Annotated in this window: 113 protein-coding genes and 1 pseudogene (2 of these 114 running past the window's edge); 52 read left to right on the top strand and 62 right to left on the bottom strand. The window is 64.8% G+C overall.

Annotation, left to right across the window (positions count from 1 at the left end; all coding sequences use genetic code 11):
* Window positions 1-256, top strand: partial view of a BsuBI/PstI family type II restriction endonuclease gene (locus tag AC6UUM_RS03630; RefSeq protein ID WP_500803986.1) — the end only. It extends 842 nt beyond the left edge of the window; only the last 256 of its 1,098 coding nucleotides appear in the window; its start codon lies off the left edge, out of view; it ends in the stop codon at window positions 254-256.
* Between the two features lie 141 nt (window positions 257-397).
* On the opposite strand, the pseudogene AC6UUM_RS03625 reads toward AC6UUM_RS03630, so the two are convergent.
* The 3 genes and pseudogenes from AC6UUM_RS03625 to AC6UUM_RS03615 all read right to left on the bottom strand — a co-directional run bounded on the left by AC6UUM_RS03625 (window position 398) and on the right by AC6UUM_RS03615 (window position 6,378).
* Window positions 398-1,143: pseudogene (locus AC6UUM_RS03625) on the bottom strand (IS5 family transposase).
* 332 nt (window positions 1,144-1,475) lie between these two features.
* Complete coding sequence (locus AC6UUM_RS03620; RefSeq protein ID WP_500803985.1) at window positions 1,476-4,538, bottom strand: VPS10 domain-containing protein; 3,063 nt, start codon at window positions 4,536-4,538, stop codon at window positions 1,476-1,478.
* A gap of 43 nt (window positions 4,539-4,581) precedes the next feature.
* On the bottom strand, window positions 4,582-6,378 hold the full coding sequence (locus AC6UUM_RS03615; RefSeq protein ID WP_500803984.1) for a DUF885 domain-containing protein: 1,797 nt from the start codon (window positions 6,376-6,378) through the stop codon (window positions 4,582-4,584).
* 148 nt (window positions 6,379-6,526) lie between these two features.
* On the opposite strand from AC6UUM_RS03615, the gene AC6UUM_RS03610 reads away from it, so the two are divergent.
* Window positions 6,527-7,699: an acetyl-CoA C-acyltransferase gene (locus AC6UUM_RS03610; RefSeq protein ID WP_500803983.1), complete on the top strand. Its 1,173-nt coding sequence runs from the start codon at window positions 6,527-6,529 to the stop codon at window positions 7,697-7,699.
* The gene (locus AC6UUM_RS03605) at window positions 7,699-8,472 is read left to right on the top strand and encodes a 3-hydroxybutyrate dehydrogenase (RefSeq protein WP_500803982.1); all 774 of its coding nucleotides are present in this window, start codon (window positions 7,699-7,701) and stop codon (window positions 8,470-8,472) included. Before AC6UUM_RS03610 ends, AC6UUM_RS03605 begins: the two co-directional genes overlap by 1 nt.
* A 688-nt stretch (window positions 8,473-9,160) precedes the next feature.
* Here the strand turns inward: AC6UUM_RS03605 and AC6UUM_RS03600 are convergent.
* The 3 genes from AC6UUM_RS03600 to AC6UUM_RS03590 form a co-directional block, all read right to left on the bottom strand.
* Window positions 9,161-9,733, bottom strand: a complete 573-nt coding sequence (locus AC6UUM_RS03600; RefSeq protein ID WP_500803981.1) for a PEPxxWA-CTERM sorting domain-containing protein — start codon at window positions 9,731-9,733, stop codon at window positions 9,161-9,163.
* Between the two features lie 374 nt (window positions 9,734-10,107).
* Window positions 10,108-11,343 (bottom strand): dipeptidase, encoded by a 1,236-nt coding sequence (locus AC6UUM_RS03595; RefSeq protein WP_500803980.1) that lies wholly within the window; start codon window positions 11,341-11,343, stop codon window positions 10,108-10,110.
* A gap of 63 nt (window positions 11,344-11,406) precedes the next feature.
* Window positions 11,407-11,982 (bottom strand): hypothetical protein, encoded by a 576-nt coding sequence (locus AC6UUM_RS03590; protein ID WP_500803979.1) that lies wholly within the window; start codon window positions 11,980-11,982, stop codon window positions 11,407-11,409.
* Between the two features lie 102 nt (window positions 11,983-12,084).
* On the opposite strand from AC6UUM_RS03590, the gene AC6UUM_RS03585 reads away from it, so the two are divergent.
* Together AC6UUM_RS03585 and AC6UUM_RS03580 are read left to right on the top strand one after the other, a co-directional pair.
* Window positions 12,085-13,227 carry an acyl-CoA dehydrogenase family protein gene (locus AC6UUM_RS03585; protein WP_500804898.1) on the top strand — a complete coding sequence of 381 codons (1,143 nt, stop codon included), beginning with the start codon at window positions 12,085-12,087 and terminating at the stop codon, window positions 13,225-13,227.
* A 109-nt stretch (window positions 13,228-13,336) separates the two neighbouring features.
* Window positions 13,337-14,395 (top strand): fatty acid desaturase family protein, encoded by a 1,059-nt coding sequence (locus tag AC6UUM_RS03580; protein ID WP_500803978.1) that lies wholly within the window; start codon window positions 13,337-13,339, stop codon window positions 14,393-14,395.
* 9 nt (window positions 14,396-14,404) lie between these two features.
* Here AC6UUM_RS03580 and AC6UUM_RS03575 read toward each other — a convergent pair whose 3' ends face one another.
* The 12 genes from AC6UUM_RS03575 to AC6UUM_RS03520 all read right to left on the bottom strand — a co-directional run bounded on the left by AC6UUM_RS03575 (window position 14,405) and on the right by AC6UUM_RS03520 (window position 26,560).
* Window positions 14,405-16,135, bottom strand: a complete 1,731-nt coding sequence (locus AC6UUM_RS03575; RefSeq protein ID WP_500803977.1) for a flavin-containing monooxygenase — start codon at window positions 16,133-16,135, stop codon at window positions 14,405-14,407.
* Window positions 16,136-16,257: 122 nt separating this feature from the next.
* Window positions 16,258-16,470: a hypothetical protein gene (locus tag AC6UUM_RS03570; protein WP_500803976.1), complete on the bottom strand. Its 213-nt coding sequence runs from the start codon at window positions 16,468-16,470 to the stop codon at window positions 16,258-16,260.
* Window positions 16,471-16,617: 147 nt separating this feature from the next.
* Complete coding sequence (gene pufC / locus AC6UUM_RS03565) at window positions 16,618-17,757, bottom strand: photosynthetic reaction center cytochrome PufC (protein ID WP_500803975.1); 1,140 nt, start codon at window positions 17,755-17,757, stop codon at window positions 16,618-16,620.
* Window positions 17,754-18,725 (bottom strand): photosynthetic reaction center subunit M, encoded by a 972-nt coding sequence (gene pufM, locus AC6UUM_RS03560; RefSeq protein WP_500803974.1) that lies wholly within the window; start codon window positions 18,723-18,725, stop codon window positions 17,754-17,756. The genes pufC and pufM overlap by 4 nt, the downstream gene beginning before the upstream one ends.
* A gap of 15 nt (window positions 18,726-18,740) precedes the next feature.
* Window positions 18,741-19,565, bottom strand: coding sequence for a photosynthetic reaction center subunit L (gene pufL, locus AC6UUM_RS03555; RefSeq protein ID WP_500803973.1), 825 nt, complete (start codon window positions 19,563-19,565; stop codon window positions 18,741-18,743).
* 139 nt (window positions 19,566-19,704) lie between these two features.
* Entirely contained in the window at window positions 19,705-19,887 is a 183-nt protein-coding gene (gene pufA / locus AC6UUM_RS03550) for a light-harvesting antenna LH1, alpha subunit (RefSeq protein ID WP_353197918.1), read from the bottom strand.
* Window positions 19,888-19,899: 12 nt separating this feature from the next.
* Window positions 19,900-20,130 carry a light-harvesting antenna LH1, beta subunit gene (gene pufB, locus AC6UUM_RS03545; protein ID WP_353197919.1) on the bottom strand — a complete coding sequence of 77 codons (231 nt, stop codon included), beginning with the start codon at window positions 20,128-20,130 and terminating at the stop codon, window positions 19,900-19,902.
* Between the two features lie 187 nt (window positions 20,131-20,317).
* Window positions 20,318-21,766, bottom strand: coding sequence for a chlorophyllide a reductase subunit Z (gene bchZ / locus AC6UUM_RS03540; RefSeq protein ID WP_500803972.1), 1,449 nt, complete (start codon window positions 21,764-21,766; stop codon window positions 20,318-20,320).
* Between the two features lies 1 nt (window position 21,767).
* On the bottom strand, window positions 21,768-23,282 hold the full coding sequence (bchY, locus tag AC6UUM_RS03535; RefSeq protein ID WP_500803971.1) for a chlorophyllide a reductase subunit Y: 1,515 nt from the start codon (window positions 23,280-23,282) through the stop codon (window positions 21,768-21,770).
* A complete protein-coding gene (locus tag AC6UUM_RS03530) occupies window positions 23,275-24,270 on the bottom strand; it encodes a chlorophyllide a reductase iron protein subunit X (protein ID WP_353197921.1) in 996 nt (331 codons plus the stop codon). The genes bchY and AC6UUM_RS03530 overlap by 8 nt, the downstream gene beginning before the upstream one ends.
* Window positions 24,267-25,199 (bottom strand): chlorophyll synthesis pathway protein BchC, encoded by a 933-nt coding sequence (gene bchC / locus AC6UUM_RS03525; RefSeq protein WP_500803970.1) that lies wholly within the window; start codon window positions 25,197-25,199, stop codon window positions 24,267-24,269. Before bchC ends, AC6UUM_RS03530 begins: the two co-directional genes overlap by 4 nt.
* Window positions 25,200-25,399: 200 nt before the next feature.
* A complete protein-coding gene (locus AC6UUM_RS03520; RefSeq protein ID WP_500803969.1) occupies window positions 25,400-26,560 on the bottom strand; it encodes a methyltransferase in 1,161 nt (386 codons plus the stop codon).
* Window positions 26,561-26,650: 90 nt separating this feature from the next.
* Between AC6UUM_RS03520 and crtD the strand changes: the two genes are divergently transcribed.
* From crtD to AC6UUM_RS03495, 5 genes are all read left to right on the top strand, one after another.
* On the top strand, window positions 26,651-28,207 hold the full coding sequence (crtD, locus tag AC6UUM_RS03515; protein ID WP_500803968.1) for a 1-hydroxycarotenoid 3,4-desaturase CrtD: 1,557 nt from the start codon (window positions 26,651-26,653) through the stop codon (window positions 28,205-28,207).
* Complete coding sequence (locus tag AC6UUM_RS03510) at window positions 28,204-29,040, top strand: carotenoid 1,2-hydratase family protein (RefSeq protein WP_500804897.1); 837 nt, start codon at window positions 28,204-28,206, stop codon at window positions 29,038-29,040. The genes crtD and AC6UUM_RS03510 overlap by 4 nt, the downstream gene beginning before the upstream one ends.
* Window positions 29,041-29,118: 78 nt before the next feature.
* Window positions 29,119-31,359 carry an N-6 DNA methylase gene (locus AC6UUM_RS03505; RefSeq protein ID WP_500803967.1) on the top strand — a complete coding sequence of 747 codons (2,241 nt, stop codon included), beginning with the start codon at window positions 29,119-29,121 and terminating at the stop codon, window positions 31,357-31,359.
* Entirely contained in the window at window positions 31,359-32,135 is a 777-nt protein-coding gene (locus AC6UUM_RS03500) for a hypothetical protein (protein ID WP_500803966.1), read from the top strand. Before AC6UUM_RS03505 ends, AC6UUM_RS03500 begins: the two co-directional genes overlap by 1 nt.
* Before the next feature lie 31 nt (window positions 32,136-32,166).
* Window positions 32,167-32,490 (top strand): hypothetical protein, encoded by a 324-nt coding sequence (locus AC6UUM_RS03495; RefSeq protein WP_500803965.1) that lies wholly within the window; start codon window positions 32,167-32,169, stop codon window positions 32,488-32,490.
* A gap of 168 nt (window positions 32,491-32,658) precedes the next feature.
* Here the strand turns inward: AC6UUM_RS03495 and AC6UUM_RS03490 are convergent, their stop codons facing one another.
* Complete coding sequence (locus AC6UUM_RS03490; RefSeq protein ID WP_500803964.1) at window positions 32,659-32,802, bottom strand: hypothetical protein; 144 nt, start codon at window positions 32,800-32,802, stop codon at window positions 32,659-32,661.
* 4 nt (window positions 32,803-32,806) lie between these two features.
* Entirely contained in the window at window positions 32,807-36,145 is a 3,339-nt protein-coding gene (locus AC6UUM_RS03485; protein WP_500803963.1) for a S41 family peptidase, read from the bottom strand.
* Between the two features lie 176 nt (window positions 36,146-36,321).
* Between AC6UUM_RS03485 and AC6UUM_RS03480 the strand changes: the two genes are divergently transcribed.
* The 3 genes from AC6UUM_RS03480 to AC6UUM_RS03470 are packed head-to-tail and all read left to right on the top strand — an operon-like array spanning window position 36,322 to window position 38,377.
* Complete coding sequence (locus tag AC6UUM_RS03480) at window positions 36,322-37,041, top strand: VOC family protein (RefSeq protein ID WP_500803962.1); 720 nt, start codon at window positions 36,322-36,324, stop codon at window positions 37,039-37,041.
* Complete coding sequence (locus AC6UUM_RS03475; RefSeq protein WP_500803961.1) at window positions 37,038-37,859, top strand: enoyl-CoA hydratase-related protein; 822 nt, start codon at window positions 37,038-37,040, stop codon at window positions 37,857-37,859. Before AC6UUM_RS03480 ends, AC6UUM_RS03475 begins: the two co-directional genes overlap by 4 nt.
* Window positions 37,860-37,882: 23 nt before the next feature.
* Window positions 37,883-38,377 carry a hypothetical protein gene (locus AC6UUM_RS03470; RefSeq protein WP_500803960.1) on the top strand — a complete coding sequence of 165 codons (495 nt, stop codon included), beginning with the start codon at window positions 37,883-37,885 and terminating at the stop codon, window positions 38,375-38,377.
* Between the two features lie 7 nt (window positions 38,378-38,384).
* Here AC6UUM_RS03470 and bchO read toward each other — a convergent pair whose 3' ends face one another.
* The 18 genes from bchO to bchF form a co-directional block, all read right to left on the bottom strand.
* Window positions 38,385-39,269 (bottom strand): alpha/beta fold hydrolase BchO, encoded by an 885-nt coding sequence (gene bchO, locus AC6UUM_RS03465; protein ID WP_500803959.1) that lies wholly within the window; start codon window positions 39,267-39,269, stop codon window positions 38,385-38,387.
* Window positions 39,269-41,032, bottom strand: coding sequence for a VWA domain-containing protein (locus AC6UUM_RS03460; protein ID WP_500803958.1), 1,764 nt, complete (start codon window positions 41,030-41,032; stop codon window positions 39,269-39,271). Before AC6UUM_RS03460 ends, bchO begins: the two co-directional genes overlap by 1 nt.
* A complete protein-coding gene (gene bchI / locus AC6UUM_RS03455) occupies window positions 41,029-42,045 on the bottom strand; it encodes a magnesium chelatase ATPase subunit I (RefSeq protein ID WP_500803957.1) in 1,017 nt (338 codons plus the stop codon). The genes AC6UUM_RS03460 and bchI overlap by 4 nt, the downstream gene beginning before the upstream one ends.
* 80 nt (window positions 42,046-42,125) lie before the next feature.
* Window positions 42,126-42,440 (bottom strand): DUF190 domain-containing protein, encoded by a 315-nt coding sequence (locus tag AC6UUM_RS03450; protein WP_500803956.1) that lies wholly within the window; start codon window positions 42,438-42,440, stop codon window positions 42,126-42,128.
* Entirely contained in the window at window positions 42,437-43,405 is a 969-nt protein-coding gene (locus tag AC6UUM_RS03445; protein WP_500803955.1) for a sodium-dependent bicarbonate transport family permease, read from the bottom strand. Before AC6UUM_RS03445 ends, AC6UUM_RS03450 begins: the two co-directional genes overlap by 4 nt.
* A 130-nt stretch (window positions 43,406-43,535) precedes the next feature.
* Window positions 43,536-44,759 (bottom strand): 5-aminolevulinate synthase, encoded by a 1,224-nt coding sequence (hemA, locus tag AC6UUM_RS03440; RefSeq protein WP_500803954.1) that lies wholly within the window; start codon window positions 44,757-44,759, stop codon window positions 43,536-43,538.
* 20 nt (window positions 44,760-44,779) lie between these two features.
* Window positions 44,780-45,628 (bottom strand): putative photosynthetic complex assembly protein PuhE, encoded by an 849-nt coding sequence (gene puhE, locus AC6UUM_RS03435; protein WP_500803953.1) that lies wholly within the window; start codon window positions 45,626-45,628, stop codon window positions 44,780-44,782.
* Between the two features lie 17 nt (window positions 45,629-45,645).
* On the bottom strand, window positions 45,646-46,731 hold the full coding sequence (gene acsF / locus AC6UUM_RS03430) for a magnesium-protoporphyrin IX monomethyl ester (oxidative) cyclase (RefSeq protein WP_500804896.1): 1,086 nt from the start codon (window positions 46,729-46,731) through the stop codon (window positions 45,646-45,648).
* Entirely contained in the window at window positions 46,731-47,024 is a 294-nt protein-coding gene (locus AC6UUM_RS03425) for an O2-dependent cyclase accessory protein (RefSeq protein WP_500803952.1), read from the bottom strand. The genes acsF and AC6UUM_RS03425 overlap by 1 nt, the downstream gene beginning before the upstream one ends.
* A complete protein-coding gene (gene puhC, locus AC6UUM_RS03420; RefSeq protein WP_500803951.1) occupies window positions 47,024-47,578 on the bottom strand; it encodes a photosynthetic complex assembly protein PuhC in 555 nt (184 codons plus the stop codon). Before puhC ends, AC6UUM_RS03425 begins: the two co-directional genes overlap by 1 nt.
* The gene (puhB, locus tag AC6UUM_RS03415; RefSeq protein ID WP_500804895.1) at window positions 47,575-48,189 is read right to left on the bottom strand and encodes a photosynthetic complex putative assembly protein PuhB; all 615 of its coding nucleotides are present in this window, start codon (window positions 48,187-48,189) and stop codon (window positions 47,575-47,577) included. The genes puhC and puhB overlap by 4 nt, the downstream gene beginning before the upstream one ends.
* A gap of 66 nt (window positions 48,190-48,255) precedes the next feature.
* Window positions 48,256-49,029 (bottom strand): photosynthetic reaction center subunit H, encoded by a 774-nt coding sequence (gene puhA / locus AC6UUM_RS03410; protein WP_500803950.1) that lies wholly within the window; start codon window positions 49,027-49,029, stop codon window positions 48,256-48,258.
* 286 nt (window positions 49,030-49,315) lie between these two features.
* Window positions 49,316-50,026 (bottom strand): magnesium protoporphyrin IX methyltransferase, encoded by a 711-nt coding sequence (bchM, locus tag AC6UUM_RS03405; RefSeq protein WP_500803949.1) that lies wholly within the window; start codon window positions 50,024-50,026, stop codon window positions 49,316-49,318.
* Between the two features lie 13 nt (window positions 50,027-50,039).
* On the bottom strand, window positions 50,040-50,939 hold the full coding sequence (gene bchL / locus AC6UUM_RS03400) for a ferredoxin:protochlorophyllide reductase (ATP-dependent) iron-sulfur ATP-binding protein (RefSeq protein WP_500803948.1): 900 nt from the start codon (window positions 50,937-50,939) through the stop codon (window positions 50,040-50,042).
* A gap of 13 nt (window positions 50,940-50,952) precedes the next feature.
* Window positions 50,953-54,648: a magnesium chelatase subunit H gene (locus AC6UUM_RS03395; RefSeq protein WP_500803947.1), complete on the bottom strand. Its 3,696-nt coding sequence runs from the start codon at window positions 54,646-54,648 to the stop codon at window positions 50,953-50,955.
* Window positions 54,638-56,245: a ferredoxin:protochlorophyllide reductase (ATP-dependent) subunit B gene (gene bchB, locus AC6UUM_RS03390; protein WP_500803946.1), complete on the bottom strand. Its 1,608-nt coding sequence runs from the start codon at window positions 56,243-56,245 to the stop codon at window positions 54,638-54,640. Before bchB ends, AC6UUM_RS03395 begins: the two co-directional genes overlap by 11 nt.
* A gap of 3 nt (window positions 56,246-56,248) precedes the next feature.
* Entirely contained in the window at window positions 56,249-57,529 is a 1,281-nt protein-coding gene (locus AC6UUM_RS03385) for a ferredoxin:protochlorophyllide reductase (ATP-dependent) subunit N (RefSeq protein WP_500803945.1), read from the bottom strand.
* Window positions 57,526-58,032 (bottom strand): 2-vinyl bacteriochlorophyllide hydratase, encoded by a 507-nt coding sequence (gene bchF / locus AC6UUM_RS03380; protein WP_500803944.1) that lies wholly within the window; start codon window positions 58,030-58,032, stop codon window positions 57,526-57,528. The genes AC6UUM_RS03385 and bchF overlap by 4 nt, the downstream gene beginning before the upstream one ends.
* A gap of 443 nt (window positions 58,033-58,475) precedes the next feature.
* On the opposite strand from bchF, the gene ppsR reads away from it, so the two are divergent.
* The 6 genes from ppsR (at window position 58,476) to AC6UUM_RS03350 (ending at window position 64,517) form a co-directional block, all read left to right on the top strand.
* Window positions 58,476-59,912 (top strand): transcriptional regulator PpsR, encoded by a 1,437-nt coding sequence (ppsR, locus tag AC6UUM_RS03375; RefSeq protein ID WP_500803943.1) that lies wholly within the window; start codon window positions 58,476-58,478, stop codon window positions 59,910-59,912.
* An 83-nt stretch (window positions 59,913-59,995) separates the two neighbouring features.
* On the top strand, window positions 59,996-60,904 hold the full coding sequence (chlG, locus tag AC6UUM_RS03370) for a chlorophyll synthase ChlG (RefSeq protein WP_500803942.1): 909 nt from the start codon (window positions 59,996-59,998) through the stop codon (window positions 60,902-60,904).
* A complete protein-coding gene (locus AC6UUM_RS03365; protein ID WP_500803941.1) occupies window positions 60,901-62,229 on the top strand; it encodes a BCD family MFS transporter in 1,329 nt (442 codons plus the stop codon). The genes chlG and AC6UUM_RS03365 overlap by 4 nt, the downstream gene beginning before the upstream one ends.
* The gene (locus tag AC6UUM_RS03360) at window positions 62,226-63,476 is read left to right on the top strand and encodes a geranylgeranyl diphosphate reductase (protein ID WP_500803940.1); all 1,251 of its coding nucleotides are present in this window, start codon (window positions 62,226-62,228) and stop codon (window positions 63,474-63,476) included. The genes AC6UUM_RS03365 and AC6UUM_RS03360 overlap by 4 nt, the downstream gene beginning before the upstream one ends.
* A gap of 40 nt (window positions 63,477-63,516) precedes the next feature.
* Window positions 63,517-64,017 (top strand): TspO/MBR family protein, encoded by a 501-nt coding sequence (locus AC6UUM_RS03355; protein WP_500803939.1) that lies wholly within the window; start codon window positions 63,517-63,519, stop codon window positions 64,015-64,017.
* Between the two features lie 176 nt (window positions 64,018-64,193).
* Window positions 64,194-64,517: a protein-tyrosine phosphatase family protein gene (locus AC6UUM_RS03350; protein WP_500803938.1), complete on the top strand. Its 324-nt coding sequence runs from the start codon at window positions 64,194-64,196 to the stop codon at window positions 64,515-64,517.
* Here AC6UUM_RS03350 and AC6UUM_RS03345 read toward each other — a convergent pair.
* Genes AC6UUM_RS03345 through ccmA form a run of 3 tightly spaced genes read right to left on the bottom strand, consistent with a single transcriptional unit; the run spans window position 64,496 to window position 66,249 of the window.
* On the bottom strand, window positions 64,496-64,990 hold the full coding sequence (locus AC6UUM_RS03345) for a c-type cytochrome (RefSeq protein ID WP_500803937.1): 495 nt from the start codon (window positions 64,988-64,990) through the stop codon (window positions 64,496-64,498). The two genes, AC6UUM_RS03350 and AC6UUM_RS03345, sit on opposite strands and share 22 nt — an antisense overlap.
* Window positions 64,991-65,050: 60 nt before the next feature.
* Window positions 65,051-65,677 carry a heme exporter protein CcmB gene (ccmB, locus tag AC6UUM_RS03340; protein ID WP_500803936.1) on the bottom strand — a complete coding sequence of 209 codons (627 nt, stop codon included), beginning with the start codon at window positions 65,675-65,677 and terminating at the stop codon, window positions 65,051-65,053.
* On the bottom strand, window positions 65,677-66,249 hold the full coding sequence (ccmA, locus tag AC6UUM_RS03335; protein WP_500803935.1) for a heme ABC exporter ATP-binding protein CcmA: 573 nt from the start codon (window positions 66,247-66,249) through the stop codon (window positions 65,677-65,679). Before ccmA ends, ccmB begins: the two co-directional genes overlap by 1 nt.
* A 90-nt stretch (window positions 66,250-66,339) precedes the next feature.
* Between ccmA and AC6UUM_RS03330 the strand changes: the two genes are divergently transcribed.
* Window positions 66,340-66,960: an inner membrane-spanning protein YciB gene (locus tag AC6UUM_RS03330; protein ID WP_500803934.1), complete on the top strand. Its 621-nt coding sequence runs from the start codon at window positions 66,340-66,342 to the stop codon at window positions 66,958-66,960.
* A gap of 6 nt (window positions 66,961-66,966) precedes the next feature.
* Here AC6UUM_RS03330 and pspF read toward each other — a convergent pair whose 3' ends face one another.
* Window positions 66,967-68,004 carry a phage shock protein operon transcriptional activator gene (pspF, locus tag AC6UUM_RS03325; RefSeq protein ID WP_500803933.1) on the bottom strand — a complete coding sequence of 346 codons (1,038 nt, stop codon included), beginning with the start codon at window positions 68,002-68,004 and terminating at the stop codon, window positions 66,967-66,969.
* Between the two features lie 180 nt (window positions 68,005-68,184).
* Here pspF and AC6UUM_RS03320 point away from each other — a divergent pair, with 180 nt between their 5' ends.
* The 13 genes from AC6UUM_RS03320 to AC6UUM_RS03260 all read left to right on the top strand — a co-directional run bounded on the left by AC6UUM_RS03320 (window position 68,185) and on the right by AC6UUM_RS03260 (window position 72,975).
* The gene (locus AC6UUM_RS03320) at window positions 68,185-68,322 is read left to right on the top strand and encodes a hypothetical protein (protein ID WP_500803932.1); all 138 of its coding nucleotides are present in this window, start codon (window positions 68,185-68,187) and stop codon (window positions 68,320-68,322) included.
* 125 nt (window positions 68,323-68,447) lie between these two features.
* A complete protein-coding gene (gene pspA / locus AC6UUM_RS03315; RefSeq protein ID WP_500803931.1) occupies window positions 68,448-69,125 on the top strand; it encodes a phage shock protein PspA in 678 nt (225 codons plus the stop codon).
* A 5-nt stretch (window positions 69,126-69,130) separates the two neighbouring features.
* A complete protein-coding gene (pspB, locus tag AC6UUM_RS03310; RefSeq protein WP_500803930.1) occupies window positions 69,131-69,394 on the top strand; it encodes an envelope stress response membrane protein PspB in 264 nt (87 codons plus the stop codon).
* Window positions 69,395-69,434: 40 nt separating this feature from the next.
* Window positions 69,435-69,623 carry a PspC domain-containing protein gene (locus AC6UUM_RS03305; RefSeq protein WP_500803929.1) on the top strand — a complete coding sequence of 63 codons (189 nt, stop codon included), beginning with the start codon at window positions 69,435-69,437 and terminating at the stop codon, window positions 69,621-69,623.
* A 56-nt stretch (window positions 69,624-69,679) separates the two neighbouring features.
* Window positions 69,680-70,060 (top strand): envelope stress response membrane protein PspC, encoded by a 381-nt coding sequence (pspC, locus tag AC6UUM_RS03300; protein WP_500803928.1) that lies wholly within the window; start codon window positions 69,680-69,682, stop codon window positions 70,058-70,060.
* Window positions 70,061-70,086: 26 nt separating this feature from the next.
* Window positions 70,087-70,389, top strand: coding sequence for a hypothetical protein (locus AC6UUM_RS03295; protein WP_500803927.1), 303 nt, complete (start codon window positions 70,087-70,089; stop codon window positions 70,387-70,389).
* An 11-nt stretch (window positions 70,390-70,400) separates the two neighbouring features.
* Complete coding sequence (locus AC6UUM_RS03290; protein ID WP_500803926.1) at window positions 70,401-70,679, top strand: hypothetical protein; 279 nt, start codon at window positions 70,401-70,403, stop codon at window positions 70,677-70,679.
* A gap of 14 nt (window positions 70,680-70,693) precedes the next feature.
* Complete coding sequence (locus tag AC6UUM_RS03285) at window positions 70,694-71,032, top strand: hypothetical protein (protein WP_500803925.1); 339 nt, start codon at window positions 70,694-70,696, stop codon at window positions 71,030-71,032.
* Between the two features lie 36 nt (window positions 71,033-71,068).
* Window positions 71,069-71,320: a hypothetical protein gene (locus AC6UUM_RS03280; protein ID WP_500803924.1), complete on the top strand. Its 252-nt coding sequence runs from the start codon at window positions 71,069-71,071 to the stop codon at window positions 71,318-71,320.
* A 27-nt stretch (window positions 71,321-71,347) separates the two neighbouring features.
* Window positions 71,348-71,599, top strand: a complete 252-nt coding sequence (locus AC6UUM_RS03275; protein WP_500803923.1) for a hypothetical protein — start codon at window positions 71,348-71,350, stop codon at window positions 71,597-71,599.
* A 55-nt stretch (window positions 71,600-71,654) separates the two neighbouring features.
* On the top strand, window positions 71,655-72,065 hold the full coding sequence (locus AC6UUM_RS03270) for a SufE family protein (RefSeq protein ID WP_500803922.1): 411 nt from the start codon (window positions 71,655-71,657) through the stop codon (window positions 72,063-72,065).
* On the top strand, window positions 72,062-72,517 hold the full coding sequence (locus AC6UUM_RS03265) for a PaaI family thioesterase (protein ID WP_500803921.1): 456 nt from the start codon (window positions 72,062-72,064) through the stop codon (window positions 72,515-72,517). The genes AC6UUM_RS03270 and AC6UUM_RS03265 overlap by 4 nt, the downstream gene beginning before the upstream one ends.
* On the top strand, window positions 72,514-72,975 hold the full coding sequence (locus tag AC6UUM_RS03260) for a PaaI family thioesterase (protein ID WP_500803920.1): 462 nt from the start codon (window positions 72,514-72,516) through the stop codon (window positions 72,973-72,975). Before AC6UUM_RS03265 ends, AC6UUM_RS03260 begins: the two co-directional genes overlap by 4 nt.
* On the opposite strand, the gene AC6UUM_RS03255 is transcribed toward AC6UUM_RS03260, so the two are convergent.
* The 6 genes from AC6UUM_RS03255 to dnaK form a co-directional block, all read right to left on the bottom strand.
* Window positions 72,920-74,014, bottom strand: coding sequence for a glycerophosphodiester phosphodiesterase (locus tag AC6UUM_RS03255; RefSeq protein WP_500803918.1), 1,095 nt, complete (start codon window positions 74,012-74,014; stop codon window positions 72,920-72,922). The genes AC6UUM_RS03260 and AC6UUM_RS03255 overlap by 56 nt on opposite strands.
* A gap of 39 nt (window positions 74,015-74,053) precedes the next feature.
* Window positions 74,054-74,965, bottom strand: coding sequence for a hypothetical protein (locus AC6UUM_RS03250; protein ID WP_500803917.1), 912 nt, complete (start codon window positions 74,963-74,965; stop codon window positions 74,054-74,056).
* A 3-nt stretch (window positions 74,966-74,968) separates the two neighbouring features.
* Window positions 74,969-75,670: a 6-phosphogluconolactonase gene (pgl, locus tag AC6UUM_RS03245; RefSeq protein ID WP_500803916.1), complete on the bottom strand. Its 702-nt coding sequence runs from the start codon at window positions 75,668-75,670 to the stop codon at window positions 74,969-74,971.
* Window positions 75,667-76,440: an SDR family NAD(P)-dependent oxidoreductase gene (locus AC6UUM_RS03240; RefSeq protein WP_500803915.1), complete on the bottom strand. Its 774-nt coding sequence runs from the start codon at window positions 76,438-76,440 to the stop codon at window positions 75,667-75,669. Before AC6UUM_RS03240 ends, pgl begins: the two co-directional genes overlap by 4 nt.
* Window positions 76,441-76,638: 198 nt before the next feature.
* On the bottom strand, window positions 76,639-77,784 hold the full coding sequence (gene dnaJ, locus AC6UUM_RS03235; protein ID WP_500803914.1) for a molecular chaperone DnaJ: 1,146 nt from the start codon (window positions 77,782-77,784) through the stop codon (window positions 76,639-76,641).
* Window positions 77,785-77,974: 190 nt separating this feature from the next.
* On the bottom strand, window positions 77,975-79,873 hold the full coding sequence (gene dnaK, locus AC6UUM_RS03230; RefSeq protein WP_500803913.1) for a molecular chaperone DnaK: 1,899 nt from the start codon (window positions 79,871-79,873) through the stop codon (window positions 77,975-77,977).
* Between the two features lie 174 nt (window positions 79,874-80,047).
* Between dnaK and AC6UUM_RS03225 the strand changes: the two genes are divergently transcribed.
* From AC6UUM_RS03225 to AC6UUM_RS03215, 3 genes are all read left to right on the top strand, one after another.
* Window positions 80,048-80,533, top strand: a complete 486-nt coding sequence (locus AC6UUM_RS03225) for a vgr related protein (protein ID WP_500803912.1) — start codon at window positions 80,048-80,050, stop codon at window positions 80,531-80,533.
* Window positions 80,534-80,868: 335 nt separating this feature from the next.
* Window positions 80,869-82,167, top strand: coding sequence for an AAA family ATPase (locus AC6UUM_RS03220; protein WP_500803911.1), 1,299 nt, complete (start codon window positions 80,869-80,871; stop codon window positions 82,165-82,167).
* Window positions 82,168-82,173: 6 nt separating this feature from the next.
* Window positions 82,174-82,821, top strand: coding sequence for an RloB family protein (locus tag AC6UUM_RS03215; protein WP_500803910.1), 648 nt, complete (start codon window positions 82,174-82,176; stop codon window positions 82,819-82,821).
* A 307-nt stretch (window positions 82,822-83,128) separates the two neighbouring features.
* On the opposite strand, the gene AC6UUM_RS03210 is transcribed toward AC6UUM_RS03215, so the two are convergent.
* Together AC6UUM_RS03210 and AC6UUM_RS03205 are read right to left on the bottom strand one after the other, a co-directional pair.
* Complete coding sequence (locus AC6UUM_RS03210) at window positions 83,129-84,136, bottom strand: NADP-dependent oxidoreductase (RefSeq protein WP_500803909.1); 1,008 nt, start codon at window positions 84,134-84,136, stop codon at window positions 83,129-83,131.
* Window positions 84,133-85,059: an alpha/beta fold hydrolase gene (locus AC6UUM_RS03205; RefSeq protein WP_500803908.1), complete on the bottom strand. Its 927-nt coding sequence runs from the start codon at window positions 85,057-85,059 to the stop codon at window positions 84,133-84,135. The genes AC6UUM_RS03210 and AC6UUM_RS03205 overlap by 4 nt, the downstream gene beginning before the upstream one ends.
* A 70-nt stretch (window positions 85,060-85,129) precedes the next feature.
* On the opposite strand from AC6UUM_RS03205, the gene AC6UUM_RS03200 reads away from it, so the two are divergent.
* Both AC6UUM_RS03200 and AC6UUM_RS03195 read left to right on the top strand, forming a co-directional pair.
* The gene (locus AC6UUM_RS03200; protein WP_500803907.1) at window positions 85,130-85,843 is read left to right on the top strand and encodes a TetR/AcrR family transcriptional regulator; all 714 of its coding nucleotides are present in this window, start codon (window positions 85,130-85,132) and stop codon (window positions 85,841-85,843) included.
* A 29-nt stretch (window positions 85,844-85,872) separates the two neighbouring features.
* The gene (locus AC6UUM_RS03195) at window positions 85,873-87,261 is read left to right on the top strand and encodes a protein adenylyltransferase SelO family protein (protein WP_500803906.1); all 1,389 of its coding nucleotides are present in this window, start codon (window positions 85,873-85,875) and stop codon (window positions 87,259-87,261) included.
* A gap of 137 nt (window positions 87,262-87,398) precedes the next feature.
* On the opposite strand, the gene AC6UUM_RS03190 is transcribed toward AC6UUM_RS03195, so the two are convergent.
* On the bottom strand, window positions 87,399-87,776 hold the full coding sequence (locus AC6UUM_RS03190) for a histidine triad nucleotide-binding protein (protein ID WP_500803905.1): 378 nt from the start codon (window positions 87,774-87,776) through the stop codon (window positions 87,399-87,401).
* Window positions 87,777-87,843: 67 nt separating this feature from the next.
* Between AC6UUM_RS03190 and AC6UUM_RS03185 the strand changes: the two genes are divergently transcribed.
* The 3 genes from AC6UUM_RS03185 (at window position 87,844) to AC6UUM_RS03175 (ending at window position 91,510) form a co-directional block, all read left to right on the top strand.
* Window positions 87,844-88,152 carry an alkylphosphonate utilization protein gene (locus AC6UUM_RS03185; RefSeq protein WP_500803904.1) on the top strand — a complete coding sequence of 103 codons (309 nt, stop codon included), beginning with the start codon at window positions 87,844-87,846 and terminating at the stop codon, window positions 88,150-88,152.
* 140 nt (window positions 88,153-88,292) lie between these two features.
* Window positions 88,293-89,549, top strand: coding sequence for a transcription termination factor Rho (gene rho / locus AC6UUM_RS03180; RefSeq protein ID WP_500803903.1), 1,257 nt, complete (start codon window positions 88,293-88,295; stop codon window positions 89,547-89,549).
* Between the two features lie 266 nt (window positions 89,550-89,815).
* Complete coding sequence (locus AC6UUM_RS03175) at window positions 89,816-91,510, top strand: amidohydrolase (RefSeq protein WP_500803902.1); 1,695 nt, start codon at window positions 89,816-89,818, stop codon at window positions 91,508-91,510.
* Between the two features lie 7 nt (window positions 91,511-91,517).
* Here the strand turns inward: AC6UUM_RS03175 and AC6UUM_RS03170 are convergent, their stop codons facing one another.
* Window positions 91,518-92,093 (bottom strand): TlpA family protein disulfide reductase, encoded by a 576-nt coding sequence (locus tag AC6UUM_RS03170; protein WP_500803901.1) that lies wholly within the window; start codon window positions 92,091-92,093, stop codon window positions 91,518-91,520.
* A gap of 180 nt (window positions 92,094-92,273) precedes the next feature.
* Between AC6UUM_RS03170 and argH the strand changes: the two genes are divergently transcribed.
* The 8 genes from argH to AC6UUM_RS03130 all read left to right on the top strand — a co-directional run bounded on the left by argH (window position 92,274) and on the right by AC6UUM_RS03130 (window position 100,337).
* Entirely contained in the window at window positions 92,274-93,695 is a 1,422-nt protein-coding gene (argH, locus tag AC6UUM_RS03165; RefSeq protein ID WP_500804894.1) for an argininosuccinate lyase, read from the top strand.
* Window positions 93,692-93,949 (top strand): hypothetical protein, encoded by a 258-nt coding sequence (locus tag AC6UUM_RS03160; RefSeq protein WP_500803900.1) that lies wholly within the window; start codon window positions 93,692-93,694, stop codon window positions 93,947-93,949. The genes argH and AC6UUM_RS03160 overlap by 4 nt, the downstream gene beginning before the upstream one ends.
* Window positions 93,950-93,958: 9 nt before the next feature.
* A complete protein-coding gene (gene lysA, locus AC6UUM_RS03155; protein ID WP_500803899.1) occupies window positions 93,959-95,224 on the top strand; it encodes a diaminopimelate decarboxylase in 1,266 nt (421 codons plus the stop codon).
* Window positions 95,225-95,354: 130 nt separating this feature from the next.
* Complete coding sequence (locus AC6UUM_RS03150) at window positions 95,355-96,620, top strand: MFS transporter (protein ID WP_500803898.1); 1,266 nt, start codon at window positions 95,355-95,357, stop codon at window positions 96,618-96,620.
* A 275-nt stretch (window positions 96,621-96,895) separates the two neighbouring features.
* Window positions 96,896-99,064, top strand: a complete 2,169-nt coding sequence (locus AC6UUM_RS03145; RefSeq protein WP_500803897.1) for a penicillin acylase family protein — start codon at window positions 96,896-96,898, stop codon at window positions 99,062-99,064.
* Window positions 99,064-99,513 carry a tRNA (cytidine(34)-2'-O)-methyltransferase gene (locus AC6UUM_RS03140; RefSeq protein ID WP_500803896.1) on the top strand — a complete coding sequence of 150 codons (450 nt, stop codon included), beginning with the start codon at window positions 99,064-99,066 and terminating at the stop codon, window positions 99,511-99,513. The genes AC6UUM_RS03145 and AC6UUM_RS03140 overlap by 1 nt, the downstream gene beginning before the upstream one ends.
* Window positions 99,514-99,567: 54 nt before the next feature.
* Complete coding sequence (locus AC6UUM_RS03135; RefSeq protein WP_500803895.1) at window positions 99,568-99,861, top strand: type II toxin-antitoxin system TacA family antitoxin; 294 nt, start codon at window positions 99,568-99,570, stop codon at window positions 99,859-99,861.
* Window positions 99,858-100,337, top strand: coding sequence for a GNAT family N-acetyltransferase (locus tag AC6UUM_RS03130; protein WP_500803894.1), 480 nt, complete (start codon window positions 99,858-99,860; stop codon window positions 100,335-100,337). The genes AC6UUM_RS03135 and AC6UUM_RS03130 overlap by 4 nt, the downstream gene beginning before the upstream one ends.
* Before the next feature lie 4 nt (window positions 100,338-100,341).
* Here AC6UUM_RS03130 and AC6UUM_RS03125 read toward each other — a convergent pair whose 3' ends face one another.
* The 9 genes from AC6UUM_RS03125 to AC6UUM_RS03085 form a co-directional block, all read right to left on the bottom strand.
* On the bottom strand, window positions 100,342-101,823 hold the full coding sequence (locus AC6UUM_RS03125) for a M28 family peptidase (RefSeq protein WP_500803893.1): 1,482 nt from the start codon (window positions 101,821-101,823) through the stop codon (window positions 100,342-100,344).
* Between the two features lie 82 nt (window positions 101,824-101,905).
* Window positions 101,906-102,271: a HesB/IscA family protein gene (locus AC6UUM_RS03120; RefSeq protein ID WP_500803892.1), complete on the bottom strand. Its 366-nt coding sequence runs from the start codon at window positions 102,269-102,271 to the stop codon at window positions 101,906-101,908.
* Complete coding sequence (locus AC6UUM_RS03115; protein ID WP_500803891.1) at window positions 102,271-102,726, bottom strand: iron-sulfur cluster assembly protein; 456 nt, start codon at window positions 102,724-102,726, stop codon at window positions 102,271-102,273. The genes AC6UUM_RS03120 and AC6UUM_RS03115 overlap by 1 nt, the downstream gene beginning before the upstream one ends.
* Window positions 102,723-103,940 (bottom strand): cysteine desulfurase, encoded by a 1,218-nt coding sequence (locus AC6UUM_RS03110; protein ID WP_500803890.1) that lies wholly within the window; start codon window positions 103,938-103,940, stop codon window positions 102,723-102,725. The genes AC6UUM_RS03115 and AC6UUM_RS03110 overlap by 4 nt, the downstream gene beginning before the upstream one ends.
* Entirely contained in the window at window positions 103,937-104,656 is a 720-nt protein-coding gene (locus tag AC6UUM_RS03105; RefSeq protein WP_500803889.1) for a SufD family Fe-S cluster assembly protein, read from the bottom strand. The genes AC6UUM_RS03110 and AC6UUM_RS03105 overlap by 4 nt, the downstream gene beginning before the upstream one ends.
* Complete coding sequence (gene sufC, locus AC6UUM_RS03100) at window positions 104,653-105,393, bottom strand: Fe-S cluster assembly ATPase SufC (RefSeq protein ID WP_500804893.1); 741 nt, start codon at window positions 105,391-105,393, stop codon at window positions 104,653-104,655. Before sufC ends, AC6UUM_RS03105 begins: the two co-directional genes overlap by 4 nt.
* Before the next feature lie 2 nt (window positions 105,394-105,395).
* Entirely contained in the window at window positions 105,396-105,779 is a 384-nt protein-coding gene (locus AC6UUM_RS03095; RefSeq protein ID WP_500803888.1) for a hypothetical protein, read from the bottom strand.
* On the bottom strand, window positions 105,776-107,311 hold the full coding sequence (gene sufB / locus AC6UUM_RS03090) for a Fe-S cluster assembly protein SufB (protein WP_500803887.1): 1,536 nt from the start codon (window positions 107,309-107,311) through the stop codon (window positions 105,776-105,778). Before sufB ends, AC6UUM_RS03095 begins: the two co-directional genes overlap by 4 nt.
* 20 nt (window positions 107,312-107,331) lie before the next feature.
* A complete protein-coding gene (locus tag AC6UUM_RS03085) occupies window positions 107,332-107,784 on the bottom strand; it encodes an SUF system Fe-S cluster assembly regulator (RefSeq protein WP_500804892.1) in 453 nt (150 codons plus the stop codon).
* Between the two features lie 262 nt (window positions 107,785-108,046).
* Here AC6UUM_RS03085 and AC6UUM_RS03080 point away from each other — a divergent pair, with 262 nt between their 5' ends.
* Both AC6UUM_RS03080 and AC6UUM_RS03075 read left to right on the top strand, forming a co-directional pair.
* Entirely contained in the window at window positions 108,047-108,967 is a 921-nt protein-coding gene (locus AC6UUM_RS03080) for a DMT family transporter (RefSeq protein WP_500803886.1), read from the top strand.
* 58 nt (window positions 108,968-109,025) lie between these two features.
* Window positions 109,026-110,405: a DNA recombination protein RmuC gene (locus AC6UUM_RS03075; protein WP_500803885.1), complete on the top strand. Its 1,380-nt coding sequence runs from the start codon at window positions 109,026-109,028 to the stop codon at window positions 110,403-110,405.
* On the opposite strand, the gene AC6UUM_RS03070 is transcribed toward AC6UUM_RS03075, so the two are convergent.
* Window positions 110,406-111,503 carry a DUF3667 domain-containing protein gene (locus AC6UUM_RS03070; RefSeq protein WP_500803884.1) on the bottom strand — a complete coding sequence of 366 codons (1,098 nt, stop codon included), beginning with the start codon at window positions 111,501-111,503 and terminating at the stop codon, window positions 110,406-110,408.
* Between the two features lie 129 nt (window positions 111,504-111,632).
* On the opposite strand from AC6UUM_RS03070, the gene ssb reads away from it, so the two are divergent.
* Window positions 111,633-111,934, top strand: partial view of a single-stranded DNA-binding protein gene (gene ssb, locus AC6UUM_RS03065; protein WP_500803883.1) — the 5' portion only. Its footprint extends 229 nt past the window's final position; 302 of the gene's 531 nt are visible here — the first part of the coding sequence; its start codon is at window positions 111,633-111,635; its stop codon lies beyond the right edge, outside the window.

The following is a 111,934-nucleotide window of genomic DNA, read 5'->3' as shown; positions in this document are numbered from 1 at the left end:
TGATGGCCCGATGAATCAGGCCAGACGTAATTCACTGCTCCAGTACGTTATACAGTCAGGTTTTCCGGTGGATCAGTGCCTTTTCGGAACTGCGTTTGAGGATCGGGCTGACAGTGCTTTCAAGAAATGCCTGCCCGAGCTTGCTTGGGGAACTTTCGCGTGGTTCCGGTCGGAACCGAATAGTTTGGTCTGGTTCTATGGAGAGCCGTTCTCTATCACTGAAAGCTCAAACGCCCTAATATCTCGAAATCAGTAACGATTGGCGAAATCGCTCAATAGACTGTAATTGACCTCATGGGAGAAACCGCTTTCATTCCACCGAGCTGCTCGGCGCTCTGATAGTTGTCGATAAAGCCAGACCCCGTATCAAGTCAGGGCCGATATGCGGAGGGAAGGTCTAGGCCGCGTTGACAAAAGACTTCAGCCATAGCCTTGCGGCGGCGAGGTTGAGGAAGCTGGCGAACGAGAGTGCGGTCTTGTCATATCTGGTGGCGATGCGGCGCTGTTGTTTCAGCTTGCCGAACATTCGCTCGATGCGATTGCGATCCCGGTAGCGACGATAGTCGGGATGTTCGGGCGCCTTGCGGTTGGAACGCGGCGGGATGACGGGCAAAATGCCGTGCATCAGGAGGTTCTGCCGGAAGGCGTCGCCATCGTAGCCCTTGTCGGCCAGGAGCGCCTTCGGCTTCGCCACGGGGATCGTCATCAGCGCGTCGGCCGCGGCATAGTCCGACGCTTCGCCGCCGGTCAGGATGAAGCCGAGAGGGCGTCCTTGATTGTCTGACCGGGCGTGGACTTTGCTCGTAAAGCCGCCGCGTGATCGACCAAAAGCGTTCGCACAGGCCCCCCTTTTCCGCCCGCTGCCGAGACGTGGCCGCGAACTGTGGTGCTGTCGATCATGTGCTGCCAGTCGTCGGTGAGCCCGAGGTCGACCAGCGTTTGCAGCAAAGCATCCCACACGCCCTGTTCGGCCCAGCGCCGGAACCGAACATAAACCGAGTTCCACTTGCCGTAACGCTCATGCATGTCCCGCCAGGGGCAGCCGACCCGCAGCACGTGCAGCATCCCGTTCAAAAAGCGCCGGTTATCCCCGGCAGGCCGTGCCCAACGACCGCGCTCAGGCGGCAGCAGCGCCCCAACCACTGCCCATTCCTCGTCCGTCAGATCCCCGCGAACCACAGCTGCTCCCCAAAAAGCAGCCTTGAATCAGAAACCGAGTCCCTTGGGAATCCCTTTTGTCAACACGGCCTAAGGCGAACGGGATTTCGAATCGATAGCGCTGGTGGCGCGCACCCACCCCCGGCCCCTCCCTTCAAAGGGAGGGGAGAGGGAAGGGCTGCGTGAAAACTCATGGGTCAAGGGTCTGCGACCCTTGCCGCCGGAGGCTTCTCTTGCTTTGGCTTCGGCGATTGCAACCCCTCTCCCGGGCCGGCTGCGCCGTCTCTCGACCTCTCCCGCAAGGGGAGAGGTGATTTTCAGGCGCCGATCGCCGCGTAACGCGCCTTCAACTCGTCCAGGCGGGCCAGCAGCACGGTGATAGCAGCGACCGCCTGCGTGGTCGGCCGGGCGTCGGCTTGTTGGAGCAGTTTCAGCATGAAGACGAGCTTTTCCTGAAGGCTGACGATGCTTTCCTGATCAGCCGGCAGGGCGGTGATGCTGCCGTATTTGATGTCGGGGTTGGGGGCGTCGCCGTCGCCGCGCAGGCGCAGGAGGGCGGCGCGTTTGGTGGGGGTGGCGGTGGGGAGGCGGGCGTCGATCTGGTTGCGCAGGGCCTGGGCGGTTTGGGTGGCGCGCAGCAGTTGCAGGCTGTGGCGGGATTGCAGGGCGAGGTCTTCGGGCGCCACCTGCACGCGGGGATCGAGGCGGACGTCGAGGTCTGACTCGCGCACCGTGCCGTCGGCGGTGAGGCGCACGCGGTAGGTGCCGGGCAGAACGAACGGCCCGTCGGGATCGCTGCTTGTGTTCTTGTAGGTGGCGGCGATGTCGTAACTGCGCCTGATGCCCGTGGGCGGTTCGTGGCGCAGATCCCAGACGAAGCGGTGGTGGCCGGGCGTGGTGGCCAGGCGCTGCGGCGGTGCGATCCAGTAGGTGGGGTGCGGCAGCGTTGTCGGATCGAGCTGCTCGGGCGCGTCGCTGCTGGCGTAGCGGCGCACCAGGGCGCCCTGGCTGTCGAGGATTTCGAGCGTGACGCTGGCGGCAGTGTTGGGCAGCAGATAATCCAGCGTGGCGCCATCGGGCGGGTTCTGGCCGGTCGGCTCTTCGGGGGGCAGCGGGGTATCGCCGAACATGTTGGCGCGCACCCGCGTCGCCAGCGCCGGCTTGAACAGATGCACGCCGTTCGCGGCGGCCAGTTCGCGCAGCATGGCGATATTGTCCATGATCCAGATCGAGCGGCCGTGCGTGCCGATGACCAGATCATCATCATGCACGACGAGATCGCGGATCGAGGTGGCCGGCATGTTGAGGCGCAGCGGCTGCCAGGTCGCGCCATCGTCGATGGAGAAATGCACGGCGCGTTCGGTGCCGGCGAAGAGCAGACCGGGCTGTTTCGGGTCTTCGCGCACCACGTTCACCGGGCCATCGTCGGGCAGGCCGGCGGTGATGCGGGTCCAACTGCGGCCGAAATCATGGGTGCGCCAGATGTGCGGGCGCTGGTCATCCAGCCTGATGGCGTTGATGGCGGCATAGGCGGTACCGGCATCGAAATGGCCGGCATCAAGCGCCGAGACCTTGTCCCACGCGCGCAGCGGCGGCGGGGTGACATTGGTCCAGGTGCCGCCGCCATCGCGGGTGATGTGGATCAGGCCGTCATCGGTGCCGGCCCAGATCAGCTTCACATCGCGCGGCGATGGCGCCAGGGCATAGATCACCCCCAGCCGGTCCATCTTCGCCAATTGGGGGGTGCGGAAATCGCCGATGCTTGCGGGCACGTCCGGCCGTTCACGCGACAGATCGGGGCTGATGATCGACCAGCTCTCGCCGCCGTCCACCGTTTTCCACAGCCTGTTGGTGGCATAGAGCAAAGCCTTGGGATCGGCGGGGTGGAACATCAGCGGCATGGAGCGTTTGATGCGGTAATTGCCGGAGCGCAGCGCTTCGGGCGCGATGTTGCGGGTCTGCCCGGTGCGCTTGTCGAAGCGCACGACGCGGCCGCCATAGATGAGATCGGGATTGAGCGGATCGGCGACGACATAGGCATATTCGTCGGCCCCCACGCCCACCCAATCGCGGAAGCTGATCTGGCCGCCGTTGCCGCGGCTGGCGATGCCAATGGCGCCGCTTTCCTGCTGCCCGCCATAGATCCAGTAGGGAAACTGCCGATCGGTGGAGACATGATAGAGCTGCGCGGTGGGCTGGTTGTACCAGCTGCTCCACGTGCGGCCGCCGTTCACCGTGATGGTGGCGCCCTGGTCGGCGGTGTAGATCATGATGTCCGGCTGTTTCGGGTTGATCCACATGCGCTGATAATCATCACCGCCGGGCGCGCCCTTGTGCGACACCCAGGTCTTGCCGCCATCGTCCGATCGATAGCTGGCGGTGTTGGCGAGGAAGACGCGATTTTCGTTTTCTGGGTGGACGATGATCTCGGCATAGCCACCGTCCGGGCCCCAGATGCGCTTGTCGGTGCTGACCAGCGCCCAGCGCTCCCCGCCATCGTCGGAGCGGTAGATGCCGCCGCCCTGCACGGCGTTGATCACGGCATAGACGCGGCGGCTGTTGCTGGGCGCGACGCCGACGCCGGCCAGGCCCAGCCCCTGCGCGGCGCCCGGCAGCCCGGCGGTCAGCTTGCGCCACGTGGTGCCGCCGTCGGTGGATTTGTACATCCCGCTGTTGGCCCCTGAAAAACGCGCATTTTCCCAAGGGCCTTCGCGATGTTCCCACAAATTGGCGTAGAGGATGTTGGGGTTGTTGGGATCAAATTCGATGCGGTTCGCACCGGTGTTGGCGTTGATGTAAAGCGTCTTTTCCCACGTCTTGCCGCCGTCGCGGCTGCGGAAAACGCCGCGCTCGCTGTTGGGGCCATAAGGGCGGCCCATGCCGGCGACAAAGACGATGTTCGGATCGGTGGGGTGCACGATGATGCGGCCGACCTGGCTGATGTCTTTCAGGCCGATGTGCGTCCAGTGCTTGCCGCCATCGACGGATTTGAAGATGCCGTCGCCGGTGCTGAGATCGGGGCGGTGCAGCCCTTCGCCGCTGCCGACATAGATCACGTCGGGATGCGAAGGCGACACGGCAATGTCCCCCACCGATCCGGTGGATTCCGCATCGAAGATCGGCCGCCAGGTGCGGCCTGCGTCATCAGTTTTCCACACGCCGCCATTGTTGACGCCGATGAAGAAGATATTGGGCTGGCTTGGGATGCCGACGGCGCCCACCGTGCGCCCGGCGCGAAACGGGCCGACCAGCCGCCAGCGCAGGGATTGATACGCATCCTGCCCCGGTGCCGCGCTGGCCGGCGCGGCGGACAGGCCGAGCATCAAGGCGATACAAAAGGCGCGGATCACCGGCAGCAGCGACATGTTGTTGTACCCCATCAACTATCCCTGGGCAGCATGCCAGCAGGCCGCGAAAACACAACTAGGCCGACGCCCAGGCGGCCACCATCGTTTCGAGCACACCCATCGGCACCGGGCCGGCCTTCAGCACCAGATCGTGAAAGTCGCGCACGTCAAAGCGGGCGCCCATTCTTGCCCGGGCGGCTTCGCGGGCGGCCATGATGCGGTTGGCGCCGACCTTGAAGGCGCAGGCCTGGCCAGGGATCACGCAATAGCGCGCGATCTCGCGGTCGGTGGACAGGGGCGGTTCGCCGGCGTTTTCAACCATCCAGCTGGCGGCCTGCTGCGGCGTCCAGCGTTCGTGGTGCAGGCCGGTATCGACGACGATGCGGGCGGCGCGGAACAATTGCGATTGCAGCGAGCCGATGCGGCCGAAGGGATTGTCCTCGTAAACGCCGAGCTCGTCGGCCACCTGCTCGGCATAGAGCGCCCAACCCTCGCTGTAGGACGAGAAGCGCACGAGTTGCCGGAACAGCGGCAGCGCCGGCGTGCGGCGCATGACGCTGGCCTGGTAATGATGCCCCGGCACGCCTTCGTGGTGGATCAGGGTCGGCATGCGCCACGCGCCATTTTCTTCCGGGTGCAACAGGTTGATGGCGATCAGGCCTTTGCCGTTGCCGCCAAGGCCGTAATACATCGCGCCGGGCGATCCCGGCTCCACGCCGGGCTCCATGCGACGGACCTCGACCGGGTGGATATCGACCGTGTGGAAGCCCTTGCCGAGCTTGGCGGTGGTGGCGGCGATCTGGCGCTCGGCCATCGCCAGCAGCCTGGCCCGGCCCTGATCGCCCGAAGCCAGCAGGCGCGGATCGGCATCGAGCGCTGCAAGGCGCTGCCCGACGCTGCCCTTGCTCAGGCCCTGCGAGACGAGCAGACGGTCGATCTCGGCAGCGAGCGCCCGGCATTGCGCCAGCCCTTCACGATGCAGATCGCCGGGCGCCACATCGGTGGTGGTGTTGGCCCGCAGGGCCGAGGCATAATAGGACTCGCCATCCGGCAGCCGCCAGACGCCGCCAATGTCGGACGCGCGCGGCCGCAGCCCATCCAGCGCGGCGATCTGCCGGTCGAGCGCCGGCACGATGCGGGTGCGCAGCATGGCCCCGGCGCGCGCCGATGCATCGGGGAAGCCCTGGGCGGCGATCCGCGCCAGCATCGGCGCGATCAATCTGCTTTGCGCCGGCGCTTCGTCGCGCAGCGCCTTCAGCTGCGGCACGGTGCGATCGATGACGAACCCCGGCGGCGACACGCCGGCCGCGGCATCGTGGCGGATCCAGTCGGTTTCCTGATCCAGCGCCGTGGCAAAATTCTCCAGCCGCGCCAGCCAGACGTCGACATCGGCCGGCGTCGCCAACGCTTGCCGTTCGCCAAGCGCGCCCGGCAACCAGTACCAGGCACCGCCCATCTGCTGCACGACATAGGGGCTGGGCCGCAGGTTGAGATCGACGAAGCCATAGCGGCCGAGCAGATCATCGAGCGCGGTATAGACGAAGCGGGCCGTGTCAAAATCGAGCGCGGCCTTGGGCGAGAGCGCCGCGCGATCGATGCCCACCAATTGCAGAAGCGCCAGTTTGACCCCGGCACGGTCGCCGGCGCGGGCCGCAAGGGAGCGATCATCAAGTCTTGACCGCAACGCCGGCGAGGCGCTGGCCGCGCGCCGGCCGCCGCTTGCCTCTTCCGGCATGCGGGCGAGATAGGCTTCGGCATGACGTTGCAGCATGGCGGCGAGCGCGGCGTCGGGCGCGCCTGCGGCCAATGCAGGCCGCGTACCGTTCACGGCGAGCATCGCTGCACCGGCCAGAAATTCGCGCCGCTCGATCATGTCAGGCTCCGTCTGCAAGGCTCGTGGCTTAACGCGACACCGCGCGGGGCCTCAAGCCCATTGTGCGGCGGTTGGCCGCTGTTTTGCGCTTCCCGCGCCTGCCGCCGACGCCTATGTGCAGTGCAGCATAACAGCCGGAGTCGTCACCATGACCGCTGATCACATCGTCATTTCCGCTTATGCCCGCACGCCGATGGGCGGGTTTCAGGGTGCACTGTCCGGCATGAAGGCCACCGAACTGGGCGCGGCGGCGGTGCGGGCAGCGGTGGAACGGTCGGGGGCAAATCCGGACAGCATCGCGCAAATCATCATGGGCTGTGTTCTCCCCGCCGGCCTGGGCCAGGCGCCGGCGCGGCAGGCGGCGTTGGGGGCAGGTCTGCCGCTCGGCATCGAGGCGACCACGGTCAACAAGATGTGCGGCAGCGGCATGCAAGCGGCGATCATGGCGCATGATGCGATTGCCGCCGGCAGTGCCGACATCATCGTGGCGGGCGGCATGGAGAGCATGACCAACGCGCCCTATCTGTTGACCAAGCATCGCGGCGGCGCGCGCATCGGCCATGATGCCATCAAGGACTCAATGTATCTCGATGGGCTGGAGGATGCCTATGATCCCGGCCGGTTGATGGGCAGTTTTGCGGAAGAATCGGCACGCGAATATCAGTTCACGCGGGGCGCACAGGATGATTTCGCGCTGGCCAGCCTCGCGCGGGCGCAGGCCGCCATCGCCAGCGGGGCGTTTGCCGGCGAGATCGTGGCGGTGACCACCAAGGCCGGCATCATCGACACCGACGAACAACCCGGCAAGGCCCGGCCGGACAAGATCCCCACCCTGAAACCCGCCTTTGCCAAGGATGGCACGATCACCGCGGCCAATGCCTCCTCGATCAGCGACGGTGCCGCCGCGCTGGTGATCACGCGGGCCAGTGTGGCGGCGGCGCAGGGCCTTGCCGTGCAGGCGCGCATCGTCGCCCATGCCGCCCATGCCCATGAGCCGGGCAAATTCACCACCGCGCCGGTGCCGGCAATCCGCAAGCTGCTGGCCAAGGCCGGCTGGAGCATCGCCGATGTTGATCTGTTCGAAGTGAACGAGGCCTTTGCCGCGGTGGCGATGATCGCCATGCAGGATCTGAACATCCCCCACGAGAAATTGAACATTCATGGCGGCGCCTGCGCGCTCGGCCACCCGATCGGCGCGTCGGGCGCGCGCATCATTGCCACGCTGCTGGCCGCGCTGGAACGCACCGGCGGCACGCGCGGGGTGGCAGCCCTTTGTATCGGTGGCGGCGAAGCCACGGCCATTGCAGTGGAGCGGATCTGATGAACGAGTTGAATGGCAAGCGCGCGCTGGTCACCGGCGCGACCAGCGGTATCGGCCTCGCCATCGCCACCGCGCTCAGCGCCGCGGGTGTGCGGGTGATGATCAATGGCTTCGGCGATGCGGCGCAGATTGCGGCGGCGCGCGCGGCGGCCGGCGATGCCCATTATCACGGCGCGGACATGTCGAAGCCCGCCGAGATCGCCGACATGATGGCAGCGGCGCAGGCAGCGCTGGGCGGCATCGACATATTGGTCAACAACGCCGGCATCCAGTTTGTCAGCCCCGTGGAGGATTTCCCGCCCGAGAAATGGGACGCGATCCTTGCCATCAACCTGTCGAGCGCCTTTCACACCAGCCGGCTGGCGGTGCCGGGCATGAAGGCCAGCGGCTGGGGGCGGATCATCAACACCGCGTCTGCCCACAGCCTCGTCGCCTCGCCGTTCAAGTCGGCCTATGTCGCCGCCAAGCATGGCCTGGCCGGCTTCACCAAATCGATCGCACTGGAGCTGGCGCCGCATGGCGTCACCGCCAATTGCATCTCGCCCGGCTATGTGTGGACGCCGCTGGTCGAAAAGCAGATCCCCGACACGATGGCCGCGCGCGGGCTGACGCGCGATCAGGTGATCAACGATGTGCTGCTGGCGGCACAGCCAACCAAGCAGTTTGTCACCGTGGAACAGGTCGCCGCCGCGGCACTGTTCCTGTGCAGCGATGCCGCCGCCCAGATCACCGGCGCCAACATCAGCATGGATGGGGGATGGACGGCGGCTTGAGGGGGGGCTTGAGTTATCCCCGTTATCCCCGTTATCCACAGGGCTGAGGCCAAATATTTCATTTTGACGACTCAGGGGTTGGTGAGACCATTCATCCGTAGCCGGGAATTGACGGCGGCAGAAATGCCAAAGGAAATGAGGCGGTTATGGCCAATCCCCTGGCCAATCCAGGCTTAAAACGCAAGGATTGAACAGGCGAAGGGCCGGGCGGGCACGCCAGCAGCGCGAGCGCACCAAAGGGGCAACCCGGCGGAAAGCCAAAGCGGGCCGGGCACCAGCCCAAAACGGTGGAAAGGCCAGCCAACGGCGGCCGCCGCCCCGCGCACGCAGGGCAGACGGAACCAGAGGACGGGCACGGAAGCCGGGGCCGGAACGGCCGCACCGCCGCCACCGCAAGGTGGGCCGGCGTGGCGGACAGCGACGGCCCAGCGAAGGCGGCACGGCAGTTCGCGCGAAACTGCCGCGCCCGCCGGACGCAAGACGTGCCGTGGCAGCAGCACTGTTCACGCGCGACACGCAAGACCGCCGCCGGGAAACCGACGGCGGTTGTTTGCATTGCAGCGCGTGGCTTTTGACAGCGCCCAGAGCCTTCCCCCAGACCCTGTTGCCCAGACCCTGTTGCCCAGACCCTGTTGCCCAGACCCTGCTGCCCAGACCCTGCTGCCGGGCCGCAGCCCGGCAGCAGACCTCAGCCAGCGCGGGCCAGGCGGCGGCGCGCACGCAGGCTGCCCGCCACCGCGCCAAAGCCAGTCAGCAGCATTGCCCACGTCGCCGGTTCCGGCACCGCAGCGGTGGCGATGCTGCCATTGATGGTGAACGGGAATTCTACAGTCTGTTGGCTCCCAGCGTCTTTGGCTGTTGTGAAACTGCCACTGACCGGCCTTGCCAGCCCATTGCCGCTGCCCAGCGATCCCAAAACCGGCGGCACAATCGGGCTGAACGCAGTTGACCCGCGCAGCCTCCACGTCAGGAAATAATTGCCTGCCACCAGCGTGAAATCGGCCATGTCTGCATTGATGCGGTAGATGGTGCGGGTGGTGAGATTCGGGCTATCGCTGGCAACGCGATAGCCGACAAGCCCGCCATTGGTGACCGATGTTAAGCCGGAAGCAACAACAGTGCCGGTGTTGACATCATTTCCGGCAACGACGCTCCAAGATGCGGCCGTGAAGGTGAACGCATTGACGTTGGTTTGATAGGCATAGAAATCGATGGACTCAACATTCCAACTGGCGCCCGAAACGGTGAAATTGTCTGCCAAGCTACCTACGGCATTCGCTGCAAAGGCAAAGTTCTGGGCAGGCGGGGTCAAGATGGATTTTCCGGAGCCGTTCACAATTGGCCCATTGTCAAACAGCACCGCCGCCTGGGCGGCAGAGCCCAGCAGCGCAGAAAACATTGCCGAAACAGCGAATTTCAAAGTCATGTGCCCCTCAAATCAAGGATACCAAATTGATTAATTGCAAGTAATGACGTTTGGCAAGGGGGGATGTTGATCCTCCTGCTGCGGCGGCGCGCCACAGGATTGCGTGATTGTCCTGCCCTCAGCCAAGCCAGGGGAACGCACGCTGCGGCATTGATTGACAGAGCCGGGCAATCTACCGGCCCGGGCGGATTGCCGTCTTGATCGTGGCCTTACGGCTTCACATCCGGCGGCAGTTCGCCCGCCATGCCGGCCGCCACCTTCTCCGCCGCTTCCAGCACGCGCAGCAGGTTGCCGCCGGCGATCTTTTCGCAATCGGCTTCGCTATACCCGCGGCGCAGCAGTTCGGCGATCAAGGCCGGGTAGGTTTCCACGCCTTCCAGGCCGGTCGGCAGATTTTCCAGCCCGTCGAAATCGCCGCCGATGCCCACCGCATCAATCCCGGCCAGCTTGACCAGGTGATCGACATGGTCGGCCGCATCCTTGATGCCGACGGGCGGCAGCGGATTGGCCTTCAACCAGGCCGCGAAGCCTTCGGCCACCCGCTCCGGCTGCGCCAGATACAGCGCCGCCAACCGCGTCCGCTCGCCGGCCCGCGCGGCCTCCCACGCCTGCCGCGCGCCATTGATGAAGCCCGGCGCATAATTGACCATCACGATGCCGCCGTTGGCCTTCACCAGGGCCAGCACATCGTCGGGCACATTGCGCACATGATCATTCACCCCCCGCGCCGAGGAATGCGAGAACATCACCGGCGCGCGTGTCACCGACAGCACCGCCTTCATCGTGCCGGGCGACACATGGCTCAAGTCCACCAGCATGCCGATGCGGTTCATTTCGTGCACGATCGCCTTGCCATAGTCGCTGAGCGGTGCGGCCCGCGCGATCTCGTTGGCGCTGTCGGCCCAGTCGTTGTGCTTCGTGTGGGTCAGCGTCATGTAGCGCACACCCAGCGTGTGATACATGCGCAGCACCGGCATCGAATTGTCGATCTGGCTGCCGCCTTCCACGCCCATCAGGCTGGCGACCTTGCCGGTTTTCTGGATGCGGCGGATGTCGGCGGCGGTGCTCGCCAGCTCGAAATCGGCTGGATATTTCGCCACGAAGCCGCGGACGATATCGATCTGTTCGATGGTGGCCTTCACCGCCGCCGGCCCGGTGACGGTGGCCGGCACATAGACGCTCCAGAATTGCCCGCCGACGCGGCCCTGGTGCAGGCGCGTGATGTCGGTGTCCAGCGGGCGCTTGTAGGTGCGGCTGTCTTCCTTCAGATCCTTCTGCCACCAGCTTTCGCCGAAACTGCCGCGCAGCGCGCCCGGCCAGTCATTATGGCCATCGATGATCGGCTGGCGCTTCAGCACCGCCTCGGCGCGTTTCAGATACGGATCTTCCAGCGCGTGGGCGGGAAGGGCGGAAAGGATGGCGAGGGTGAGAATGAGGGTGCGCATGGCACCAATCCACGCCAGAAGCCGGCACCTGACAAGGGGTAATTTGATCGGAGGGCAATTTGATCAGGGCAGCAGCATCGGCCCCAGCGCCCCGAACCACAGCGCCATGGCGGCGCCGTTGCCCCCCACCAACATGAAAAATCCGCGCACGCCCGCCTGGCGCCACAGCCAGACCAGCGCCGCCACAAACAGGATGGCGCCCACCGCCGCCATCCCTTGCGGCGGCAGCCCCAAGGCAGCGGCGCCGACGATTTCATCGAAATTCGGATTGGAAGGTTCGGCAATGCCCGCCAGCACAAAGCCCTGTTGCAGCATATAGATGATGTTGCCGGCAAAGCGCAGGATCGCCGCCATTACCAACGGCGCCCCCCAGGCATGGCCGCGATACCGCAGGCCGATCGCCACCAGCAGCAGCGTCACCGCCGGGCCGGCCAGCGATGCCAGCCCGACCAGCAGCGGCGCCCCGCCCCACGGCGGCGCTTCGGGCAAGCCGCTGGCGCTGGAGAAATGCAACTTCATCGGGAAGCCGCCGGCCAGGCCCACCAACACATGGCCAAGTTCGTGCAGCAGCACCGACGCCGGAAACAGCGCCTGGCACCACAGGAACTGCGCCGCGAGCGCCCTGCCATCATGCCGCATGATCGATGCTCCGCGTTTGCCGGACCCTGTCTTGCCAAACAGGTGACGCAGCGGCAAGCGATGGGCGATAGCAATGGCATCAGCCCAGCCACGGAGTTTCCCATGCTCGAAGCCGCCGACCGCCGCGTTTATGGCCCCGATGAAACCGCGTTCCGCGATACGGTGCGCAAGGTCTTCGAAAAGGAGCTGATCCCCAATCTCGACCGTTACGAGGAAGAGGGCCTGGTCGATCGCAATTTCTGGCGCGCCTGCGGTGATGCCGGTCTGTTGTGCCCCGGCGTGCCGGAAGAATATGGCGGGCTGGGCCTGGATTTCCGCTACAACGCGATCGTCGATGAGGAACTCTCCTATGCCGGGTCTTCCGCCGGCATCACCCTGCAATCGGACATCATCGCCGATTACCTGATCGCCTATGGATCGGAAGAGCAGAAGCAGAAATATCTGCCCAAGATGATTTCGGGCGAGATCATCACCGCCATCGCCATGACCGAACCCGGTGCCGGCAGCGACCTGCAAGGCGTGAAGACCACCGCCCGCAAGGATGGCAACCACTATGTCATCAACGGTTCGAAAACCTACATCACCAACGGCCAGAATGCCGATCTGATCATCGTTGTCGCCAAGACCGATCCGGACAAGGGCGCCAAGGGCACCTCGTTGATCCTGGTCGAAGCCGACCGCGAAGGCTTCGCCCGCGGCCGCAACCTCGACAAGATCGGCCAGAACAGCGCCGACACCTCCGAATTGTTCTTCAACGACGTGCGCGTGCCGATGACCAATTGCCTTGGCGAGGAGAACAAGGGCTTCATCTATCTGATGAGCCAGTTGCCGCAGGAGCGCCTCTCCATCGCCATCTCCGCCCAGGCCGGCGCGCAGCGCGCCTTTGATGAAGCCGTGAAGTTCGTCAAGGATCGCAAGGCGTTCGGCAAGACGGTGTGGGATTTCCAGAACACCAAGTTCGTGCTGGCGGGCTTGAAGACCGAATTGCAGGTCGGCTGGGCGCATATCGATTGGGGTCTGCAAAAACTGATCGAGGGCAAATTGACCGCAGCCGAAGCCAGCGCCGCCAAATTGTGGCACACCGAATTGCAAGGCCGCGTGTGCGACGAGGCGCTGCAACTGCACGGCGGCGCCGGTTACATGAACGAATACCCCATCGCCCGCCTGTGGCGCGACGCCCGCGTGGCGCGCATCTATGGCGGCACCAGCGAAATCATGAAGGAAGTGGTGAGCCGGACGATCTGACCGTCACTGCGGCCCGCCTGCGACATCATCGGCTGCGACCTTGCCGGGTTTCTGCCCTTAACCGGACGCAATTTGCGGCCATATAGGTGGTATGAACGCCGAAGTGCCTGTGATCAAAGCCAGCACCGCCCGCCCCATGGCCGGCGAGGACATGGCGCTGATCAAGCTGGCCGCCACCTTGGGCCGCGAGCTGGGCGCGTATCGGCCGGCGATCTATTGGCTGGACACGCTGGCGTCGGCGATGGTCGGCTGGGGCGCGCTGGCGGCGCTGATCCTGTTGCCGGGTTTGCCAGTGGCGGCGCAGGCGGTGATTGCGGTTGCGGCCGTGCTCAGCCTGTACCGGCTGGGCAGCTTCATTCACGAAATCACCCATATGAAGCCGGACAGCGTGCCGTTCTATCGCCTGGGCTGGAACCTGGTGGCCGGCATCCCGTTGATGATCCCGAGTTTCATGTATGAGGGCGTGCATACGCTGCATCACGCCAGGAACCGTTACGGCACGGTGCGCGACCCGGAGTACATGGCGCTGGCGTTGAAGCCCAAGCTCAGCCTGCCGCTGTTCGTGGCAGTCTCCGCGCTGGGGCCGATCGGGCTGATCATCCGCTGGGCCATATTGGCGCCGCTGTCGCTGCTGCCGCCGGTGCGCGATTTCGTGCGGGAACGGCTGTCGGCGCTGTCGATCAATCCGGATTTCCGCCGCGAGCCGCCGGCCGGCCCGGCGATGACGCGTTGGAATGTGATGGAGGCGGCAACGTCGCTGTTCGTCATCGCCGTGCTGGCTCTGGTTGCCACCGGGACCATCCCGCTGCGTGCCTTCCTGATCTGGCTGGGCGTGCTGTCGGCCAGCATGGTGATCAACCAGGTGCGCACGCTCGCCGCGCATCTGTGGGAGAATGATGGCGCGGAAATGAGCATCACCGCGCAATATCTCGACAGTGTGAACGTGCCGCCGCCGGCGCTGCTGCCGGCGCTGTGGGCGCCGGTGGGCCTGCGTTATCACGCGCTGCACCATCTGCTGCCCGGCCTGCCCTATCATGCGCTGGGCGAAGCGCATCGCCGGCTGCTGGCGGAATTGCCCGCGAACAACGCCTTCCATGGCGGCAACCACCCCAGCCTGGCCGGCGTGGTGGCGCGGTTGTGGGCCAGCGCCGGCACGGCGCGCGGCTGACCGCAGGCGTCAGGCTGGCTGGCCGTGCGCCTCCAGCCACTTGGCCACGCGGCCCATCGCCAGTTCCATCAGATGCGGCGCCATATTCTCGGGCGGCGGCGGGTAGCTGGTGAAATCGCGGCTCTCGCTCAGCACCTGATCACCCCGCGCGATCACGAAGCCTTCCCAGCCCTTGGCCTTCACCGCGTTGCACGTGTCGGTATAGGTGTGCAGGCCGCCGGCATAGGCCATGAAGCGGCGGGGTTTGCCGGGCACGTTGGCGCCCATGTACCAGCTGTTGGCCTGTGGCAGCAGCGTCATCGCCGCGGTCTGGTCGCAATGGTCGGTCCATAGTTTCTCGGCTTGCCTGCTGGCTTCGATGCGGCCAGCCTGGGCCGCGTTCAGCGATGCGATGATGTCCGCCACATATTCCACATGCTGTTCGATGCTGTGGATCATGTTGGTGAGCACCGATGGGCTGCCCGGACCGGTGATCAGGAACAGATTGGGGAAGCCGGCGACCATCAGGCCGAGATAGGTTTCCGGCCCCGCCGCCCAATGATCCTGGATGGTTTCGTCGCCTACGCCCCGAATGTCGATGCGTTCGATGGCGCCGGTCATCGCGTCGAAGCCGGTGGCCAGCACCACCGCGTCGAAATTGAAGCTGGTATGTGCGGTCTTGATGCCGGTGGCGGTGAATGTTTCCAGCGGATCGGCGCGCAGATCGATCAGTTCCACATTGTCGCGATTGTAGGTGTCGTAATAGCCGGTATCGACGCAGGGGCGCTTGGTGCCGAACGGGTGATCCTTGGGCGTGAGCAGCGCGGCGACCTTGGGGTCTTTCACCTGTTCGCGGATCTTGGCGGCCACGAAATCGGCGATGATCTGGTTGGCCGCCGGATCGATGGCCTGGTCGGCAAAGCCGCTGAGAATCCGGAAACCGCCCCAGGCCCAGCGCCGTTCCAATTCCGTCGCGATCTCGTCCGGCGCGGTTTGCGTGGCGATGGCGTCTTCACGCGCTTCATTCCAGAAGCCACCCACCGTGGCGCGGGAACGGGCGCGATAGGCGCGGGGATCGGCCAGCCATTCCTGAAAATCCGCGTCCGGAATCGGGCCGTTGTGCGCCGGCATGCTGTAATTCGGCGTGCGCTGGAACACGGTGAGCTGCGCGGCCTGCGCGGCGATGATCGGGATCGACTGGATTGCCGACGATCCGGTGCCGATGATGCCGACGCGCTGGCCGGTGAAATCCACACCGTCGTGCGGCCAGCGGGAGGTACGGTAAATTGCGCCCTGATAATCCTCGATGCCGGGGAAGGTGACATCGGTGGGCACGGAAAGGCACCCGGTGGCCATCACGACGAAGCGTGCGGCGAAGGTTTCGCCGGTATCCAGTGTCACCGTCCAGCCATCGGCAGCGGCATCCCAATGGGCGGCGGTGACGCGGGTGTTGAAGCGGATATCGCGGCTGAGATCGAAACGTGTCGCGACATGGTTGGCATAGGCCAGCAGTTCCGGCTGCGGCGCATAGCGTTCGGTCCAGCGCCAATCACGTTCCAGCGCTTCGTCAAAGCCGAAGCTGTATTCCAGGCTCTGGATATCGACGCGTGCGCCGGGATAGCGATTCCAATACCAGGTGCCGCCGACACCGCTGCCCGCTTCGATCACTTGCACCTTCAAGCCCTGTTCGCGGCACTTCATCAGCATGTACATGCCGGAAAAGCCCGCACCGACGATCAGCACATCCAGTCGTTCTGCCATGGCCCTGCCCTCTCCCAAGCGATGTCCCTCCCCAGGGACTGTTGCCTGGACGCTACCACGCACGCGGGCATCGTGAAGCTGGGATTATTGGGTGCGACGGTGTTGCCTTGCGGCTTGTCGGGTCAATTGGCGCTGCCTGGTCCTGCGAACCAATGGCGCGCAATTTCCCAGACAAGGAACGAGACGATGATCCCGGTCAGAACACCCAGTCCAAAGAAGGTTTGCGGGTTGGGGCCAATGACATTCGCCCTCGCCGCAGCCATGCCCAGCATGGGCGCCAGAGCGGATGGGAGGATGATGAGGGGAAGCAGGTTTGGCAGGCGACGCTTGTCCATATCCCTTACCTTTCAGGGAGCAATCTATGCTCAAGACCTGTTTCAGGCAAGATTGGCCTAGGGTTCGGTATTCTGCTGGCTCTGACGGAACCATAAGAAAGGCCCGGCATCCGGGGGATGCCGGGCCTCTCCGTCATTTGATGGTGTTCAGGCTGCGGGCTTTTGCTCAACAGCCGCGGTTGCGGCCGGTGCGGGAGCGGCAGCAGGTGCTGCTGCCACCACCGGTGCCGGTGCCGGGGCCGCGTCATAGCTGCCCTTCAGCGCCGGATAGTCCTTGAGCATCTTGTACCCGCCCAGCGGCTTGTTCACCCCTTGGTGGCAGGTGGCGCAGTTGACCTTCAGCGGATCGCCATGCGGACCACGGCGATTGCCATAGACACCCTTGCCATTCGCCGGCCAGACATCGCCCAACGCACTGATATAGTTGTTGTTGATATCCCGCACCATGCGGATGCCATACCAGGCGGTCACACGCTGCGGACGGCTGTCTTCCCACTTCGCGAAGTTGTTCGAGTTGTGGCAGTAGCTGCAGTTGACGCCCAGGCCCTGGCTGATGTGCATCATCAGGCCATAGGTTTTCTCGGTGTGCTGGATGGTGCCATTGCTGCCGGCGGTCGGGAAGGCCTTGCCGCCGACGCGGATGCTTTCCTTGCCAGCCAGATAATCCGTGAACGGATCATAGGCGAGGCTGGCATAAGCGACCGTCTTGGCCGGCGTGTTGCCGCCGCGCTTGTTACCCGCGATCGTGCCCGGATCGGGAACGGCCGTGGACCAATTGTAGGCCGGGACCGGCTGGCCGCGGTGGCACGTCCAGCACGTCACGCCGGCATTCTGCTGGCCGGAGAAGTGCGGCACCCATTCGGCATTCACCTTGCGGGTCATCAGCAGCATCTTGCGGGCGACCACCTTGGTGTACTTCTCGTCGGACGCCATGTTTTCAGGATTGTGGCAATAATTGCAGCCAGCATCCTTGATCCCACTGCCATCCGGCGCGACCCAGTTGGTCATCGCCTGCATGGTGTAGTTGAACTCGTCCACCGAGACATCGCCCAGCACCTGGACATTCTCGTAGGCCTCACGGGATTTTTGCCCGGTCAGCATGTCTGGGGTGAGTTCATAGGGTGGTGCCGGAACTTCACCGACCTTGGCCTTGCTGTCCGGATCACTGATCAGCACCAGAGCCGTACCGCGCGGGCCGACCTGCTCCTGTTCCTTCATCCCCAGTTCGCAGCCCGCCAGCAGAAGTGCCGGCAGCGCGATGGCCACAAGCTTGTTCAGCGCGTTCATTGCGGTGCTCCCGGAAGCGTGGAGGGATCGATGACACCGGTTGCGGGGTATTCCAGCGCGAAGCCATGCTGCACGGCCCAGAGATACCAGTTATCGACGACGGTGCCGGTCAGGAGGATGCCGATGCCGCCCGTCAGGGTGGTCAACACGGCGAACCACCACGCCCAACGGTGGATCGATTCCATCGTGGCGTTCCAACCCATCGTCCAGCGCCAGAACAAGGCGGCACGTTCCGATGCGGTGCCGCGATCGGTGATCTGTTCGATTTCGCGTTCACCGCCATAACGGCCGACCGCAAGGATGGTGGCGCCGTGCATGGCGAACAACAGGGTCGAACCATAAAGGAAGACGATGCTGAGTGCGTGGAACGGATTGTAGAAGAGATTGCCATAACGGATCGAGAAGGCCGCGGTCCAATCGAGGTGCGGGAAGATGCCGAACGGCACGGCTTCCGCCCAGCTGCCCATCATCATCGGCCGGATGAAGCCGAGCACGAGATACAGCCAGATGGCGGAACCAAAGGCCCAGGCGACGTGCGTGCCCATGCCGAGTTCCTTGGCACGCACATAGGTGCGGGCCCACCACAGCAGGATGGAGGCGGTGAGGAAGAAGCCGGCGGCAATCCACCAGCCGCCATCGTTGAGCGGCACGTTGGCAGTGAAGCCATATTTGGCCGGCGGCGGTTCGAGCGCGAGCCAGAAGAACTGGCGCACGAACTGGATCGGATCCCAGTTCACCGAGGCAGCCATGTTGAGGCCGATGATCTCGATGGCGATGAAGCCCGCAATCAGCGACGCAACACCGAGGGAGCCAAGGTAGACCGGACCGAGCTGGGCGCCGCCCAGCTTGCCCATCAGCCAGGAGGTGCCGAACGGACCGATGCGCGCATCGTTGTTGGGACCCAGCGGCACGCCGGGTTCCAGCTCACCGCGGAGCTGAACCTGCGTGAAGAGATTTTGATAAGCCATGGTGCGTGTCCGTCCTCAACGCCAGATCGGCAGGTTGAGCCACCAGGTCCACCATTCGGGCCAGCCACGTGACCAGAAGGGTCCTGAGATGATGATGCACACCGCGCTCCAGAAGCCGGCGTTCATCGCCAGCAACAAGCCCACACGGTGAATGCCGAGCGTTCCCACCGAGTACCCGATCAGGTCGCGGAAGAACGTGTCTTCATACTCCGGCGATTTCACGGCTTCGCCCTTGGCCGGATTGACCGCCGAAAGCACCAGTGCGCCGTGCAGACCAAGCGCCAGCGTGGTGGTGAAGAAGAAGCTCACCGCCAGCATGTGGGCCGGATTGTAGTGGAAATGCAGATATTGATAGCCGGTGTTCGACACCCAATCGAGGTGCGGGAAAATCCCGTAGGGGAAGCCATAACCCCAGGCGCCCATCAGCATCGGACGGAACACCACCAGCGTGACATAGGCAAAGATCGCCATGCCGAAGGCTGCGGGCACGTGATAGCCGATGCCGAGTTTCCGGCAGATTTCGACTTCACGCAGCGCCCAGCTGCCAAAGGCACCGATCGCGCAAATCGTGATGATCTGCCACAACCCACCTTCTTTCAGGGGCGCCATCGCCAGGCCATAGCTGATGTCCGGCGGCGCGATATTGATCAGCCACGGGTTCCACGTCGGCCCGATGGCGGCGCCATACAGGATGAGCGCGGTGCCGAGGGCAGCAAAGAAAGTGGTCGTGACCCCGAAGAATCCGACATAAAAAGGACCAACCCAGAAATCGAAGAGGTCGCCGCCGATGAGCGTGCCGCCTCGCACTCGATATTTTCGTTCAAAACTCAGCACTGCCATGGCGCATCTCCTCCTCGACCCCGCAACTCACGCCGGCAAACCTGTGATCGGCTGTTTTTCTGAAGACGGATGGGCGGGCGTATTCACGAACCCGCCCATCACGTCAGCAGAATCAGCCGGTCGGGCTGCCTGACTTGCGTCAGGCGGCCAGGTTGGCTTCGATGGCGGCCGTGGGAGCGGCGGCCGGTTCGGCACCGTCGAGCCAGTTGTAGCGTTCGGTGCTGAGCAGGATGAAGTGGATCAGGACTGCCAGCGTGAACAGGAACACGGCCAAGGCGGTCAGGATGCGCTGCGGATTGAATGTTTGCCAGATCTTCCACATTTTCGTCGCTCCTTAAGCCAGCGGCGCAGCGGTGCGCGAAGCGTCCGCCTGCTGGATCTGGTGGATTTCCACGGCCGCATACGGACGCTTGGATCCGAACCACGGACGCCACACCCAAACCAACCAGTGGGCGATCACCGCCACAATCACGAAAAACGCCATCGACACGACGAAGCCACGATGGAACTCCTTCGCTTCGGCGTCGGTCAGGTAGGTACCCGGACCAATCTTGTTGTCACTCATGCCTTTACCTCCGAATGGTTCCGCCGCACGAAGCCGTCATAGCCCCGCCCGACCGGCGGCTTTGCGGCGTAGGATGATTCCACCGCAAAGTTCTTGAGACCGATTGGGGTTGCCCCCGCAAGGCCAATTCCGTCTGTGCCAACCATGGCAAGTTTGTAATCGTTTGAAAAGGGGGAGAACGTGCCAATCACGCCGCTTGTGCTTCATAAAGTCGCGCGGCAGCATGTAGCCGGTCGATTGTGACGATTTTCTCACCTGCGTCGCGGGTTGCACGCTCTGCCGCGTCGCGCAAACGCTTCGCCGCGGAGATTCGCACCAGCACCGGTTCCTTGTCCACCATGCGATCCAGCTCGGACCTTGCGTCATCCTCCCACAGCACCGCCTCCAGCAGCCGCGCCGGCGTGGCATCGGCCTTGTCCATCATGGTGGACAGCGGCAAGATGAAGAACAGCGCATCGAACAGGGCGTTGCACACTTCCTGCATCAGCCAGGTGCAGCCGGCATAGCCCATGTAGGGCGTGCCGGTGTGGCGCCGGATGGCGGCGCCGGGGAAGCTGGCGTTGATGTAGATCGAGCGGCTGTTGGCCTCGGCCATGTACATGCGCTCGTTGTAGCTGCCGAACACGATCAGCGGGCTGGTGGTGCGGATGGCTTCACGCACCGCCTGGTTGTCGGGCTTCACGCCGGCATTGCGCTGGAAACTGAACACGCAGGGCATGCCCATGTCCTCTTCCAGGAACACCTTCATGCCGCGCGCATAGGTTTCGGTGGCCACGATGCCAAAGCTGGCAGTGGCGAAGAAATCCTGCGTCACGCTGCGCCACAGATCCCACAGCGGCTTGATCGTGGTGTGCTTTTCCTTCTCGATGAACGGTTCCGGATCGATCCCGGTCAATTCACCCAGCTTGCGCAGGAAGGCCGTGGTGCTGGCCAGCCCGATCGGCGCCTGCAGATAGGGGCGTTCCAGCGTCTCGCACAGGTTGCGGCCCCATTCGCGGTACATGCACACATTCACCGAGGCATCGGCGAGGCGGCGAATGTCGGCCAGATGGGTGCCGAGCGGGAACACCATGTTGACTTCGCAACCGACGCCTTCGATCAGCCGGCGGATTTCCGCCAGATCGGATGGCATGTTGAACGTGCCATATTGCGGCCCGATGATGTTGACGAGCGGCTTCTCGCCCTCTTTGCGCACCTTGGGCGCCGGCATCTTCTTCGGCCCGAATTCCTTCCACAACCAGGTCAGCGCCCGGTCGGCCGATTGCCACTGATCCTCATCGATGGTGCGCGGCAGGAAGCGCACGATGCTGGTGCCTTCCGGCGTCACGCCGCCGCCGATCATTTCGGCGATGGAGCCGGTGACAACCACCGACGGCAGCGACGGATCGAGCGTCTTCCACGCGCGTTTCATGGCGCCTTCGGTGCCGGTCTTGCCCAGTTCCTCCTCGGCAAGGCCGGTGACGACAATGGGCAGCTCATGCGGCGGCAGGCCGTCGGTATAGTGCAGCACCGAGGTGACCGGCAGGTTTTCACACCCCACCGGGCCATCGATCACCACCTGCAAGCCCTTCACCGAAGTGAAGCTGTACACGGCGCCCCAATAGCCGCCGGCCCGATCATGGTCCAAAACCAGCATGTCAGTTCCCGATCGCTTCGCTCGCCTTGGCGGCGGCGATCATCTTGCCTGCAAACTTCTTCTTGAACTCCGGCCGGTCAACCGGAACATCTTCCCAGATGCCGGCGGCATGGCCTTCGCCAACGCCGGCGAAAAAGCCCTTCATCATGTCGAAGCGGCCCTTGTTGCCGAGCGCGGCATTGATCACTTGCGCCAGGCTGCCGGCGCCGGCGGGGCCCATCAGCGGGCGAGCCGAGATCAGATTGGTGAAATACAGGCCGGGCGTCGCCTTGCTCTTGGCATGCTGCACCACCGGAGTCGTGCCGATGGCGAGATCGGGGCCATATTCCTCCACCGCGGCAATGTCCTGCTCCAGGCTGGCGCGATACTGGATTCGCACCCCCTTGGCTTCCAGCCACTCGCGATCAGGATCGGACCATTTGGTGCGCGGGCAGGCGGTGCCCACGTACGGCACATCCGCGCCCGATTCGATCAGCAGGCGGGCGACCAGCAATTCCGAGCCTTCATAGCCCGAAACGGTGATGCGGCCCTTGATCGGCTTGGCGGCCAGCGCGCCGGCAATCGCCGGCAGCCACTTGTTCTGCGCGGCGGCAACCTTGTCGGCCGGCAGGCCGAAGGCGTCGCCTATGGCGGCGAGCCAGGCGGCGGTGCCGTCACGGCCAACGGGGGCAGAGCCGACGATGCTGCGACCAGCGGCTTCGAATTCCCGCACGGCCGCGGTGTAGAACGGGTGAATCGCCGCAACCACCGGCGACGCCAGCGCCGCATACAGTTCCCGCCATTCGCGCGTCGGCACCACCGGCCCCGTCGTCAGGCCCATCGGTTCCAGCAGCATCGAAATGCCCACCGGGTCGGCCGGGAACATTTCGCCGAGCAGGGTCACCGTCGGCTTGTCCGGCATCACGGCCGGCGCCGCGACCGGGCCAGCCATGATTTCATTGCGGGCATAGTGAAGCATCGCGCCGGCCAGCACGTCCTTGGCTTCGGCATGGGTCGGCACGCCGAACCCCGGCACATCGATACCGATGATGCGCACGCCGTTGATCTGATCGGGCAGCAGTTGCAGCGGCACGCCGCTTGCGGTCGGCACGCACAAATTGGTCACCACGATCGTGTCGTAGAGCGCCGGATCGGCCATGTCGTGCACGGCTTCGCGGATATCCTCGAACAATTTGCCGGTGACCAGCGTTTCCGAACTGAACGGCACATAGCCAACCGTGCGCCGCGCCCCATAGAAATGCGACGTGAAGGTGAGGCCATAAACGCAGCAGGCCGAACCCGACAGGATGGTGGCGGTGCGGCGCATGCGCAAGCCGACGCGCAGCGAGCCGAAGGCCGGGCACATGGATTGCGGCTGGTCGTGCGGCCCCTTGGGATAATCGGCGGCATAACGATCGAGCACTTCGGATTTGCCGGCCTTGGATGCCGCATCGCGCATCGTATCGGCACCGGCGTGGCAGCCGGCGCCTTCGGCGACCGGCAGCGCTTCGATGGTGGGGGCAAGCTCCTCAGACATTGTCGTACACCACTTCCAGGGTCGGCCTGGTTTCATAGGTGCCGCCGCGCAGATCGGCCTGGGTGGCCGGCTTCAGCACGACATTGCCGCCGGTATCTTCCGGCTTGAACAGGCCCAGCAGGCCATCCTGATCGAGCGGGGTCGGCCGCACCGGCGGCGCGGTTTCAACCGCTTCGGCCAGTTCGGCGAACAGCGGGCCCCACTGGCTCTCGCTGGTGCCGATGATCTGATAATTGGCGGATTTCTTGCGGATGTCATCGTGGGCCGGGATGCTGACCAGCACCGGGATGCCCACCGCATTGGCAAAGGCCTGGGCTTCGCCCGAACCATCATCCTTGTTGATCAGGATGCCGGCGACGCCGACATTGCCGCCCATCTTGCGGAAATATTCCACCGCCTTGCAGACATTGTTGGCGACATACAGCGATTGCAGATCGTTCGACGCGACCACGATCACCTTCTGGCACATGTCGCGGGCGATCGGCAGGCCAAAGCCGCCGCAGACCACGTCGCCGAGGAAATCAAGCAGCACATAATCGAAGCCCCAATCATGGAAGCCCAATTTTTCCAGGGTTTCAAAGCCATGGATGATGCCGCGACCGCCGCAGCCACGGCCGACTTCCGGGCCGCCCAGTTCCATGGCGAACACGCCGTCGCGCTGGAAGCACACATCCTCGATCGACAATTCTTCGCCGGCCAGCTTCTTGCGGCTGGAGGTTTCGATGATCGTCGGCGTCGCCTTGCCGCCAAACAACAGGCTGGTGGTGTCGCTCTTGGGATCGCAACCGATCAGCAGCACGCGCTTGCCCTGCTGCGCCATCATGTAGGACAGGTTGGCGAGCGCGAAGCTCTTGCCCGAACCGCCCTTGCCATAAATGGCGATGATCTGGGTTTCCTTGGTGACTTCACCGGTGTGAACGGGATCCGGTTCCAGGTCAGCCTCATCACGAAGCGCGGCGACCTGATCGAGAAGTGCGTTGATGCTCATGCGATATTTCTCCAGTCGAAGACCATCTTGAGACAGGTCGGGTCCGAAAAGGCGCGGCCATATTCGGTGGGGGCCGCGGATGCCGGAACCCGGTGCGTCACAAGGCCCTCGAGTGACAGCCCACCGCTGCCCACCATGGCGAAACATGTCGCCAGGTCGTCAGGCTGGAACTCTGTGGCGATGCGGATACGCGCTTCACGCCGGAAGGCCGGCGCGAAGTTGAACGACAGCGGCTCGCTGTAAAAGCCGGCCAGCACGATCTCGCCGCCGCGCGTCATGTGCATGACGGCCTGGTCGAGAATGCGATGGTCACCGCTGGCGTCGTAGATCGAGCGGTAATCGCGCCGCTCGTCGCTTTCGGGCTTGATCACCCGATAGCCTTCACCGCCCGACATGCGGGCGTCGTTGATTTCCCACACCACCGGCTCCACGCCGGCGGCCAGCGCCAGCCGTGCCAGCAATCGGCCGAGCACGCCGTGGCCGATGATCAGATCGGGCATCGCGCCGCCTGCCACCGCATGCTGCGCGGTCGCCGCCAGGCTCATCAGCACGGCCTGTTCACCCATGCCGTCGGGCATCGGGATCACCCGCGCCGCGCCGGTGATCACCCGGCGGGCCTGGCCGCCGAACAAGCCGCGCGCGCCTTCGAATTTCGAGGAGCCGGGCACGAACACCGTCTGGCCGATGCGGTCCTGCTGATTGGCGCCGGCATCGACAATGGTGCCCACCGCTTCATAGCCCGGTACCAGCGGATAGCCCATGCCCGGAAACGCCGGCATCGTGCCGTTGTACATCAATTTTTCCGTGCCCATGGAGATGCCGGAATAATCCACCTCCACCACCACGTCGTCGGCGTCGGGCGGAACCAGCGTGAGACGACGCAGGGCGACGCGCTCAGGCTCCTCCACAACAACGGCCAATGTGTCCATGCAATCACCCCTGAACGGGCGTCGACCAGCTGCTGTGCAGCCGGCCAGGCCCCTCTAACCTGCGGCAATCTATCCAAAGCCCCGGCCGGCTGTAAAGCGCGCTTGACGCTTCGCAAAGCAAAAAATTGGACAAGGACGGTCCACTTTAGGGCTTGACGGATTTGGCGATTCAGCAATCCGCTGCAAATGGCCCTTCCCCGTCAGCGTTCGGCCACGATCAGCCGCGTCACCATCGGCAGCGCCGTGGACACTTCACGGGCCTTGCCAAAGCCGGCATCGGCCAGCAGCGCCAGATAATCCGCCGCAGTGCGCGGCCGGCCCGATCCCATCGCCCATAGATACAGGCCGAAATAGGCATCGCCCATCACTTCGGCGCCCGCCGTGCCGGCCATCGGTTCGGCAATCAGCAGGCGGCCCCCGGGCGGCAGCGCAGCATGCGCCTTGGCCAGCAGCGCCCGCACCACGGCATCGTCATGATCGTGGCAGATGCGCACCAGGCTGATCAGATCGGCGCCGCGCGGCAGCGGATCATCGCGGAAACTGCCGCCATGCAGCGCAACATGGGAAAGCCCGCGCGCCGCCAGCTTCGGCCCGGCGCCATCGACCACCGCTGGCAGATCGAACAATTTCATCGCCAGCCGCGGGTGGCGCGCCGCCACTTCGGCCAGGAACCCGCCATGGCCGCCCCCGACATCCATCAGGCACTGGTGCGACCCGAATCGATAGGCATCCAGCACCTGTTCGGCGACCATCGGCTGGCTGGCCGCCATCAACGCCGAATAGGGCGCCACTTCGCCGCCGCCATCGCCTTGCCAGCTTGCCGCATCGGCCGCTGCCGGCAGCCCCTGCCCGGCCGCAGGCGCATAGGTCCAGAAGGCGGCGAGCTTGCCCTGCCCGCGACCGCGGCCGAGCATCGCCAGCGGATCGGCGAGATCGTCATAGAAAATCTTGTGATGCTCGATCATCGCCAGCGCGCCCTGATTGGACGACAGCGCCGCGCCGCGCTGCCCCAGCACCCACAGATCGGGCGCCGCCAGCTCCACCAGATCAACCGCCTTGGCGGCCCCCAGCAGGCGCTGCATGGCCTCCAGCGGCAGGCCGGCCACCTGCGCCAGATCGGCCGTGCTGGCCGGCCCTTGCGCCAGGGTGCGGATCACCCCGGCATCCACCGTGGCCGTCAGCGCCTTGGTCTGCACGAAGCCGGTGATCACGGCGAACATCGCGTTGGCATGGAAGCGCGCGACGCGGCGGAAGATGGGCACGCGCATGGCGAAACGCTGGAATGCCGGGTTCGCCAGCATGCGGTTGCGCCCATTCAACCAGCGCAGTTTCCAGCCGGCAGAGGCATTTGCGTCCACCATTCAGGCAACCCCTGTTGTCAAATGATCTGGACAGCTATGGCGCAACGGGTCAATCATCCATCAGTCAGTCAGGTTTGAACGGAGAGCGTCTTGGCAGGCCCTGACGGCGTTGTCATCATCGGTGCGGGCATGGGCGGGCTGAGCGCGGCCGTGCTGCTGGCGGCGCGTGGGCTTCCCGTCACCGTGGTGGAGCGCATGGGCGCGCCGGGCGGCAAGCTGCGCACCGTCGATGTTGGCGGTATCGCGGTGGATGCCGGCCCCACCGTCTTCACCCACCGCCCGGTGTTTGAACGCATCTTTGCCGATGCCGGCGCGCATCTGGATGATCATCTCACCCTGGTGAAATCCGAATCGCTCGCCCGCCATGCCTGGCAGGATGGCAGCCGCCTCGATCTATGGGCCGATCACGCCCGCAGCCGCGATGCCGTCGCCGCCTTTGCCGGGCCGCAGGAGGCGCAAGGTTGGGAACGGTTCCAGCGCGAAGCGGCGCGCATCTGGAACGCGCTGGAAACCCGCTTCATGGAAAGCCCGGCGATGAACCCGCTGGGCCTGACGCTGAAATACGCGCCGTTCCACCTGCACGAAATGTTCGCCATCAACCCGTTCCAGACTTTGTGGAAGGCGCTGGGCGGCTATTTCCGCGATCCGCGCCTGCTGCAGCTGTATGGCCGCTATGCCACCTACACCGGCGCCGATCCGTTCCAGGCCAGCGCCACCCTGATGCTGATCGCGCATCTGGAGGCGCGCGGCGTCTGGCTGGTCGATGGCGGCATGCACGAGGTGGCGCGCCAACTCGCGGCGCTGGCGCAGCGGCTGGGCGCGCGCTTCGTCTACAACGCGCATGTGTCGGAAATCATGGTGCGCAATGGCCGCGCCGCCGGCGTGAAACTGGCCAGCGGCGAGGAGATCATCGGCGGCGATGTCCTGTCCAACGGCGACATTTCGGCGCTGGCCGATGGCCGCTTCGGCCCGGCGGCGTCGCGCGCCGTCACTGGCGTCAAACCGCAGGACCGATCGCTGTCCGGCCTGGTCACCATGATGACGGCGCAAGCCAGCGGATTCGATCTCGATCGCCACAATGTCTTCTTCTCCACCGACTATGCCGCCGAATTCCGGCAAATATTCGGCGAACATCGCCTGCCGGCCGAACCCAGCATCTATGTTTGTGCGCAGGATCGCGGTATCCGTGTGCCTTCGGGGGGCCCGGAACGCTTCCAGTTGATCGTCAATGCGCCCGCGACTGGCGATGGGCAGCCACCAAGCGATGAGGAGATGGCCCAATGTCAGAGATCGACCCTGGCCGTGCTGGCCCGGTGCGGGCTGACGTTGAAGCCGACCGCGATGGTGCCGGTCGGCCCGGCGATGTTCGAGGCACTTTTCCCTTCGAGCGGTGGGGCCCTTTATGGTCGGGCCTCGCACGGGTGGCAGGCCAGCTTCCGCCGGCCTGGCAGCAAGACGAAGCTGCCCGGGCTCTGGGTGGCGAGTGGCTCGGCGCATCCCGGAGCGGGCGTGCCGATGGCGGCCTTGTCCGGCCGCTTGGCGAGCGCAGCGATCCTCAAGGCCCGCGGTTTGACCAGGACGTTCCACCCGGCGGCTACCGCTGGTGGTATGTCGACGCCGAAAGCGACTGCGGACACTATGGCCTGACCATCATCGCCTTCATCGGCTCGGTCTTCTCCCCCTATTACAAGGCCGCCGGGCGCGGCGCACCGGAAGACCATGTGTCGTTGAACGTCGCGCTCTATGGCCGGGGTGTCCGCCGCTGGGCGATGACGGAGCGCGGCACCGGCGCGTTGTGGCGCGATCGCACCACCCTGCGCATCGGCCCCAGCCAGGTGCGCTGGGACGGGCAGACATTGGTGATCGACATCGAGGAAGAAAGCGCCGTGCTGCCGCTGCCGGTGCGCGGCCAGGTGCGGGTGACCCCCACGGTGTTCGGCCAGCGCCGCTTCCGCCTCGATCCATCCGGCCGCCACATCTGGGAACCGCTCGGCCCCTGCGCGCGGGTGGAGCTGACCTGCTCCAACCCGAAAATCAGCTGGGCCGGCACCGGCTATCTCGATGCCAACCATGGCTCGGAACCGCTGGAAGACGGCTTTGCCGACTGGCAGTGGAGCAGAGCCCATCTCGCCGACGGCTCCACCGCGGTGATGTACGAAGGCCAGCTGCGCGACGGCACCGATTTCGGCATGGCCCTGAAGATCGGCCCGAACGGCCAGGCCGAAGTCATGGAAATGCCCGCCCGCGTCGTCCTCCCCAAAACCGCCTGGCGCCTCGACCGCTTCACCCGCGCCGACGCCGGCTACACGGCCCGCGTCCGCGCCACCTGGGAAGACACGCCCTTCTACAGCCGCACGGCGCTGGCCACGCGGCTGTGGGGCGAGGATGTGGTGGCGGTGCATGAGTCGCTGAACATGAACCGGTTCGCGACGGGCGCGGTGCAGTGGATGCTGCCATGGCGGATGCCCAGAAAAGTCTGACGCAAGGTGTGAAGCACAATGTGAGATGGACCCCAGCCGCCTTGCCTTGTCTGGCGGCGGCGTCATACCAGTAGGATCATGTCCACCGCGCACAGCACGCTTGAACTTCTGCACCATCTGGCAACCAGGCCGGGTCATGATGAAGTCAAGGCCGGTTTCCGTGACCTGCTGGTCCGGGAATTTGGTGCTGAACTGGGCGCCCTCGAATTTGAGCGGCGCGTTCCCGAAGTCCGTGGCCGTCTGGACGCGCTGATCGGCCGGACCGTTTTTGAAGCCAAAAGTGACCTTGACCGCGAGTGGGCCGATGTTGAGCGCCGCATGCCGGACTATCTGGCCGACCGGGAGCGCGAAGAGCGCGAGCGCTTCACCGGCATTGCCTCTGATGGTCTGAAATGGGCCGTGTTCGAGCTGGTCGATGGCGCACTGGTGCGCATCAAGGATACGGTTCTCGATCCGGAAAAACCGGATGCCTTTCTCGCTTGGCTTGATGGCGCTGTTGCACTCAAGGCATCGTTGCCGCCCGATCCGCTGACCGTCAGGGCCGAACTTGGCCAGGATTCGGTCGCCTACCGCATTGTCAATCGCGGGCTGCGCGAAGTGTGGGCCAGCGTGCAGGACCGTCCGGCCGAAGCACTGAAGCGCCAATTGTGGGCCAACCTGCTCAAGCTGGTCTATGGCCGCGAGGTCGAAGGCGATGCGCTGTGGTTCCAGCACAGCTATCTGGTCGTTGTTGCCAAATGCATCGCATTGGCGGTGATGGATTTGAACGAGGATGATCCACGCCGGATGCTGTCCGGCGAAGCCTTCACCGCCGCCGGCATCAACGGCGCGGTGGAAAGCGACTTCTTTGACTGGATGGTCGCCACGCCCGCCGGCGAAGCGCTGGTACGCCGGATCATGGCGCATGTCCGCCGCTTCCGCCTGCGTGAGGTGGAAAGCGACGTGCTGAAAATCCTGTATGAATCGCTGATCGACCGTGATGAGCGCCACGGCCTGGGCGAATATTACACGCCAGATTGGCTGGCCGCCAAGATCGTGCGCCAGGCTGTTGAGCGGCCCTTGGAACAGAAAGTGCTCGATCCGGCCTGTGGCTCCGGCACCTTCCTGTTCCATGCCGTGCGTCGCGTGCTGGCCGAAGCCGAAGAGGCCGGCATGGACAGGGCCACCCGTGCCGCCGAAGCCTGCGCGCTGGTCGCCGGCACCGATATCCACCCCGTCGCCGTCATCATCGCGCGTGTCACCTATCTGCTGGCGCTGGCCCCGGCGCTGGGGATGCGCAGCGGCAGCCTTTCGGTGCCGGTGTATCTCGGCGATGCCATGCTGCTGTCGGTCAGCCAGGTGATCGGCGGCACTGAACTCGTCATTCAGGTGCCGCCGCCGCCCGCGGGCAGCGGCAGCCGCGAACAGTTGAGCTTCCCCGAAACCTTCTGCCGCGATCCCGCCCTGTTCGACAAGGCCATTGATGCCATGCGCAGCGGATCATTGGCCGATCGCGCGCGTGAAGCCGTGGAAGCCGATATCACCCGCCGCACCGAACAGCATTACAAGCGCGACATCAGCGCCGAAGAACGCACCGCCATCGGCGATCTGGGTGCAACCTACGAAACTTTTCACAAATTGCGGCTGGAAGGCCGCGACACGATCTGGAGCTATGTCGCCCGCAACCTCTCCCGCCCGCTGGCGCTGGCCAGCGGCGGCGGCTGGGCCAATGTGCTGGTCGGCAATCCGCCGTGGGTGGCCTATCGCCACATGTCGGCGGATTTGCAGAAGCGGTTCAAGGGACTGGCAGAGGCTGAGGGCGTCTATGTCGGCGGCAAGTTTGCCACCCAGAATGATCTGTGCGGCTTGTTCACGGTGCGCGCATCGCACCTCTATTTGCGGCCATCGGGACGCATCGCCTTTGTGCTGCCACTCGCCGCCCTGACGCGCGGGCAGTTTGCCAAATTCCGCACCGGCCGCTTCACCAGTTATTGCATCGCCTGGGATGCAGCCTGGACGATGGACGACAGCGTGACGCCGCTGTTTCCAGTACCATCCTGCGTGGTGTTCGGCCGGAAGCGCGCCTTGTCCACGAAAATGCCCGACAAGGTGCGGGCCTACTCCGGCTGGCTACCCTTGCGCGATGCGCCAGAAGACGTGGCTGACAAGCAGTTGACGGTACAGGAGGATGTCGCTGCACCGCAGGAGGGCACGTTCAGCGGCGGCTCGCTGTATCGTGAGCGATTCAAACAGGGGGCGATTCTGGTACCCCGCATGTTGAGTCTTGTTGAACGCAAAGCGATGGGGCGATTGGGAGCTGACCCCAGCGCCCCATGGTAATGAGCCGGCGCAGCTCGCTTGAGAAAATGCCGTGGAAGGGTCTCAACGGTATCGAGAATCAAGTGGAAGCGGAGTTTCTTCGACCTGTTTTGCTTGGAGAAAGCATTCTGCCCTATCGGCTGGCACAAGTGTTTGAAGGAGTAATTCCAATTGCCAGTGACGGAACCCCGCTCACAGCGGCAATGGCTGGCGGAAAGGAACGCGGCTTCACGAAGCTGGCGGTTTGGTTGGCAAAGGCAGAGGGGGTTTGGGATACGAACAAATCGGCGTCAACAACCATGAATCTCATCGAACAATTTGATTTCTTCGGAAAATTATCTGCCCAGTTTCCGATTGCTCCTTTGCGTGTTGTATATTCGAAGGCCGGGTCGCAGCCGACGGCCTTCGTTCTGCGAGATACCAAAGCGATCATTGACCACAAGCTTTATTGGGGTGCGGCATTGTCGGACGGGGAAGCAACATTCCTTGCAGCAATTTTTAACAGTGAGACTGCCCGTTCCCGCGCAGAACGTTACCAATCACGTGGCCAGTTTGGTGCACGCGATTTTGACAAGGTCATTTTCAATCTGCCGATCCCGATGTTCGATGCGGCTAATCCGCTGCATCAGGCGCTGGGGAAGGCCGGGGCGGACGCGGAAGAGGTCGCCGGCCGTGTCGAAATCCCTGAGACCGAGCGTTTTGTCGCCGCCCGGCAGCGCGTGCGGCGGGCGTTGATTGCCGATGGGATCGGCATCGAGATCGAGAAACTTGTGGAGAAGTTGCTTGGCCCGGCTTGAAGCCGGCCCGGCGATGTGATTCAACGCTGGCATGGATGATTTGTTCGGGCACGTGCCCCAGAAGGGCGAGTTGTTCCGGGAACCGATGCCGGTTTCCAAGCCCATCGTGCACACCGCCGAAACCATCCGCGCCCTGTGCCACGCCACGCTGGCCGAAGCCCGCGCCGCCGAGACCATGCCATGGACGCCGCGCCAGCTGCGCAAGAACACCGCGGGCTTTCCGTTCTGGGCCGAATGGCTGAAGAACGGCGAAGGCGATAAACTGCTGCTGGAATTCAAGGCCGAGATCGACCGATTCAACCAGCCCGTCGAACTGCTGGCGCCCAACTGGCGGGAAATGTGGGCGCTGGATTGAGCGCTGCGGCCTGTCCTACACGGGCCGAATATGGTTATGCTGGCACCGCTCTTTCCACCGCCAGCACCAGAACCAGCATGGGCAAAAACCATTTGTTCCAGCAGAAACAACGCTGAATCCCGCCCGATTCGTCAAAAGTGGCAAAGCCCGGCACAGTGGCAAGGCAGCTCAGCCGTCCTCCCCGTCCTTCTTGTCGCGCTTGTCCTCCGGTTTCTCCCGCAACGTCCACAACTGCCATCCGGCAAAGGCCAGCACCGCAAACAGGCTGATGCCGCCTTCGATCAGTCCGAAATATTCTGCCGGAATATCCATCACATCACCGCCTGATCGGCCCGTCGGCGCCATAGAGCGGGAAGGGTGGGCGCTTCGGGCTTGGCGGCGGATTCTTGGCTAGGGCGTCAAGCGCAATCTGGACCGCCTTTTCCAGTTGCGGATCACCGCCGGCCTGCACCGCGGCCGGGTCCTGATCGACCTCCACGTCCGGGGGCACGCCGATATTTTCGACCGCCCATTCGCCCTGCGGGGAGAAGAAGCCGACCGATGGCGAGGTGACGTCGCCGCCGTCCATCAACGGCGGGATGCCGGCGATGCCGACGAGGCCGCCCCAGGTGCGCTTGCCCACCAGCGGGCCGAGATTGAAGCTGCGGAACATCCACGGCAGCATGTCGCCGCCACTGGCCGACGCTTCGTTGATCAGCATCACCTTGGGGCCGAGCACGCTGGCTGCCGGGGTGCGATCGATGCGGCCATAGCGCGGTTGCCACCAGCTGATCAGTCGGCGGTTCATCACCTCGATCATGTAATCCGCCGCCTGGCCGCCGCCGTTGAAGCGATCGTCGATCACCATGCCCTGCCGGTCGTTCTGCGCGAAATAAGTGCGGTTGAAGCTGGTGTAGCCGCCGCCGCCGGTGTTGGGCAGGTAGACATAGCCCAATTTGCCGCCCGACAGCCGGTCAACGCGGCGGCGATTGTCCTCGATCCAGGTCAGGTTGCGCAACGCATATTCGCTGCCGATCGGCACCACGGTCACATCGCGCTGCGCCGTGCCGCGCGCCAGGGTAAGCGTGATGGCCTGGCCGGCGGTGCCTTCCAGATGGCGCTGGATATCCTCGTCACCGCGCACGTCGGCACCATTGATGGCGGTGATGCAATCGCCCACCGCCACATCCAGGCCGGGCTGCGCCAGCGGGGCCTTGATGTCGGGGCTCCAGGTGCCGCCGGTATGGATGCGCGCCAGGCACCAGCGGCCGTTCTTCACTTCATAATCGGCGCCGAGCAGCCCGCCGCCCATGCGCTTCGCCACCGGGATGCTGCCGCCGCCGCCGCGCAAATGGCCGATGGAAAAGCCGGTGAGCGCTTCGTTGAACAGATAATTCAGATCAGCGCGCGACTGGATACCCGGCAACCAGGCCGCCAGCGCCTTCTCCGCCGCCACCGTGTCGTACCCATGGAAATTCGGATCATAGAAATAAGCGCGCTGGATGCGCCAGATTTCCCGGTACATCTGCGCCCACTCCGCCGCCGGATCGACACGCACGTTCAAGCTGTCGAGCTTCAGCTTCACATCCGGGTCGCTCGGCTTGAACGGCTTGGTGGCATCGGCGACCAGCCAGCTTCCCTGCCCGCCCGGCGCCGCGGGGGTGCGCACCAGCAATTTGCTGCCATCGGCGGACAGGCTGAATTCGGCTGCATTGCCCAGCAAGGTCTCGGTCTTCTTGCCCTCCAGCGTCCAGCGCAGCAGCGACGCGCCGGGCAGTTCATCGGCATCGATATCCAGCGCTTCATTGGCGCGCAGCAGCCACAGCACGCCGCCCTTGCCGGCCACCAGATTGCGATAATCGGCGGCGGGCAGCGGCAGCGCCACCATGCGCCGGGCGATCTGATCGAGCGACAGCCCGGCCAGATCGATCTTCACCGGCGGGGTAACGGGCGCGGCGGGCTTGGGTGCAGGTTTGGCGGGTGGTTTGGTTTCGGCAGCAGGCGCAGCGGCAGCCTTCTCGTCGCCCAGCTCCGGCGCCAGCGGCGATGCGGTGCCCGCTGCCAGTGCCAGCGCATAGACGCTGCTGGTGGGGCTGTAGGCATTGCTCGACATGTCGAGGCCGTTGACCGTGCCGCCGGCATTGTTGCTGGCCAGGAAATAGAGATATTTGCCATCACGATCGAAAGCCGGGGCGCTGGCCATCGCCATGCTGTCGGTGATCTGCGTCGCCTGGCCGGTGGCGACATTGTGCAGCATCAGCACCGGGAAATGATTGTCCGCCACGCGGGCATAAACCAGCCACTGCGAATCGGGTGACCATGCCAGCCCGCGCGCCGGCTGCGCAAAGCCACCGAACACATCGGGCGGGCCAGCCGCCACCAGCTTGCCGCTGGCCAGATCGAGAATCCAGGTGTTCAGGCGGTTGTCCCGCAGCGCGATGCGCTTGCCATCGGGCGACCATAGCGGCTTGGAATAATAGGCCGGTTCGGCGGCCAGCGGATATTTTCGCAACCCCTTGCCCGCGCCAGTCTGCGGCGCGACATGCAGGGCATAAAGCCCGTCCGCGTCGGAGACATAGGCGATGGACTGACCATCCGGGCTCCACGCCGGCTCGCGCTCCATGGCGCCGGGCGTGGCGGTGATGGTGCGGATGATGCCTTCCTTCACCGGCAGGGTGAGGATCTCGCCATGCGCTTCCACGGCCGCCCGAAGCCCGGTAGGCGACAGGCTGACATTCGCCACTTCCGCGCCGACATTGGCGATGCGCGGGCGCACATCGGGCATGTCACCATCCAGATCGATGCTGATCGGCTTGGGCTCCTCGCCCGGCACCAGCGTGTGGATGGTGCCCAAACGGTCGAAAACCAGCACGCGGCCATCGGTGGCCAGGCTGCGGATATCGGGCCCGCGGTTCTGCCAGACCAACGCGGTCTGCCCGGTGGTGGGATCGAAGCGATACACCGAAACCGGCCCCTTGCGGCCCGACAGGAAATACACTTGCCCGCCCAGCCAGACGGCTGCGAAATCCGCGCCGCCATCCTGCGGCACTTTCTGCGTCTTCAGGCCATCCAGCGTGGTGATCCACACTTGCCCCGAAAGCCCGCCGCGATAATTGCCCCAGGCGGTGTAGCGGGTAAAATTGAAGGTGAAGCCCTTTTCCTGCGGGATGTAGGCGATCGCCTTGCCATCGGCGGAGAGGCTGCCAGCCGCTGCCATCGGCAAGGGCAGCACGGTTGCAGCGCCGCCGCCGGCCGCGACATCCCACAATCGTGTGTAGCGGCTGGCCGCATCGCGGTTGGAGCGGAACAGCACCCGCGCGCCATCGGGTGACCAGCCGACCGCCACATCGGCCGCCGGGTGGAAGGTCAGGCGTTTCGGCACGCCGCCGGCGAGCGGCACGGTGAACACATCGATATTGCCATCATATTCGCCGGTGAAGGCGATGGTCTGGCCATCGGGCGAGAAGCTCGGCGCCTGTTCGATGCCGGTGCCGGTGGTGAGGCGCAGGGCCTTCCCGCCGGCACGCGGCGCCACCCAGATGTCGCCGCCTGACACGAAGGCGATATGGCTCTGGCTGATCGTCGGGGATTGCAACAGGCGTTGCGGCGGGGCGGCCTGAACGGCCCCGGCCGCCAGCGCCATCATGCCGGTCCCCAGCCAACGGTGCCTGTTCATTGCTTTTTCCCCCTGATCTGCTGTGGTCAGCGTGACAGCGCCGGCGGCTGGGGTCAATCATTCTGCCAGTGCTGACAGGGGGGTGATCTTGCGCCATGGTGCATGGCGGTGGGGACGTCTGACCATGGGGGACATGACAGACGATGGCGGCAACGACCGCTTCTGGGGAGAATGGCGTGCTGCGTTTGCGACAGATTGCGATGGTCGCGCCCGATCTGGCGCCGGTGGTCGAGGCCGGCTGCGAAACGCTGGGCGATGTGTGTTTCCGCGATCCCGGCGTGGCGAGCTATGGCCTGGAAAATGCGCTGTGGGCGTTGGGCGGCACCTTTCTTGAGGCACTGGCGCCGATCCGGCCGGGAACCACGGTGGGCCGCTATCTCGAACGCCGCGGCGGGCCTTCGGGTTACATGCTGATCATCGATTGCACCGATCTTGCGCCGGTGCGGCTGCGGCTGGCGATGTTGAACATCCGCATTGTCGAGGATCTGGACATGACGATCCACGGTGCGTCGGCCAAGGCCGTGCATCTGCATCCGCGCGACACTGGCGGTTGCCTGCTGTCCATCGATCAACATGGCCCGGATCAGGCCATGTTGGGCAGCTATGCCTGGGCCGGGCCGGATTGGCAGCGCCACATGAACCCCGACATGGTGATCACCGGCGCGGTGATCGCCTGCGACAATCCCGAAATGATTGCCATGCGCTGGAGCACGCTGCTTGTACGGCCCTGGCAGAAGCTGGAAGACCGGTGGCGGCTGCAGTTGAACCATGGCAGCATCGATTTCACCGTTGTCACCGATGGTCGCGGCGAAGGGCTGAGCGCGATCCGCATCGCCGGCTTGGGCGCGCCGGTGCAATTGAGCGGCCTTGATCTTTTGCCGGAGAAAACAGCATGACCGATTTGCACAGCGACACCGATGATCTGCTGGCCAGCGTGGCCGATGGCGTGCTGACCCTGACGCTCAACCGCCCGGCGGCGCGCAACGCGCTGTCACGCGCCATGCTGGATACGCTGGCGCGGCTGCTGGCCGAGGCCGAGGCCGATCCCGCCATCGGCGCGATTCTCATCACCGGGGCCGGCGGCGCCTTTTGCGCCGGCGGCGATGTGAAGGGCATGGCCGCGCGCAATGCGGCCGGCGAGGCCGAGCCCATCGATCAGGCCATTGCTCGCCAGCGCCGCAACCAGCGCGCCGTGGCAGGCAAGCTGCACAGCATGCCAAAGCCGACCATCGCCGCCATCCCCGGTGCGGCGGCCGGGGCCGGCCTGTCCATCGCGCTCGCCTGCGATCTGCGCGTGATGGCCGATACGGCGTTCATGACCACCGCCTTCGCCAGGGTCGGCTTTTCCGGCGATTATGGCGGCACCTATTTCCTCACCAAGCTGGTCGGGGCCGCGAAGGCGCGCGAGATGTATTTCCTGTCCGACCGGGTGGATGCCGCCGAAGCGTTGCGGCTGGGCCTGACCAGCCGCGTCGTGCCGGGGGACGCGCTGGCCGCCGAGGCGCAGGCGCTGGCCGTACGGCTGGCCGCCGGGCCGCGCGTCGCGCTGGCCTATATGAAGGAGAATCTCAACCGCGCCTTTTCCGGTGGGGACATGGATGATTGCCTTGATCTGGAGGCGACCCACCATGTCCATTGCGGCCTGACCGACGATCACAAGGACGCCGCAAAGGCCTTTGTGGAAAAGCGCACGCCCATATTCCGCGGGCGCTGATGCTCTTGCCGAGGAGAATGAGGATGACCACCCGTCTGCTGGCCGCACTGGCCGCCGCCTTGATCGCCCCAGTTTTGGCAACCCCGCTGAGCGCCCAACCGGCCGCCACTACTGCCCGCGCCACTACTGCCAGCGCGGCCGAGATCGCCGCCCTGAGCGAGCGGGCCGCGCGCGAGATCAAGCCGGGCCAGCCGCTGGTGGCGCTGCCGGTGATGGGCGTCGGCCCGTGGCGGGCGATGCTGGAATATCGCCAGGCCGGCGCGCCCGCCTCGCTGCACAAGACGCAGATCGAGATTTTCCAGGTCGTCGCTGGCGCCGGCCAGTTCGTCACTGGCGGCACGCTGGAGGGCACGCGCGATGTGGATGCCGCCAACCAGAGCGGCACCGGCATTGCCGGCGGCACCAGCCAGCGCGTGGCCACCGGCGATATCATGGCCGTGCCGGCTGGCGTGCCGCACTGGATTCCCAGCGTTGAGGGCCGACTGGTGTTGATCAGCCTGAAAGTGCCGACGCCCTGAGCCAGGCTCAGGCCGGCAGCACGCCCATATCACGGGCAAATGCGGTGATCAGCTCGGCATGGCGCTCCGGCGCTTCCTCGTGCGCGAGGTGGCCGAGGCCGGGCATGGCGTGATGCTCGGCGCGTGTGCCGTGCGCGGTCAGCCGCTGGGCCACCTTGCGCGAGGTGTCAGGCGGCACCGTCTTGTCGTTCATGCCGTGCAGCAGCAGCACCGGACATTTCATGTGGGCGATGCTGCGCTCGATGATGTCGAGATCCCAGTGCGCCATCAGCGCCAGCGCGCCGCCGGTGTGGGCCGAGCTGCGGAATAGCCGTTCATAATGCGCGATCTGTTCGCGGCTGGATTTCGATCCGGTCCAGCGCGCCATCAGATCGGGCATGGATTGCAGCCGGGTGGTGAAGGAGAAGATCGCCGGCATGAACGGGTTGACGAACAGCGCCTTGGCAATGCCCGGATAGGCCTTGCCGACGCCATCGAACGGAAGAAGCGCGCCGCCCAGCGCCACGATGGCCTGCGGCTGCACCAGGCCGCGCGCCGCCAGCACGAAGGCGATGGCCGCCCCCACGCTGTGGCCGAGCACGATGGCAGGCTGTAACCCAAGTTCGCCCAGCAACGCCGCCAGCGCCTTGGCGACCGGGTCGGGGCCGGGCGCGTTCATCTTCGCCGTGAAGCCATGGCCGGGCAGATCGGGGATCACCACACGGAAATGCTGCGCCAGCAGCGGCGCCAGATCGGCAAAGCTGTGCGTGGTCGCGCCCGTACCGTGGATCAGCAGCAACACCGGCGCGTCTTCGGGGCCGGTGATCTGCACGTGCCATTTCAGCCCGCCAGCGGTGACGAATCGGCTCCATTCGCGGTGCGGCACATGGCGGCCATCGACATCCCAACGCATCAAGAAGTTCCCACGCTTGCGGCTTTGACGGCGGCCACCACCGATTTGGCATCGACTCGCGGCAATGTCACCAACCGCGCGCCCATCGCGGCGGCCAGTTCGGCCCCCTGCGGGCGCGGGCGCGGCGCACAATCGATGAACACGGCCGCGATGCCCGCCACCCGATAGGCCCGCGCCGCGGCCAGCGCCGCCTCTTGCGGGCTGGTCTGGCCGTCGCCACCGACATTGGCGCGGCCATCGGTGAGCACCACCACCAGCGCCGATCGCCCGCGGCCGCGTTCGGCCTCGGCAACCTTGCGCGCCAGATCGAGGCCGGCGGCAATCGGCGTGCCGCCGCCGCCGGCCAGCCCGGCCAATTCCTTGCGGGCGCGCGGCAGGCTGCGGGTGGGCGGCAGCGCCAGCGCCGCATCGGTCCCGCGAAACGCCACCAGCGCCACTTCGGCGCGCTTCACATAGGCTTCGGCCAGCAGCAGTTCGATCGCACCCTTGGCCTCGGCCAGTCGGGCAAAGGCCGCCGATCCGCTGGCATCCACGGCAAAGATCGTCGTCGATTGCGTCTGGGCGATATAGCGGCGGATGCGCAGATCATCGGTGCGGATCGCCAGCCGGCCATCGGCGCGCGCCGGGCGCACCTTCTGCCAGGGCGCGGCCGACTTGATGGTTTCGATCAGCGCCAACCGCGCCCCGCGCCCCGGCATGCCCGGCCGCACCCCGGCGGGCCGGCCGCTGGTGATGCTTTTTTGTTTGGCGCCCGACGCGCCGCTGCTCTTCGGCGCCTTGGATATGGTGCCGGCGGCGAGCGCATCGAGCAGGCCGGGCGGCAGCGTGGTCTGCGCCGCATCGAGCACCATGTCGGTGGGATCGATCGGCGGCGGCTCCGGCTGTTCCTGATCATCGCCTGGCGTGTCGTCCGATGGCGGCGGCGGCGGCGGCTCCTGATCGGGTGGCGGTTCTTCGCGCGGTGGTTCTTCGGGGGGCGGCGGCTGCTCTTCCTCGGGCGGCGGCGGCGGCATGCGCGTGGCGCGCGGGCCCAGCACCAGCGCGGCGGCGGCGGCCATGTCAGCCTCCCGCAATTGATCGATGGCATCGCTGCGGCCGTCCGCCCGGGCATGGGCGCGCGCCACCCGCAGCGCCAGGATCGGGGCCCGAATCGACGCGATGCCCAGCGCCGCTGCCGCCACGCTGAGCGCAGTTTCAGGATCCTTGGCGACAGCGCCGGGTTCGGCGAGCATCGCAAGCGGCGGCGGCGCTTCGCCGGCCAGCAGCGCCGCCATCGGCAACCGCACGGCGTTCAGATCGATGTGGATCGCCAGCCGTTCCGCCAGCGACGGCAGGATGCGCTCCCGCTCCGGATCATCGGGATCGCCTTCGTCGAACAGGATCAGCGGCGGTGCATCCTCGTCCATGGCGGTGGCCAGCCGCGCCGCCAGCGCTGCATTCAGCCGCTCGGCCATCGGCACCAGCAGCGAAGCCCCGCGTGCTTCACGCAGCAAACCGATGCGGTGGACGGGCTTGCCGCTGGCCAGCGTCGCCGTCAGGTCAAGGCCGCCGTCGAGCGCGTCGGCATCGGCACTGCCCGGCAGGCGCCGGCTGGGCAGCACCAGCGCCAGCGCCGCGCCCCAAGCATCGCGCACCGGGCCGGGCCGGGCGCGCAGCAGGATGCCGCCCACCCGGTTGCCGGCCGCGGCGAGGATATCGATGGCGCTGAGCGCCAGCGCCCAGCGTTCATTGCCGTCATCATTCTCACCATCCGGCGAGGTCATGCCGGGATCAGCTCCGCCAGCGCGCGGGTGATGCGCGCCGTCGAACCGGTTTCATCGAGCACGTTGCGGCGCAGCCGATGGCGCAGCGCCATCACCGCCACTTCGGCGACATGGTGCGCCTTCACCTCTTTCTTGTGGGCCAGCGCCGCCTGCGCCCGCGCCGCGCGCAGCAGGGTCAGCTCGCCGCGCAGGCCATCGGCGCCCACCGCCGAGCACAGGCGCGCGCCCAGCCCGAGCATCTCGTCGGCCACCTGCACCTTGGGCAAATATTTGCGCGCCCGGGCGATGGCATCGAGCGTTTCCTGCTCGCTGTCCTTGAAATCCGCCACGAAACCGGCCGGGTCACGATCGAAGCGGTCGCAGCGCTTCACGATCTCGATGCGGTCACCCATGTCGGTCGGCGTGCGCACATCGACGCTGAGGCCGAAGCGGTCGAGCAATTGCGGGCGCAATTCGCCTTCTTCGGGGTTGCCGCTGCCGACCAGGATGAAGCGCGCCGGATGGCGAATCGACAGGCCTTCGCGTTCGACGACATTGGTGCCCGACACGGCGACGTCGAGCAGCAGATCGACGAGATGATCCTCCAGCAGGTTGATTTCATCGATATACAGGAACCCGCGATTGGCCTTGGCGAGCAGGCCGGGTTCGAAGCGCTTCTCCCCGGTGGCCAGCGCGCGTTCCAGATCGAGGCTGCCGACCACGCGATCTTCGGTGGCACCCAGCGGCAGATCGACGAACGGCACCTGGGCTTCTTCGGTGCGCTTCCCGGCGCGTTCGCGGCAGCCTTCGATGCAGGGGCTGCGATCATCGGGCGCGCAGCCATAGCGACAGCCTGGCACCACTTTCATCGGCGGCAACAGCCCGGCCAGCGCACGCACAGCCGTCGATTTGCCAGTGCCGCGATCGCCGAACACCATCACGCCGCCCAGGCGCGGCTCCACGGCCGCCAGCAGCAGCGCCTGTTTCATTTCAGCCTGGCCAACGATGGCCGTGAACGGGAAGGTCATTCGCATGGCCGAGGTCTTAAGCGGCGCGCGGCCCACCAGCAAGCGCCGACACAAAACGCCGCAGGGCGGCCAGCCGATGCACTGGATCAGTCGAACTTGATGCCGCGCACCACTTCGACATCGGACAGCAGCAACATGAGATGATGGCTTTCCAGCAAGGGGGCGAGCAGATCGACAAAAGCCGCCGCATGTTCGGTGCTGGTGATGGCCACCAGCATCACCTTGGCCGTCGCCCCCGATAATTGGTCATCGCGCCAGCGGCCATGGGCGCCAGCGCCGCCCATGGTCGGCATCAGCGTATAGTGGGTGATGCCGGCATTGTTCGCCAGCCGAACGATCCCGGCGATCAGCGGTTCGTCCGCCAATATTTCGATGCGGCGGCGATGGATGGTGCTGGTCATGGGCGAATCAGTGGCCAAAGATGGGCGGCAAGCCATGCATAATAGGCGATCCCAAGGGTCAGGTTGAACGGAAAGGTCACGGCCAGGCTCATGCCGAGATAAAGGCCGGGATCAGCCGCCGGCAAGGCGAGGCGCATCACCGCCGGCACCGCGATATAGCTGGCGCTGCCGGCCAGGATGCCCAGCGCCGCCGACGATCCGGCATCCAGGCCGAGTTCCATGCCCAGCACCACGCCAATGGATCCGTTGATGAGCGGCAAGGCCAGCGCCAGCGCCACCGTGCGCAACGTGAGCGCCCGCCGATCCATCAGGCGCCGGGCGGCGATCAGGCCCATATCGAGCAGGAAGATGCACAACATGCCACGGAACAGCTGATCGAAGACTGGCGCGATGGTCACCAGACCGGCCTTGCCATCGATCATGCCGATCAGGAAGCTGCCGAGCAGCAGCAGCACCGACCCATTGAGGAAGGTTTCGTGCAGCAGGCCGCCGCGCGGGGCCAGACTGTCCGAGCCGCCAGCGCGCGCCAACAGCAACCCGGTAATGATGGCCGGCGTTTCCATCAGCGCCAGCACGCCAACCATATAGCCGGCCGGGGCCATGCCGGCCTGGCGCAGGATCTCGCTGCCGGTGGCAAAGGTCACGACGCTGACCGAGCCATAATGCGCCGCCACCGCGGCCGCATTGGTGCGGTTCAGGCGGCCGGCAGTACGCAACAGCCAGAAGGCCGGCAGCGGCAACAGGACCGATAGCGCGAGGCCAGCGCCGCCGGCGAGCAGCATATCGTGGGTGAAACCGGTTTCCGCCACCTCGCCGCCGCCGCGCAGGCCGATCGACATCATCAGATACAGCGAAATACCCTTCGCCACGGCCTCGGGAATGACCAGATCGGAGCGCGCAAAGGCCGCAAGCGCACCGAGCAGGAAGAACAACACCAGCGGCTGCAGGAGGGCGTCAATGGCCAAGGTGGATTATTCCCAGCGTAAACATGGCGTCCTCAAGAAACCGACCTGAGCCATCAGCCGCCATTGGCGGCTTAACAAAAGGCCCGGCAGTTTCCTGTCGGGCCTTTTCGATTCATTGATGCCTGGCGGTTCAAGCCGCCGCTTCAACCCGGTGCAGGGCGCACTGGCCCCAGATATCAGAAAGCGCCTTCACCAGGCGATCGATATCATCATCGCTGTGCACCGGGCCGGGCGTGATGCGCAGGCGCTCGGTGCCGACAGGGACGGTCGGATAGTTGATCGGCTGCACATAGATGCCGTGATGCTCCATCAGCCAGTCGCTGATCATCTTGGCCTTCTTGGCATCGCCCACCATCACCGGGATGATGTGGCTGGGGTTTTCCAGCTGCGGAATGCCGGTCTGGCGCAGCGCGGCGCGCACCTTGGCGACGCGTTCCTGCTGGCGCTTGCGCTCGAACGGGCTTTCTTTCAGATGCTTGACCGATGCCAGCGCGCCGGCAGCAATGGCTGGCGGCAGCGCGGTGGAGAAGATGAAGCCACTGGCAAAGCTGCGGACATAATCGCACAGCGCCTTGGAACCGGCGATATAGCCGCCTACCACGCCATAGGCCTTGGCCAGCGTGCCTTCGATCACCGTCAACCGGTCCATCAAGCCTTCACGCTCGGCAACGCCGCCGCCGCGCGGGCCATACATGCCAACGGCGTGCACTTCATCGATATAGGTCATCGCGCCATGCTTGTCGGCCACGTCGCAGATTTCCTTGATGGGGGCGATGTCGCCATCCATCGAATAGACACTTTCAAACGCCACCAGCTTGGGCACTTCGGGGCCATATTGCGCCAGCAGCCGGTCAAGATCCTCGACGTCATTGTGCTTGAACACATGGAACTTGGCGCGGCTGTGACGGATGCCCTCGATCATCGAGGCATGGTTGAGTGCGTCGGAAAATACCACGCAGCCCGGAATCTTGCTGGCCAGTGTCGACAGCGCTGCCCAATTCGACATGTAACCCGAATTGAACAACAGCGCGGCTTCCTTGCCGTGCAGATCGGCCAGCTCATCTTCCAGCAGGCAGTGCACATGCATGGTACCCGAAATATTGCGGGTGCCGCCAGCACCGGCGCCGGACTGGTCCAGTTCCTCGTGCATCGCGTTCAGCACATCCGGGTGCTGGCCCATGCCGAGATAGTCATTGGAGCACCACACCGTGACGTCCTGGGTAGAACCATCTTCCAGGTAACGCGTTGCATGCGGATAATCACCCCGCCGGCGCTGAAGTTCGGCGAACACCCGGTAATTGCCGCGTTCCTTCAGGCCGTCCAGCGCATCCCGGAAGTGCGATTCATAATCCATTCTTATTCTCCCGGTGCCGTTCATTGCACGGCGTTTTGTCGCACCGCAAGCGGTTTTGTGTCAGTTTGAGGCGTCAAAGCAGGGGTTTCACCCTGTGTCTGCGCGGTCATGTTGCGCGCCGTTTGCGGCATGGCCCAGCGGAAAATGGCGGTATCCTGCCAGGGCACCACCAGGAACCCGTGTTCGATGAATGCCAGCGCAACGAGGGCAAATGCCAGCGCATAACCCGTGGCGATCCCGCCCTGGCTGTGGAGCGCCAGATCGGCCAGCCACGCTGCCAGGCCAGCAATCGCCGTCACCGATCCCAGGAAGAACCAGCGCGGCGGACCGATCCGGAAATAGCTGGCTAGGTAACGCATATGATCAGGCATCATTTCGGTGGACAGATGTGGCACACCGGCGAAGATATTGAATTTGGCGGATAGCCGCATGACAAAAAGCAGCATGAAGGTCAGCGTCGCTGTCTGGTTTGCCTTGCCCCAAGTGAAGGCCGCCATCGCCAGCACGCAGACGAACATCGCCACTTCGTGATAGATCAACGTGGCAGCGGCCAGCCGGAACCGGCGCCAGCCGCGGGCGTCCGGCGGGCACGGCGTGCGATTCGGGCCGGTAACAAAGCCCATCAGGAACGACAGTTCGTGCCAGCCCCACAGCACCAGCGCACAGGCAAAGGCCACATAGGCCGCCCAGGGGCTGGTTTCCTCGGCAGTCGCAATGATGCCGGCCATGGCAAAGCCCGATGCAACGGTCGCGAGCGTGATGCTCACCGGCCAGGTGTGGCTCGGCAATTTGTCGAGCCACAGCACGAAGCCGGTGGCGACAAACCACAGCACGGTGGCAAACAGCAAAGGCAGCGCGAATTCGGTCACGACAATACCGGCGCGGCTTACCAGACCGGGGCCATGCGGACATTTGGCGTCACCGCCAATTTGTCCACTGGATGCGTGTAGAGGCGAACGAAGGTGAAGGCCGCCTTCAGAGACAGACCAACGCGCTTCAGCTTGCCGACAATGCCGCCCTGCGCCACCGCCGCATCGATGGCGTCGCTGGTTTCGCGCATGGTTTCGAGCAAGGCGCGATACGACGACGCATCAGTCTGCAACCCGATCGGGAACACCTGGCGGGTAATATCGGTGGTGATGCGGAACACCCGAAACCCGAAATCGGTCGGGTTGATGCCAAAGGCATTGTACAATACCGGGCGCTTGTGATCGCGCACATACATGGTGGCATAGACCGCGTTCAGGAAGAACCGGATCCACAGCACATTGAGGCCGGACGTGAGTTTCGGATCGGACCGCATCAGCAGCGCGAAGGCTTCACCATGGCGATATTCATCGTTGCACCATTCCTGGAACCACTTGAAAATCGGATGGAAACGCTTTTCCGGGTGCTTTTCGAGGTGGCGGTGGATGGTGATATAACGGGCGTAGCCAATCTTTTCCGACAAATAGGTTGCGTAAAAGATGAACTTCGGCCGGAAGAAGGTGTATTTCTTGGTCTTGGTCAGGAAGCTGAGGTCGATGCCGATGCCGGCATCTTTCAGGCTGTCGTTGATGAAGCCCGCGTGGCGGCTTTCATCGCGCGCCATCAACTTGAACAGCGCCTTGGAATCTGGGTTCTTCACGCGCTTGGTGATTTCGGCATAAAGAATGCAGCCCGAAAATTCGGACGTCATCGACGACACCAGGAAATCGACGAATTCCGGCTTCAGCGTCGGGTCCATCGCAGCGATCACACCGTCGAATTCCGGCGTCCGCTTGAAATGCTTCTTGTTGGGATCGGCCTGCATTTCGGCGATCAGACTGTCCCATTCGGCGCGCACGCCGGACACGTCGATCCGGTCCATCGCTTCATAATCGGTGGTGTAGAATCGGGGGGAAAGCACCGTATCCTGCGTGGCGATGGCCATCGCAGCATCCTTGGTGAGTTCCACGGTTCCATCGGCCTTGATCGGCGTAACGGCGTTCATCACGGCTTCTCCGAACTGAAGGTGATCTCGTACAAATCGGTCAATTCGAGCTGGGCACGCAGCCGCGTCCAGGCCCGTTCCCACGGCGTGGCCTTCCACACCGTCGCCGGCCGGCGCAGCGTGAGGCGTTCGCCGAACGGCAGCCGCACCGCAGCGCCATGCACCTTCACCTGATCGCCGGGGCCAAGCTGGTAATCATCATCCAGCTCGACATGGGCGTGCAGGTTTTCGAACGTGTGCTCGATTTCGATCGTGCACTGCGTTTCGAACCGGTCGCGGCTGAACAGGCCCATCAGCCCGGCCCGCTCAGGAACGGCGTGGACGAAGCCTGAGGCATCACCGGAATGATCGGTTCGGCAGGTACGCCGCTGCCACCCTTCTGATAGGGCACCAGCAACTGTGCGAAGGCAGCACGATTGGTCTGGCCAAAGCTGCCCAGTTCCAGGATGCGGCCGGTCGTCTTGTCTTCCAGGGTCAGCGCGCCGTCTTCCCATTGCGTCACGGTCACCGCCCCGGTGCGTGGTACCTCGTGCAGGCGCCGTTCACGCATCATCCCGCGCATCACGCCGCGGATGAAGCCGGTGTTGGTGCCGGGCTGAAAGATGAACACCAATTTGTTGGCGATCACGTCGGTGACCAGCAGCGCGCCATCGGCACGATCTTCAAACCGGAAATCCCGCGTCGTCGCGATGGCCACGTGCCGGCGCACGCGCGATTCGGGCGCAGTTTCCGGCGCCGGCAACAGGCCGACCCGGATGCTGCCTACGGTGACGATTGCAATCGCGATCAACGCACCTGCGGCATAGAGCGCCGAGGTCGGAAAGCGTTCATTGGTGAAATCGGTCATGCCGCCGCCCCGACCATGGCGGCGACGTCGCCCCGATCAGACCCTGCCACACTGGCCTTGGCAGGATCTGCCTTGGCCAGCGCATCCGACAGCAGCGGCAGGAACGCCTGCGGCACCGATCGCAGCATCGGCTGCGGCGAACCGAATTTCCACGGCCGCACATGTGGCCACATCTGCAGATAGGCCAAGGGGAAGCGCACCAACGGCGTGAGCGACACATCGACGATGCCGTTGCCGGCCGGCTTCACGTCGGCGCGGCCGATGAGCGCCAGCGGCACATTCACGCACTTCGGCAACGCCACGCCAAAGCGCAGCACCACACGTTTGTTGGTGAGGGTGTAGATCGTCGATTTGGCCTGCGCCCGCGCCAACACCGCCAGCACGGCGAGGCCGAGCGCAGCGACCGCCATGGTAACCAGAGCGCCTGTCAAACCGGTGCCGCCGGCCACAAAGGCGAAACCGGCCACAACGACGAACCAGATCGCCACGAGACGCGCGTGAAACACGCCGCGCGCCACGCCGAGCCAATCCGGCGTGCCTTGCCAGATGATATGCTCACCTGGCGGCAACCGTCCGGGCAGACCCGGGATCGGCTCGTCTTCATACTCCATCGACACGCGGCGCTCCGTCCATTCCGTTCCAAAGCCGATCCGGACCCTTTCGGGCCCGGGTTCGGATCAGATCAGCGGTTCTGCCCGTTCCGGCGTGGCCCACAAATAGCCGGCACCGAAATAGGCGGTGATCTTTTCTTCTTCCAGCAAGGTCACCTGATCGGCGGACTTGGTGCGCGGCACGCTGGCAAACTGCGCGCCGGTGATGGCATCGCTGATCACGCCGCGGCGCGACACTTCGGCCATGGTGATCGGCAGCAGGATGGCGCCAGCGCCACCTTCCAGATCAACCTCCAGATAGCGCAGGCAGGATTCGGCCCGGTCCATCCACAGTTCCTTGACCGTGCCAGCCTTGCCGCCGTCCAGACCGAACACCGGCAGGCCGCGCGGATCGACATCATTGGCGTGCACCGAAACCGGGTGGCTGATCAGGCGGGTCGGCACGATGCGCGGATCACCGTGCATGTCCACATCGGGGCGATCGGCGCGTTGGGAAATCGACGCGGGGCCCAGGCCGGAGGTCAGCTTGTCGCCCACCACGTCCAGCGGCTCACCCGGCCAGGCGCGCGGCAGCACGTTGGTCGGCAGCGCGTCACGATCATTGGCGGTCGGCGTGGTGATTTCGCCCAGGCCATGCGGCAGCTTGAAGGTTTTCGGCGGCTTGAAGAACAAAGGCTCGGTGCCGCCATGCTCGGCGCCGGTCAGATCGTCTTCCACCGGATAGCCTTCGCGGCGATCTTCCCCGCGCAGATACCAGACGAGGCCCAGGAAAAAGAGGAAGAAAGCGAAAAACGTGAGTTCGGCGATATCCAGGCCACCCACCAGATGCACATTCGTCATGCGAGGCGTCTCCCCTCAGAAAAAACCAGCCCGATTGGCGCCAACCGGGCAGATGCAGCGCGAAACCCCAAGCCCCTATCCCACCGCGCCAGTGCGATATCAGGCGATTCCCGGCCCGCGCCATCACGTTGCGCAAGACCTAACACGTCAGGCGCCACCATGGGTAGTGCAGAACATGACGATATGGCAACGTCCCGCAGCATGTTGGCGCGAATATTGCCGGCGCGTTGCGGATAAGCCGCGGCGTTCGCGTCGGCCGCAGCCCGTGACCAGGGGCGCGGCCACGTCATCCCAGCAGCACTTCCTGGGCATGGCTGGTGTAAAACCCGCGGCTGACGCGCTGGTCCCGGCCAAGGCGCGCCTGCGGCACGCTGCGTGACAGCCGGGATTTCAGCAGATCATGCGCCACCGGAATGATGCTGGGCGAGCGATCGGATTTGGGGAAAAACTGCCCGACGGCGCGCGCGGTGCGCAGCAGGGGCGTGCCCGGTGCAAAGGTGAACAGCAGCGAATGCCGCGCCCGTTCCGCCAATCGCGCCGTCGCCGCCGCGATCTGGTCGCTTTCATAATGGATCAGCACGTCCATCGAGACGATATGATCGAATTCACCAAAGCTGGCATCGAGCATGTCGCCGGCGTGCAGGCTGATCTTGCCGGCCACATCCGCCGGCAGCCGCTCCTTGCCGATCTCGATCAGTTGCGGCGACACATCGATGCCGACCACCTCTGCCCCGCGCCGCGCCGCTTCGATCGCCAGCATGCCGGTACCGCAGCCGGCATCGAGGATGCGCCGCCCGTACAGATCCTGCGGCAGCCAATCCAGCAAGGTATTGCGCATCTGTTCGCGGCCAGCCCGCACCGTGGCGCGAATCTTCGAAACCGGCGCATCGCTGGTCATCGCCGCCCAGGCATCAAGCGCCGTGCGATCGAAATACTGCTCCAGCCGGGCGCGCTTGGCTTCCCAGCCCGCAGCCTGCTTGGGCAGATGGGCGTTCATGGCTGCTGGCCTGTCACTCGAAACCGAGGAAATCGAAAATCTCGCGGTCCTTCATCGGCTTGGCCAAATTGGGTTCCACCCCGGCCCACAGCAAGGCCGCCAGACGCTTGTATTCATTCTGCGCCGCCAGGATTTCCGGCGTCTCGTCCATTTCGAAAATCGTGCATTTCTTCAGGCGCGACCGGCGGATGGCATCCAGATCGGGCAGATGCGCCAGGCGGTTGATGCCGGTGGCGCCGCAGAAGCGGTCGATCTCGTCGGTATTGGCCGAGCGATTGGCGATGCAGCCGGCCAGCCGCACTTCGTAATTCTTCGACTTGGCGGCGATGGCGGCCATGATGCGGTTCATCGCGAAGATCGAATCGAAATCATTGGCGGTCACCACGATGGCGCGCTCGGCATGTTGCAGCGGCGCGGCAAAGCCGCCGCACACGACATCGCCCAGCACGTCGAAGATCACCACGTCGGTGTCTTCCAGCAGGTGATGTTGCTTCAGCAGTTTCACCGTCTGGCCAACGACATAGCCGCCGCAACCGGTGCCAGCCGGCGGGCCGCCGGCTTCGACGCACATCACGCCGTTATAGCCTTCGAACATATAATCTTCGGGCCGCAATTCCTCGTGGTGGAAATCATGCTGTTCCAGCACGTCGATCACGGTGGGCATCAGTTTCTTGGTCAACGTGAAGGTGCTGTCGTGCTTGGGGTCGCAGCCGATCTGCAGCACGCGCTGCCCCAGCAGCGAGAAGGCCGCCGACAGGTTGGACGAGGTCGTCGATTTGCCGATGCCGCCCTTGCCATAGACGGCGAACACCTTGGCGCCCTCGATCTTCTGGCTCGGATCGAGCGCGACCTGCACGCTGCCCTCCCCGTCACCAGGTCCCAGTTTGCGCGTCTTGTCGATGATCAGCGTCATGTCTTCATCCTTCTCACGCGGCCAGGGAACCGGCAGGTGCCACACCTTCAAGCTGGTCTTCGATGGCGTCGGTGGCGGCATAGAGCGCGGCCAGCGTTTCCGCATCGGGTTGCCAGTATTTGCGGTCCGCCGCTTCGATCAGCCGGTTGGCAATCTTGGCGGCAGCGCGCGGATTCATTTCGGCAATGCGGGCGCGCATCTCGTCGTCGAGAACATAGGTCTCGCTGATGCGGCTGTATACCCAGGGATCGACCTGGCCGGTGGTGGCCGACCAGCCCATGGTGGTGGTGACCGCCGCTTCGACCTGGCGCACGCCTTCATAGCCATATTTCAGCTGCGCTTCGATCCACACCGGATTGAGCGTGCGGGTGCGGGTTTCCAGCGCCACCTGTTCCTGCAAGCTGCGCACCTTGCCGCTGCCTTGCGTCTGGTCGCCAATGTAAACCGGCGCCGATTCGCCGCCCTTGGCGCGCGTCACCGCGCGGCTGATGCCGCCCAGCGTATCGACATATTGATCGATGGTGGTGATGCCGAGTTCGACGCTTTCCAGATTCTGATAGGCGCAATCCACCGTCTTCAGCGCGCTGGCCAGCAGGCCGGGCTGGCGCTTGGGCTTGCCATCGACGCCGTAAGCATAACCCTTCTGCTTTTCATAGACGTCGGCGAGTTCATTGGGATCGGTCCAGCCGGCCGAATCGATCAGCAGGTTGACGTTGGCGCCATAGGCGCCTTCGGCGTTGGAATAGACGCGCAAGCTGGCCGTCGCCATGTCGCAGCCATGCTCTTCGAGATAGGCGAGGCTGTGCTTGCGGATGAAGTTCAGGTGGCCCGGCTCGTCGGCTTCGGAGGCGAGCAGCGCCGCTTCGGCCAGCATCTTGGTCTGCAACGGCAGCAGATCGCGGAACACACCCGACATCGTCACCAGCACATCGATGCGCGGGCGCCCGAGTTGTTCAAGCGGAATCAGCTCCGCCCCCGCCAGCCGGTTGTAGCTGTCAAACCGCGGCTTGGCGCCCATCAGCGCCATCACCTGCGCCACCTGCGCGCCTTCGCTCTTCAGATTGTCTGTGCCCCACAGCACGACGGCGACGGTTTCCGGCAGCTTGCCGGCATCTTCCAGCGCGCGGTCCAGGATGCGCTGCGCCTGCGCCGTGCCATCCTTGCAGGCATAGGCCGACGGCAGCCGGAACGGATCGAAGCCATGGATGTTGCGCCCGGTCGGCAGGATTTCCGGATCGCGCAGGATATCACCGCCGGCCACCGGCGGCACATAACGGCCATCCAGCGCGCGGATCAGCCCGTTCATCTCGTGATTGACCGACAGCGCCGTGTTCAGATTGACCAGTTCGCGCAACACCGGCGTGTTGGGCACGATGCGGCCGTGAATCAGCTTTTCCACCGTATCGCGGTCGATGATTTCACCGCGGGCCTGAGCGCTGGCCAGAAGCATGTCGATGCGGGCGTCTTCGCTCTCGGCGTCGCCGAACACGTGCAGGCCCTGCGGAATCAGTTCCTGCTCGATCTCATAGAGCCTGGCGGCCAGCTTCGACACGTCGCTGCCATCAAGGTCCATCGCGGCAGCTTGTTCGGCGATGATTTCCTCAAGGCCCGGCAGTTCGGGGCTGCCCGGCTCGGTCGAGCGCCAGCGATCGACACTGGCCTTGATGTCCGAAAGCCCCTTGTACAGGCCGGAATTGGTCAAGGCCGGGGTGAGATAAGATACCAATGTCGCGCCCGACCGGCGCTTGGCCAGCACACCTTCGGATGGGTTGTTGGCGGCATAAAGATAGATGTTCGGCAGATCCTGGATGATGCGTTCCGGCCAGCAGCTCATCGTCATCCCGGTCTGCTTGCCGGGCATGAATTCCAGGCTGCCGTGCGTGCCCCAATGGATCACCGCATGCGCGCCGAAGTCATTGCGAATCCAGCGGTAGAACGCCATGAACGCGTGCGTCGGCGCAAAACGGCCATCAAACAACAGGCGCATCGGATCGGATTCATAGCCGTTGGCCGGCTGGATGCCGACGAACATGTTGCCGAACTGCGCGCCGGTGATCAGCACGTTGCGGCCATCGGATTGGAACTTGCCCGGCGCCGGGCCCCATTCCTTTTCGATCTCGGCCAGATAAGGCTCGGTCGCCACGATGGTTTCGGCCGGCACGAAGGCATGCACATTGGCTTCCTGGCCATATTGCATCGCATTGCCATTGATCACCCGGCGGCGCACGTCGTCGGACGTGGCCGGCACCTCCACATCATAGCCTTCGGCTTTCAGCCGGATCAGCGTGCGGTGCAGCGAATCGAACACCGCGAGGAACTGTGCGGTGCCCGCCGCGCCGCCATTGGGCGGAAAGTTGAACAGCACCACCGCCAGCTTGCGATCCTTGTTGGCGGCGCGGCGCAATTGCACCAGCTTGACCATCTTGTCGGCCAGCGCCTCGGCGCGTTCCGGGCAGGATTGCATGGCGCGCACGCCATCGGAGGCCGGCCAGGTGCAGGCCCGCGAACAGCCGGTGCAGGCTTCACCACCCGCATCGCTGCGGCCACCGAACACCATCGGCTGGGTGCCGCCATCCAATTCCGGAATGGCGATCATGATGGTGGCTTCCAGCGGCAACAGGCCCTGGCGGTTGGCGCCCCATTGCTGCAGCGTCTGGAATTCGACCGGGTGGGCCGAGATATAGGGCCGGTCCAGCTTGGTCAGGATCGCTTCAGCCGATTTGGCATCGCTGTAGGCCGGGCCGCCGACCAGGCTGAAGCCGGTCAGGTTGATCACCGCGTCAACGGTGGCCTGGCCATCCTTCATCATCAGCGTTTCGATGGCCGGGCGCTGGTCGAGCCCGCCAGCAAAGGCCGGGATGACATTCAGGCCACGGGCTTCGAGCGCGCGGATCACGCCATCATAATGATTGGCATCCTTGCCGAGCACATAGGACCGCAGCATCAGCACACCGACGGTGCCGACGGCATCCTTGCGGTGCGGCAGGTCTGCCAGATTCTCCGACATGCGCTTGGCAAGATCAGGGTGATAGACGCCGACTTCCGGATATTCCTGCGGCGCTTCCACCTTGGCCTTGCCGCGCAGGCCCTTGCGTGGGCCGGCGGCATAACGATCAACCAGCGCCGAAATCATCTGGAAGGCGTTGTCGTCGCTGCCGGCCAGCCAATATTGCAGGGTGAGGAAATAGGCGCGCACATCCTGCGCGGTGCCGGGCACGAACTTCAGCAGCTTGGGCAGACGGCGAAGCACCGCCAACTGCGCCGCGCCGCTGTTGGGTGCGCCATCCTTGGACGTGCCGCGCAATTTCTTCAGCCAGCCCAGCGGGCCCTTGGGCGGCGCATCCATGCGATAATCGCCCATCCGCGTCATCTTCACGACGTCAGATTGGCTCATCAGGCAGACCATCGCGTCGCAATCCTCGCGGCGTGCGGTCAGCGCATCCTTGATCATGCGGATCTGTTCATCGAGGAACAACATGGTGACGACAACGATATCGGCACGGGCAATGTCGGCGCGCGTCGCATCCAGCATGCCCGGCTTGTCCCAATCCGCCGCCGCGTGGAACCCGATCGACACCGGCAGGCCGGATTTCTGGAAGCGCAGCCGCGCCCGATCGATCGCGCCCGACAGGTGATTATCCAGCGTGACGATCACGACATGGCAATGATCGGGCCGGTCCTGCTTCGATGGCGGGGTGTCAGCGCGCATAATGGGATTTTGCCTCGTACAGCGTATCGCGGGTGATCGTCGTCACGCCATGCTCGGCGGCATAGCGTTCGGTGTTGCGGCGGGCCTTGCCACGCACGAAAAACGGGATCTTGCCGAGTTCGGCAAGGGCTTCATTGGTCCAGCCGCCGGGTTCGGCGGGGGCGGGTTCGGTGGAGGCTTCTGCGGTGGGCGCTTCGGCGACGGCTGCTTGCAGGGCGTTCCCCACTCCCGGCCCTTCCCCTGAAGGGGAGGGGGGATGTGGGGCATGGCCCAGATGGCTGGCGCCGGCAGCATCCGAAAATTCGAAATCGTCGCGGAACATGGTGAGCAGATGCTCTTCCAGCCCCATCACCAGCGGGTGCACCCAGGTGTCGAACAGCACATTGGCGCCTTCGAAACCCATTTGCGGGCTGTGGCGGGCCGGGAAATCCTGCACATGCACCGGCGCCGAAATCACCGCGCAGGGCAGCCGCAGCCGCTTGGCAATATGCCGCTCCATCTGCGTGCCGAGCACCAGTTCCGGCGAGGCCGCCGCAATGGCATCTTCGACCAGCAGATAATCATCGGTGATTAGCGGTTCGACCCCATATTTCTCGGCCGCGGTCCGCACTTCCCGGGCGAATTCGCGGTTGTAACAACCCAGGCCGACGACCTTGAAGCCCAGTTCCTCCGATGCCACGCGCGCCGCTGCGACGGCATGGGTGCCGTCGCCGAAGATGAAGACGCGCTTGCCGGTGAGATAGGTCGAATCGATCGATCGTGACCACCAACCGAGCCGGCCCTGATCAAGATCGGCCGGCACCGCGATACCGGCGGCCGCACAGACTTCGGCCACGAATTCGCGCGTCGCATTGAGGCCGATCGGCACGGTGCGCACGGTTTTCTGCCGGAAGGTGCGCTCCAGCCAGCTGCACGCCTGCGCGGCTATTTCGGGATAGAGGCAGATGTTGAAATCCGCCTCACCGATGCGGACGATATCGGCCGGCGTTGCCCCCAGCGGCGCCACCAGCCGCACATCGATGCCGAGGTCGCCGAGCAGCCGGGTTATTTCGGCCACATCATCGCGATGGCGGAAGCCCAGTGCCGTCGGACCCAGGATGTTGGCCAGCGGCCGGCGTGCACCGTCCGGGCCAACTGCGGCCGGCGGCTTCAGCGTCTTGTCGGCCAGGCCGCGCACGATCTGGTAGAAGGTTTCGGACGCGCCCCAATTTTCCTTGCGGCTGTAGCTGGGCAGTTCCAGCGGAATGATCGGGCAATCGAGGCCCATGGTGGCGGCCAGCCCGGCCGGATCATCCTGGATCAGTTCGGCCGTGCAACTGGCGCCCACGATCATCGCTTGCGGCTTGAACCGGTCATAGGCCTCGCGCGCGGCCGATTTGAACAATTCGGCGGTGTCGCTGCCCAGATCGCGGGCCTGGAAGGTCGTGTAAGTCACTGGCGGGCGATGGTCGCGCCGCTCGATCATGGTGAACAGCAGATCGGCATAAGTGTCGCCCTGCGGCGCGTGCAGCACATAATGCAACTGTTTCATGCCGGTGGCCACCCGCATCGCCCCGACATGCGGCGGGCCTTCATAGGTCCAGACGGTCAGCTGCATGGCCTAGACTCGCAACAGATCGCGGCGGTGGAGCGGGCGGGCGAACAATTCGGCCAGATCGCCGGCCTGATCATAGCCATGGATGGGCGAGAACACGAGTTCGATGGCCCATTTCGTCGTCAGGCCCTCGCGCTCCAGCGGGTTGGCGAGACCCAGCCCGCAGACGGTGAGATCGGGCCGGCTGGCGCGCACGCGATCGAGCTGCTTTTCGACATCCTGGCCTTCGGAAATGCGCGTGCCGGGCGGCAGCGCCGCCAGCTCGTCGATCAGATGGCCCTTGTGCAGATAGGGCGTGCCGACCTCGACCAGTTCCATGCCAAGCTCGCCGGCCAGGAAGCGCGCCAGCGGCACCTCCAGCTGGCTGTCGGGCATGAAGAAGATGCGGCGGCCGGCCAGCCGTTCCCGGTACAGCGCCAGCCCCTTGCGGGCGCGTTCACGCGGACCGGCGATCACCTGCTGAAAGCGCGCGTCCGGCACGGCAAAGGCCTGCGCCGCGGCATGCAGCCAAGCCGTGGTGCCTTCGGCGCCGAACGGGAACAGCGCCGGCAGATGCACGCCGCCGCGTTTGTCGAGCGCGACGCCGGTATCGGCGAGGAACGGCTGCGCCAGCAGATAGCGTGTGTTCGGCCCCACCGCCGGCATCGACCCGGCGCGCCGCGCCGGCAACGACACGACCTTGGGAATGCCCAGATCGACGAGCAGCCGCGTCAGCTGATCCTCGACGATATCGGGCAGGCTGCCGACGATCATCAGTTGGCTGTCATCGGTGAAGGGCAGATCGGGCACCAGCGCCGCCAGGCAGGCATCTTCGCCTTGCGTGAAGGTGGTTTCGATGCCGCTGCCGCTGTAATTCAGCACATGCACCTGCGGCATGAACCGCGTGTTCAGCCGCTGCGCCGCGCGGGACAGATCGAGCTTGATGACTTCCGACGGGCAGGAGCCGACGAGGAACAGCATGCGGATATCCGGCCGCCGCGCCAACAGGCGGGTGACGACCCGGTCCAGTTCCTCATTGGCATCGGCGAGGCCGGCAAGGTCTTTCTCTTCGATGATGGCAGTGCCGAAGCGCGGTTCAGCAAAAACCATCACGCCAGCCGCCGATTGCAGCAGGTGGGCACAGGTGCGACTGCCGACCACCAGGAAAAACGCATCCTGAATCTTGCGGTGCAGCCAGATGATGCCGGTCAGCCCGCAGAACACCTCACGCTGGCCGCGTTCGCGCAGGATGCCATCCACCCCCACCGGCGGGGCATCACAGCCCGGAACAGGCCCCGCTACGCTCATGCGGCCTGCGCAATCGTGAACGACGAGTCTGCCGCCAGAACGGCGGTATCGGACTGGCTGGCCGCCGGGGCCGACAGCCTGGCCTGCCGCAATTTCCAGATGAACTGCGCCGCATTGATTACATAGGCCAGATAGCCGGCGAGCGCGGTTGCAAACAACACGCCATCATCGGCGATGCCAGTGAACAGGCCGAACAGATAGAGCGAATGCAGCACGATGACGAGCATCGAGAACACGTCTTCCCAGAAGAAGCTTTCGTGGAACAGATATTGGCCAAAGACGACCTTTTCCCAGATCGCACCGGTGATCATGATCGTATAAAGCGCCATCGTCTTGATGACGACCGACCACACCGCCCATTCATAATTGCGACCGGTGTTCAGATAATCCAGCACCAGATAGAGGCTGACCCCGAAAATCAGGAATTGCACCGGCGCCAGCAGGCCCTGCACCAGAGTCCATTTGCTGCTGTCACGCCGCACCCGTTCTTCGGGCGTGTACAACGGACGTGCTGCCGATGCCGACCCCAACGATGACGATGCCGATGACAAGCCTTCAACCCCTCAAGCCCCAAGCACAAAACCCTATCACCGGGCCTTTGCCTGTCAACCGCGATTGCGGCCCTGGTGTCACGCCGGCATGTCAACCGGCGCTGTCAACCCGGTCTGACACAAGGGCTCGATCCGAAAACACATTACACCACGGTAATGGCGTCTTGTCAGCCCCCGAAATTGCCGAAACCGGCGCGAAACAGCCGGTTGCCTCGCGCCGCGGCCTGACATAGCCTGTGGCAGCATGTCGCGAGTGCAGCGTCTTGCCCGGCCCTGCCGTGGCAGACGCACAGGCACACCGGCAGGCACGTTCGGATCGGCCACAACGCTGGCCAATCCGGAACGGCAATAGGGATTGGAATGAAAAGGGCCGGGGTGAGGCGGCGATGGATGCCTTGAATCTGACCAGAATCAACAATTTGCTGGATGGCGATACCGGCTGCCTGGCCACGATGGTTGCCAGCCGCCCCGACAATGCGCTGGCGGCGCTGCTGGCCGCGGCCGATCTGCTGCTGCTGATCGAACCGGGCGGCCGCATCGAGGAAGTGCATGTCGGCAGCGGCGATATCGGCCAGGACGATGTCGCGGACTGGACCGGGCAATATTGGGCTGAAACCGCGCTGGCGGGCAGCCAGGATCAGATCACCGCGCTGCTGGCCGATGCGGCGATTCCGGCCTGGCACGATGTCAACCACGGCAACGGCACCCAGGGCGGCGATGCGGCCGAACTGCCGCTGAAATGGATGACGCTGCCGCTGCCCGATGGCCGCCGGCTGGCCATCGCCCGCGACCGCCGCGCCGCTGCCACGCTGGAACAGCAACTGGCCCGCGCCCAGCAGCTGAACGAGCGCGATGCGATGCGCCTGCGCCAGCTCGAAACGCGCCAGCGCCTGTTGTTCGACACCGCTGCCGAGCCGATCTTCGTCATTGACGCCACCAACCGCCGCGTGCTGGAAGCGAACGCCGCCGCGCGCCGTGCCACCGGCCTGTCGGCCAGTGCGCTGATCGGCCATGGCTTTGCCGCGCTGGTGCATCCCAATGATCACGACAGCACGCTGGCCGCACTCGGCGCCCTCACTGCCACCGATCAGCCGCACCCGGTGCGGCTGCGGCTGGCCGATGGCGCGGCCTGGTCGCTCAATGCCACGCTGTTCCGCCAGGATCGGGATGCACGGCTGCTGTTGCGGTTGAGCCCGCTGGCAGCGGCCTTGCACAGCGCCGACGAATATCTGGCCGATGGCCTCGAACGCCTGCCCGACGCCTTCGTGTTGACCAACGACCGCTTTGATATCGTCGCCGGCAATGGCGCCTTTCTCGATCTGGTCGGGATGGCGCGGCACCATGATCTGGTCGGGCAGCCGATTGGGCGCTTCGTCGGGCGGCCGGGGCTTGATCTGGGCGTGCTGCTCGCCGCCTTGCGCGAACATGGCCTGGTGCGTGGCTTCACCACGCTGGTGCGTCCCGGCCATGCCGATCCGGCCGCCAGCGATGGCGAAGCCGTGGAAGTGTCCGCCGTGTCGTCGGGCCATGCCGGTGCCCGCCACCATGGCTTTGCCATCCGACTGGCGCCGCGGCCGGCGGCGGTGCCGGGCCAGACCGCGCTGTCGATGGCGCAATTGACCGAACTGGTCGGCCGCGTGCCGTTGAAGGAGATCGTCCGCGAATCGACCGATCTCATCGAACGGCTGTGCATCGAAGCGGCCTTGACCTATTCCGAAGACAACCGCGCCTCGGCGGCCGAAATCCTCGGCCTGTCGCGGCAGAGCCTCTATTCGAAATTGCACCGCCACGGCCTCGGCAATCTGGGCGAAGGCAGCGCCGAAATCGAATAATCGCGGTCGCAGTGGCATTTGGCGGCGGCCAAATGTGTCAAGCAGCGTTGACGCCTTTCCTGTCTGCCGACTAGTTTGCGGGCATGGAACATGTTCCCCTGCCTTTGGCCGCAGAGCCGCGAAGCGTCCCGCGTCCGCGGGACGTGCTGGAACTGCTGAAGCCGGTCACCTGGTTCCCGCCGATGTGGGCGTTCATGTGCGGCGTGGTGTCGTCGGGCGTGCCGCTGAGCGATCGCTGGGTGCTGCTGGTCGCCGGCATGATGCTGGCCGGCCCCTTGGTGTGCGGCAACAGCCAGGCGATCAACGACTGGTTTGATCGGCATGTCGATGCGATCAACGAACCGCAGCGGCCGATCCCGTCGGGGCGCATCCCCGGCCGCTGGGGCCTGGGCATCGCCATTGCCGGCACGTTGCTTTCGCTGGTCGTCGGATTCCTGCTGGGGCCGGTGGTGGGCTGGGCCACGGTGGTCGGCCTGATCATGTCGTGGAGCTATTCGGCGCCGCCGCTGCGCTTCAAGGCCGAAGGCTGGCTGGGGCCGCTGGTCTGCGCTGCGGCCTATGAAGGCGTCACCTGGTTCACTGGCGCGGCCGTGATGGCCGGCGGCGTGCCCGATGCCCGTATCATCTGGATATTGTGCATGTATGCGCTGGGCGCGCACGGCATCATGGTGCTGAATGATTTCAAGGCGGTGAAGGGTGATGCCCAATCCGGCGTCAATTCGCTGCCCGTGCAGATCGGTGAGCGCAACGCCGCCGAAATCGCCTGCTGGACGATGGCGCTGCCGCAGGTGGTGGTGATCATCCTGCTGGCGCGCTGGGGGCTGCACTGGCCATCGGCGATGGTGGCGTTCAGCCTGACGATGCAGGTGGTGCTGATGCAGCGCGTGCTGGCCGCACCGGCCGCCAATGCCCCCTTCTACAACGCCACCGGCACCACGCTTTATGTGCTCGGCATGCTCACATCGGCCTTCGGGCTGTCGGTGATCGTATGAGCGGTGATCGTATGAGCGCGCCGCCGAATCTCGGCTGGGCCGGCATTGCGCGGTTGGGGCTGGTGCAAAGCGCGCTTGGCGCAATTGTCATGCTGGCCTCGTCGCTACTCAACCGTATCATGGTGGTGGAATATGGCGCCGCCGCCGCGCTGCCGGCCGGGCTGGTGGCCTTTCATTACGGCGTGCAACTCTCCCGCCCGAAATGGGGCCATGGCTCAGACGCCGGCTGGCGGCGCACGCCGTGGATCATCGGCGGCATGGCCATGCTGGGCAGCGGCGGCCTGTTGGCGACCTTTGCCACCACTTTGCTCGACGGGGCGTTCTGGCCAGTGCTGGCTGCGCTGGTGCTGGCCTATGCGATGATCGGCATCGGCGTCGGCGCGGCCGGCACCTCGCTGCTGGCGCTGCTCGCCAGCCGCACCGCTGAGGCGCGGCGCCCGGCGGCGGCCAGCCTGACCTGGATCATGATGATTGTCGGCATTGTGATATCCGCCGGCGTGGCGGGCTCGCTGCTCGATCCTTATTCGCCCGCCCGGCTGTTCAATGTCGCAGCCGGCGTGGTCGGCGTGGCCTTCACCCTCACCTGCATCGCGGTGTGGGGTGTTGAAGGCGCACCGCAGGTCGAAGCCAAGCGCGAAGCCGCCCCGTTTGGCGAGGCGCTGCGCGGCATCTGGCACGATCCACTGACCCGCCTGTTCAGCATTTTCGTGTTTTTCTCGATGCTCGCCTATTCGATGCAGGATCTGATCCTCGAACCCTTCGCGGGGCTGGTGTTCGGCCTGACGCCAGGCCAATCGACCAGCCTGTCGGGCGTGCAGCACCAGGGCGTGCTGGCCGGCATGATCCTGGTCGGCGTGGGCGGCCATGCCTTTGGTGGCAAGGCCGGCCTGAAACTGAAGCGCTGGATCGTGCTGGGCTGTATCGCGTCGGCCGCGGCGCTGGCGTTGCTGGCGCTGGCGGCGCGGGCCGGTCCGGGCTGGCCGCTCGCCATCAACGTGGCGGCGCTGGGCTTTGCCAACGGCATGTTTGCCGTCGCCGCCATCGGTTCGATGCTGGAACTCGCCGGGCGCGGCGGGCCTGGCCATGAAGGCATTCGCATGGGCCTGTGGGGCGCGGCGCAGGCTTCGGCATTCGGGCTGGGCGGATTTGCCGGCGCCATTGCGGTCGATGGCTTGCGCGCCATTGTCAGCGAAACGGCCGTTGCATTTGAGCTTGTATTTGCCGCCGAAGCCGTGCTGTTTCTGGGGGCAGCGATGATCGCATTGCGATTGAACGACAGCATGGGCGCAGCGGCGCGCCCGGCACAGCGGGAGGCATTGGCATGACCGAACAATTCGACATGGTGGTGGTTGGCGGCGGGCCTTCGGGTGCCACTGCGGCCAATGATCTGGCGCTGAAGGGCTTCAAGGTGATGCTGCTCGATCGCATGGGCCGCATCAAGCCGTGCGGCGGCGCGGTGCCGCCGCGCCTGCTGAAGGACTTTGACGTGCCGCTCGATCTGCTGTGCACCACCGCCAACAGTGCCCGCATGATCAGCCCGCAGGATCGCAAGGTGGACATGCCGGTGGGCGAAGGCGGCTGGGTCGGCATGGTCGATCGCGATGTGTTCGATGAATGGCTTCGGACACGCGCCGCGAAGAACGGCGCCGATCGCCGCGACGGCAGCTTCGAAGCGCTGGAGCGGGACAGTGACGGCACCGCCATCGTCGCCTACCGGCCCAAGGGTGCGCCGCGCGGCTCCGATCCCATCAAGGTGCGCACCAAGATGCTGATCGGCTGCGATGGCTGCAATTCGGCGGTCGCCCGCGCCGCGCTGCCGGAAGAGAAATTGCCGTTCGTCGCCGCCTATCACGAAGTCGTCGAAAGCCCGCCGCCGGGCTTCCGCGGTTTCGAAGGCGATCGCTGCGATGTGTTCTACCAGGGCAAGCACAGCCCGGATTTCTATGCCTGGGTGTTCCCGCATGGTGACAAGACCAGCATCGGCACCGGCAGCGCCGTGCAGGGCTTTGAACTGCGCAAGGCGGTGACCAAGCTGCGCGAAGAGCTGGGCATGGGCGAAGACACCTGCAAGACCGTGCGCGTCGAAGGCGCACCCATCCCGCTGCGTCCGCGCAAGAAGTGGGACAATGGCAAGGACGTGGTGGTGGCCGGCGACGCTGCTGGTTGCGTCGCCCCGGCCAGCGGCGAAGGCATTTTCTATGCGATGACCGCCGGGCGCGAAGCCGCTGCTGCTGCTGCCGAAGCCGTGAAGTCCGGTGATCCTGCCAAGCTGGCGCTGGCCCGCAAGCGCTTCCTGAAGGCACACGGCACGGTGTTCCGCGTGCTCGGCATCATGCAATGGTGGTGGTATCGCAGCGACACGATGCGCGAGAAATTCGTCAAGTTGTGCATGGACAAGGATATCCAGCAGCTGACCTGGGAAGCTTATATGAACAAGGAACTGGCGCGCAAGAAGCCGCTGGCCCATGTGAAGATCTTCCTGAAGGACAGCGTGCAGCTGATCACCGGCATCTTGTCGGGCGGCGGCGTCAAGGAAGGCAATACCGCCGGCAAACGCGGCGCCCAGGCCTGAGCATATCAGGCGCCGCCGCGTGAGGGAGGGCTGAGACAAGATGGCCCGATTGTCCGAACATGCTGCGGCGCGCTGGGTGCTGCCCGGCGCGGTCGCGGCGGTGGCGGCCAGCTTCACCGCTGCGGTGGGGGCCACCATTACCGATATCGGCCCCTGGTATCAGGCGCTGGCACAGCCGGAATGGGCGCCGCCCACCTGGCTGTTCGGCCCGGCCTGGACCATCATCTTCATGCTGTGCACCTTTTCCGGCACCACGGCCTGGCTGGCCGCGCGCAGCACCACCGCGTTTGAAGCCATCATCGGGCTGTTCGCCCTGAACGGCTTTCTCAACCTGTTGTGGAGCTTTCTGTTCTTCCGCCTGCACCGGCCGGATTATGCCGCGCTGGAAGTCGGCATCCTGTGGAGCAGCATCGCCGCGCTGATCGTCGTCCTTTGGCGCATTTCCCGCCCGGCCGCCGTATTGCTGCTGCCCTATCTCGCCTGGGTCAGCTTTGCGGCGATCCTGAACCGGGCGATCGTGGAGTTGAACGGGCCGTTTTGACCAACCCTTTGGAGACAGACAATGCCGAAGCAAATTGCCGTTGTGGCGGGGCTGGTGGCCGTCGTGCTTGGCTGTCTGGTGGTGTTCAATGTCCTGTGAATGCAATCGATCAGGATTGCTACGCATCTGATTTCGCCGGCTGATCTGGCCTTTTGTTCCCGGCGGATGCCTGCCCGTTGGTGATCGCGCCGCTGCCAGCCGTGGTGGGCGGCGGGCGAATCGGCATCAGCGCCTGCCCCGGCGCCAATATGCCCGGCGCTGCCAGCCGAGACCTCGCGACCGTTCTTGACCATATTGCTGCCTGGGGCGCTGTGGCCGTGCTCACGCTGGTTCGGCCGCGCGAACGCGAACGCCTTGGCGTCGCCGATCTGGGCGAGGCCGTCTGCCAGCGCGGCATGATTTGGCATCATCTGCCCATTCACGACATCGATAGGCCGCGCGCTGCCTTCGAAGCCGGCTGGCAGAGCGTGGGGGCCGGTTACGCTCTGGTCTTCAGATAGGCGATCACATCCGCCCGGTCCTGCGGCTTTTTCAGGCCACCAAAGGCCATCTTGGTACCGGGCAGGAATTTCTGCGGCGCTTCCAGATATTTGTAGAGCACATCCTCGGTCCAGGTGACGCCGCTGTCCTTGTTGGCCTTGCTGTAATTGAAGCCGGCAATCCGGCCCGATGTGCGGCCGACAACGGCCCACAGCGATGGGCCGATGCGGTTCTTGCCTTGCTCGGCGACATGGCAGGTCTTGCATTGGCCGAACACCGCCTCCCCCTTGGCGGCATCACCGGTGAGCGAGGCGTAGCTTATCGCGGCAGGTGAAGCGGCCGGCGTGACGTCAGCGGGAATGGGTTCGGGCGGCGCTTCGCTCACAACGGCCTCGGTCACCGTGGTGGCGGGCGTTTCGGCGGATTTGTCCGCGCCACCGCAAGCAGCGGTCATCACGGCGGCGAGCAGGGCGGCAACTGGCAGGGCACGCATCGAAAATTCCCTTCGGCAATGTCGGATACCAGACCCTCAACCGCCGACAGGCACGATGGTTCAATCCGGCTTCAGCGCCGCCGCCGCTGCAAATGGCCCCACCGCCAGCGCCACCAGGCTGGCCGCACCGAGCAGGCGGAACGCGCCCGCCACATCCGATCCCACCCCGAAGATCAGCACCGGCAGCGCCAGCGGCAACACGATCAACCCGGCCAGCGCGCCGCCACCGCGCAGGCCGGCCGTGAGCGCGGCGGCCACGACGCCCAGGCTGGCCAGTGCCGGCGTACCGAGCAGCAGCGCCAGGCCGATGCGCAGCCCATCTTCACTGTTCATGCCCAACAGCACGCCAGCCACCGGCAACGCCGCCAGCAACGGTAGCGCAAAGCCCAGCCAGTGCGCCATGATGCGCGCCGCGCACACCAGTTCCAGCGCGATGCCGCGTGCGATCAGTTGATCGATGCTGCCATCTTCCACGTCGGGCGCCAGCAACGTCTCCACCGGCAGCAGCGCCGCCAGCAGCGCCGACACCCAGATGATCCCCGGCGCAATCCGCGCCAGCAGCCGCGCATCCGGCCCCACCGCGAACGGAAACAGCGCGGCAGCGAGCACGAAGAACATCACCGGCAGCCACAAAGCCGGCGAGCGGGCGATCAGCAGCAGATCGCGGCGGACCAGAACCAGGAACATCAGCCGATCCGCACTTCGGCGGCATCGGCAAGCCCAATGTCGCCATGCACCGCCGCCACCACCAGGCCGCCCGCCGCCCGGTGCGCCGCCATCGCATCGGCAAGCAATTGCGCCGAAGCCGTATCGAGGCCGGCGGTCGGCTCATCAAGCAGCCAGCAATCGGCGCCGGCGGCCAGCACCCGCGCCAGCCCGGCCCGCCGCCGCTGGCCGCTCGAAAGATGCCGGCAGGGCACGTCCACCAGCGCCGCCACATTCATCGCATCCATCGCCGCCGGCAACCGCGCCAGACCATCATCAAGCCGTGCCCAATAGGCCAGCTCGCTGCCCAGGCTCTGCCGCGGCTTCAACGCCACGTCATGCCCCAGATAGGCCCGCCGGCCGCCGCCGCGCACATCGCCAGCTTCCGGCCGCAACAGGCCGGCGAGCAGCCGCAACAGCGAGGATTTGCCAGCGCCATTGCGCCCGGTGAGCAGCAGCGCCCCGCCGCGCTCAACCCGCGCGCTGAGGCCTTCGAACAGCAGCCGCTGCCCGCGCCGGCAGGCCAGATTGTCAAGAACAAGCGCTTCGACCACGTGCTTCGCTTAATGGCTCGCTCCGGCTTCGTCACCCCCGTAGCCTGCGCAGGCGTGACGCAGGCGGCAAATCCGGTTAAAGGCGGCGCCATGACCGCTCCGCGCCCGAAACTGTCCACCACCAGCAGCATCGCCGTCAATTTCGGCCCGCTGCTGCTGTTTTTCGCCGGCAGCAAGGCCGGCAAGGCGCTGTTCGAGCGCGGCGACCTGCCCGGCCTGGCCGATACCGACGTGGCCAGTGCGGTGATCGGCACTGGCGTGTTTGTCGTGGCGTCGGTGGTTGCGGCACTGTGGCATTATGCCAAGACCCGCCACCTGCCGGCCGCGATGATCTTCACCACGGTGGTGGTCGTGCTGTTCGGCGGCCTGACCATCTGGTTGCAGGACAAGGCGTTCATCCAGCTCAAACCCAGCATCATCTATGGCGTGTTCGCGGCGTTGCTGCTCGGCGGGCTGGCCACCGGCCGGCCGACCCTGCAACTGGTGATGGGTGATGCCGTGCCCGGCCTGACCGATCTGGGCTGGCGGCTGCTCACCCGCAACTGGGCGCTGCTGTTCCTCGCGCTGCTCGCCGCCAACGAAACCGCGCGACGCATGCTCAGCTATGATGACTGGCTCAGCTTCAAGGTATGGGGCGTCACCATCGTCATCTTCGCCTTCACCATGGCGCAGACGCCGCTGCTGGTGAAACACGGGATGAAGCTGGACTGACCGGGCTCACTCCCCCAGCAGGTCGTGCCGTTTCAGGCAGTGGCGCAGCTGGTCATAGGTCAGGCCCAGGCCGGCGGCGGTGCGGCGCTGGTTGTGGCGGTGCTTTTCCAGCGCGCCTTCCAATATCTGCTTTTCATAGGCCGCCACCGCGCCGCGCAGATCGGTGATGCTGTCCAGCTGCGTTGTCGGTGCGGCTGGGGCTTCGGCGGCCGGTTCGGCGCTTGCGACCGCTGCAGCCGCCCGCTGTGACGTCTTCATCGGCTTGGGTCGCCACGGCGATTCGAACGGATCGATCACCAGTTGCCCGATCGGCCGATCGGCATCGCCCCAGCGGTACAGCGCGCGCTCCACGACATTTTTCAGCTCACGGACATTGCCCGGCCAGTGCCAGCTGATCAATTGTTCCTGCACGCGCGGGGAAAAGCCCGGAAAGCGCGGCCAGCCCAGTTCGGCGGCCATGCGGCGCGCAAAATGCATGGCCAATATGTCGATATCCTCGGCGCGCTCGCGCAAGGGCGGCAAGGTGATCACTTCAAAGCTCAAGCGGTCGAGCAGATCGGCGCGGAACCGCCCCTGCTCGACCATTGCCGGCAAATCCTCATTGGTGGCGCCGACCAGCCGCACATCGACATTGATCAGCTTGTTCGACCCCAGCCGCGACAGCTCACCATATTCGACCACACGCAGCAGCCGCTCCTGCGCCTGGCTGGACAGCGTGCCGATCTCGTCCAGGAACAGGGTGCCGCCATCGGCATCCTCGAATCGCCCGGCGCGCGCGCGCTGCGCGCCGGTGAAGGCGCCGGCTTCATAACCGAACAATTCGGCATCGATCAGATTTTCCGGCAATGCCGCGCAGTTCAACGACACCAGCGTCTGCGACCAGCGCGGGGACAGGCGGTGCAGGCGATCGGCGATCAGCTCCTTGCCGGTGCCGCGCTCCCCGATCACCAGCACCGGGCGGTTGAGCGCAGCCGCCGCCGACGCCTTCTCGACGGCATCGAGGAAGCTGAACGAGGTGCCGATCATCTGTGCCGGAGCAGCCATGCCGCAAAGTTGGCATATTTTCCCAACTCTTGGCAATAATTGCGCGAAACTATTTGCCGCGCCGGAGGCCAGTGCCATATTTATCAGGCACTTGGCAGCGCAAATCCACTTGGCACGACCCCTGCAATACACCTGGCATGAGCGGCACCCGCTGCGACAACCAAGCCAAGGAGACAAGAAATGACCATCAACTTCCAGAACATCGGCCGCAACTTCGTCGCGGTGCTGGCCACCGTGCTGATCGGCTTCACCTTCATCGGCGCCGCCACTGGCCCGGCGATGGTGACGGCGGCTGCAAACAGCGATATCGTTGCGTGACGAACGCGGCGATGGTCGGGGACTTGGTTCCGGTGCACCGCCCGCTCGCTACGGAACCGGCCCCGATCACTGCAAACGCTTCCTACCTACAGGCTGCCAAGTTCGAATTTCTGGAGATCAGACCCATGGGCATTTTTTCGCGAACCCGCGATATCATCGCAGCCAATGTGACCGACCTGCTCGACCGGGCTGAAGACCCGGCCAAGATGATCCGCATGATCATCATGGAGATGGAGGAAACCCTGGTGGAAGTTCGCGCCGCGGCCGCCCGCACCATCGCCGATCAGAAGGAAATGAAGCGCGCGATGATCAAGGCGAACCAGGCCGTGCAGGACTGGCAGGACAAGGCCGAACTGGCGCTGTCCAAGAACCGCGAAGATCTCGCCAAGGCCGCGCTGACGGAGAAGAACAAGGCCAAGGCCTTCATCGATACCACCCAGGCCGAGGTCGATCTGCTCAATGAAACGTTGGCCCTGAACGAGGCCGACATCGCCAAGCTGGAAAGCAAGCTGCGCGAAGCCCGGTCGCGCCAGAACGCGCTGTTCAACCGCATCGAAAGCGCCACCCAGCGCTCCAAGCTGCGCGAGATGATCCGGGGGCCGCGCGTCGAAGAGGCCTTCAGCCGCTTCGAAGTGCTCGAACGCCGTGCCGACATGGCCGAAGGCCGCGCCGATGCGCTGGCCCTGGGCGGTCCGGCCGACGTGCGCAGCCTGGCCGACGAGTTCGCATCGTTGCAGACCAACGATGAAGTTGACGCCGAACTGGCCGCCATGAAGGCGCGCCTCGGCAAGTCGGAAGGTTGATCGCCATGGAAGAGATCATCGTCCCCGTCGCCATCGTTGGCATGCTGTTCATCGGTCTGCCTGCCATCATCCTGCATTATCTGACCAAGTGGAAAAGCCAGACCGGCATTTCCAGCCAGGATGAAGCCCTGCTCGATGAATTGCACGATCTTGCCCGCCGCCTCGATCAGCGCATCGAAAGCGTGGAGCGCATCGTCGCGGCGGAGAACCCCAACTGGAAAGACAATCGGGTGACCGATCTTTCCGAACAACGCCGGCAGCTGCGCTGATCCGACATCCATAGCCCTTGGGGCCAAAAGGAGGCCAAACATGAGCCGCCAGTTTCTTCTGAACAAGCCCGCCGGCAAGATCATGGGCGTGTGCGCCGGCATCGCCGACTATTTCGGCTGGGATGTCACCATCGTCCGCATCGCCTTCGTGGCGGCCGCCGTGTTCGGTTTCGGCTCGCCGGTCCTGATCTATCTCGTCATCGGGCTGGTCGCCAATTCGATCCGCTGATCCACAGGCCGCCGGGGCCGCGCTCGTCTGCGCCTTGGCCAACAGGGAAGACCATCATGTCTGCCAGCCGCACCAAATTCTACCTCGACAAGCGCAACGGCAAGATCATGGGCGTTTGCGCCGGCATCGCCGATTATTTCGGCTGGGATGTCACCATCGTCCGCATCGGCTTTGCGCTGGGCGCCATCATGGGCGGCGGTTCGACCATCCTGGCCTATCTGGCCATCGGCTGGATCGCCAATGCCAAGCCGAACACGCTGTATGACCAGAGCCCCGAGCGCGTGGAATTCTGGCGCGACGTGCGGGTGGCGCCCAAGCGCACCCTGCGCGATGTGAATTCCCAGTTCCGCGACGCCGATCGCCGCCTGCGCGATCTGGAATATTATGTGACCAGCGACAGTCGTCAGCTGGCCGACGAAATCGAAAAGCTGCGCTGAACGGCGCGAATCGGGGGAGATTCACCATGGAGACCGGAGGCCCGACCTTTATCCTGGCCATCGTTGCGATGAGCTTCGTTGCCTGGATCGTCACCACCCTCATTCGCGCCCGCCACGGCTATCCGCTGGAGGATGAATGGGGCGGCAAGACCCACAAGCATGGCACTGGGCCAGATCCGGAACTGGCCCGCCAGAACCAGTTGCTGGCCCAGGAAAATGATCTGCTGCGCGGCAAGATCGGCCGGCTGGAAGAACGGTTGTCGGTGCTGGAACGCATCGCCACCGATGCCCCGGCCCGGCTGACCGCCGAAATCGAAAATCTGCGTTGAGGGACCGCACCATGAGCGAGAATGCCATTTTTGCCCTGATCCCGATCCTGGGCGTGTCCATCCCGATCTTCGGCATCCTGCTCACCGGGTTCCGGCGCTGGGCCGATCTGAAGGAAAAGCAGTTGCAGCTCACCGCGTCGGCCACCGCCGAACAGGCGGCGCAATATGCCAGCCGTGTCGCCACGCTGGAAGAACGCGTCGCCGTGCTCAACCGCATCGTCACTGATCGCAACGAAGGCCTGGCCGTGCAGATAGAAGCCCTGCGCGATACGCCCAAGCAATTGAACTGAAAGGCGGACGTCCGATGGCCGTGAATCCTGAAAATCTGGCGATCATCGCCGAGCAGATTGGCCCCCTGATCGCCACGGTCGGCGTGGCCGGCGTCGTCGGCTGGGTGGTCACCACCTGGATGAAGATCAAGAACGGCTATCCGCTGGAAAACAGCTGGGGCAAGCCGCTTTATCCCAACGGCGGTGGCGAAGCGATGGAACGCATCCGGCTGATCAGCCAGGAAAACGCCCAGCTGCGGGCCGAACTGGGCAGCATCAAGGATCGCATGGCGGTGCTGGAACGCATCGCCACCGACAAGCCGACCATGCTCGCCGCCGAAATCGAAGAACTGCGTGACCGGAAATTGAACTGATCCCACCGGCCCGACAGGCCAGCAAAGGATATCGCAATGAACCCGTTTGAGATGGTGGTGATGATCGTGCTGATCGTCACCATTGGCCGAGTGTTGTCCGGCCGCATGGGCAACCGCACTCGCCATATGCTGAAAAATGGCCAGCAGCCCGCGCCCGACAATGGCGAGAATCTGCGCCTGCAATCGGAAGTGGCCCGGCTGAACGATCGCATCCGCGTGCTGGAGCGGCTGGCCACCGATCCGGCCAAGCGCCTCGCCGACGAAATCGACTCCCTCAAGGACAAATGAGCCCAACCGCCAGGAAAGGAGACGGACATGCCCCCGCCAGTGCCTTCCGCTGAATATCTGCTGATCCTGTCTGGCGCTGCCCTGATCGGCATTGCCATGCTGGGCAGCCTCGCCGCCTGGAGCTGGGCCGGCTGGCTGAAGCTGAAAACCCGCGAAATCGATGCCCGGCCGCGCAATACCAGCGAGGATCTGCCGGCGATCAGCCAGCGCATCGATCTGGCCGATCTGAAGGAGCGCATCCGCAAGCTCGAAGCCATCGCGGCAGGTGTCGATCTCTGAACCGGTCAGGCCCTGGGGTTGACCAGCACGGCCTTGCGCCGCAAGAACCGCGGCCATGGCCATCACCACCTTTGCCGATATCGAGGCTGAGTTCGAAGCCTTCGACGATTGGGACGACCGTTACCGGCTGATCATCGCCCTGGGCCAAGCCCTGCCGGCGATGGACCCGGCCCTGAAAACCGACGCCACCAAGGTGCGCGGCTGTGCCAGCCAGGTGTGGCTGCACCCCAGCCACAATGGCGATGTGCTGCGCTTCGCCGCCGACAGCGACGCCGCCATCGTCAAGGGCCTGGTGGCGCTGGTGCTGATGCTGGCCGATGGCCGCCGCCCGGCCGAGATTGACGCCGCCGCGATTCTGGCGCGGCTCGATGGCCTGGGCCTCGCCAAGCATCTTTCGTCGAACCGCACGCAGGGCCTGGCATCGATGATCGGCCGCATCGACGCGCTGGCTAAGCAGTGCGCATGACCAGCTTCGCCGATCAGGTTGGTCAGTTCATGGGGCCCTTTGTCGGCCGGGTGCCGCACAACAAGCGGCTGGGGCTGCGCTTCGTGACCGCCGGCGACCGCTGGGTGGAACTGCAAATGCCGTTCGCGCCGCAGCTGCTGGTCGATCCCGATCATGGCATCTGGGCATCCGGCCCGATCTTCACGTTGATGGACACGGCGGTCGGCATGGCATCGATGCTGGCGCGCGGCGCGTTCGAACCGCACGCCACGCTCGATCTGCGCACCGATTATGTGCGCAGCCCGAAGCATGAAGCCACGGTGACGGCGCGCGGCGAATGTTATCGGATGACGCGCCAGATCGCCTTCGTGCGCGGGCTGGCCCATGATGGCGATCCGGCCGATCCGATCGCGCATGTCGCGGGCACCTTCATGTTTGCCGCATCGAAACTGGCACCAGGGTGGCAGGGATGACCAGCCCGATCCTTGCTGCTGCCCTGAAGGGCCCCGCCGGCCGGCTCGACATGCTGCCCTATGCCGCGCTGCTCGATCTGTCATTCGAGCGCGTTGGCGAAGAATTGCACCTGATCATGCCGTTCGACGAGACGCTGATCGGCTCGCCGGGCCGGCTGCACGGCGGGGCGATTGCCGGCCTGCTCGAACTGGTCGGGCTGCTGACCGTGATCGCCGCCCAGCCCGACGGTGAAGCGCTGCCGCGCGTGCGCCCGGTGACGGTGACGGTGGATTACATGCGCGAAGGGGCGATGCTGGAAAGCCGCGCCACCGCCAGCATCACCAAGCTGGGCCGCCGCGTGGTGAATGTGCAGGCGCAGGTGTGGCAAGCCAGCCGCGACAAACCCATCGCCGCAGCGCACATCAATTTCGTGCTGGATTGGCCCCAGATGGCTGAGCCGCTGGAGCCAGCGCCCTGACCGCCGCTGCGGTCGAATTGCTGAACAGGCCATCGATGCCGGTGGCCAGAAACACCCGGATTTCCGCCTCGACATCGCCGCGGCCCTTCGGGTCACTGCCGGCCTTCAGATCGGCTGGCACGAAGAAATTTTCCGGCCGGAACGTCCACGGGTGGACCTGCAAGCCGGCGGCATGGGCATCGGCCACGAGATTGGTCGGCGCGGCCAGTTTGCCGGCAGCATCGCGCGGGATGATCATCGTCTTTTCCGGGCCGATGCCGAACGCATAGCTCGCCACGCCGGCCAGGCCCGCCGGCGTCGCCAGCGCCGCATAATCATGGCCATCGGCCGATGTGCCGGACGGTGCCATCAGCTGGATCAGGCGGACGCCGGTCTGGGCCTTCAGCGCCTTGAGATTATCGATTTCAAAGCTCTGGATGAACACTGGCGCGGCGGCCGTGGTCCAGCCCGCTGCTGCCAACTGCTTCAGCAGCACCGGCTCGATGGGCAAGCCCAGCGTGCGGAAATAGCTGGAATGCTTGGTTTCGGGATAGATGCCGATCGTGCGCCCGGTGCGCGCGGTGGCCGCCTTGGCCAGCGCGATGATTTCGCCCAGCGTCGGGATTTCATATTGGCCATCATAGGCCGTGTTGGCGGGGCGCAACTGCGGCAGGCGCTCCCTGGCGCGCAGCGTCTTCAATTCGGCCAGCGTGAAATCTTCGGTGAACCAGCCGGTGATGGTTTCGCCATCGATGGTCTTGGTCGCCTTGCGGGCGGCAAATTCTGGCCGGCTGGCGACATCGGTGGTGCTGCCGATCTCGTTCTCGTGGCGGGCGACGAGCTGGTGATCCTTGGTCGGCACCAGATCGGGTTCGATATAATCCGCGCCCTGTTCGATGGCGCGTTCATAGGCGGCCAGCGTGTGTTCGGGCCGCTCCGCACTGGCGCCGCGATGCGCGATGATGATCGGCGGCCCTGGCGGCGGCACGGCTACAGCTTTGGGAGGCGGAGCAGCAGCCATCAGCAGCATCACCATCGGCAGGAGGATCGAACGCATCATGCCTTACGCCTACGCGCCCCGCATGACAGAAAAAAGACCTCAGCAGGCCAGCCGCATTTCGCCGCGAACCTTGTCATAGGTGACGCTGGTGCAGCTTTGCGCCTCCAGCTGGGTGCGCGACAGGGTGAGCACATAGATCGCCTGGCGCTGCTTGCCGCTGCCGGCGCGCACCACGATCTCGGCCGGATCATCATCGGCATCGGTGATCGCTTGCTGGCCATCCGCCAGTTGCGCGGTGCCGTCGCGCCGGTCCGTCACACGCACGGAAATCTCGCTGAACCGGAACGGCCCGATGACCAGCGGCGCATCGAGCACCAGCCGCCGCACCGGCCGGCGGACGCCGAACAAGATCTCTTCCTCCCAAGGCTCGCCGACCAGCCGGCCGCCCAAGGCCGCCGTCAGATCGGCACCGACCGCGGCCGACGCCAGCGGCAGTCGCATGCGCCCCTGCACATCCACCGACAGGCCAAAGCCATAGCCCTGCCCGCGCACCGCGCCATAGCTGCCGCTGCTGTTGTCGCCATAGAGCGGCAAGGCAAAGGTCGGGCGTGTGCCGGGCTGCAATTGCACGGTCACCACACCATGCGGCAGCGCCATTGGCCCAATGCTGCCTTGTTGCGGCAGCGGCGCAGCGCCTGCAAACCAGAACATGCGCTGCTTGAACCGTTGGCCGTCCAATTCGATCTGGCCGACGGCGTTGCGTCCGCTGAGCAGTTTGCTGCGACCGATCTTCACGTCGGCCTTGCCGAACAGCCCGCCCGGCTTGATGCCGAGCCGCGCCACCATGCCAGCGTTGAGCGTGATGCGATCGACCCCGCCGGTGGCGATCGACAGGGCGACCGGCTGCCCATTGATGGTCACCGGGATCGGTGCATCCACCGGCAGGGGGATCGCCGCCGGTGGCGCTGCACCCAGCAACAGCAGCGCCAGCAACGGTAGCAGTCGAACCATGGTTCAGGGGCACCAGTGGATATCGATGTCCATATCCAGTTCAGCGAGCAGGCGCCCGATCGGCAATTTGCTGGAGGCACCCTGCTTGATCGCCTGCTCCACCGTCTTGCGCTTGGCCTTGCCGCTGAGCACCAGCGTGACGACGCGCGCCGTCGCCAGCGTCGGCCCGGTCAGGGTGACGCGCGCCACCGGGGCTTCGGCGGGCAGCGGATCGGGGCGCACGCCGATGGCGCGGCGCGCCTTGGGGCCGGCAATAGCGGCATCGAAATCCGGGCCGGGAAAGATCGAGGCGGTGTGGCCATCTTCGCCCACGCCCAGCCAGGCGACATCGAGCGGGAATTCCAGATCAGCCAGCCGTTCATCCGCGGCGCGCCCGGCCATCACCGGATCCTTCTCGCCCGCCGTCAGCGGCACGACGCGCGCCTTTTTCGGCAGGAAGATCTTCGCCAGCATGCCGGCGTTGGACAGCGGATCGGTGACGGGCACCAGCCGGTCATCAGTCGGGATGATCGTCACATCCGCCCATTCGATCGGCATGGCGGCGAGTTTCTTCAGTGCCAACATCGGCGTGCTGCCGCCGGGAAAGGCGACGATGGCGCGGCCACGGGCTTCCAGCGCCTGGCCGATGATATAGGCAATGTCGCCCGCAACCGCCTCGGCCATCTCCTCGGCGTCGTCATAGTCCCACCATTCGGCATCAATCACGGATTCTCTCCAACAGGCACGGTATAATTGAGGGCAAGCCGGCCGCCGTCGGCATAGAGCGTCTCGCCGGTAATGTAACTGGCCTCGTCGCTCAGCAGGAAAGCGGCAATGGCGCCGATCTCGTCCGGTTCCCCGGCGCGGCCCAGCGGCGTGCGCGACAGGATCTGGTCACGCGCCGCAGCATCGGCCATCACGGCGTTTTTCGCCAGTTCGGTCAGGATCGTGCCCGGCCCGATACCGACCACGCGGATGTTGTGCGGCGCCAGCGCGACGGCTGTATTGCGGGTGAGCTGGTTCAGCCCGCCCTTGGCGACATTATAGGCCAGCAGCGCCGGGATAGTGAGCAGCGCGTTGACGGACGACATGTTGACGATCACGCCGCCGCCGGCCGCGATCATGTGCGGCACCGCCAGTTGCGTGGCGTGGAAGGCGGCGGTCAGGTTGGTGGCGATCACCCGATCGAACTGTTCCGGCGTTTCGCTGAGGATATCGCCCTTCGGCGCGATGCCGGCATTGTTGACCAGGCCATCGAGGCCGCCAAAGCGCGCGACCGTGGTCGTGATGGCGGCGGCGATGGCATCCCGGCTGGTCACATCGCAATGCACGAACGCCGCGCCCAGTTCGGCCGCCCGCGCTTCGCCTTCGGGCAGCACATCGGCAAGCATGACATGTGCGCCTTCCGCCACGCAGCGCTGCGCAATGGCCAGGCCCAGCCCGCGCGCCGCGCCAGTGACGAGGATGCGGCGGTTGTGAAGGCGGGCGGGGTCCATGCGAGCGGGTTAGCGCAGTTAGGGAACAGGCGCGAGAGGATCAGCTCCCAAAAAACACCAAGTCATGCTGGCGGAAGCCAGCATCCATCGTGGTGACGGGCACGGCTGTGGCGACGATTGGCTCTGGCGGCGCAATGGATGCTGGCCTGCGCCAGCATGACTGGTTCCTTGTGGAGAAATCGGTCTCCTGATGACCGATCACTCCGTCAATTCGTTCCAGGCGTCCTTCAACTTGTCGAAAAAGCCTTGCGCTTTCGGCGTGTTGCGCCCGCCTTCGCTGGTTTCGATCGTCTGGAATTCCTCCAGCAATTCGCGCTGGCGCTTGGTCAGCTTCACCGGGGTTTCCACCTCGACCTGGATGACCAGATCGCCGAAACCGCCGCTGTTGAGCGCCGGCATGCCCTTGCCGCGCACGCGGAACTGCTTGCCGGTCTGGGTGCCGGCCGGCACCTTGATCACGGTCTTTTCGCGATCCAGCGCCGGCACATCGATATCGCCGCCCAGCGCTGCCGTGGTGATCGACAGCGGCGCAATCGCGAACAGGGTGGTGCCATCGCGCTTGAAGATATCGTGCGCCTTCAGATGCACGAAGATATACAGATCGCCCGCCGGGCCGCCGCGCGTGCCGGCTTCGCCTTCGTTCGCCACACGGATGCGGGTGCCATCATCGACGCCCTTGGGCACATTCACATTCAGCGTTTTCTGCTTTTCCACCCGGCCGGCGCCGCCGCAGCTGGTGCAGGGATCGGCGATGATCTGGCCCTGGCCATGGCAGGCGGGGCAGGTGCGTTCCACCATGAACAGCCCCTGGCGCATGCCGACCCGGCCGTTGCCGCCGCAGGTGGTGCAGGTGCGCGCCGTGGTGCCGGGCTTGGCGCCCTGGCCGCCGCACGGCTCGCACGTGGCGGCGACATCGATGGTCAGCGTCGCCTGGCGGCCGTTGAACGCCTCTTCCAGCGTCATTTCCAGATCATAGCGCAGGTCAGACCCGCGCGCCGGCCCGCCGCGCCGGCCACCGCGCTGGCCGCCACCCATGAATTCGCCGAACACGCTTTCGAAAATATCGGCAAAGCCGCCGAAATCCTGCGCGCCGCCGCCGCCGCCACCGCCGCCCTGGCGGAACGCAGCATGGCCGAAGCGGTCATAGGCCGCCCGCTTCTGCGGGTCCTTCAGCACGTCATAGGCTTCGCTGATCGCCTTGAACCGCTGCTCGGCCACCGCATCGCCGGGATTGCGATCCGGGTGATATTTCATGGCGAGCCGGCGGTAAGCGGATTTCAGCGCCGCCTCATCGGCACCGCGCTCCACTTCGAGCAGTTCGTAAAAATCGATTTCGGTTGCCATTTACGGCTCCCCTCCCGCTTGCGGGAGGGGCTGGGGGTGGGCTCGTGCCGCCCGGCACCAACTTCCCGTCCCGATTCCCGATCCCACCCCCGACCCCTCCCGCAAGCGGGAGGGGAGACTGTTCTGCATTCGCACGGCTGGCTCGAATCGCGCAGCACGGCCCTCCCGCCTGCGGGAGGGCCGCTGGAACTTACTTCTTGCCTTCGTCCACATCCGTGAACTCGGCATCGACCACATCATCGGCCTTGGCGGCATCCGGTGCGGTCTGCGCCTCGGCGGCCTGTTCGGCCTGATAGATGGCTTCGCCCAGCTTCATGGCGACCTGGCCCAGCGCCTGCACCTTGGCGTTGATCGTGTCGGCATCGCCCGAATCCATCACCGATTTCACGTCGGCAATGGCGGATTCGATGCTGGTCTTCACATCGCCGGCCAGCTTGTCGCCATGTTCCGCCAGCTGGCGTTCTGTGCTGTGCACCAGGCTGTCGGCCTGGTTGCGGGCTTCGGCGGCGGCGCGGCGCTTCTTGTCTTCCTCGGCAAAGGCCTCGGCATCGCGCACCATCTTGTCGATATCGGCGGTCGAAAGCCCGCCCGACGGCTGGATGCGGATCTGCTGTTCCTTGCCGGTGCCCTTGTCCTTGGCGTTGACCGAGACGAGGCCGTTGGCATCGATGTCGAAGGTGACTTCGATCTGCGGCACGCCGCGCGGCGCCGGCGGAATGCCGACCAGATCGAACTGGCCCAGCATCTTGTTGTCCGCCGCCATTTCGCGTTCGCCCTGGAACACGCGGATGGTCACCGCCGACTGGTTGTCGTCGGCGGTGGAGTACACTTGGCTCTTCTTGGTCGGGATGGTGGTGTTGCGATCGATCATGCGGGTGAACACGCCGCCCAGCGTCTCGATGCCAAGGCTCAGCGGGGTGACATCGAGCAGCAGCACGTCTTTCACGTCGCCCTGCAGCACGCCGGCCTGGATGGCAGCGCCCATGGCGACCACTTCATCGGGGTTGACGCTGGTGTTCGGCTCCTTGCCAAAGAGTTCCTTCACGAAGGCCCGCACGCGCGGCATGCGGGTCATGCCGCCGACCAGGATCACTTCATCCAGATCGCCCGGCTTCACGCCGGCTTCCTTGATGGCGTCCAGGCACGGCTTGCGGGTGCGCTCGATCAGATCGAGCACCAGCTTTTCCAGATCGGTGCGGGTGATCGATTTCACCAGATGCTTCGGGCCGTTCTGATCGGCGGTGATGAACGGCAGGTTCACTTCGGTGGCCGCCGAAGACGACAGCTCGATCTTGGCCTTTTCCGCGGCTTCCTTCAGGCGCTGCAGGGCCAATTTGTCCTTGGTCAGGTCGATGCCTTCGGCCTTCTTGAAATCGGCCGACAGGAATTCCACCAGCTTGGCATCGAAATCCTCCCCGCCCAGGAAGGTGTCGCCCGAGGTGCTCTTCACTTCGAACACGCCATCGCCCAGTTCGAGGATGGAGATATCGAAGGTGCCGCCGCCCAGATCGTACACGGCGACGGTGCGGGCATCATTCTTCTTGTCGAGGCCATAGGCCAGCGCTGCCGCCGTCGGCTCGTTGATGATGCGCAACACTTCGAGGCCGGCGATCTTGCCGGCATCCTTGGTGGCCTGGCGCTGGGCGTCGTTGAAATAGGCCGGGACGGTGATCACCGCCTGCGTCACGGTTTCGCCGAGATAGGCCTCGGCGGTTTCCTTCATCTTTTGCAGGATGAAGGCGGAAATCTGCGACGGGCTGTAATCCTCGCCGCCGGCACGCACCCAGGCATCGCCATTGATGCCGCGGGCGATCTCGTAGGGCACCAGGCCGGCATCCTTGGCAGTGAGCGGATCATCAAAGCGGCGGCCGATCAGGCGCTTCACGGCAAACACGGTGTTGGACGGGTTGGTCACCGCCTGGCGCTTGGCCGGCTGGCCGACGAGGCGCTCACCATCCTTGGTGAAGGCGACCTGGCTCGGCGTGGTGCGCGCGCCTTCGGCATTTTCGATGACTCGCGGTGCAGAGCCTTCCATCACGGCCACACAGCTGTTGGTGGTGCCCAGATCGATCCCGATTACCTTTGCCATGATCGGCACTTCCTTCATGTTGCGGGCCCGTCCCCATACGCCCCACAAGGGCAGCGCGGCAGGATCGTCCCTGGTTGATCTTGTGGCCGGTGCCCCAGCCTGTTCATCTCACTTCCGCGATATAGGGAGCGAATCCGGGGCTGCAAGACAGCGCCCATGCGATTAACGGAAGTGATGATGGCCAATCATGATGACTCTGTGCCGCAGGTGCGCCCCCTGACGGCCGGTGAAATGGCACTTGCGGCGAGTGTGTTCGGCACCGCGCTGGATACGGCGCGGGTGACCGTGCGCCGCACCAAATGGTGGGCGCTGCACCCGTGGTGGGTGACGATGGCGCCCGATGGCCATATCTGGTGCCATCCGAACGGCCCGAACTGGTGCGCCGATTATGCCGCCACCTCGCCGGGGTTTCAGGCGCATTTCATCCACGAGCTGGTGCATGTCTGGCAGGCGCAGGTTGGCGGCCATCTGGCCCTGCGCCGGCCACCGTTCGCGCGCTATCGCTATGCCATAGTGCCGGGAAAGCCCTTCACCCGCTATGGCCTGGAACAGCAGGCGTGCATCGTGGAGGATGCGTTTCGGGCGCGGTTGCGCAGCGACGATGCGGCTCTCGCGCAGCTGGCACCGATGCTGCCGTTTTCCGGTTGGAACGTGGCGTAGGTCGCAAACTGACAAACGGGGACGTCTGCAATGGGGTGGATTGCAGGCTGGCAGCTTTTGCGTGACTGAAACGACAGCGCCGCCCGCCGCAGATTGGCAAGCGAACGGCTTTAACCGACCCAGTTTCAGTCGTTCGTCAAACTATCGCTCAAAGGCGGCTTCCGCCAATTTCGGCCGTTGGCATTCCTGGGAGCTGCCCATGGATATGGCAGCTAGACTGGCTTAGGTGCCGAAATCGGCCGCTCAATCAAAGCTGGACAAGCGGCCCCACGAACTGCATAGTGTTTTGGCGGGTATTCTGCGCGATTTTCGCAGAGACTCGATGAATATCGGAAATGAGCATGATAGTTGATCTTACCATTGGCAACTTTCGTTCGTTCCGAGACGAGCAAACGCTGAGCATGGTCGCAGAGGGATCGCGAGCGCGCCATTCCTCAAATTTTTCGCTAATTGAGGACGAGCGCTACGCCGTGCTGCGCTCGGCGGGCATCTTTGGCGCCAATGCCTCGGGCAAGACCAACGTGCTTCGTGCCTTAGCAGCTATCCGGTGGTTAATCGTGTCTTCGGCCGGTCGCAAGGAGTCACAGCCGATCCTGCCTTACGAGCCCTTTCGACTGTCTCGCACGCAAATCGAGCGCCCGGTCACGTTCGAAATCGAATTCGTCGTCCCGACCGGCGCTCGGTATCGCTACGAAGTCGCATTCGTTGGACATCGGATTATCGAAGAGCGCCTGATTTCATTTGCTCGCCGGTCGCGCGCTACCCTCTTCGAGCGGCTTGCGGACGACACGTGGGAAACTATCAAGTTCGGCGGGACGTTCAAAGGGGGGACTCGCAAGTTTCCTTTCTTCGAAAATGCCGCGTATTTGTCGCGCGCTGGGAATGACGCCTCGTCACCTGAATTCATGCGAGAAATTTATAGATATTTCGAAAACCTCCAATACATCTCCGCTGGGAATGGCATGATATCGCTATCTCGCCTAGCGTTGAATGATCCTAAGATGATGCATGCAGTAAGCGAACTGCTCTGCCTTGCAGATACTGGAGTAAGCAAGGTTACAGTTGAAGAAAACGAATCTGCAGATGATATTCGTCTTCCTGAAAATATTCCAGAGAGCTTGAAAGAAGCAATTCTTGCTCAGAACCGTATGGTTGCCAAATTCTGGATGAAGTCAGGCTCCGGCGATCCTGTGTCTTTCGAGGCTGATGATATGTCTCATGGCACTAATCGTCTGTTCGACCTTCTTCCCGTGATTTTAAGGGCACTCGAGGATGGGTCCGTGCTCGCGTTCGACGAGATTGATGCGCACCTCCACACTGACCTCGTCAATCTCGTTCTACAGCTGTTTCACGACCAGGAAGTGAACATCAAAGGCGCGCAGCTTTTCTTCTCGACTCATGATACCAATATTCTAGATGCAGCCAATATGCGACGCGACCAGATCTGGTTTGTAAGCAAGGACGACGGGATATCCACACTTAAGAGCCTCAGCGAATATGACAAGAAGTATGTCCGTCAGGATAGTCCGTTCGAGATTTTTTACCGCGATGGACGGCTCGGCGCATTACCCCGCGTTTCGTATAATAAGGTTAAGAAGGTACTGATCGAAACTCTCGACGCTATGCGCACGTGACATTCGATGCCTAAAAAACTCAAACCCGCGCGGCTCAAACCACTCAAGACACTACGTATTTTTTGTGAAGGTGAGCGTACTGAGCCCAATTATCTGAAAGGCTATATCGCTACGCTGGATAGTCATGCACGCAAGTCTGTGGTCGAGGTGGAGAAAACCCGCAAGAACACCGCGCTTCAACTAGTGGAGGAAGCGATTAACTTTAAGAACTCTCTGGCCTCACTGCCAGAGGATGAATTCTGGGTCGTTTATGACCGGGAGTCTGCAAGTAAATACCCTGACGTCCTTCACGCCAAGGCTCGCGCCAAGGCCGAAAAGGCAGGCGTAAACATCGCCCTCTGCAATGTCTGCTTCGAATATTGGATTCTTATTCATCTCGTCGATACTGACGCTCCGTTCGTGAGTTATGACGACCTAATAGGCACCAGCAGGCTTCGGGCAGAGATGCAAGCGCAATGCGGTTGCGACTATAAAAAATCCGAGCGCTCGATCTTTGACTTGCTTGAAACACGTTTACCAAATGCGCGCGCCCGGGCGCAGCGATTGAATGCTAGGGGTCTACAGAATGCGCAGGCTGGACGTGACCAGCCGCACCATATTAACCCCTACGTGGGCGTCGTCGACCTCCTTGATGCGATTGATGCATTCGATTGAGTGGCATCCTTGAGATCGACCCTCGAAGTCGACAATAGTTCGTTTGCATTTTTATGTGATCAACCGATATCTGAGCGTTGACCATTCTAGCCATTCGACGATGAAGCATCGGCACCCGCGTGATTGTAAGCTTCGTCCGAAAGCCGTCATCTGGCGATAACGTCGCAAATGTCCGCATCGAACCAATTTTCGGTTGCACAGCGGCCGGTTGAAGAGAAACGACCAGCTGCTTCCAATAAGCGTCCAATTGGGCGTGAAAGCCTGACGTTGGTGCGAATGCAGCCGTTCGGCATCATAAGACCATGACCTAAGGCGCGCTCACCTCGATCAGCAGTTTGCCGAAATTGCCGCCGGTATAAAGCTCGCGCACCGTCGCAACGGCGTTTTCCAGGCCCGGCCTTATATCCTGCAGTGTCTTGAGCTGTCCGCCCAGCATCCACCCCGCCAGCGCCGCGCCGCTTTCGCCGAAGCGCGGCGCGAAATCGGTGACGATGAAGCCGCGGATGGCCAGCCGGCGCATCAGGATCATCGTCCAGAAACCGGGCTCTTCGGTGGGGTTCACATCATTGTAGGTGGAGATCATCCCGCACAGCGGCACGCGGCCGAACAATTTCATGCGCTTCAAAACCTCGACCATGATCGGGCCGCCGACCTGTTCGAAATTGATGTCGATGCCGCCCGGTGCCAGCCGGTCGAGCGCCGCGCCGACGTCCTCGGCCTTGTAATCGATGGCCGCATCGAAGCCGAGTTCGTTCACCACATAATCGCATTTGGCCTGGCCGCCGGCGATGCCGATCACCTTGCAGCCCTTGATCTTGCCGATCTGGCCGACGATCTGCCCGACCCCGCCGGCTGCCGCCGACACCACCAGCGTCTCGCCGGGCTTGGGCTGGCCGATATCGAGCAGGCCGAAATAGGCGGTCGGCCCGACCAGCGCCAGCGTGCCATAGGTGGCGGCGAGCGGCACGCCGGGCAGTTCGGGCAGCGGCGACAGGAAGCTGCCATCCGACAGTATGTGATCGGCCCATTCGCCCAGGCCCGCCATGATCTGGCCCACGGCGATGCCCGGTTTGCGGCTGGCGATCACCCGCCCGCACACGCCAGCGCGCATCGGCGCCCCGATGGCGACGGGGGGCATGTATTGCTCCATGTCGCTCATCCAGATGCGGTTGGTGGGATCGAGGCTGATGTAGATCACCGCCAGCAAGATCTGCCCGTCGGCCAGATCGGGCAGGGTTTCGCTGACCAGTTCCAGATCGCTGTCGGCGATATCCCCGACCGGACGGCGTGCAAGTTTCCAGACTTTGCGAATCATGATGATCTCCCCTGATTGGTGCTTGCGATCTCGGCCAGAAATTCGCTCAGCGCGGCCGCCACCACCGGTTCGGCCAGCGTCGGCGGATGGCCGACGCCCGGCACCGTCACACAGCGCAGGCCCGGCAGCCGCCGCGCCATCTGGTCTTGCGTGGCCGCCGACAGCACATCGGATCGTTCGGCGCGGATCGACAGCACCGGCAGCCCGGCCAGGCTGTCAAACGCCGCCCAATCATCGGCGCCGGCATCACCGTGCGGCAGCCGGAACGGTTCGGCGATGCGCGGATCATGATCGAGGATGATGCGCCCCTGCGGGCTGATCCGGCACAGCCGCTTGGCAAAGGCCAGCCAATCATGCAGCCCCCAATCCGGGTAGATGGCGGCGTTGCGATCCGCCAGCTCGCGCGCCGCGTGCACCCAGGTTGGCCAGTTGCCGCCACGCCCGACATTGGCGCGCAGCCGCGCCAGCCCCTCGGCCTCGATGGTGGGGCCGATGTCGTTCAGGATCACGCCGGCCATCGCCGAACGGTGTGCCGTGGTCAGCCGCAGCGCCAGCAGGCCGCCCAGCGACGAGCCCAAGGCCACGAAGCGCTTTACCCCGGCGGCTTCGAGCAATTGCGACAGATCCCGCAAATAGGTGAGCGAGACATAGGACAGCGAATCACGTGCCCAGCCCGATTCGCCGCGCCCGCGCAGATCGACCGCGATGATGCGCCAATCGGCCCCCAGCGTCTCGGCAAGATGGCCAAAATCGCTGGCATTGCGGGTCAGCCCCGGCAGGCACAGCAAGGCAGGGCGCTGTTCCGGCACGGTTAGTGCCAGATGATCATGCCAGCACAGCCGCACATTGTCTGGCGACCAGACATGGCCGGGCTGCCAGCCGGCGGCGGGCATCAATCGAGACGAGGCAGCAGCGGACGCCATGGTTTTGACTCTGACTCAACTGCCGCGCTATAGGAAGCCATTACCGTGGGGGTAAGGAAGAACAAAGACCGTGGCAACGCGCGCATTCGATTCACGTCCGTCTGTTGAAGGCCGCACCGGTGGCCGCACGTCTGGCCGCAACGCGGCGGCCGCCGCATCACGCGCGCCCGACATGCGCGCGCGCCGCTATGATCCCGGCGAAACCAAGGCGCGCGTGCTGGCCGCGGCCCATATGCTGTTTTCGCGCCAGGGCTTTGCCGCCACCGGCACCGCCGACATCGCCCGCGAGGCCGATGTGTCGGAAGGCTCGATCTTCTATCACTTCGGTTCGAAGAAAGCTTTGCTCGAAGAGCTTGGCCGCCGCCACGGCGACATGATGATCGCCGCAATGGAAGCCGGCTATGCCCTGGAAGATCTGGAACCCGGCATCATCATCCCGCGCGTACTGCAATTCTGCCGCGACAATCTGATGTGGGAAGGCATGGACAGCGATTGCGCCGAATGCGGCCCCAAAGCAGCAATGGCCAGCAATCCCGATGCCGAGCCCTTCTATCACGCCGCCAAGACCGCGACGGTGGAATGGATCAACCGCCAGATGCAGGCCGCCATGGCCAAGCGCGGCATCAGCGGTGTGGAAATCGATCTTGCCGCCAGCTTCACCCACCACGTCGTTGGCGATGCCATCGATCTGTGGCTGTGCGCGCCCACGCCCGAGGAAGCCGATCGCGTCCAGCGTGAGACGGTACGATTTGTGCGCGCGGCCTGCAATTACGTGGTGGATTGACCGCGCCGCTGTGCCCATAAGCTGCGGGCATGACCGACGTTCAGCCTGAAACCGCCATCTTGTCGCTTGGGGCCGATTTCTTCGATCCGGTCGAGGCGGCGGCCTTCCCGCAAACAATCCTGCGGTTCCGCAATGATCGCGCCGCGGCCAGTGTCGGCCTCGATGGCCTGACCGACGCGCAGTGGCTGGCGCATTTCGGCCGTTTCGCCGTATTGCCTGGCAACCTGCCGCAGCCGCTGGCGCTGCGTTATCACGGCCACCAGTTCCGCACCTACAATCCCGATCTTGGCGACGGCCGCGGTTTCCTGTTTGCGCAACTGCGCGACGATCAGGGCCGGTTGATGGACCTGGGCACCAAGGGCAGCGGCACCACGCCATACAGCCGCGCCGGCGATGGCCGCCTGACGCTGAAGGGCGCGGTGCGCGAAATCCTCGCCACCGAAATGCTCGAAGCGCTGGGTGTGAACACCAGCCGCACGTTCAGCGTGATCGAAACCGGCGAAAAATTGATCCGCAACGATGAACCCTCGCCGACGCGCGCGGCGGTGTTGGTGCGCCTGAACCACAGCCATGTCCGCTATGGCAGTTTCCAGCGCCAGGCCTTCCACAAGAACCGCGATGGATTGCACGCGTTGGTGGATTATTGCCTGACCAACCTGGCCCCGCGGGCCAGCGGCCCGACTCCGGTGGCGGCGCTGATCGATCATGCCGTGCAGGGCGCCGCGCGGTTGGCATCGCAATACATGGCGGCCGGCTTCGTCCACGGCGTGCTCAACACCGATAATATCAACATCACCGGCGAAAGCTTCGATTATGGCCCCTGGCGCTTCGCCCCGGCCTGGGATGCCGGGTTCACCGCGGCCTATTTCGATCATTCGGGCCTCTATGCCTTTGGTCGTCAGGCCGAAGCGCTGCAGTGGAATGTCTATCAATTGGCCAACGCGCTGCGCCTGATCGCCGAAATCGATGAATTGAAGGGCCCGCTGGAAACCTATCCGCAACGCTACCGCGCGGCGCTCTGCGATGCGGTGCTCGGCCGGCTGGGCGTGCGGCGGCTGGGGGCGGAGCGGGATGAGGCGCTGGTCGATGCCATCCAGACCGCGCTGGTGGCAACCCAGATGGACCCGGACCGCTTCTTCTTCGACTGGCGCGGCGGCGCGCGGCGTGGCGCATCTGCTGCCGAACATCATTACAGCCACGACGCCTTTGCCGACGTGATCCGCTTGCTGCCCGACTTTGCCACCGCAGCGCCCACCCACGCTTATTGGGCCGATGATGCGCCATGCACCATGTTGGTCGATGAGGTTGAAACCATCTGGGCGGCGATTGCCGAGCATGACGACTGGGCGCCCCTGCACGCCAAGGTCGCCGCGATCCGCCGCATGGGTGAGGCGCACCGCCATTCCCTCTCCCCTTGAGGGAGAGGGCGAGAGACGCCGGAGGCGGCCCGGGGTGAGGGGTTGCACAAGTGGCCACCCGCGCACCCCCTCACCCCGCTCGCCTTCGGCGAGTCGCCCTCTCCCGCCCAAAAGCCCTTGGGGGGAGAGGGAAGTGCTTACCGCACCAGCATCGGCCCCAGCGGCTTCCCGCCGAACAGATGCACATGCAGATGCGGCACCTCCTGGTGTGCATCCAGCCCGGCATTGGCCAGCAGGCGATAGCCCGGCGCCTCCAGCCCCAGCAGCCGTGCCACCTCCCCCACCGCGCGCACAAAGCCGACAATCTCGGCCTCGCTGGCGCCTGCCGAAAAATCCGCCCAGCTGCGCCACGGCCCCTTGGGGATCACCAGCACATGCACCGGCGCCTGCGGGTTGATATCGTGAAACGCCAGCGCGTGGGGCGTTTCATGGACGCGTTTGCACGGGATTTCGCCGCGCAGGATGCGGGCAAAGATATTGTCCTTGTCATAGGCACCCAAGGCTTCCACTGGCATCACATGGCTCCGGATTGTTGCGCGCCCTTGCTAACACCGCCAGCCGGCCGCCGCCAAGGATCGCCTGATGCCCACCAGCGACGAAGATTATGTCTATGACGAAGCCAGCGGCGAATGGCTGCCGGCCAGCGCGGTCAACACCGCGGCCGCAGCGACGGACGTGGTTGAAGTACGCGATGCCGTCGGCAATCTTTTGGCCGACGGCGATCAGGTGACGTTGATCAAGGATCTCGACGTGAAGGGCGCCGGCCAGACCCTGCGCCGCGGCACCTTGATCAAATCCATCCGGCTGACCGGCGACCCGCAGGAAATCGACTGCAAATATGATGGCATCAAGGGCCTGGTGCTGCGCGCGGAGTTTGTGAAGAAGCGTTGAGGCGCGCACCTGCTTGACGATGCGCCAGCCGCGCTCTACGGCAATGGCAAGGCTCGCGCCCGTCCTGGTGTGCGACAACGGCCTTCCACCCTGATCACCACTGCCGGAGCCCAAGCGCCCGTGCCAAGGGAAGTGCGTATATGCACCTGCAAGAACTCAAGAAAACCCCGCCGGCCGAACTCGTTGCCATGGCGGAAGAAATGGGCGTCGAAAACGCCTCCACCATGCGCAAGCAGGATATTATTTTCGGCATCCTGAAGGCTGCGGCCGAAGCCGGCACCGAAGTGATGGGCAGCGGCACCATCGAAGTGATGCCCGATGGCTTTGGCTTCCTGCGCTCGGCGCAGTCCAATTATCTCGCCGGCCCGGACGATATCTATGTCAACCCGCAGATCCTGCGCCGCTTCGGCCTGCGCACCGGGGACACGGTGGAAGGCGAGATCAAGGGCCCGCAGAATGGCGAGCGCTATTTCGCGCTGACCCGGGTGACCAACATCAATTTCGATGATCCCGAAGCCGTGCGCCACCGGGTGAATTTCGACAATCTCACCCCGCTATACCCCAACGAAAAGCTCAATCTCGACATTTCCGATCCCACGGTGAAGGACAAGACCGGCCGGGTGATCGATATCGTCTCGCCGCTGGGCAAGGGCCAGCGCTGCCTGATCGTCGCGCCGCCGCGCGTCGGCAAGACGATGATGATGCAGAATATCGCCCGCAGCATCTCGGCGAACCATCCCGAAGTGTTCCTGATCGTGCTGCTGATCGACGAGCGCCCGGAAGAAGTCACCGACATGCAGCGCACGGTGAAGGGCGAGGTCATCTCCTCCACCTTCGACGAACCGGCGACCCGCCACGTGCAGATCGCCGAAATGGTGATCGAAAAGGCCAAGCGCCTGGTGGAGCACAAGCGCGACGTGGTGATCCTGCTGGACAATATCACCCGCCTGGGCCGCGCCTACAACACGGTGGTGCCAAGCTCCGGCAAGGTGCTGACCGGCGGGGTCGATGCCAACGCCCTGCAGCGCCCGAAGCGCTTCTTCGGTGCGGCGCGCAACATCGAGGAAGGCGGCAGCCTCACCATCATCTCCACCGCGCTGATCGACACCGGCAGCCGCATGGATGAAGTGATTTTCGAAGAATTCAAGGGCACCGGCAACAGCGAAATCGTACTCGACCGCAAGATCGCCGACAAGCGCGTGTTCCCGGCCATCGACATCGGCAAGAGCGGCACCCGCAAGGAAGAATTGCTGGTGGACAAGGCGACGCTGGCCAAGATGTGGGTGCTGCGCCGGATTCTGATGCAGATGGGCTCGACGGATGCGATCGAGTTCCTTTTGGATAAGATGAAGGATTCGGTGAACAACAAGGACTTCTTTGACGCGATGAACCATTGAGGGAGGCGGCGCGAAAATAGCGGAAGCTATTTTCCGACTCGCCGACCGGTCGGCCAGCGAACGAAAAGGGCGGCTCTCCAGCCGCCCTTTTTGATTCGTCTGACGGCGTGGCTCCGCCACGCTCTTCCTTGCTTCTTCCTTCACCCCGTTCAGCGGACTCGGCGGCTCCGCCGCCGGCCGCGCGCAAAAGAGACCGTCACAAAAACGTCTGACGGCACTGCTACTCCTCCTCAAGAACGGCTTGGGGGCGGGCGATGATAAGGTTGATGATCAGCTTGGTGGCGTTCCTGTTGGCGGCACCAGCGGCGGCTCAGCCTGCCGCGGTTCCAGCCGATCTGATCATCGCCAATGCCCACATCAAGACCATGGATGCCGCGCGACCGACGGCACAGGCGGTGGCGGTGCGCGACGGCCGCATCGTTGCCGTTGGCACCACCGCCGACATGGCGCAGTGGCAGGGCCCGACAACCCGCCGCATCGATGCCGAGGGCCACACGCTGCTGCCCGGCTTCATCGATACCCACATGCACCCGCGCCCGGCGATCGACGAGATGTCACCCTATGGCACGCTCGATGTGTCGGCCGAGGGCGGGGTGCGCAGCCGGGCGCAATTCAATGCCAAGCTGAAGGCCAAGGCGGCGCGACTGCCCGCCGGCAGCCTGATCCTTGGCCGGGGCTATGGCGACGATCTGATCGGTGGCCATCCGACGCGCGCCGAGCTGGATGCAGTGGTGGCCGATCATCCGGTGATCATCGTGCATGCCGGCGGCCATCGCATGGTGGCCAACAGCGCCGCCTTTGCCGAAGCCGGCTTCACCCCGGCCACAGGCGATCCGGCGGGCGGCCAGCTGGAACGCGACGCAAAGGGTGCGTTCACCGGCCGCGTGCTGGAAACGGCGCAGCGCCTGTTTTCCGGCGTAAAGGGCACCGGGCCGTCCCCCCGCGCCATCCCCGAAGCCATTACCCAAGCCGGCTATGTGCAGGAGTTCCGCAACTTCCTGTCCTATGGGCTGACCGGCATCGGCGACGCCGGCATCTCACCGCAGAAGGCCGCGCTCTATCGCCAGATGCTGAGCAATGGCCTGCCGATCAGCATCTACGCCATGCTGTCGGTTGACCATATGGACTGGCTGGTGGCCAACCGCGGCCTGCCGGAATGGCGGGTGCCGGGCCTGACCATGCGGGCTGTGAAGCTTTTTGCCGGCAATTCGCTGAGTGGCCAGACCGCGCTGTTGTATGAGCCCTATGCCACCGATCCGCATTATTTCGGGCTGGAGCCCCGGTTGCAGCCGGCCGAATTGTTGGCCCTGGTGCGCAAGGCCCAGGCGTCCGGTCTGCAAGTGGCGGTGCACGCCAATGGCGACCGCGAGATCGACCGGGTGCTGGAGGCATTCGGCACGGTGGCGGCCGAGGCGCCGCGCCGCGATACCCGGATGCGTATCGAACACGCCAGCATCACCAACGCCGGCATCATCGCCCGCGCCAAGGCGCTGGATGTGTGCCTGGCGCCGCACTCCTATATCCTCAACCACGGCGCCAAGCTGGAGGCGTTCGGGGCCCAGCGTTTTGACTGGATCGAGCCCAACCGCCACGCCATCGACGCTGGCGTCTGCATCGGCGGCACATCGGACCACCCGGTAAGCCCGCCCAAGGTGCTGGAGCGCATCCAGAGCCTGGTCACCAGACAGGCGGCGAGCAACGGCAAGGTCTATGGGCCGGACCAGCGGTTGACCCCGGACGAAGCGCTTTACGCTTTCACCATGGGCAGCGCCTATCTGCAATTCGAAGAGGCTGAGCGCGGATCGATCACACCCGGCAAGCGCGCGGATTTCGTAATGCTGGCCGATGATCCGGCGCGCGTGGCGCCCGGCCGCATTGCCGATATTGCGGTGCTGGCCACAATCGTGGGCGGCCGGACCGTGTATGAAAATGTGGCAGGGAAGCCGCGTTTCGCCTGGTGAGGCGGCCTTACCCCACAATCGCCTTGCGCACCTCAGCCGACTCCCAATCCAGCGTGCCCGCCACGCGCCAGATCTCCTTGCCCTGTTCATCATAAAGGATCGTCACCGGCAGCCCGCGCGCCTTCACCGCTTCGGCAAAGCTGCCCGGCTGATCGAGCCCGCTGTCGATATTCTTGAACTTCTTGCCCCAGAATTTGTCGACCGCCTGCCAGCCTTCCATGTCTTGGCTGATCGGCAGCACCATCACCGGCACTTCGCCGGCCAATTTGTCGAGCGCGGGCATTTCGGCGATGCACGGCGCGCACCAGGTCGCCCACAGATTGACCAGCATCTTCATGCCCTTGTGATCGGCGAGCGATTGCTTGGCGCCGCCCTTCATTTCCCACGAAACCGCCGCAGGGCCGGGTTCGCCGGCGTGGCTGCGATCGATGGTGTTGATGGCGGCCGGCGCAGCGGGCTTGGCTGGCGCTGTCGCGGCAGGTGCTTCGGCCTTGGGGGCTTCGGCCTTGTCACAGCCCGCCAGCGTCAACATCGCAGCCATCAGCATCATCTTGCGCATCGTCGGTTCCTTCAGATTACCCATGTTCCGATAAACAGCGCAGTGGCAGGCGGCAAGCGGCTGTGGCACTGGCAGCGGCACCAGCAGCAAGGGGGGGGACATGCCATGACGATCTCGCGCCGCGACACGTTGAAACTGGCAGCGCTCGGCGGCGCCGTCGCCGCCGGTTGCGGGGCTGGCGGCAATGGCCTATCGGCGGCGACCATGAGCAATGGCGACAATCTGGCCGCACAGGCAGGCGGCGAAGGGGCAGCGAACAGCCTGTGGGGCGGCCGCTTCGGCGCCGGCCCGTCGGCGATCATGCAGGAAATCAACGCGTCGATTGGCGTGGACAAACGCCTGTGGCGGCAGGACATCGCCGGCAGCCGCGCGCATGTCGCCATGCTGGGCAAGCAGGGCATCGTGTCGGCCGCCGATGTTGCCGCCATCGACAAGGGCCTCGTCCAGATCGCCGCCGAATATGAAGCCGGCAAGCTGGTCGAGAATCTGGCGCTGGAAGACATCCATCTGCATGTCGAAACGCGATTGCGCGAGATTATCGGCCCTGCCGCCGGCCGCCTGCACACGGCGCGCAGCCGCAACGATCAGGTGGCGGTGGATTTCCGGCTGTGGGTGAAGGCCGCCTGCGCCGAAGCCGATGCCGCGCTGAAAAGCCTGATCACCGCGCTGCTCGCCCGCGCCGAGGAACATGCCGATACGATCATGCCCGGCTTCACCCACTTGCAGGTGGCGCAGCCGGTGACGCTGGGCCATCACCTGCTGGCCTATGTCGAAATGCTCGGCCGCGATCGCAGCCGCTTTGCCGATGCCATGGCGCGCATGAACGAAAGCCCGCTGGGCGCTGCCGCGCTGGCCGGCACCAGCTTCCCGATCGACCGCCAGATGACGGCGAAGGCGCTGGGCTTCAGCGGCCCGACGCGCAACAGCCTGGACAGCGTGTCGGACCGGGATTTCGCGCTGGAGTATCTGGCCGCAACCCACATGACGGGCCTGCACCTGTCGCGCCTGGCCGAGGAAATCATCATCTGGGCCAGCCAGCCCTATGGGTTCGTGACGCTGCCCGATGCCTGGTCCACCGGCAGCAGCATCATGCCGCAAAAGCGCAACCCCGATGCCGCCGAGCTGGTGCGCGCCAAATCCGGCGCGTTCCTCGCCGCCTTCACCCGCCTGTCGGTGGTGATGAAGGGCCTGCCCTTGGCCTATTCCAAGGACATGCAGGACGACAAGGTGACGGTGTTTGCCGCCCATGACGATCTGGGCCTGTGCCTCGCCAGCATGACCGGCATGGTGCAGACGCTGACCTTCAACAAGGCCAAGATGCGCGCGGCGGCAAACAGCGGCTTTTCCACCGCCACCGATCTGGCCGACTGGCTGGTACGGGTGGCGAATGTGCCGTTCCGCGAAGCGCACGAGATCACCGGCAAATGCGTGAAGGCCGCCGAAGCCAAGGGCAGCGATCTGAATGGCCTGACCGATGCCGAGCTGAGCGCCATCGATGCCCGCATCACCCGCGCCGTGCGCGACGTGCTGAGCGTCGAAGCCAGCGTTGCCAGCCGCACGAGCTTTGGCGGCACCGCACCGGCCAATGTGCGCGCGGCAATTCAGGCAGCGCGGCAGCGCCTGTGAGGCGCAGCGCTGCCTTTGCTGCGCTGCTGCTGCTCACCGCTTGCGGCAAGCAGGGCGCGCTGGAACCGCGCGCCGGCCGACCCGCCCCGCAGCGCGCCGCCACCCAGGTGCGCGCCGCCACGCCGCAGGAAATGCTGAAGATCGATCCGCAGGCCGTGCCGCAGCGGGTGGATGACAATCAGGGCGCCCTGCCCGAACGCGGCAATGATCCGTTCAACCTGCCGCCCCCCCGCGAAGACTCCCGCGAAGATTGAAGACCAAAGATGGACCATTTCCAGTTTCGTGATGGCGTGATGCACGCCGAAGATGTCAGCCTTGAAACGCTGGCTGCCGAGGTCGGCACGCCGTTTTATTGCTACAGCAGCGCCACCATCGAACGGCATTACACCGTGTTCCGCGATGCCGTGGCCGGCCTGGGCAATGGCGATCCGCTGGTGGCCTTTGCAGTGAAATCCAATCCCAATCTGGCGGTGCTGGCCACGGTGGCGCGGCTGGGCGCCGGCGCCGATGTCGTGTCGGGCGGCGAACTGGCGCGCGCGCTGGCCGCCGGCATTCCCGCCAGCCGCATCGTGTTTTCCGGCGTCGGCAAGACCCGCGCCGAACTCACCGCCGGCATCGCGGCCGGCATCCTGCAGTTCAATGTCGAATCCGAAGCCGAGATCGACATGCTCGCTGCGGTCGCGGCCAAGCAGAACGCCACCGTGGAAATCGCCATCCGCATCAACCCGGCGGTCGATCCAAAGACCAATGCCAAGATCTCCACCGGCGGTGCCGATGCCAAGTTCGGCATTCCGTGGGAACGTGTGCCGGCCGCCTTCGCCCAGGCCGCCGCCCATCCCAATCTGCGCGCCGTGGGCCTCGCCGCCCATATCGGCAGCCAGTTGACCGATCTTGGCCCGGTGGAAGACACGATCCGCAAGCTGGGGGAACTGGCGCGCGCGCTGGAAGCGGCCGGCCACAGCATCAAGCGCATCGATGTCGGCGGCGGGCTCGGTGTGCCCTACAACCGCGACCTTCCGCCGCCGCCCAGCCCGGCCGATTATGCCGCGATGGTGGCCCGCGCCACCGCCGGCTGGCCGTGGCGGCTGATGTTCGAACCCGGACGCATGATCGTCGGCAATGCCGGCGTGCTGGTGAGCGAAGTGATCCTGACCAAGGAAGGCGCGTCGCGGCATTTCATCGTGGTCGATGCTGCGATGAACGATCTGCTGCGGCCGTCGCTCTACAACGCCTGGCACGATATCTTGGCGGTGCGGCCCAAGGCGGCGCGCACGGTCGCCACGGTGGTCGGCCCGATCTGCGAGACCGGCGACACCTTCGCCACCGATCGCGAGATGGAGGATGTCGGGTCGGGCGATCTCGTCGCCTTCATGACCGCCGGCGCCTATGGCGCGACCATGGCCAGCACCTACAACTCGCGCCCGCTGGTGCCCGAAGTAATGGTGAACGGCGATCAATGGGCCATCGTTTCGCAGCGCAACCAGCCCGAAGCCATGCTGGCGCTGGATGCGAAAGCGCCGTGGTTGTGACCCCCTCTTCTCCCCTCCCTTCCAGGGAGGGGTTGGGGGAGGGTTCTCCCCGCCAGGACGCATTTCCTTGTGAAGCGCTCGCTGCGCTCGCACCCGCCCCCGGCCCCTCCTTGAGAGGGAGGGGAGCAGTATGAAAGCCGCCTCGCAATCCCGCATCCTTGCCGCCAGCCTGGTCGGCACCGCGGTCGAATTCTATGATTTCTACATCTACGCCACCGCCGCCGCGCTGGTGTTCGGGCCGTTGTTCTTCCCGTCCGACAACCCGGATCTGCAATTGCTGCTCAGCTTCGCCAGCTTTGCCGTGGCCTTTGTCGCCCGGCCGATCGGCGCGCTGGTGTTCGGCCATTATGGCGATCGGCTGGGCCGGAAATCCACGCTGGTCGCCTCGCTGGTGCTGATGGGTGGTTCCACCTTCGCCATCACCTTCCTGCCCGGCTATGCCGCCATCGGGGTGGCGGCGCCGGTGCTGCTGTGCCTGCTGCGCTTTGGGCAAGGGTTCGGGCTGGGCGGCGAATGGGGCGGCGCGGCGCTGCTGGCGGTGGAAAATGCCCCACCCGGCTGGCGCGGGCGTTATGGCATGTTCCCGCAATTGGGCGCGCCGGTGGGCTTCATCGCTGCCAATGGCCTGTTTCTCGCGCTCGGCCTGTGGCTGGACGATGGCAGTTTTCGCGACTGGGGCTGGCGGCTGCCGTTTGCCGGATCGATCCTGCTGGTCGGCATCGGCCTGTGGGTGCGGCTGAACATATTGGAAACCCCTGCCTTCGCCGCAATGGCCAAGCATGAAAAACCGCCTTCGGTGCCGCTGGCCGAATTGATCCGCCACCACGGCCGCGCCACCTTGTGCGGCATCGCGGCGGCCGTCACCTGCTTTGCGATCTTCTACATCTGCACCGCCTTTGCGCTCGGCTATGGCACCACCGCATTGGGTTACAGCCGCGGTGAATTCCTGCAACTGCAACTGGGCGCCATATTGTTTCTGGCGGCCGGCATCCTGGTGGCGGGCTGGCTGTCCGATCGCACTAGCGCGCGGGCGGTGCTGATGTGGGGCAGCATCGCCAGCATCGGCGTTGGTGCGGCCATGGGCCCGTTGATGCAGGCAGGTTCCGTGGGCGTGTTCGCGTTCCTGGCGCTCGGCCTGTTCGTCATGGGCTTTGTCTATGGGCCGCTGGGGGCTTTCCTGCCCGGCCTGTTCCCGGCGCGGGTGCGCTACACCGGGGCCAGCGTCGCCTTCAACATGGGCGGAATCATCGGCGGCGGCCTCACCCCGGTCATCGGGCAGGCGCTGGCCAGCAATTACGGCATCGGCGCGGTCGGCTGGTATCTGGCGGGCGCGGCCCTGGTGAGCGCGGGCGGCCTTGCGCTCTTGCCGAAGGCGGATGGGCTGGCGAGGCCGTGAACTCATAATTGGCTAGGGTCGTGACGATGGTGATTTTGTTCACTGGCAAGGAGCTAGGAGGGCGCGATGCAGCGCATCGCAACCGACGACGCGACGCGGCCAGTGGGCAAAAGCGCCGTCGCCGCTTCGCGGTCGCCCGGAGAGGTGATTTGGCGGCCCCGTGCCCGCTCGCCGGGGGCGTGGACGCCCGCCTTCGCGTGCCCGGAACCGCCAAATCACCTCTCCGGACGATCCCGACCCTAGCCAATTATGAGTCCACGGCCTAACGTCGCGCCATGATCCTGCGCACCCTGCTCCTCACCACCATCTTCGCCGTCCCGGCCTTGGCATCACCCGAAACCGATCGCTGGGCGAAATCCAGCGCCGCGGTGACCATCACCCGCGATGATTTCGGCATCCCGCACATCAAGGGCAAAACCGATGCCGACGCGGTGTTCGGCATGATCCACGCCCAGGCCGAGGATGATTTCAATCGCGTCGAAACCAATTTCATCAACGCGCAAGGGCGTTTGGCCGAAACCGAAGGCGAATCCGCCATCTGGCGTGATCTGCGCATGAAACTCTTCATCGATCCCGCCGAATTGCAGGCGCAATACAAGGCCGCGCCGGGCTGGTTGAAATCGCTGTGCGTCGCCTGGGCCGATGCGCTGAACCATTATCTCGCCACCCACAGCCAAGTGAAACCGCGCGTCATCACCCGTTTCGAACCGTGGATGGCGCTGTCGTTCAGCGAAGGCAGCATCGGCGGCGACATTGAAAGCATCAATCTCGGCCGGCTGGAAAGCTTCTACACCGGCCAGAAGGTGGCGATGTCGGCCGTGGAGTTGGGCAGCGAAATCGAAGAGCCCGCCGGCTCCAACGGCATGGCGCTGGCGCCCAGCCGCAGCGTCAGCGGTGATGCGCTGCTGCTGATCAATCCGCACACCAGCTTTTACTTCCGATCCGAAGCCAAGGTCGAAAGCGGCCAGGGCCTCGATGCCTATGGCGCCAGCACCTGGGGGCAGTTTTTCGTCTATCAGGGTTTCAACCGCAACATCGGCTGGATGCACACCTCGTCGGGCGTGGACAATATCGACGAATATGCGCTGACCGTGGAGAAGAAGGCTGGCAAGTATCATTATTTGCACGGCACGACCTGGTTGCCCTTGCGCGAAAAGATCATCCGCGTGCCCTTCAAGGCCGCCGACGGCAGTATGCAGGTGCGCAGCTTCACCACCTGGCGGTCCCACCACGGCCCGGTGATCCGCAGCGAGAACGGCAAATGGATCGCCATCGCGCTGATGCACCGGCCGGTTGCGGCGCTGGAACAAAGCTTCCTGCGCACCAAGGCGACCGATCTGGCGAGCTATCTGAAGGTCGCGTCGCGCCGCGCCAATTCGTCCAACGCCACGCTGTTTGCCAGTTCCAAGGGCGAAATCGCCTATCTCCACCCGCAGTTCGTGCCGATCCGCGACCCCAAGTTTGACTGGAAGAAGCCCGTCGATGGCAGTGACCCGGCCACCGATTGGCAGGGCGAGCACAGCCTGGATCAATTGCCCAACGTGGCAAACCCCGGCAGCGGCTTCGCCTTCAACGTCAACAACTGGCCGTGGACCGCCGCTGGCCCGGACAGCCCGAAGCAGGCCGCCTTCCCGAAATATATGGACAGCGCCGGCGAAAACCCGCGCGGGCCCAATGCGCTGCGCCTGCTGAGCGGGGACAAGAAGTTCGATCTGCCCGGCCTGCTCACCACCGCCTATGATCCCTATCTGCAGGGCTTTGCCGACACCGTCCCCGGCCTGATCAAGGCGTGGGACGCGCTGGCGGACGGGCCGCAGAAGGCCCGGCTGGCCGCGCCAGTCGCGGCGTTGAAGGCCTGGGATTATCGCACTGGCGAAGCCTCGGTGGCCACCAGCATTGCCAATTTCTGGGGCGACGAGATGATCAAGCGCTTCGGCCCGGTTGCGCGCCTGGATGAAGAAGCCATCGTGCCCTATCTCGCCAGCGCGAAAGTGCCGGATGCCGAGCGCCTTGCCGCGCTGGACACCGCCATCACCAAGCTGGCCGGCGATTTCGGCGGCTGGGATGTGGCGTGGGGCAACATCAACCGCTTCCAGCGCCTGACCGGTAACATCAGCCAATCCTATGACGACAAATTGCCGAGCACGCCGATCGGCTTTGCCAGCGGCAACTGGGGCAGCCTGGCCAGCTTCGGCGCCCGCCAGCGCGACGGCACCAAGCGCTGGTATGGCGATTATGGCAACAGCTTCGTCGCGGTGGTGCGTTTCGGCAAGGACGGGCCGGAGGCCCGCGCCGTGCACGCCGGCGGGATCAATGCCAACCCCGCGTCCCCCCATTTCCGCGACCAGGCCGAACGCTATCGCAGCCACGATTTCCGCACCGTCTATTTCACCGACGCGCAGTTGCAGGGCCATACGGAGCGGACTTACCGGCCGGGCGAATAGTGCGCATCGCCCTGTATGAACCGGAAATCGCCGGCAATGTCGGCGCGGTGCTGCGGCTGGGCGCCTGCCTGGGCACGCCGGTCGATCTGATCGAGCCGCTGGGCTTCGTGTGGGATGACGCCCGCGTCCGCCGCGCCGCGATGGATTATATCGATCATGTCAGCATCACCCGGCACCGGGATTTCGCCGCCTTCCGCGCCAGTGTCGGCAGCAGCCGCCTGATCCTGCTCACCACCAAGGCCAGCCAATCGGCCTATGATTTCCAATATCTGCCCGATGATGTCCTGCTGTTCGGCAAGGAAAGCGCCGGCGTCCCTACCGAAATCGCCGCCGCCTGCGACGCTCGCGTCCGCCTGCCGATGCGCGGCGGCGTGCGATCGATGAACCTCGCACTGTCGGCGGCGCTGGCAACCGGCGAAGCGCTGCGCCAGACGGGCATGCTGCCATAAACTGATACACATTGTATATCGCGCCTGTTATACATGCGTCACAGGAGTTTCGCCGTGCGCAACGCAGCCGTCCCTATCCCGCCCAAGCCTGAAACCAAAGCCGTCAACCTGCGCGTACGCGATGACGTTCGGGCGCTGATCGACCGCGCCGCTCGCAGCCACGGCAAGAGCCGGTCCGATTTCATGATCGATGCGGCCCGGCGTGCGGCGGAAGAGGCGTTGCTCGATCAATGCCTGGTGCGGGTCGATGCCGAAAGTTTCGACCGTTTTGTGCAATTGCTCGATGCGCCACCGTCGGGCGATGGCTTTGCCCGGCTGATGAACCGGCCGGCGCCCTGGAGCGAATGACGCTCCACGCGCCGGCGCTGCTGGCGGCGCACCATGATGTGCGCGCGTTCTGCTGCGGCGTGCCGGGCCTGGATGATTGGCTGATCCGCCGTGCGCTGGCCAACCAGGCCTCTGGCGCGTCGCGCACCTATGTCGTTGCGGATACCGCCCACAAGGTTGCTGGCTACTATGCGCTGGCCTCTGGCGCGCTGGCCGTTGCCGACGCGCCAGGCCGCCTGCGCAGCAACATGCCGGATCCGATCCCGATGGCGGTGCTGGGGCGGCTTGCCGTCGATCAGGCCTGGGCTGGCAAGGGCCTCGGCGCTGCCATGCTCAAGGATGCCGTGTTGCGGGTGAAGCAAGCGGCCGACGTACTGGGCATCCGCGGCGTCCTCGTGCACGCGATCTCTGAAGATGCGCGGCTGTTTTATGAGCGCTTCGGCTTTGCCGACACGCCCGCGCAGCCGATGACCCTGGTGCTGTCGATCAAGTCGTAAGCGTTCACCTGATCACCGGCCGTGCCGCCGCATTCGCCGCCGTTTCCACCAGCGTATAATAAAACCGGTTGAAATCCTGCGCCGCATCCAGATCCATCGGCGTGCTGATGTCGTCCTGCGGGCGGTGGTAGCGGCGGTTGTACCAGTCGCGGTAGATGCGCTCTTCCTGGGTGCGCGGGTTGTAGGCGAAGATGAAGTTCACGGCCGGAATGCCGGCTTCCATGAACGGCCAGCTATCGACGCGGCGGATGAGGTTGCGTTCGGGCTCGCGGTCGGGGCGGATTTCGATCTTCAAGCCTTCCGCCACGGCCTTGGCGGTATCGGCCAGCGTATTCTGCCCCAGCCCGTGCAGGGTGAGCGCCTTCAGCGGAAACAGCGGGCGCAATTGATCGAGGTTGATCACGCCCGCCAGCTGTTCCTTCGGCACGGTCGGCTGCTTCAGCCACCAGCGCGCGCCCAGGAGGCCCTTTTCCTCCGCTGTCCATGCCGCGAACAGCACGGGCCGCGCGAAGCCCTTGCCCTTGCGGCGCATCGCCAACTGGCTGAGCAGCGCCACATAGCCGGCATCATCGAGGGTGCCGTTATAGAGCCCATCGCCATTGACCGGCTCGCCAAAGCCATAGCCATCGATGTGGGCGCCGAGCAGCAATACTTCCTGCGCCTTCGCCGGATCGGTGCCGGGCAGCAGGCCGATCAACTGCTGGCTGGTGAAGCTGCGCTGCGCGGTCGTCAGCTTCGCTTCAAAGCGGCCAGGCAGATCGAAGCTTTCCAGATCGCGGTGCAAACCGGCATCGGTGAGAATGGCCGCCGCCAGCCGCTGCGACCCGGCGATCAGCGTGGCCAACGCCGCGCCATTGACCCGGAACTGCGGCAGGCCGGTCGGCAGCGCCGTGCCCTCATGCGCCACGTTGCGGGCATAGGCATCGGGCCAGCGCGGCGGTTCGATGGTGAAGGCCCCATCATCGATGGTGAGCAGCGCGATGGCGCCGGCTGCGGTGACGGCCGCCAGCCGCTCCGCCGGTGGCGCGCGCCCGCTGCGGCGGCTGCCGTAACAAATGGCGATCTTGCCCTTCAGTTCCGGGCCGGCTTCGGATTTGCTGCAATAGCCGGCAAAGCGCATCGCGCCGGACAGCGTCGCCGGCAGATCGGTGGCCGGGCGCGGCGTGACATCGTGCAGGAAGCGAAGCGGGGCGGCGCTGCCATCCGGGGCGACGACGCGCATGTCGGCGCTGGTGACGCGCACTTCGTGCAGCGGCACCGTCTGGCGGAAACTGCCATTCTCGCCCGCGGGTTGCAGCCGGGCAGCCTTGAACCAGGTTTCGACCAGATCGATGGCGCGCGCATGGCCGGGGCTGCCGGCATCGCGGCCTTCCATCGCATCGCTGCTCAGTTCGGCGGTGCGGGCGAGCCAGGCGCGGGTATCGGCATCAGGCTTGGCGAGGGCCGGCGTAGCAAGAAGGGCGAGGAGCGGGAGGATGGTGCGCATGGTCGGCAGCATGCCCACCCCCGGCCCCTCCCGCAAGTAGCCTGCCCCGGACCTGATCCGGGGCAGGGGAGATAAGTGTTGCTCAGACCGTGAAACTCTCGCCGCAGCCACACGCCCCCTTGGCGTTGGGGTTGTTGAACACGAAGCCGGCGGAGAAATCATCCTCGCGCCAATCCATGATGCTGCCGATCAGATACATCAGGCTGGCGCCATCGATGAACAAGGTGCCGCCCGGCGTGTCGATGCGCTCGTCGCCGGGTTTGGCGGCGGTGATATAGGCCAGATCATAGGCCAGACCCGAACAGCCGCGGCGCGGTGTGGAGAGGCGCACACCGATGGCATCGGCAGGTGCGCCGGCCAGAATGGCGGCGATGCGATCCGATGCGCTTGTCGTGACGATCACCGGGGCGGGGCGTGGGCGGCGCAACGTCGTCGTGGTCGTTTCCATCACAGCATTCCCATCTCAAGCTTGGCTTCGTCAGTCATCTTGCCGGGGTCCCACGCCGGGTCCCACACCAGATTGACGTCACAGCTCTGGATGCCGGGCACGGCACAGACGCGGATTTCGACTTCGCCAGGCATCGATTCAGCGACCGGGCAGCTCGGCGTCGTCAGCGTCATCGTCACCACGGCGTGGCCATTGTCCACCTCCACGCCATAGATCAGGCCGAGATCATAGATGTTCACCGGGATTTCGGGATCGTGAATCTGGCGCAGCGCAGCGACGACTTCGGCGACGATGTCATCGGCCGGGGCTTCGGCCGGTTCGGACTGCGGATTGAGGAAGCCATCGAGATAATCGGGCTGGCGCGCGGCCGCCTCGGCAACGGCCCGCAGCGGCGGCGCCTTGGGCACCGGGGCGGCCTCGGTCACTTCTTCCACGGCAAAGCTGCGTTCGGTCATGTTGGGATCCCAAAGATGCGGGTGACGCGGGTGAGGCCGGCAACCAGTCGTTCGACATCTTCGGCGCTGTTGTACAGGCCGAAACTGGCGCGGGCAGTGGCAGGCACGCCAAGCACAGCCATCAACGGCTGCGCACAATGATGGCCAGCGCGGATGGCGACGCCGGCTTCATCCAATATGGTGCCGATGTCGTGCGGATGCACCCCCGCCATCGTGAAGCTGAGGATGCCGGCGCTGTCGTCCGGGCCGAGCAGATGGATGGAGTTCAGGGCCGACAACGCGGTGCGGGCTTGCTTGACCAGCGCGGCTTCGTGGGCGTGGATGCGGTCAATCCCGATGCCTTCCACATATTCGATGGCCGCGGCCAGGCCGATCACGCCTTCGATATGCGGGGTGCCGGCTTCGAAGCGGCCGGGCGGCGGCGCGTAGGTGGTCTTTTCGAACGAGACGGTTTCGATCATCGCGCCGCCGCCTTGCCACGGCGGCATCGATTCCAGAATTTCGGCGCGCGCCCACAACACGCCGATGCCGGTCGGGCCATAAAGCTTGTGGCCGGACAGCACATAGAAATCGCAATCCAACGCGGCCACATCAAGCGCTAGCCGCGGCGCGGCCTGGCAGCCATCGACCATCAGCAGCGCGCCAGCCGCATGGGCGGCATCGGCAATGCGGCGCACATCGGCGACACCGCCGAGCACGTTGGACACATGGGCGATGGCGACCAGCTTTGTCTCCGGGCGGATCATCGCAATCAGCGCATCCTCATCGATGCAGCCATCATCGGTGAGCGGCGCCACATCGAGCACGGCACCACTGCGTTCACACAGCATCTGCCACGGCACGATATTGCTGTGATGTTCCAGCGCGGAAATCAGGATGCGGTCGCCGGCCTTCAAACGCTGGCCCCAGCTTTGCGCCACCAGATTGATGCCTTCGGTGGCGCCGCGCACGAACACGATCTCGTTGCTGGCCGCGCCGATGAAGCGGGCTACGCGCGCGCGCGCCTCTTCAAAGCGCAGCGTCATGGTGGCGGAGCGTTCATACACGCCGCGGTGCACGGTGGCATAATCCGGGCCATAGCAACGCGCGATGGCATCGATGACGGCTTGCGGCTTCTGCGCGGTGGCCGCCGTATCGAGATAGGCCCAATCGCCGGCCATCCCGGGGAAGTCACCCTTCAGATCGAGCAGGGGAGAGGCGGTGAGAATCGTCATGCCAACAGCGCGGTGATTTCGGCGTCGAGCGCCTCGGTCGTCGCCTCGTCCAGGCCCTCCAGCGCATCCGACAGGAAGGCGCGCGTCAGCAGGGCGCGCGCCTGCGCCGGCGGCACGCCGCGGCTGGTCAGGTAGAACAGCGCCTGCGCGTCGATCTCACCCACCGTGGCACCATGGGCGCATTTCACATCGTCGGCGAAGATTTCCAGCTCCGGCTTGGCATTGGCCGTGGCGCCGCGACCCTGCAGCAGCGCCTTGAACGACTGGCTGGCATCGGTTTTCTGGCCCGTGCGCGCCACGGCGACCTGGCCGAGATAGGAGGTCGTCGCCGTGCCGCCGGCCACCGCGCGCACGATCTGGCGGCTGGTGGCGGCCACGCCGATGTGGCGGACCGTGGTGACCAGTTCGATCTTCTGTTCGCCCTGGCCGATCAGCACCGCGCCCAGCTGGAAATCCGCGCCGTCATGCAACGTCACGTCCAGCGCAATGCGGCCATAGCTGCGGCCCGAATCGAGGATGGTCAGGCGGCAGGCCCCGCCCGCGCCGATGGTGATGGCGAGGTGGCGAATGCCCTCTTCGCTGGCGCGGATGATGTCGCTGTGGGCCGCGCCAGCCGGGACGTCGATCGCCTCCACGGCCACCGGCCAATGGCGGGCAACAGCAGCCAGATCGCTGTAGCGCCAGGCCTCATCCTTGCGGGTGGGAAGCGCGCTCATGCCGCGATCGCGGAATAGCCTTCCGCCTCCAGCTTGTGCGCCAGTTCCGGGCCGCCCGAATGCACGATGCGGCCATCCATCAGCACATGGATATGATCGGGCACGACATAATCGAGCAGGCGCTGATAATGGGTGATCAGCAGCGCGGCGCGATCCGGCCCGCGCATGGCGTTGATGCCATCGGCGACCACGCGCAGCGCATCGATATCGAGGCCCGAATCGGTTTCATCCAGCACGGCGAACCATGGCTGCAGGATATGCATCTGCACCATTTCGTTGCGCTTCTTCTCGCCGCCGGAAAAGCCCTGGTTCACGGCGCGCTTCATCATGTCGAAGGGCAGGCCGAGCTGTTCGGCGGCGGCCTTGGCCAGCTTCATGAACTCGGCGCCCGACGCTTCCGCTTCGCCGCGCAAAGTGCGCTGGGCATTCAGGGCGGTGCGCAGGAACAGCAGGTTGGACACGCCGGGGATTTCCACCGGATATTGCAGGCCCAGGAACATGCCGGCCGTCGCACGCTCGTGCGGGGCAAGGCTGAGCAGATCCTGCCCGCGGAAGGTCACGCTGCCGCCGGTCACTTCATAGCCGTCGCGCCCGGCCAGCACATAGGACAGGGTGGATTTGCCGGCGCCATTCGGCCCCATGATGGCGTGCACGCTGCCGGCCTCGACCGTCAGGCTGAGGCCCTTCAGAATTTGCTTGCCGTCGATTTCGGCGCTGAGATTGTCGATAACGAGCATGTTCAACGATCCACATTCTGGCGCTTGACGATGGTGACCACCGCCTGTTCACGCAAATCTTTCTCGATCACGCCGACGCTGGCTTCGGCGACGATTTCGGCCTGGTTGGCGCTGTGCTGCGGGTGGCCGAGGCGATCAAAGGACGCCACTTTCAGGGTGAGCGCATTGCGCAGCGGCCGGCAGGCCTTCACCGCCGCAATGGCGATGCTGCCCGCCGGGTCCTGGCTGACATCGGCAGCGGCCACCTGCTTGTCGACGCAGGCGGTGTAATCCTGCGTCATCCGGTCAAGCTCGGTGCGCAGCTGCTGCCCCTTGGGATCGACGCGCGGCGGCGCGGCATCGCAGGCGGCGAGCAGCAACGGAATGCAGGCCAGCGCCAGCCTCATCCGACACTGCCTTCCAGGCTGAGGCCCAGCAGTTTCTGCGCCTCGACGGCGAATTCCATCGGCAATTGCTGCAGCACCTCGCGGCAGAAACCGTTGACGATCAGGCCGACCGCCGCCTCGGTATCGAGCCCGCGCGACTGGGCGTAGAACAGCTGATCGTCGCTGATCTTCGACGTCGTCGCTTCATGCTCCAGCGTCGCGGACGGGTTGCGCACTTCGATATAGGGCACGGTATGGGCGCCGCAGTTGCTGCCGAGCAGCAGCGAATCGCACTGCGTATGGTTGCGCGCGTTTTCCGCCGTGGCGGCGATGCGCACCAGGCCGCGATAGGTGCCGTTGCTGCGCCCGGCGGTGATGCCCTTCGACACGATGGTGGAGCGCGAGCCCTTGCCGAGATGGATCATCTTGGTGCCGGTGTCGGCCTGCTGGCAATTGTTGGTGACCGCCACCGAATAGAATTCGCCGACGCTGTTTTCACCCGACAGCACGCACGACGGATATTTCCAGGTGATGGCGCTGCCGGTTTCGACCTGCGTCCAGCTGACCTTGCTGTTCTTCCCCAGGCAGTTGGCGCGCTTGGTGACGAAATTGTAGATGCCGCCCTTGCCGTCGGCATCGCCCGGATACCAGTTCTGCACCGTGCTGTACTTGATCTCGGCATCATCCAGCGCCACCAGTTCCACGACAGCGGCGTGCAGCTGATTTTCATCGCGCATCGGCGCGGTGCAGCCTTCCAGATAGGAGACGTATGCGCCCTTGTCGGCGATGATCAGCGTCCGTTCGAACTGGCCGGTGTTGGCGGCGTTGATGCGGAAATAGGTGGAAAGCTCCATCGGGCAGCGCACGCCTTCGGGGATGTAAACGAAGGTGCCGTCGGAAAAGACCGCGCTGTTCAGGCAGGCAAAATAATTGTCCTGCACCGGCACCACGCTGCCCAGCCATTTCTTCACCAGATCGGGATACGCCTTCACCGCCTCCGAAATCGACAGGAAGATGACGCCGGCCTTCAGCAATTCGGCGCGGAAGGTGGTGGCCACCGACACGCTGTCGAACACCGCATCGACCGCGATGCGGCGCGCGCCTTCGACGCCGGCCAGCATCTTCTGTTCCTCGATCGGAATGCCGAGCTTTTCATACGCCCGGCGGATTTCGGGATCGAGTTCATCGAGGGAGGCCAGGGTCGGCTTGGCCTTGGGCGCGGCATAATAATAAGCGTCCTGATAATCGATCGGCGCGATGTTCAGCTTGGCCCAATCCGGGCTTTCCATCCTCTGCCAGCGCGCAAACGCCTTCAGCCGCCAATCGAGCAGCCATTCAGGCTCGCCCTTCTTGGCGGAAATATAGCGCACCGTATCTTCATTCAGGCCCTTGGGCGCCATTTCGGATTCGACATCCGATGTGAAGCCCCATTTGTAAGCCGCAAGATCCTCGACCGCCGCACGCGCGGCAGCATCCTGAACAGGGGCATCCTGCACCGGAGCGGGTTCATCGATGACAGCGGTGAAGCTGTCGGCCGTGGCATCTTCAGACATGATCAGAACACTCTTGATGGTCAGTCGGCCAAGGCGGCCAGCGAGGCGGCGGGCACCGGTGCGTCCGACAAGGGGGGCTGCACCAGTTGCGCCAGTGTCACAGCGGCAAGCGCACCGCGCACCGCCCGATTGATTGGCGGCCAATGGCCCCGGATGGCGCAATGGCCTTCCATGGCGCAATCATGCACATCATTGCCGGCGCAACTGGTCAGGGCGATCGGGCCGTCGACCGCTTCGACGATTTCGGCAATACTGATGGCTTCGGGCGCCCGCGCCAGCATGAAGCCGCCGGCCACGCCGCGCGACGCGCTCAACAAGCCGCCGCGCGCCAACGTGCCCATCAATTTCGCCACGGTCGGCGCCGGAATCCCGGTCAATTCCGCCACGCGCGCGGCCGAAAACTTCATCTCCGGCTCACGCGCCGCCGCCGCCATCACGACGACGGCATAATCGGCAAGATTGGTGAGTCGGATCACGGGCTTCTGGCCGCCTCAAGCAAAGTGGACAAATCTGGTCGTCTTATGCGGCCCACGCCCGAAACTGTCAATGATTCACGCCCCTGCAGGCCGATAGCCATCCGGGCTGAGGGCCCGAAAGGCCGCCAAAATGGTCCCCCACAGGTCGCAGGATCAGTTAAGCACAATTGGTGCTGCGGTGTTGTATATTTTGGACAATGGCGTGCGCGCCTACCCACAAGCCTTTGCGGGCGCCGGCAAAGCGCCTAAGCGAGCCCGCGTGAACCCGCCTGCCCCTTCTGTCGCTGCTGCTCGCTGGGCATTCCCGGCGATGATCACCGGATCGGCGTGCCTGGCGTTCGGGCCGCTGCTGGTGCGGCTGGCCGATGTCGGGCCAATGGCCTCGGCCTTCTGGCGGATGGCGCTGGCGGCGCCCTTGCTGTTGTTGCTGGCGCGGATCGTCGGCGGTGCGGGCAGCATCCGATTGCCAGGCGCGCGCAATCTGTGGCTGGCAGGCCTGGCCGGGCTTGCTTTCGCCGGCGATCTGGCGGTGTGGCACCTCGGCATCATGCGCACCACGCTGGCCAATTCGACCCTGCTGGCCAATGCCGCGACCTTTCTGCTGCCACTTTATGGCCTGGTGGTGTTGCGGCAACGGCTGGGCCGGCCGCAAGCTCTGGCGCTGGTTGTGGCCGCGGCCGGCATGGCGCTGCTGCTGGGGCGCAGTGCCGAATTGTCGCCGCAGCATCTGGCCGGCGATCTTCTGTGCCTGGCGGCTGCGTTGTTCTACACCATCTATCTGGTGGCCATCGAAAAGGTACGCGGCGCGGTGGCGGCGCTGCCGGCGCTGGCGCTGGCGACCTTTGCCGGCGCGCTCTGCCTCGCGCCGTTGGCCATGTTCTTCGATTCACCGCCGGCAGGAGGCAGCGTCAGCGCCTTCTGGCCGCAGGATTGGACCCCGGTGCTGGGGCTGGCGATCGGCAGCCAGGTGATCGGCCAGGGCCTGATCGTCTATGCGGTGCGGCATCTGTCGCCGCTGGTGATCGGCCTGTCGCTGCTGGTGCAGCCGGCGATCAGCGCCGCGGTGGGGGCAATCCGCTTTGGCGAAGTGCCCGGGCCGTGGGAGATCGCAGGAGCCGCGCTGGTGGTGGTGGCGCTGGTGATCGCACGCTTGCCGGCCCGCGCCAGAGCCCACGCTTGAGCTTGCCGGTGGTGGCGGCTATGTTCCGCAATCGTTCTCCACAACCCGCAGGTGCGCCATGACCGAACTGCTGATTGCTGCTGCCGCGCTGCTGGCGGGGCTGCTTGTCGGCTGGTGGCTGGGCCAGCGGCCGCTGGCAGCGCTGCGCAGCGATGCCGCCGAGCAGCGCCAGAAGGTCGCAACTGCCGCGGTCGAAATCGACATGCAGCAAAAGCGCATCGCCGCACTGGACGGGGCCGAACAGGCCCGCGAAGCCTTGTCCAATGAACTGGCCGGGCTGAAGGCCAGCCAGGCCGAGCGCGACCGCGCCCATGCCGCCGAACTGGCCCGCCTGCAGGACACATTTGCGACGCTGGCCGGCAAGGCGCTGGAGGCCGCGCAGGCCAAATTGACCGACAGTGCCGAACAATTGATGCTGCGCCAGCGCGAGGCCGCCGGCGCCGGTCTTGAAGCCAATCGCAACCAGCTTGCCGAGTTGATCGCGCCGGTGAAGGACACATTGGTCAAATATGAAACCCGGCTGGGCGAGGTGGAGGCGGCGCGCACCGAAGCCTATGGCAGCCTGAAGGCACAAATCGCCCATGTCGTGCAGGGCCAGGAACGGGTGAGCGGCGCCGCGGCCAAGCTGGAAACCGCGCTGCGCTCCTCCGGCAAGGTGGCCGGGCGCTGGGGCGAGGAACAGTGCAGAAATGTGCTGGAAGCCGCCGGCCTGGTGGAAGGCATTGATTTCGAAACCCAGTGGTCGGTGGACGGCGAAGACGGCAAACAGCGGCCGGATTTCAAGATCAACCTGCCCGGCGGACGCGTGCTGGTGATCGATGTGAAATGCTCCATCGACGCCTATGTCAGCGCCGCCGAATGCGATGATCTCGCCGCGCGGCAGACCTTTCTGGCGGCCCACGCGCGGGCGGTGCGCACCCACGCGGAGGGGTTGGCGAAAAAGGATTATGCCAAAGCAGTGGGCGGCGCGGTCGAATTTGTTGTGCTGTTCGTGCCGGGCGAGAATTTCCTTGGTGCCGCGCTGGAACAGGATCGCGGGCTGATGAACGATTTCTTCAAACGGCAGGTGGTGTTGGCCGGCCCGGTCAATCTGGTGGCGGTGGCGCGCACCGTTGGCGCGTTGCGCGATCAGGCGCGGTTGGCCAAGGAGGCCGCCGAAATCGCCAAGCTGGGCCGCGACCTGTATGATTCGCTGCGCATCATGGGCGGCAATTTCGCCGCCGTGCAAAAGTCGCTGGAAGGCGCGGTGGGCAATTGGAACAAGCTCGTCACCCAAGCCGATGGCCGGTTGATGACCCGGGCCCGCCGCTTCAAGGACATGGGGGCCGCCACCGGGCTGGATGGTCTGGCCGAACTGGAGCCCATTGCCCATGTACCCATGCTGCCGATGTCGGCCGAACTGACAAGCGGATTGCTGCCGCCGCCCGCCGGCGAATGATCAGTCGAACACACCCAATATGATAAGCATGATCAAGTAGATAGTGAGCGTGGAAATCGCCGCGATCGTCAGATAGACCGTGCGCCAGCCGGCACTGAACACGCCGAGATTATAGCTGCCGCGCAGCGCAACAAACAGATGTGCGCCCGGCGCCAGCAGAAACGACACCCAAAAGGCGGGCGCCACGATGTCGGCGGTGAGCGCCAGGCTGCCAACAATGAACATCAGGCTCATGAAGCTGATCGAATAAAGCGTGAAGATCGCATGATCATACATGCCGATCCCGCGCCGCCACAAAAACACCAGCCAAATCCATGGCAGCGACATCGGCACCAGCAGGAAGCTGAGCTTGTAAGCCTTGGCTTGAAGTTTGTAGAGTACCAGCCGCGGATTCTTCAGCGCCTTGTTGCCCTTGACATCGAGCGCGGGGATTCCGGTTTTGATCTTGAGTTTGCCGGATCTGGCCATTTCCTCGATCTCGTCCGCGAACTTGTCGGTGATGCTGATCTTGTTGCCGGCTTCGGCCAGGCTGATCGCGCCCTGGCCAACGGTGCCGACGATGGCGCGGGCGGTTTCCAACTCCTTCACCTTGTCCACATTCCCCGCGGCGCGGGCGGCGGCCAGTTCCCGATCGATATCGGCCAGGGATTTCGTCACTTCGGCCTGCCCCTTGGCGACATTGCCGGGGTCCACTTTGACCTCGCTGACATTGTCCTTGATGCTGACGAACGACAGCACGAAGAACATCAGGAAGATGACCATCAGGAACAGTGGCACCGGCGCGACATAGCGGGCGCGCTGCCCTTCGATATAGCTGCGGATCAGCTTGCCGGGGCGGAACAGCAGCATGGGCAGGGTTTTCCACGCCTTGCCGTCGAAATGCGTGATGCCGTGCAGGAATTCGTGAAACACGTCGCCAATGCTGCGATGCAGATGCGCGCGCTGTCCGCATTGGGCGCAGAAGGCGCCGGCCAGCGCGGTGCCGCAATTGGCGCAGCTGCTGGCGTGCCCGCCGCCATGGCCTGACTTGTGATCCAGCGCCTGCGCGGCGAGGCCTGCGGTGGCCAGCGCCCCGGCAGCTTCGATCGTGTCTGACATGCGGACTCCCAGCAAAGCCACACCCGGGATTTGCCGCGAAATCCACAGGAGATGCAAGGGGGCAGGCTGCCACCAGATTGCGCCATGGCTGCGGCGGCGCTAGGCTTTGGCCAACACAGGGAGACAATAATGGCCGGCGTGAACAAGGTGATTCTGGTGGGACGGCTGGGCAAGGACCCGGAAACCAAAAGCTTCGCCAACGGCGGATCGGTGACGCAATTCACCATGGCCACATCCGAAACCTGGCGCGACAAGGCCAGCGGCGAGCGCAAGGAAAAAACCGAATGGCACAATATCGTCATTCGCAACGAAAATATCGGCAAGGTCGCCCAGCAATATCTACGCAAGGGCAGCGAGGTCTATATCGAAGGCAGCATCAGCACCCGCAAATGGCAGGACCAGAACGGCGCTGATCGTTACACCACCGAAAT

The organism is Sandarakinorhabdus sp. (genome assembly GCF_987265915.1).
This window is presented reverse-complemented; position numbering and strand designations above follow the sequence as displayed.

Bases quoted from the DNA above. Each gene is read 5' to 3' on its own strand.
- AC6UUM_RS03620 (WP_500803985.1), bottom strand. From the start codon at position 4,538: ATGGGGTACAACAACATGTCGCTGCTGCCGGTGATCCGCGCCTTTTGT.
- AC6UUM_RS03615 (WP_500803984.1), bottom strand. From the start codon at position 6,378: ATGATCGAGCGGCGCGAATTTCTGGCCGGTGCAGCGATGCTCGCCGTG.
- AC6UUM_RS03610 (WP_500803983.1), top strand. From the start codon at position 6,527: ATGACCGCTGATCACATCGTCATTTCCGCTTATGCCCGCACGCCGATG.
- AC6UUM_RS03605 (WP_500803982.1), top strand. From the start codon at position 7,699: ATGAACGAGTTGAATGGCAAGCGCGCGCTGGTCACCGGCGCGACCAGC.
- AC6UUM_RS03595 (WP_500803980.1), bottom strand. From the start codon at position 11,343: ATGCGCACCCTCATTCTCACCCTCGCCATCCTTTCCGCCCTTCCCGCC.
- AC6UUM_RS03590 (WP_500803979.1), bottom strand. From the start codon at position 11,982: ATGCGGCATGATGGCAGGGCGCTCGCGGCGCAGTTCCTGTGGTGCCAG.
- AC6UUM_RS03585 (WP_500804898.1), top strand. From the start codon at position 12,085: ATGCTCGAAGCCGCCGACCGCCGCGTTTATGGCCCCGATGAAACCGCG.
- AC6UUM_RS03575 (WP_500803977.1), bottom strand. From the start codon at position 16,135: ATGGCAGAACGACTGGATGTGCTGATCGTCGGTGCGGGCTTTTCCGGC.
- AC6UUM_RS03570 (WP_500803976.1), bottom strand. From the start codon at position 16,470: ATGGACAAGCGTCGCCTGCCAAACCTGCTTCCCCTCATCATCCTCCCA.
- pufC (WP_500803975.1), bottom strand. From the start codon at position 17,757: ATGAACGCGCTGAACAAGCTTGTGGCCATCGCGCTGCCGGCACTTCTG.
- pufM (WP_500803974.1), bottom strand. From the start codon at position 18,725: ATGGCTTATCAAAATCTCTTCACGCAGGTTCAGCTCCGCGGTGAGCTG.
- pufL (WP_500803973.1), bottom strand. From the start codon at position 19,565: ATGGCAGTGCTGAGTTTTGAACGAAAATATCGAGTGCGAGGCGGCACG.
- pufA (WP_353197918.1), bottom strand. From the start codon at position 19,887: ATGTGGAAGATCTGGCAAACATTCAATCCGCAGCGCATCCTGACCGCC.
- pufB (WP_353197919.1), bottom strand. From the start codon at position 20,130: ATGAGTGACAACAAGATTGGTCCGGGTACCTACCTGACCGACGCCGAA.
- bchZ (WP_500803972.1), bottom strand. From the start codon at position 21,766: ATGCTGGTTTTGGACCATGATCGGGCCGGCGGCTATTGGGGCGCCGTG.
- bchY (WP_500803971.1), bottom strand. From the start codon at position 23,282: ATGTCTGAGGAGCTTGCCCCCACCATCGAAGCGCTGCCGGTCGCCGAA.
- AC6UUM_RS03530 (WP_353197921.1), bottom strand. From the start codon at position 24,270: ATGAGCATCAACGCACTTCTCGATCAGGTCGCCGCGCTTCGTGATGAG.
- bchC (WP_500803970.1), bottom strand. From the start codon at position 25,199: ATGGACACATTGGCCGTTGTTGTGGAGGAGCCTGAGCGCGTCGCCCTG.
- AC6UUM_RS03520 (WP_500803969.1), bottom strand. From the start codon at position 26,560: ATGGTGGACGCAAATGCCTCTGCCGGCTGGAAACTGCGCTGGTTGAAT.
- AC6UUM_RS03505 (WP_500803967.1), top strand. From the start codon at position 29,119: ATGTCCACCGCGCACAGCACGCTTGAACTTCTGCACCATCTGGCAACC.
- AC6UUM_RS03500 (WP_500803966.1), top strand. From the start codon at position 31,359: ATGAGCCGGCGCAGCTCGCTTGAGAAAATGCCGTGGAAGGGTCTCAAC.
- AC6UUM_RS03495 (WP_500803965.1), top strand. From the start codon at position 32,167: ATGGATGATTTGTTCGGGCACGTGCCCCAGAAGGGCGAGTTGTTCCGG.
- AC6UUM_RS03490 (WP_500803964.1), bottom strand. From the start codon at position 32,802: ATGGATATTCCGGCAGAATATTTCGGACTGATCGAAGGCGGCATCAGC.
- AC6UUM_RS03485 (WP_500803963.1), bottom strand. From the start codon at position 36,145: ATGAACAGGCACCGTTGGCTGGGGACCGGCATGATGGCGCTGGCGGCC.
- AC6UUM_RS03475 (WP_500803961.1), top strand. From the start codon at position 37,038: ATGACCGATTTGCACAGCGACACCGATGATCTGCTGGCCAGCGTGGCC.
- AC6UUM_RS03470 (WP_500803960.1), top strand. From the start codon at position 37,883: ATGACCACCCGTCTGCTGGCCGCACTGGCCGCCGCCTTGATCGCCCCA.
- bchO (WP_500803959.1), bottom strand. From the start codon at position 39,269: ATGCGTTGGGATGTCGATGGCCGCCATGTGCCGCACCGCGAATGGAGC.
- AC6UUM_RS03460 (WP_500803958.1), bottom strand. From the start codon at position 41,032: ATGACCTCGCCGGATGGTGAGAATGATGACGGCAATGAACGCTGGGCG.
- bchI (WP_500803957.1), bottom strand. From the start codon at position 42,045: ATGCGAATGACCTTCCCGTTCACGGCCATCGTTGGCCAGGCTGAAATG.
- AC6UUM_RS03450 (WP_500803956.1), bottom strand. From the start codon at position 42,440: ATGACCAGCACCATCCATCGCCGCCGCATCGAAATATTGGCGGACGAA.
- hemA (WP_500803954.1), bottom strand. From the start codon at position 44,759: ATGGATTATGAATCGCACTTCCGGGATGCGCTGGACGGCCTGAAGGAA.
- acsF (WP_500804896.1), bottom strand. From the start codon at position 46,731: ATGAACGCCGTTACGCCGATCAAGGCCGATGGAACCGTGGAACTCACC.
- AC6UUM_RS03425 (WP_500803952.1), bottom strand. From the start codon at position 47,024: ATGGGCCTGTTCAGCCGCGACCGGTTCGAAACGCAGTGCACGATCGAA.
- puhC (WP_500803951.1), bottom strand. From the start codon at position 47,578: ATGACCGATTTCACCAATGAACGCTTTCCGACCTCGGCGCTCTATGCC.
- puhB (WP_500804895.1), bottom strand. From the start codon at position 48,189: ATGGAGTATGAAGACGAGCCGATCCCGGGTCTGCCCGGACGGTTGCCG.
- puhA (WP_500803950.1), bottom strand. From the start codon at position 49,029: ATGACGAATGTGCATCTGGTGGGTGGCCTGGATATCGCCGAACTCACG.
- bchM (WP_500803949.1), bottom strand. From the start codon at position 50,026: ATGAACGCCCATCTGCCCAAGCAGGCTGCGGGCTGGGAAGCCAAGCGC.
- bchL (WP_500803948.1), bottom strand. From the start codon at position 50,939: ATGACGCTGATCATCGACAAGACGCGCAAACTGGGACCTGGTGACGGG.
- AC6UUM_RS03395 (WP_500803947.1), bottom strand. From the start codon at position 54,648: ATGCGCGCTGACACCCCGCCATCGAAGCAGGACCGGCCCGATCATTGC.
- bchB (WP_500803946.1), bottom strand. From the start codon at position 56,245: ATGCAGCTGACCGTCTGGACCTATGAAGGCCCGCCGCATGTCGGGGCG.
- AC6UUM_RS03385 (WP_500803945.1), bottom strand. From the start codon at position 57,529: ATGAGCGTAGCGGGGCCTGTTCCGGGCTGTGATGCCCCGCCGGTGGGG.
- chlG (WP_500803942.1), top strand. From the start codon at position 59,996: ATGGAACATGTTCCCCTGCCTTTGGCCGCAGAGCCGCGAAGCGTCCCG.
- AC6UUM_RS03365 (WP_500803941.1), top strand. From the start codon at position 60,901: ATGAGCGGTGATCGTATGAGCGCGCCGCCGAATCTCGGCTGGGCCGGC.
- AC6UUM_RS03360 (WP_500803940.1), top strand. From the start codon at position 62,226: ATGACCGAACAATTCGACATGGTGGTGGTTGGCGGCGGGCCTTCGGGT.
- AC6UUM_RS03355 (WP_500803939.1), top strand. From the start codon at position 63,517: ATGGCCCGATTGTCCGAACATGCTGCGGCGCGCTGGGTGCTGCCCGGC.
- AC6UUM_RS03345 (WP_500803937.1), bottom strand. From the start codon at position 64,990: ATGCGTGCCCTGCCAGTTGCCGCCCTGCTCGCCGCCGTGATGACCGCT.
- ccmB (WP_500803936.1), bottom strand. From the start codon at position 65,677: ATGTTCCTGGTTCTGGTCCGCCGCGATCTGCTGCTGATCGCCCGCTCG.
- AC6UUM_RS03330 (WP_500803934.1), top strand. From the start codon at position 66,340: ATGACCGCTCCGCGCCCGAAACTGTCCACCACCAGCAGCATCGCCGTC.
- pspF (WP_500803933.1), bottom strand. From the start codon at position 68,004: ATGGCTGCTCCGGCACAGATGATCGGCACCTCGTTCAGCTTCCTCGAT.
- AC6UUM_RS03320 (WP_500803932.1), top strand. From the start codon at position 68,185: ATGACCATCAACTTCCAGAACATCGGCCGCAACTTCGTCGCGGTGCTG.
- pspA (WP_500803931.1), top strand. From the start codon at position 68,448: ATGGGCATTTTTTCGCGAACCCGCGATATCATCGCAGCCAATGTGACC.
- pspB (WP_500803930.1), top strand. From the start codon at position 69,131: ATGGAAGAGATCATCGTCCCCGTCGCCATCGTTGGCATGCTGTTCATC.
- AC6UUM_RS03305 (WP_500803929.1), top strand. From the start codon at position 69,435: ATGAGCCGCCAGTTTCTTCTGAACAAGCCCGCCGGCAAGATCATGGGC.
- pspC (WP_500803928.1), top strand. From the start codon at position 69,680: ATGTCTGCCAGCCGCACCAAATTCTACCTCGACAAGCGCAACGGCAAG.
- AC6UUM_RS03295 (WP_500803927.1), top strand. From the start codon at position 70,087: ATGGAGACCGGAGGCCCGACCTTTATCCTGGCCATCGTTGCGATGAGC.
- AC6UUM_RS03290 (WP_500803926.1), top strand. From the start codon at position 70,401: ATGAGCGAGAATGCCATTTTTGCCCTGATCCCGATCCTGGGCGTGTCC.
- AC6UUM_RS03285 (WP_500803925.1), top strand. From the start codon at position 70,694: ATGGCCGTGAATCCTGAAAATCTGGCGATCATCGCCGAGCAGATTGGC.
- AC6UUM_RS03280 (WP_500803924.1), top strand. From the start codon at position 71,069: ATGAACCCGTTTGAGATGGTGGTGATGATCGTGCTGATCGTCACCATT.
- AC6UUM_RS03275 (WP_500803923.1), top strand. From the start codon at position 71,348: ATGCCCCCGCCAGTGCCTTCCGCTGAATATCTGCTGATCCTGTCTGGC.
- AC6UUM_RS03270 (WP_500803922.1), top strand. From the start codon at position 71,655: ATGGCCATCACCACCTTTGCCGATATCGAGGCTGAGTTCGAAGCCTTC.
- AC6UUM_RS03265 (WP_500803921.1), top strand. From the start codon at position 72,062: ATGACCAGCTTCGCCGATCAGGTTGGTCAGTTCATGGGGCCCTTTGTC.
- AC6UUM_RS03260 (WP_500803920.1), top strand. From the start codon at position 72,514: ATGACCAGCCCGATCCTTGCTGCTGCCCTGAAGGGCCCCGCCGGCCGG.
- AC6UUM_RS03255 (WP_500803918.1), bottom strand. From the start codon at position 74,014: ATGATGCGTTCGATCCTCCTGCCGATGGTGATGCTGCTGATGGCTGCT.
- AC6UUM_RS03250 (WP_500803917.1), bottom strand. From the start codon at position 74,965: ATGGTTCGACTGCTACCGTTGCTGGCGCTGCTGTTGCTGGGTGCAGCG.
- AC6UUM_RS03240 (WP_500803915.1), bottom strand. From the start codon at position 76,440: ATGGACCCCGCCCGCCTTCACAACCGCCGCATCCTCGTCACTGGCGCG.
- dnaJ (WP_500803914.1), bottom strand. From the start codon at position 77,784: ATGGCAACCGAAATCGATTTTTACGAACTGCTCGAAGTGGAGCGCGGT.
- dnaK (WP_500803913.1), bottom strand. From the start codon at position 79,873: ATGGCAAAGGTAATCGGGATCGATCTGGGCACCACCAACAGCTGTGTG.
- AC6UUM_RS03225 (WP_500803912.1), top strand. From the start codon at position 80,048: ATGATGGCCAATCATGATGACTCTGTGCCGCAGGTGCGCCCCCTGACG.
- AC6UUM_RS03220 (WP_500803911.1), top strand. From the start codon at position 80,869: ATGAGCATGATAGTTGATCTTACCATTGGCAACTTTCGTTCGTTCCGA.
- AC6UUM_RS03215 (WP_500803910.1), top strand. From the start codon at position 82,174: ATGCCTAAAAAACTCAAACCCGCGCGGCTCAAACCACTCAAGACACTA.
- AC6UUM_RS03210 (WP_500803909.1), bottom strand. From the start codon at position 84,136: ATGATTCGCAAAGTCTGGAAACTTGCACGCCGTCCGGTCGGGGATATC.
- AC6UUM_RS03205 (WP_500803908.1), bottom strand. From the start codon at position 85,059: ATGGCGTCCGCTGCTGCCTCGTCTCGATTGATGCCCGCCGCCGGCTGG.
- AC6UUM_RS03195 (WP_500803906.1), top strand. From the start codon at position 85,873: ATGACCGACGTTCAGCCTGAAACCGCCATCTTGTCGCTTGGGGCCGAT.
- AC6UUM_RS03190 (WP_500803905.1), bottom strand. From the start codon at position 87,776: ATGCCAGTGGAAGCCTTGGGTGCCTATGACAAGGACAATATCTTTGCC.
- AC6UUM_RS03185 (WP_500803904.1), top strand. From the start codon at position 87,844: ATGCCCACCAGCGACGAAGATTATGTCTATGACGAAGCCAGCGGCGAA.
- rho (WP_500803903.1), top strand. From the start codon at position 88,293: ATGCACCTGCAAGAACTCAAGAAAACCCCGCCGGCCGAACTCGTTGCC.
- AC6UUM_RS03175 (WP_500803902.1), top strand. From the start codon at position 89,816: ATGATCAGCTTGGTGGCGTTCCTGTTGGCGGCACCAGCGGCGGCTCAG.
- AC6UUM_RS03170 (WP_500803901.1), bottom strand. From the start codon at position 92,093: ATGGGTAATCTGAAGGAACCGACGATGCGCAAGATGATGCTGATGGCT.
- argH (WP_500804894.1), top strand. From the start codon at position 92,274: ATGAGCAATGGCGACAATCTGGCCGCACAGGCAGGCGGCGAAGGGGCA.
- lysA (WP_500803899.1), top strand. From the start codon at position 93,959: ATGGACCATTTCCAGTTTCGTGATGGCGTGATGCACGCCGAAGATGTC.
- AC6UUM_RS03150 (WP_500803898.1), top strand. From the start codon at position 95,355: ATGAAAGCCGCCTCGCAATCCCGCATCCTTGCCGCCAGCCTGGTCGGC.
- AC6UUM_RS03145 (WP_500803897.1), top strand. From the start codon at position 96,896: ATGATCCTGCGCACCCTGCTCCTCACCACCATCTTCGCCGTCCCGGCC.
- AC6UUM_RS03130 (WP_500803894.1), top strand. From the start codon at position 99,858: ATGACGCTCCACGCGCCGGCGCTGCTGGCGGCGCACCATGATGTGCGC.
- AC6UUM_RS03125 (WP_500803893.1), bottom strand. From the start codon at position 101,823: ATGCGCACCATCCTCCCGCTCCTCGCCCTTCTTGCTACGCCGGCCCTC.
- AC6UUM_RS03120 (WP_500803892.1), bottom strand. From the start codon at position 102,271: ATGGAAACGACCACGACGACGTTGCGCCGCCCACGCCCCGCCCCGGTG.
- AC6UUM_RS03115 (WP_500803891.1), bottom strand. From the start codon at position 102,726: ATGACCGAACGCAGCTTTGCCGTGGAAGAAGTGACCGAGGCCGCCCCG.
- AC6UUM_RS03110 (WP_500803890.1), bottom strand. From the start codon at position 103,940: ATGACGATTCTCACCGCCTCTCCCCTGCTCGATCTGAAGGGTGACTTC.
- AC6UUM_RS03105 (WP_500803889.1), bottom strand. From the start codon at position 104,656: ATGAGCGCGCTTCCCACCCGCAAGGATGAGGCCTGGCGCTACAGCGAT.
- sufC (WP_500804893.1), bottom strand. From the start codon at position 105,393: ATGCTCGTTATCGACAATCTCAGCGCCGAAATCGACGGCAAGCAAATT.
- AC6UUM_RS03095 (WP_500803888.1), bottom strand. From the start codon at position 105,779: ATGAGGCTGGCGCTGGCCTGCATTCCGTTGCTGCTCGCCGCCTGCGAT.
- sufB (WP_500803887.1), bottom strand. From the start codon at position 107,311: ATGTCTGAAGATGCCACGGCCGACAGCTTCACCGCTGTCATCGATGAA.
- AC6UUM_RS03075 (WP_500803885.1), top strand. From the start codon at position 109,026: ATGACCGAACTGCTGATTGCTGCTGCCGCGCTGCTGGCGGGGCTGCTT.
- AC6UUM_RS03070 (WP_500803884.1), bottom strand. From the start codon at position 111,503: ATGTCAGACACGATCGAAGCTGCCGGGGCGCTGGCCACCGCAGGCCTC.